This window comes from Stenotrophomonas sp. STEN020, from assembly GCF_056760195.1.
This window is the reverse complement of the sequence record NZ_JBRREI010000006.1, coordinates 1-115,343: the sequence shown is the minus strand read 5'-3', so window position 1 is coordinate 115,343 and position 115,343 is coordinate 1. Positions and strand designations below refer to the sequence as shown.

Sequence of the window (115,343 nt, the reverse complement as noted above, 5' to 3'; positions counted from 1 at the left end):
AGCTGGCATCAAGGTCGGCTACCTGGAGCAGGAACCGCGCCTGGACCCGGCCCAGACCGTGCGTCAAGCGGTCGAGGAAGGCGTGGGCGAAGTGCTGCAGGCCCAGGCTGCGCTGGACAAGATCTACGACGCCTATGCCGAGGAAGGCGCCGACTTCGATGCACTGGCAAAGGAACAGGAACGGCTGGAAGCCATCCTGGCCGCAGGCGATGCCCACACGCTGGAGAACCAGCTGGACGTGGCGGCCGACGCCCTGCGCCTGCCGCCGTGGGACGCGGTTATCGGCAACCTGTCCGGCGGTGAAAAGCGCCGCGTGGCACTGTGCCGCCTGCTGCTGCAGAAGCCGGACATGCTGCTGCTCGACGAACCGACCAACCACTTGGACGCGGAGTCGGTGGAATGGCTGGAGCAGTTCCTGGCGCGCTACACCGGCACCGTGGTGGCCGTCACCCATGATCGCTACTTCCTGGACAACGCCGCCGAGTGGATCCTGGAACTCGACCGCGGCCGCGGCATTCCGTGGAAGGGTAACTACACCCAGTGGTTGGAGCAGAAGGACGAGCGCCTGAAGCAGGAAGACAACCAGGAAAAGGCTCGCCAGAAGGCGATCCAGAAGGAACTGGAGTGGTCGCGCCAGAACGCCAAGGGTGGCCGCACCAAGGGCAAGGCCCGTCTGGCCCGCCTGGAAGAGCTGCAGAGCGTCGACTACCAGAAGCGCAACGAGACCAATGAAATCTTCATCCCGCCGGGCGAGCGCCTGGGCAACTCGGTGATGGAGTTCAAGAACGTCTCCAAGAAATTCGGCGAGCGCCTGCTGATCGACAACCTGTCGATGATCATCCCGCCGGGCGCCATCGTCGGCATCATCGGCCCGAACGGTGCCGGTAAGTCGACCCTGTTCAAGATGATCACCGGCCAGGAAAAGCCGGATTCGGGCGAGATCGTGGTCGGCCCGACCGTCAAGCTGTCCTACGTCGACCAGAGCCGCGACGCGCTGACCGGCAACCACAACGTGTTCCAGGAAATCGCTGGCGGCCTGGACATCCTCAACATCAACGGTGTCGAGATCCAGTCGCGTGCCTACATCGGCCGCTTCAACTTCAAGGGCCAGGACCAGCAGAAGATGGTCGGCTCGCTGTCCGGTGGTGAGCGTGGCCGCCTGCACATGGCCAAGACCCTGCTGCAGGGTGGCAACGTGCTGCTGCTCGACGAACCGTCCAACGACCTGGACATCGAAACCCTGCGTGCGCTGGAAGATGCGTTGCTGGAGTTCCCGGGCAACACCTTCGTCATCTCGCATGACCGCTGGTTCCTGGACCGTATCGCCACGCACATCATTGCCTTCGAAGGCGACTCGCACGTCGAGTTCTTCCAGGGCAACTACCGCGAGTACGAAGAGGACAAGAAGCGTCGCCTCGGCGACGATGCCGGTCCCAAGCGCCTGCGTTTCAAGGCACTGAAGTAATACCCGACAGACGGCCGCCCAGTGCGGCCGTCTGCTTTTGGCGGTGGCTGCAGATCGCGCGGCCGCCGCTTGAGCCCCTCTCCCGTTTACGGGAGAGGGGTTGGGGTGAGGGCAGGCCCTGCGCTGGAAACCGGCATCGCCTTGCCTCGATTAAAAAGTTGGAAGAGCTCAAGAGCGGGTGAAGCCCCCCTCATCCGCCCCTTCGGGGCACCTTCTCCCGCAAGCGGGAGAAGGGACGGCAAGCTTCACCGCATTCAAGCTGCGTCGGCAGCTCACGCGCCTGCAACTGCCCCCGGCCCCCTCTCCACCCAGCGAGAGGTAAAGCCTGCAATCCACGGAACTCCCCCATGTCCCTGCTAGACCGTATCTTCAAACTGCAACAGCACGGCACCAGCGTCCGCACTGAAGTGCTGGCCGGTATCACCACCTTCCTGACGATGTCCTACATCGTCTTCGTCAATCCGGAAATCCTCGGCACCACCGGCATGGACCCGGGCGCGGTATTCGTGGCTACCTGCCTTGCGGCTGCAATCGGCTCGGCAGTGATGGCGCTGGCCGCCAACTACCCGGTCGGCATGGCGCCGGGCATGGGCTTGAATGCGTTCTTCGCCTTCACCGTGGTTGGTGCTGCCGGACTGCCCTGGCAGCAGGCGCTGGCAGCGGTGTTCATTTCCGGCATCGTGTTCTGGGTGTTGTCACTGACCGGCATCCGCGCCTGGCTGGTGGCCGGCATTCCCGCCTCGCTGCGTTCGGCAATCGTGGCCGGCATCGGCCTGTTCCTGGCGATCATCGCGTTGCAGAAATCGAACGTGATCGTCGCCAATCAGGACACCATGCTGACCCTGGGGCCGCTCAATACCGCGCCGCCGCTGCTTGCGCTGGCCGGATTCCTGCTGATCGCGATCCTGGAAGCACGCAAGGTGCGCGGCGCGATCCTGATCGGCATCCTCGCCGTCACCGGCATTGGCTGGGCGATTGGCTCGGTGCAGTACCAAGGTATCGTCTCGTTGCCGCCGAGCCTGGCCCCGACCTTCCTGCAGCTGGATCTGCCCGGCCTGCTGCACCACGACGGCGGCGCGCCACTGGCGGTGTTGCTGCAGGTGGTGCTGGTGTTCGTGCTGGTGGAAGTATTCGATGCCACCGGCACCTTGTACGGCGTACTCGGCCGCGCTGGCCTGCTGAAGCTGGAAGACGGCAAGAAGCGCTTCAGCCGCGCCTTGCTGGCCGACAGCAGCGCGATTGTGGCCGGCTCGCTGCTGGGCACCAGTTCCACCACCGCCTTTGCCGAAAGCGCCTCCGGCGTGCAGGTCGGCGGCCGTACCGGCCTGACCGCGCTGGTGGTTGCCGCACTGTTCCTGGCCGCACTGCTGTTCTCGCCGCTGGCAGCGATGGTGCCGTCCTATGCCACCGCGCCGGCCCTGCTGTTCGTCGCCGGGCTGATGCTGCGCGAGCTGGTGGAAGTGAAGTGGGATGACCTGACCGAATCGGTGCCGGCCGCACTGTGTGCGCTGGCGATGCCGTTCACCTACTCCATCGCCAACGGCCTGGCCTTCGGCTTCATCGCCTATGCGGCGCTCAAGGCCGGCACCGGCCGTTGGCGCGAAGTGCATCCGGCAGTGTGGCTGGTGGCCAGTTTGTTTGTGCTGCGCTACGCGCTGGAGTGATCACAGGGCAAGCTCAACACAGGCATGCGCGGGTCATCCGACCCGCATCACCACCACGGTTGCAGCCAACACAACCAGTATGCTGATCACCGAGAACAATCCCAGCGCCAACGCGCTGCGCCACACGGTCGACCATACCGGCCGCTGGTGGAAGAATTGCACCAGCGAAACCACGCTGTAGCCCATGCCCAGCATGCCGGCCAGGAGCTGGCTGTAAGGTACCCATCGTTGCACCACCATCAGTACCGTCCAGATGACAAAGGTCTGCACGGTCAACAAGGTAGTGACCACCAGCCACTCGGGATAATTCAGTTTGCCGTAGCGGTTGAAGATCAGCCGGAAAGCCAAGGCTTCGATGGGCAACAACATCAGTGTGAACGCCGCGAAGTGGGACTCAACCCAGGCAGTGACTGCCCGGCTGGCCGTCATGAACTGCAGCATTTCGGCAGGCAATACCTTGCCCGCAAGCATCGCTTCCGATGCGCCACCATCGACGATGCTGGCACCGACAATCAGCCGATTCAACAGCAGCACCGCCGCCGACATCATCGTGATCAGCAGCAGCGGCTTGACCTGGTTGCCGCGCCGTCCTTCGATATAGTCGCGCAGCAGTCGGCCCGGCCGCAGCATCAGCTGCTTGAGCGAATACAGGATGCCCCGGTCCATGTGCAGCACGCTGTGCTCAAACTCATGGCCCAGGAAATGCCAATCGATGCGGTGCACCGGAGTCGGCTGCCCGCAATTTGGGCAGTACTTCTGCTCAGGACCGTCGGCTGCGCGATCACAATTGATACAGCTGGTGTCGACGTGCATCCCCATGCATCGCCCCCTTGATGGCAAGCCAGCATTCTAGAACGAGGCGGAGAATCTTCGCCATCGTCTGGCGCCTGGATCTCCGCCACCAAACGCGCAGGGCGATAGCCAGACGCCAATCCGTTGATGCCAGCCACGCCCACCTGCGCCAACAGGCATCAACGGCCCTCTGACCAGCCCCTCCCTAGTTGTACTGAATGGTGAAGGTGGCTTTGCCGTCTGCCCTGCCCGGCGTCACCCTACCGGCCCGGGTCTGAATGTAGCGCGCCCGCAACGGCAGGCTCATGGTGCTGGCACCAACCACGCTGCTGCCGAGGTCGATGTTCTCTGCAAACCTCACTGCTTTCTCGGCAGTACCATTGCGCTGTACCAGCTCGATACCGATGCGAGCAGCCACATCTGCGCCAGCAGCCAGTGGCAACACGCCCGGAAGATTGGAGCTGTCCTGGAGCGCATCCAGTCGAATCCCGATCCTGCTCTGGTACTGGGCAACATTGCTACCTTGGCAATCCAGACGGATATCGAAGTCGCGATTGAGCGCATGGCTACCGACGCCTGTGAAGGTGCTGGCGGGCACCGATCCAAAATCCACCACGATATTGCGACTACCCGCCTGCACCGAGCAGGTTGGGTTGACCACGGTTGTGCCGGTACCCCTGAAGGTTGAGACCAACACCGGCTTGATCGGGCCGTCCCCATCAAAGTAATAGGTGGTGAACCTGCCATTGGGGGCAATCAAGCCGGACCCGGTGATTGCCGCAGTCTTGACCAACTCCACCCGGAACCTGCCACCAATCAGACTGACCTCGCCGCTTGTATTCAGCGGCAGGGTATGTGGATAGAAGCTCTGAATGGATCCGGAGTCGCGATAGACACGAATGCCTATACCTGCAACATTGGTAGCGTAAACATTGCTGAAGCCTGCCACCCCTGTCTGCTGTGCGGCATTGATGTAACGCCCGTTGGCACTGCCTGCGCCTGTGCATTGGGCGACACGATCGCGTTGATCAATGTTGACTACCAGCTCCTTGATCACTGCACCCACCGGCACGCTTGGCAGAATCACCAACTGCCCCATGTCCATCTGCACATCCTGGGGAATGAAAACACCTGCATTCAACCTGCACACTGCCTGCGCGGCGGGCGCCAGCGCCACCAAAACCACACCCGACACTACTGCCCGCAACACGCCGATACGCGCATGAATAAAAGACATATTGCCTCCATCGTCATGAAAGCCGGCCGTACGAAAACCCGCTTGACCAGCGACTGATAAGCGATGCCGCAATGTCAACGGCGACACTCACCTGGCGCAACGCGCAGGCAAAAGTCGGCTGTTGTTTTTCGCACACACCTGCGTCGTGCCTGCTGTACATGCAGCGCGGCCGAACATGCTCAACAGGTCTTTCGTACGAGCGCAGGCTGCAGTTGACTGCAGTGCGATCCGACGCGTGGCGTCAGCTGTAGTTGAAGGTCAGGTTCAAATCACGGAAGCAAGCATAGTGGCAACGGGAGGAACGCAGTCCCGCAATGCCAAAACGCATGTCCACTTTCCCGCAGGGAAAGCCGGTGATTGAATTCAGACAGCCAGCACCTTGATCGGCATAGCCAAGCACATAGGCAAGCACCTCCGTTTGCTAGTTGGATCGAACGCAATCAGGCGTATCGATTACACCATTGATGTCGGAGTAAACGCGCGACATCACACCAATCACGGCCGGCCATACACATTGGCGCAATAGCCTCGACCGCCACAATCAAGAACAAAAAATACACATCAACACAATGCATGCACAACATTACGATACACGCGTCCATGGGCCGACTTGAGTAGTACCGAGCCCTGCCAGTAACGAGCACCGTCCACGCGCGCAACCATGTATGAAACGAAATGGCACAGTCGCCGCTGCATACTGATCCGCCACCCTGCGAACGACAGCCACGCTCCAGAATATCAGTTGTACTGGATGACAAACGTCGCCATTCCTCCTGCCTTACCCGGCCCTATTGGACCCGCCCTAGTCTGGATATAACGCGCACGCAAAGGCAAGACCAGCGTTCCGGTGTTCATGGCTCCCGTGGCAATAACGATGTTTTCACCGAAGCGCAGCAGCTTTTCACCTTGTGCTCCACGTTGAACCATTTCTATGGCGATGCCCGAGGCTGCGTCGGCCGACGCAGCCAGAGGCAATACTCCCGGTCGATTTGAAGCATCCTGCTGCGCATCGACACGGACACCAACCGTGGACCCGGCCACGTCCGAACTCTGGCAATCAAGCTCAATGGTGAAGTCACGGTTCGCCGCCACACTCCCCACCCCAGAGAAAGCGCTGGCGGAGACGGAACCAAAATTCACAGCAATATTCTGGCTGCCCGCACTGGGCTTGCAGGTCGGAGGCTTGATCGTCGCCCCGCCGCCGACAATGCTAAGGCCGACTATTGGCCTTTCAATGGAATACACCTGGTGCCCCGCAAACAGGCCATTGGGCGCGATAGGTCCACTACCAACATCGGCACTGGTCTTGATCAACTCCACAACCACGTTTGAACTTGGGATTCCGAATGATTGGAAAGGCCAGTAGCTGATATCAGCGGGATAGTACATCGTACTTTGTCCTCCCCCCCCAACAATGACAGTCTGTCGCACCCTCATTCCGACCCCGGGAATGGCGGTCTTGAATACTGACATCAAGCCGGGCAACATACTTGTGGGCCAAGATGCATAGAAAATCAACCGCGACGAGTACACCGTCGTTGAGTCACAAAGGAAGGTGTTCGAATTCTTCGCAGTGACTGGAAAGGAACGCGTAAGTATCACCCCGCCGACTGGCAGATTCGATGGAACACTGATCTCACCCATATTGATGTCAATGTTCTGCGGAACAAAGCTCACGCCAGGGTTCACCCGACAAGTCGCCAGCGCGCGCTGCGCACCTGACAGCGACAGTGCTGCAAGCATGGTGGCAGCGAGCATCCGCATCGATCGTTGGATCACAGGCATACAGTCTCCACCGAAGTTATTCCAGACGTCTGCTGACCCGGGTCAGCAGCTACGTGGTAATCAAACACGCACCTCTGCGATGCCTGCGTCCCCCATTCAACCCGGAGCCTGCCGCTATCGTGCTCACTACGCACGTAGAGGCGTCCACCTTGCCCGACCAGGCCTACCAGTTGTCCCTGCTCATCCTTGACCGACGCGCCCAGCGGTAGCGACTTTCCGGCAGCACCGCGCACGCTGATCAGCAGCGCCCTACCGCTACGCGTCTGGAAGCGCAGCAAACTGATCGCGCCAGCGTAAGGCGCAACCGATTGGCTGCTGGACTCAAGTTCAACATCACGCGACATCTCCGCCGGATCAAGGGTGACGGCATTGAGCCGGTATGGCGATACGTACGGCACCACGGCATAACCGCGACCATCCACCCGCAATCCCAGGGCATTGGTCAAGCGGGCGTCGGTAGCACCGGGAGCATGCACCAACACCATGGTGTCGCCACGATACGGAACAAACGTTACGCCACCGCCATGCACCACCGCGTTGCCACTGGCGCTGAGCGACAATTGACGGAAGTCATCGGAGTATCCGTAGGCCCCGTTAAGGGTTGCATAGCGGCCTCGATAGCCCGCCGAAGCCATCACACTGGTGCCGCCACCGCGGCTGTCGACCAGGGTCAGCCCATAGTCGATATTGTAGTCAGGCCCGGCGGATCCACTGATACCGATACGGCTGCTTTCATAGCCGCGACTGCGGTTTCCCGCACTGCCATCGCGCATGCCGATATCCGCATTGAACGCCACGGGCCGACTACGCCTGCCCAATGGCACGCTCATGCTGAGCAGGTATTGGGTATCGCGGACCGCAGGCAGGCCTGCTTCGGTACGAACCGCCGAGAAGCCAAAGTTCACCGCACGCCAGGCATTGCTGTAGCCCGCCTGGTACTGCACGCTGGTACCAGCAATATCGTAGAAATCTCGTACCGACCCAGTCACATACAGTGCCCCCCAACCTTCGGCCAGCGGCTGGTTCAAGGTCAACTGGAACTGACTACGCTGCCGTCCATAACGTTGCGCGTCGAACCCGCGCGAAATTGCATCGCGATGGTTCAACGCATCCTGCAGGCTGTAATAGCCGCGGGTTGAATACCGGTACGCAGCCAGCGTCACGTTGGTACCCAACGGACCAATCAGGTTGCTATAGCTCAGCCGCATGCTCGAGCCCAATGTATCCTGGCCGCCCTGAAAGCGCGAGCGCGCATGCGTCAGGTCAAACGACAACGCGCCTATCGGTGTTGCCAGACCGGCTCCGTACAACAGCGCTGCATAGTCCTGGCTCAACAGCCCACCGCCATACAACGTCAGGCGATTGCCGATGCCCCGCTGGTAGGTGCCTTGAGCCAACCAAGGCTCATCCAGCATGTTCTCATCGCGCACTTGGCCTACCGTGAGCGCGTAACGCGACATCCCAGGGCGCAGCATCTGCGCGACCGCACCAAACGGAACCTTGAAGGAGCGAGTGCGACCATCGGCCTCGACAACACTCACGTCCAGGTCACCGCCATAGCCGGTGGGGTACAGATCATCAATGACGAAATTACCTGGCGACACCGTACTGGAGTAGATCAGCTGCTGGTTCTGACGAATCTCCACACGTGCATTGGTTTCGGCGATACCTCGTATGACGGGGGCGTAACCACGCAGAGAATCAGGCAGCATGCGGTCGTCGGTGGCCAGGCTGATGCCGCGATAACCCACCGAATCAAACAACTCACCACTGGTATAGGCCTCACCAACGGTGAGCTCCCCACCCACCCCTGCGAATCCCCGCTGGGCATAGGTTGCAATGCGCTGCCAATGGCTGCCTGTACCCTCGCTCCAGGTCAGGTTGGAGTCCTGGCGAAGCTGCCATCCACCCAGGTTCAAACCCATGTTCAGACCAAGATAGGCGCTCCGATTGCGCTGACTCAGCACACCACGGGTCTGCCCATCAACCATGTTGAAACTGTAGCCGACAAAGCCCGCATTGATGCCGCGGTCCCATAGCGCCGGATTCACATATCCGCGCGCCTCGCGGCGCAGATTTACCTGCGGGATGCTCAGGTCGTAGCGCAGATTGCCACTGTCATAGATACCGAATGCATTGGGCATGCGCTCCTGCACCTGGTAGCAGGAATCTGCCGTGTTGGTGTTGGCGGCCTGCAGTTGTTCGGTGTCTACACCAAGCTCCTCAAGCAGCGCGATGTCCAGGCAGGCACCAACCTCGCCCTGTCCATTGGCGCGGAACGGCAGGTCGCGGCGTCCCTTCCAACTGCCATTTACATAGATATCCACCCGATAGTCGCCCGCCACCATCGGATTGCCATTGCTGAAGGCGGACAGATCGACCTTGGCACCAGAACCGGAAAGAAAGTTGGAGTCGAACTGTGCCACTTCGGGAGCAGCAGGTTTGGCCGGGCCACCACTTACCAACAACGCTTGCTCACCGAGATTGCCGTTGGGCTCAGGAGCCGGTACAGGCGCCGCCCAGACATGCAACGGCAGCACCGCGCCCGCGGCAAGCAGGAGTATCGGCAACAATCGGCCCTTGTCCACTGCTGCATCGACAATTGACCTCCGAATTGATAGTGACAACCTGCTCTCAATCACACCGGCTTCCTTCAAAACGATCGCAACCGCGAACACGCTCAATCCATCGAGCTGCTACTCAGGGACCGGCCACTACGCCGGCGCTGTTCTCCACCCTTCCGCCGTAGTCGTTGATGGTGATGAAACGCACCTTGTCGACGGGGCCATTGGCATCCAGCAGCAATTGCTGGTTGGGTCCGACCATCTTTCCTTTCTCTTCAATCAGTCTGTCTGCGCTGGCGCTGACTGCATGCACCTCCGCCAACGTCACGTGGTAGGGCGTTGGATTCTCTGCGCGCAGCTTTCCGTCCGACCAACTCCAGCGCAGCTTCGACGGCGCATCGTTGGCGATATCCGGCAACCCTTTGGGGCGATAGAACAGCTTGATCCGCGAGCGGAAAGCCACCTGCAGATAGTTCTGCTCTTCGCCGGATTCTTTCGGCGATGGAGCAACATCCAATACGTTCAACCAGAACAACGACTCGCGATCCTTCGGCAGATCGGCGCCGGTGAAGATCACCCGCAACGCCTGACTGCGCCCCGCCTCGACACGTGCGATAGGCGGCGTCAGCAAGAATGGAGCATCGCTGTCCTCTGCCGTCTGCTCGGGATTGCCGCTGTCGATCCAGCTTTGCACCAACGAAGGAGCCTCGCCGACATTATTTACCTGGACGGTGATTTCCCGCGCCTGCTCAAGGTAGATCACCCGGGTCCCGCTGATTACCACGCCCGCCAGGGCCAGCGGACAAAACGACACCATCAACACCGCGCCAAGCAGTGCTTTTGGGAAATGTGATTTCATCGCAGCCACTGCTTCTATACGCGGAATAGTTCCCTCGACCGACCGCATCGCCGGCCGAGGGTCCCGACAACTGCAATCAGTTGTAGATGATCGTGTACTTCACGCTGCTGGTGACTTCACCTGGGGTCGCCGCACCTTGCGCGTAGTACTCAACCGCGTAGTTCAGGTTTGCCGAACCGTCTGCAGCAACGGTGACCCACTGCGAATTGGTCTGCGGCTGGCCGGCACCTGCAGCCGTGATCGGCAGCGCAAGATTGTTGCTGCCCAGCAGCTGCAGCTGCACCTGGGTTGCTGCGTTGGCGGTAGCGGTGTTGTTCAAACGACCGCTGCTGGCATCGATGGTGGCACCCGGCTCGAAGTAGGTCGCCACATTGCCGGAATCGCATTGGGTCAGACTGATCGAGAACGGCGTGCGGCCGGCAACCTGCCCACTGGCAGCCAATGCGCTGGCACCAACGGTCGGCAGCGTTACAGTGAAGTCCTTGCCCTGCGGGGTAGAAACGGTGCAGGTCTTGTCGGTGATTTCGCCGTTGAAGGTGATGGTGCCGTCAGCGGCGTTGGCGGCGAGCGGAGCTGCTGCCAGGAGGAGTACTGCGATGATGTTGACGTTGCGCATTGCGATTACCTTGCTCTGATGGAATGGAAGTGGGTCCGGGGCAAGCAAGGAGTTCAACGGAGCAGCACTCAATCCTTGACTCGCTTCCCGATCAGAACTCGACACCTGCTGTTCGAGAACTGGACGAGAAGTTATCAGCATTAAATGTGACGCTCTCCACATAAATTGCCAATTAGCCATTCCAATCAAATCTGCAACAGCCCTTCGCATGACGCCTGCATGTGCAGCACATGCGCGAGCTCTCGTGTACCCGGATTACAGCAGGCACAGTCGATCGGCCAGGGTTTCATCTGCCGTGGACCAGGAGCGATTTGATCGTGATCACTCAACACGCGTGATGTCCGCGAGCAGAACGGCATGTTGCCTCTTCTGCTCCGCTTCTGGCAGGCGCCTACTGAAGTCCCCAAACGCGGAGTACGGCCATGATTCGTTCTCTTCTGCTAGGTGCGGCGTTGCTTTCCATCACTTCGGCAACCAACGCAAGTCAAGGCACCATTCGCTTCGTGGGACGCATAGTTGATTCGGGCTGCAACATCGGGCTGGTGCGCGATCAGCAACAACTGAATCTGGATACCTGTCCGATGTCTGCGCTAGGCGCGCAACTGCAGGTATCCACCCTGGCCACCGGCGATGTCATCACTTTGGCTGCGTACCACAAGCAGGTTGGCCTTGCGGCGCATGTAAACGAATCACAGCAGCGCTTTTTTTCCAAAAGCTATGCGCTGCAAGCTCGCCCCGATCAACTAGAAAAAACAGGCTATCTGGTAGTGGTCACCTACCCGTGACACCTCCCAAGGCGCCCGGCAGACCCGCAATGGCCTGCCGGGCTTCGTGCAGACTATGCTTGGCCATCCGATGATTGTGCAGCAAGCAGTGACATCGGCAACCAGAGCACATCCGTCGACGCACAGCTTGCGCACCAGATTGACCATCGTGACGGCCGCCAGCCATACATTGCTGAACCGCCCACGTGCTTGCTCCACCCATGCTCCACAACGGCGGCACGCTCTGGGATCATGTGTGGGTCTCTGTTTCCGGTGTCTGCGTACCCATGAACGCCGTCTCGCACAACCGCCGGCGCCTGTTGCAGGCGACTGCGCTGATCCCAGCCTTGGTGGCGCTGGCCGGGCTGCCTGGCTGCTCGCTACCAGAGCAAGTGGATGGCACCTTCCTGCAGCCTTGGCGCGACCACCAGAACTGGACCGCCGCGGACTGGCAACGCTCGATGGCATTGGCCCAGCGCGCTGGTTGCCGCCAACTGGTAGTGCAATGGAGTGGCATCCTCGGCGGCGCGGAAGGTGATTGGCATCTGTCCGATACCAGCTTTGCAATGCTGTTCAACGCCGCTGACCATGCCAACATCAACGTGCGCGTCGGCTTGCCGTTCGAGCAGCGCTGGTGGCAGGTAATCAGTGCCGATGAAACACAGCTGCGCGACTTCTTCGCCACCAGCCTGCAGCGCGCCCGCGCTTGGCTGGACCAGAGCAGCCTGAGCCGGCAGCAGCGCTTTGCAGGCTGGTATCTGCCCTATGAGCTGGAGCAGTACCACTGGGCCGAACCTGCACGTTTGCAGTTGCTGGTTGGCTGGCTGCACGATCTGCAGCAGGCGACGATCACGCGCGGTGGCGACTGCGCCATCTCCACTTACTTCAGCCGCCTGCAGACCGAGGGGACATTGGTTGGCCTATGGCAGCACGTGCTCGATGGCACCACCCTGCGCCCGATGGTGCAGGACGGCATTGGCGTAGCAGGCCAGGACAACCACCAAGCGTTGGCACCACTGCTGGCCTTGTTCAAGCAACGCGGCGTGGCCTTTGATGCCATCGTTGAACTGTTCCGCCAACTGCCGCCACCAGCAGCCGACGGGAGCCAGTTCCACGCTGAGAGCGCCGACTTCGCCCGCGTACAACAGCAACTGGAGTGGGCCCGCGCCAGCGGTGCTGGCAATGTGCTGGTATATGCACTGGAACCCTGGCTCTCACAGGACACGCCCCAGGCCAAAGCGCTGCGGCGGGCCTGGGGTTTATAGCGCTGCCAGAGCGCACAGCAAGAGCGGTCAGGCGGCCTCGATCAGTTCCAGCAGATGCCCGTTGCGCAGGAAAAGGAAAACGATGCGGCGGCCACCAAATGCAACCGCTGCGGCCGGCTCAGCGGTTCGGCGTGCGCCCGCATCTTCCAGTGCATCCAACGCCACATCGAAATCCTTCACCTCGAACGCCTGGTGATACATACGTGTGCGTCGGCTGAGCACACCCTGCACCGGCGAGTCGGCCGAGGTTGGCACCAGCAGCTCCAGGCGCGGCCCGGGCCCAACCAGAAAGCGCCCCTTCACCCGCTGTACCGAATCCTCGAATTCCTCACCTTCCTGATGGTAGCCAAGCTGCTCCCACACCATCTGCTCCAGTGCGAAATCCTTGCAGGCAACGCCAATGTGATGAAAGGTGCAGCCAAGTTTTTCCAGCATTGCGGGTCACCTGCGACAGAAGAGGGAAAACAACCGGACCGATTGCCGGATTCAGAACTGGAAGTAGAGGAAGCGAGCGGTCTTGTCCAGGTTCAACATTGCATAGGCGAGCACCAGCAGCGTCAGTACCAACCAAGCCAGGTTCGGCCGCCAACGCATCCATGCACGCGGCGCCGGCGACGACCCTTCCAGCGCGGGGGAATAGGCACCCATGATCTGGTTGGAGTTCGGCGCCAGCCAAACGATCGCCAACAGCGTCGCAATCATCAGGCCCGGGGCCCAGCGCTCGAACAGCATACGCAGCAGATCACCGCTGCTCCAGTCCGGATTGCCAGCAAATATCGCCTGCAGCGGGAACAGCACTGGCGTCACCGACTCCATGCCATGCAGGCCGGTCATGCCCGCCAGCATGCGGAACGCATCAGCGGTGCTGTTGGCCCGGAAGAACAACAGCGCCACCACGACACACAGGAAGGTGAGCAGTACATAGCCGACGCGATGCCAGCCGCGTGCAACCGTACCGAGCGGAACCGGACCGAACTGGCGCCAGGCGTGATTGATCGCCAGGTAGCTGCCATGCAGCAGGCCAAAAATCAGGAACTGCAACCCGGCACCATGCCAGACGCCGGCCAGCCCCATCGTCAGCACCGTCGGGAACACCACCATGCTGGAGAAACCACGCAGGGTTGCAGTGGCTTTGCGCCCCACTGGCAGGCCTTTCTGCGCCCGTGCGCGGGTGATGGCCAAGGCAACCGGGTTGTACAGGTATGCAGTGAGATAGCGCGTCAGCGTCATGTGGAAACGCGTCCAGAACTCGATGATGCCCGTCGATTTGTACGGCGAGTTGAAGTTCATCGGGAAGCGGATGCCAAACATCTTGGCCAGACCCATCGCCATGTCCGAATAACCGGAGAAATCGAAGTACAGCTGCAACGCATAGGCCAGCGCGGCAGTCCACGCCCCCAACAGCTGCAGTTCACCCGGCGCCGAAAAGCCCGTCTCGGCCCATGGCGCGATGTTGTCGGCCAGCAATACCTTCTTGGCCAGGCCAATTACGAACAGCGCGCCGCCCACGCTCAGGTTCTCCGCCTTGAAGCGATAGTTCGCACGGTCGGCGAACTGCGGCATCATTTCCTTGTGGTGCAGGATCGGCCCGGCGATCAGGTGCGGGAAGAAGGTCACGAACAGCACGTAGGATGAAAAACCACGCTCGCGCACCACGCCAGCGCGGCAGTCGAGCAGGAAGCCCATCTGGGTGAAAGTGAAGAACGAGATGCCCAGCGGCAGGATGATGTCGCTGGTGCTGTGCGCGACCAGCCCCCAACCATCCAGCACGCCCAGCAACGATGCAAAGTACTTGTAGTAGAACAGCACGGCCAGGTTGGCCGCGATGCCAAACCCCAGGACCCACAACTGCAGCTTCGGCCTGTCCTCGGTGGACAGGATCACCAGGCTGAGCAGGTAGTTGAATACGATCGACGCCATCAACAGCACGACGAAGGCAGGGTTCCACCAACCGTAGAACACCAGCGATGCAAGGCTCAGCCATATCGCTGCCAGGCTGGGACGAATGCCACCAAGAAGGTAGTAGCCGCCTAGGGCGATGGGAAGAAACAGCAGCAGGAACGGGAGTGAGTTGAACAGCATGGCTTCGCTTCGTTGAGGCCGGGCTTGTGGCCCGGCCGGGTTGGATCAACCGCCTTTCTGCTTCTGGATCAGCGCGATGAGCTCACCTATGTTGCGTAGCCCTTCTACTTCCGAAGCCTTGAAGCGCACACCGAAACGCATCTCGGTGGCGACCATGATGTTGACGTTGCTCAGCGAATCCCAGGCAGGAAAATCGGCCGCGCTGGATGCCTCGGTGATCACCACCGATTCATCGTCGAAAACATCACGCAGGGTTTCCTGGAGGATGGCGAGAATTTCTGCGTTGTTCATTGCTTGCTCCTGATCTGCATGGGGACATCCCCTGGTTTGAATTCTTCAAGCTCCAGCACCCAATCGCTGCCGGATTCATCCTGCGAGCGAAGTGAGAAGCCCAGCTTTTCGTAATGTGCGGCGACCATGCCGTTCTTGGCCGTCGCCCGGAACTGCCCCACCAGGCGCTTGGCGCCGGCCTCGCGGGCTTGTTCGACGAGCACCTGCAAGGCAGCCTGTTCGACCCCCCGGCCCAGCACCCGGCAACTCATCAGCCATGTATCGATGATCCACTCCGCGTCCGCCTCCCGGCTTGGCAGTGCGACGATGATCGAGATGATGCCGTTGTCGCCAAACGTATCGGACAGACGCAAGCTCAACAGCACCGCCCCTGGCGTCGCCATCAGCTGCTCGACCTCCGCATCGCCGTGGCGGCGGGTGGTGAGGTTGAACTGGTTGGTCTTGTTGATCAGCTGGACAATGCGGGCTTGATCGGTGGCATTGAAGGGCGCCCACTCCAGCACCATCGCCAGGCTGGCCAGGTAACCGGCCAGGTCACCCTGGCTGCCCCGCAGCAGCTCACGCTGCTGGTTGGCTTGGTACTGGCTGGCGCGCTCACGGTCTTCGGCGGTCAGCGCCAGCGATTCGAAGTAACCAGAACCAGCGACACATTCGACATACAGCGCAGGGTCCTCGGGCATTTCGGGGACGCGCACCATCGGCAGCTCGCGGCGGACCAGGTTGCGTTCGAACGGATTGTCGTCGGCGAACACCAATGCATCCACACCGATGTTCAACTGCTGCGCGATCGAACGCAGGTTGCTGGCCTTGTCGTCCCAGTTGGCGACAAAACAGGCGATGTCCTCGGTACGCAGCACCATCTCCGGGTGCGACTGGAAGGGCAAACGGGCGTTGCTGTCGTCATTCTTGGAACAGACCGCCAGGATGATGCCGCGTCGGGACAACTCAAGGGCATAGCGCTGGAATGCGATGAAAGCTTCGCCCTCCGCACTGCCCTGGCCGAGCACGATGCGCTCCAGCCCATCATCACCAATCACGCCCCCCCACAAGGTGTTATCCAGATCCAGCACCAGGCATTTGCCGGTGGCACCGCGCCGCGCCGCAACCAGGCGCGCGACCAGTTCGCCGAGCATCGGCGCTGCAGCCGGAGAGACGTACTGCTTGGCGCGCAGCCACAGACGAGCGTCATGCCACTCACCCAGGCCATCGCGCTGGCAGGCGTCATCCAATGCAAGGATGTCCACGCCCTCTTCGTCTGCAGCAATGCGCAGCGCTGCGTTGATCTGCCGCAGCATCGCGTTGCTGACGCCGCTGAAGCGGTGCTCGTTGTTGCCCATCAACGCCGGGAACACCGGCATCAGAGTGGGCTGGATGACCTGCGCGCCAAATGCCTCGCGCGCCAGCTTCCAGACGCCACGTAGCTGCGCGACCACCGTGGCGATCCGGTCATCGGCCTCCTGCTGGGTCAACAGCGCCACGCCCTGCCCGAGCAGGTGCCACGGGTCCATCGCACACACCACCACCTGCGGCGCGAACGAATGCAAGCCCGAGCCAGGAGTCAGCAACTCCTGGTAGTACTGGGCGTAATCCGGAAAGTAGATCTCGGCCTGCATTCCCCAGCGCATCGCTGCAATGCGCAACCCCGGTGCAAGGTGCTCCAGGGTGGACGCGCCGAGTATCGCCATGCGCACGCGGGCACTGTCCGCCACCTGCAGCTTTCCATCCTGCAACGCACTCACCAGGCGCTTGTCCAGCTTGGCTACCTGGAGAAAGTCCAGCGATTCGTTGGCCAGCCCAACCAGCTGGTCCCAGCGAACCTCGTCAGCACGCGTGGCCAGATCCAGGCGTTTTACCCAGTCGGTCGATTTCGGCAACCAGTTCATTGCAGGCATTTCAGTGTCCTTGTGAAGCGTTGGCGGCGCTTGGCATGCCAACCGTCTCGCGTTCCAGCGCTGACAGCGGCTGCAACAGCGACATTTCCGAGAGCTCCCACACCACCAGCTGCAGGCCTTCCGGCAAGGGAGTCTTCAGCACGTCCAGCACCGCGTCGGCGAACTTCCCGCCATCACGGCTCTGGTTGAGGATGGGCTCGTGCAGATGACGGCCGAGCTGCTCGGCGAAATTGCTGCGGCGGGAATTGGAACTGCCTGCCAACAGGACGCGTGCCGTCGGGCCGTCATCCAGCAGGCCACCGCTTGCGACCATTTCGATCGTTTGCGGCACCTCCTTGTCCAACGCCGGACGCCAACCGTCAGGCGCACGTTCCAAACCGGCCAGCACGATAAGATCGCCCATGCGTGACTGTTCGGTGGCGGCTTCGGAGATGGTGTACTCCTGCGTCCCCTCACCACCCAGCAGCGGCCTGGCCGTGTCAGCGACTGCGCGCGCGGCCCGCTCAGCGCCGGCCTGGTCCAAGTGCACGTCGGTGCGGTAATACGGCAGCGGCAAAGTCTCTTCGGCCAGCGCACGGCGCAGCTCGACATGCGCGACAGCGGCTTCATCGAGCGCCTGTACGAAGCCCTCCAGCTGCATCTGGCTGGGTACGGGACGGGACAGTCCACACAACTGCTGGGTGGCGATGCGTGACTTGTCCGGCACGGTCACCACCAGCAGTTGTACGCCGCGCTCGCGCAGCGCAGAGGCAATCTTTTGCATTACCTGTACGCGCACGGCCTGGGCCTGCGCCAGATCGGTGCCGGCCGGCGAACGCAGGCCGTCGGCGTAGAACAGCCAGCCCGGGCAACCCTGCAACACCTGCGGCCCCAGCTGCCCCAGCATGCGATAGCGCCAGGCGGCATCGGCGGTTTCCAATGGCTCCTTGAATGGCAGCTGCAGGCTTTCCTCGACGCCGCGCGCAGCCTTCCCTACCCATGCGCTGCTGGCGTTGAACGCTGGCACTGCGTCCGTTCCCTTCAGCTGCACGGCCGCGTATGCCATGCCCGCAGCCATCAATGCCAACCACACAGCAGCGACCCGGCGATGGGCCGGACGCTGCTGTGTGTCTGCTGCCTGTTCCTGCCCTGGCTGCCCGCTCATTTGGCCAACGCCGCCTGCACCCGGTTGCGCCATGCTGCCGGTGCAAGCAGCGCGGAGGCATCCCACTGCCCGGCCACATCCGGGCCGAACAGCAACTGCGACTCATTGAGCTGCCACACCACCACGTCCGGCTTGTGCTGTGCGAACGCATCGGACTCCAGATACTCCAGCAACACCGACCACGGCCCGAAGTTGCCGTACTTCCAGGTCAGGCCAACCGGTCGGTCCAGCTTGTTGGACAGCATCTGCGGGAAGCCCAGATAGGGCTGCACCGCACTGTTGCCAATGACCTGCACAACCGGCACGTCATCATCCAGCAGCCCGCCCTGGTCGGCCAGCTTGCGCACGGTGTAGATCTCCTGACCTACCGTTTTGCGCTGCGCGGCGGTCATCAGCTCGGTGAAGTCACTGAACCGCCGCTCCTTGATCCAATCCCCCAGCGCCTTGCCGCTACCGGCCTCGCCAGAGAGGGTCCAATGCTGTTGGATCACGCCTGCGGTGGCCTGCGCTGCAGCTTCCGCGCTCCAGGCCGTCCAGTGCGAATCCTTGCGAAAGAACGCGCCCTGCCCGCTCTGCTCGACGGCGGTCAATGCCGGCATCAGGTCGACACTGACGATGCCAGCGGCTTTCAGCTGCTCCTGCGCGGTGGCATAGCGCGGCTGTGCGGCTGCACTGATCGCGCTGCCATCAGGCAGGTTGCCCTGGCCGAAGCGTGCCTTCAGCGGCACCACAACCACCACCAGGCCAATCCCCTTGGCCTTGAGCAGATCATTGGCATCGCGCATCAGCGCGATGTTCTCGCGCATTGCCGCCGTACCGGCCTGGCTCATGTCATCACCGGCATAGAACAGCCAGTTGTCCTTGCCCACCAGCACCGCCTGCGCGGAGGCCGGAGCGGCCACGCTGGTCGCAAGCAGCGTCACCATCAGTGCGCTGGCCAGTCGTGGCAGGAATCGAATGGTGTTCGGCATTGAATCTTCTTCCTGTGAATTACGATCGTCTGCGTTGAGCAACATGCTCAACGTGCACGATAGGGTTCGGTGCGTGCAGCCTGCCCCTTGAGCACCGGCGCGTTGGCAGTACCGGTGACGAACAGGCTGTAACGGTCGCCGGCCTTCAGCGCCGGCAGCTGCAGCGGCGCGGAGGCACGCGCACCACATTTGGCGAGCAGGGTCGCCTGCACCGGATTGATCGCGCGCGTACCACGGCTTGCCTCGGCTACCGATGCCAACACCACGTCACCAGAGCTGAGTTCCAGCCGGGCATTGCAGCCGGGCACCAGGTTGTAGAGCGCAAGCTCCGCCTTCAAACCGGTATTGCCGGTCGCCTGCTGGTCCTGCACGACCCGCACACCTGGACCGGCGCCCACCAGCAAGGTCACAAAGCCACTGGCCGGTGCTGGCGTTGCCACCTGCAGTGGCTTGCCATTGACGCGCACGCGGAACGGCTGGCCACCAGGCTGGACGTAGTAATCGGTTGCAACCTTGCCACCGGCCGAAACCTGCTCGCCGCGCCCCTCACCCACCTGCACGCTCACTGGTGCGGCCTGGGCGTTGGCAACGCGTACATAGATGGAGCCCTCCGGTGGCAACGCGTACAGCCGCGCCACATCGCGCGCGGCAGAACCTGACGGTGACGCGGCGGCCTGCAGCGGCACAAGAACTATGGCCATCCAGATCGAGCAGCGGACGGCGTAATGGATCACGCCTTTGAAAACGGGCATGCGTTACTCCTGGATCAATAAGAGAAATAGAGACCGGCAAACATGCCCTTGGAACGGTCGTCCCCGGCCACGCGCAGGCGGTACTGCAAGTTCAGTTCGACAAAGGAGCGCTCGGCACGATGGCTGTCACCACGGAACCAGTAGCGCGCCAGCACGCCAGGCCCGATTCCCAACGTGGCTTCGCGCGCCAGCAGGTTGTCGTAGCCCCCGCTCACACCGGCGTAGGGCACAAGCACCAGCTGCGGGCTGGCCTGGTCCATGCGGAACGCGCGGCCGTAGCGCACATCCAGCGTACCCAGCGTCTGTGGGTGCTCGGTGAAGCGATCAGCTTCGGCATACACCTGCCAGTAGTTCCAGCTGCTGACGTCCTGCCGCAGACCACCGCCACGCCCTTCGGACCATGCCGCACGCAGCAGCCAATCATTGCGGCTGTTGTCACCGGCACGCAGGAAGCGCTCCACCGCGACGACGACATTCTGCGTGCGGAACGGTTTCCAACGCGCACCCAGCACCACCTGGTTGGTCGACATGCCGGTCGCGCCACCCGTGCCGTCGTACAGGGCCTGGCCCAACCGTGCATACAGCTCGACGCGGGCGCCGTTGCGATTGCCAATCACTGGCGGACGCCAGAACACCTCCTGGCTGGCCTGCAGGGTCTTGCGCGCCGAAAGTGAGGGTGCAAACGCAGGGTTCATCACTCCGACCGTGCCGTAGCCCAGTGCCGCGTTGAAACCCCATTGCCGCTCCAGGTCGGAGATCGCCTCGGTCAGGTTGCGGCGGACCTTTGGATCCTGGCTCAGCTGGCCCGCGTCGATAGCGTCCACGCCCTTGCTGAACCACGCTGCCGACCAGTCATTGCGATAGGCACGCTGCGCGGCATAACCGGCACCGAGCAGCTGGTCAGCAGGCAGCTGCTGTGTGCGCAGCGGCTGCAGTTGCGTGCGGGCTACTGCCTGTTGGCCACTCATCGCCAATGCATCGGCATGCAGCACACGGTAGGCGATGTTGTCCGGCTCCGCTTCCGAGGCGGTGCCCGCTGCAGCCGCAGCCTCACGATACCGGCCGGATGCATAGGCCTTGTAGGCTTGGTCAGCCGCTGTGTAAGCAGGGCTGCCCACCGCCCCGCCGCTGCCAAGGGCAACACTGCAGATCATCTGCTCACCCTCGCCAGTGCAGAAGACCCGCGGCGCCGGCACGCGGTCCGGCGCGCTGCGTATATCACCTGCCATGTGCTTGAGCGCGGCCATCTGTTCCTCAGGCAACCAATCCTGCGCCAACGCCAACTCCAGGTCGGCGTCAGCAGCGGCCTTGTCGCCGCCGCGCGCGGCGGCGTAGGCACGCATCGACAACGCCGGCACATCCAGCTCGTCCTGATCCAGCGCCGCAGACGCTGCCTGCCGCGCTTGGTCCAGCTTTGATAGTTCCAGCAACGAGGTGATCTGCAGATAGCGGTAGCCCGCCACATCAGGTGCGAGCTGGATGGCGCGTGCTGCAGCCTCAAGCGCTCCTGCATAGTCCTTGCGCTCGTATGCGCGCCAGGCATCACCCGCCGGCACGGTCGCCTGGCGACGTCGCAGCCGATCAACGCAGGGCCGACAAGGTCGTATCGTCCGGGAACGCGCTTACCGCTGCGGCTGCGGCATCCACGGCCGCATCCAACCTGTCCTGCTTCTCCAATGCGTACACCAGCAAAGTACGCAACGCGGCATTGTCAGCACCCAGCGTCATTGATTGCCGTGCAAGTGCGGCGGCCTGTTCGAACGCGCCGCTGTTATAGGCCTTGTACGCGGCGTCGCCGGCCTGCCAGGCTTGCTGCGCGCGATCGGCTTGCTTGTTGCGTGGTGCCGTATCACTCACCGCGGGTTTGGGTGCCTGCACGCGTGCCGGCGGCGCAGTCACGCCGCTGGCGGCGCGCTTGGCCTGCTCCGCAGTGCGCAGCAGGTCCTTGAGCGTGGCCAGGTCCGGCCGCAACCGCAGCGCTTCACGTGCCTGCCTGACGGCCTCGTCGTAGTCACCACGCGCATACGCTGCATAGGCCTGTTCGGCATTGCGATAGGCGGCGCCGGACAGCGGCAGTTCGTCGGCCATCGCCGGCGCGCAGGCACCGGCAAGCACGAGGACAACCAGGGGTTTCAACAGTTTCTTGCTCATGCCAGGAACACGTCCGGATGCAGACGTGCTTCGCGCGCACGTCGTTGTTGTTCTTCCACGGCGGTGGTGATGGCCTGCTCACTGGCCACGCCGCGGCGCACCAGGTAGTCACCAATACGGCCATCGCGGTGCGGCCGATACTCGTCCAGTGCGGCCTGGAAGTGTTCGCGCGTGATCAGCTTCATTTCCACCAGCAGATCACCGAGCAGCGGCACCGCGTCGATCCGGTAATCGGAACCACAGATCAGGCGCAGGCCAGCATTGATCTCGCTTTCGCGGGCGATGAACTGTTCAACACGCTCGACCTTTGCGGCTTTTGCCAATGCGTCCAGCACGTTGTCAGGCAGCGTGCTGGTCACGGCCAGGCGCAGGACCTCCGGTGTGACAACGGGCAGCGGCAATACACGCCATTGCACGCAGGCATCCACCGGCAGCAGGAAGTTCCCCTGCTGCAGATAGTCGACATCAATCGTGGCGCGCGGCAGGTCTTCCTGGAAGGAAATCGCCTCGGCCAGGGTTTCGTCATCCAGCCAGCCCTGCGCCACCAGGATGCGGCCCAGCGGTTGCTGGCGTCCCTCCTCCTGCTGGTCCAGCGCCTGCTGCAGCCGCTCCGGCTCCACCGCCTGCCAGACGCTTAGCAGTTCGCCCAAGCGCCGACGGATCTGCACCAGCTGGGTGTTGGTCGGGAAGTCATGCATTGTCTTGTCCCAGACCAGACGCTTGCCGAACAGCAGATAGCCGGCAAACAGGCGCCAGGCCCGGGCGGTGGCGGCGCAGTTGATGACATTGCCCACAATCATGCGCGGCACCGACATCACGGCGTGCTCCCAACCGTACAAGCGATTGACGAAGTACATCCGCTGCAGCACCCGCATCACCAATGCGCCGGTGGTGAACAAGGCAATGGCCATCGGCCAGGAGCCCGCCTGGAACACCGTGGGAAACTCCATCTGCCACACACCCGTCACCTTCAGCAGCCAGAACAGCATCAGCTGCGCAAACAGCAGATAGGCCAGGATGCTGACGAACGATGTGATGATGCCCTTGCGGTCACGCAGCAGCAGGTAGCGGTTGGCCAGGCTGCCGCCCCACCCCAGGGTCTCCCAGCTCTGCATGCCGATACCCAGCACCCAGCGCGCCTTCTGCCGATAGGCGGCGCGGAAGTTGTCGGGGAAGTATTCGCGTACGCACAAAGCCATGCTCAGCTTGCGCTCGCGCGCACCACCCCAGCCAAACCACGACGACGGGCGCCGCACCCGGAACTCCACCGGGAAGCGGGCAAAGATCGACTGCATGCCCATGCGCCCCAAGCGCGCGCCGATGTCGTAATCCTCGGTCAGGCTGTCGGTGTTGAACGGCTGGTTGTTGGTCTCGGCACTCAGGGCCAGCAGCGCCCTACGCGAAAAACAGGTGCCAACACCGGCCGAGGGCACGGTGCCTGACAGGCTTTCGCGCACCACCAGATCCTTGGCATGCCACTCGGCGAACTCATCCATGTAGGTGCCGGCCACAAGCTCATACCACTCGCGGTCCAGCGAGGTCACCGGCAGCTGGATCATGTCCTTGCGCGGCAGCAGGTAATTGTAGAAACGAAGCTCAAGCGGATGCAGCACATCCTCGCTGTCGTGCAGCACAACACCGGCAAACTCGATACCGTTGCGTTTTTCGTAATCGAAGATCGACAACACCAGCCAGTTCAGACAGTCGGCCTTGTTGGTCGGGCCGTCGTGCGGCACTTCCACCCGCTGCAGGCGACGGTAGCGCCGGCGCATGCGTTCGACTTCGGCAATGGTGTGGCTGTCATTGGGATAGGTACCGACAAATACGACGTACTCCTGGTAATCGAGTACGTCGATCATGTTCTCCACCATCTGCGCGATCACGTCGTACTCGGCCCAGGCCGGCACCATGATCGCAATCGGCTGCTGGTCGCGCGCGAGCAGATCCGTGGCCGACAGTGGGCGGTACGAGGATCGCTTGAGCACGGTCAACTTGCGCCACACGAGCCGCGTCCAGTACCACACGTCAATGAACAGATCGTCCAGGCTGGACAGCAGGATCAGCACGGCCAACACCAGCGCGGCTTTTTCAAGCCCCGCGTAGTAGTTGGCCAGCTGGATGTTCCAGTAGACGGAGTCCATGACCTATCAATGCACGTCGGTGAGCTTGCGACGGCTACGGATCTGCGCCACGCGTGCAGCCAGCAGCAGGAACACGATCACACCGATCAGCAGCAGCAACCACACCATGTGACGCTGCCAGGCAGGTTGCGGGTTGCCATCAACCGCCACGCGCACACCTTCCGGGTCGTCTCTGTCGAAATCCTGCACCAAGCCGCGGCCATCGAGCAGTGCCACCGAGCCGCGCATCAGCCGGAACGGCTCGGCGATGCTGGGAATGCGGTTACCCAGTTCACGGTAGATCACGCCCTGCTTGTCACTGTTGCCGGTCACCTCGACCAGGGCTGCGTTGTCCAGGCCAGCCAGGTCCAGCACGGTGTCGTCCTGCTTGCCGCTGATGCGCAGATGTCCACCGTCCACCACGGCAGCACTTTTGACGTCCTCGGGCTGCAGATTGAAGGCCAGGTAGGATTGGTCCTGCGACGGCAAGGACTTGCCTTTCACCACTTCCAGCGTGGCCCGCTCCACTGCTGCACCCACTGAATTACTGATACGGATCACGGTCTGCAGGGTGGTCGGTGCGTTCTGCAGCCACGCCTCCGGCACCAGCACCTTGTGTGCGCCGGACAGGTGCGCGGCAGCCCCCACGAAGTCCGCTGCGGTGCCGCGCTCGCCCATCACGATGTGGCTGCTGGGCAGCAACGACACCGGGTACGGCGTCGCCGGATCATGGCAGTGCGGCCGGGCCGGCTGGCGCAGGAACGACACCCGCACCTCGTTGCGTGCGGCAATCGCGTACAGCGGCACCTTGGCGGCAATGCGCTGCGGCTTGCCGTTGGTGTTGAGCACCGTTGCACCGAGCAGATAGTCGTTGAAGAAGATCGAGGCAACGGCACCTTGACCAGCGGCATTGGGGGCGCCGGAGACGTCGATGACCACCTGCAGCGGCAAGCGTCCCTCGCTGGAAAGCAGGCCCAGGTCGGCGTTGGCGGTGCGGTCGCTGCGGGCGATGATGTCCTGGGTGCCGGAGAAGGAGCCGAGACGATCCAGCAGCACCACACCCTTTTCGTTGACCAGCGGCTGCGCCTTGTTGACCTGCAGATTCTGGCCCAGTGCGTAGGCACGCCACTGCGCACCCAGCAGGCCAGCAACCTCGGCTGCGGCACCGGTACCCACCACCAGCACCGGCTGCCCAGCCACCACGCCGGCGCCGACATTGCGGCCTTCCACAGCGGTTTCCAGCGTGGACATGCTGCTCTTGCGCCAAGCGGCGAATGCCGCAGCGCCTTCGGCATCGGCACTGCCCACCTGCGTGGCCAGTGCATCCAGCGCGCGCTTGACCGCAGAGCGCAGTGCCGGGCTGGCGACGGCCACGTCCAGAGGTAAACCGCTGTTGCGGCCCAACGACAGCAGCGCGCCCACCTCGGCCTCGCTGCCGATCCGATGCTGCGCGTCACCTGCGGCCAGCGCTGCATAGGCCGGTACTGCCATCAAGCTGGCCGGCACCTGGGTACCACGCAGATCGATGCTGTCACCCACCTTGGGCAACGCCGTCACGGTCACCCGCTTGCCTGCTGACTCCAACACCGCGCCAACACGCCAGGCGGTGTCGTAGCTGGCAGCGTCCAACTGCCGCCCGTCCACCAGCAAGCGCACGCTGCGCGGCAGCGCGCTCCAGGCCTTGGCCACGGTATCGATGGCACGACCATCGAACTGATAACTGAAACGCGTATCCGGCCCGATCCGCAGGACGTTGGCCGGTGCGCTCTGGTCAGCACACTGGTAGTCCGACACGGTCGACCACCAACCCACACCGAAGCGCACAAAACCACTGGAACGCGGGAATCCATCAATGCCGATCAGCTGGCTCAGGTCGCCCTGCGGATCGGTGACGGTGCGCGCTGCCACCGCATCATCATCGATGCTCAACAGGTTGGAAGTGCGCCCCGGATGACCACGCAGGTAGCGTGCATCCAGCTGCAGCTGCGCGTTCTGGGTGGCGATGCCGGCCGGCACCGGCAGATAGATCTCACGCTGGTTGTCCTGGCCACGCAGACTGATGGGCTGGGTGAAGCCCAGGTCGCGCAAGGTCATGTTGCGCGATACAAGAGAACTGGCACTCCACTCCCGGAACTGGCCGCCTGCGGTATCGGCAGCAGACACCGGCAAAGCAATGCTCAATGCGAGCATAAGCAAAGGCAGAGTGACACCCTTGGTGCCAAGCTTACGTACGTAAAAGGTCATCAGGCACACTCGGTTTGGTTTGACGGGTTGCGCTTCTTGGATACTTCGGCAGATCCATCCGGGACGAACTCGCGATACGGCGCGTTGATCAACGCCGCAACGATGCGCTCGCTCGCCCCTCCATCGCCGTAGGGACTCAGATGGGGATCGAAACGAGCGACCCGCGCTGGCTGCGCCAAGGCCTGCCGGACCGCGCTGACGATGCGATCCGATGCGGTTCCCACCAAGGTAACCACCCCCATGGCGACAGCTTCGGGACGCTCGGTGACGTCGCGCATGACCAGCACCGGGCGGCCCAGTGCGGGCGCTTCTTCCTGCACGCCGCCCGAATCGGTGAGGATCACATCCGCACGCTGCATCAGTCGCACGAAGCTCAGGTAATCCTGCGGCGGCAGCAGATGGATGTTGTCCTTGCCTGCCAGATGGGCATGGACCGGCCCCTGCACGTTGGGATTCAAGTGAACCGGATAGACGATATCCAGATCGGGCTCAGCGGCGAGCGCGGACAAGGCGATGCAGATGTTGTTGAAGCCTTCACCGAAGCTCTCACGTCGATGACCGGTTACCAGAAGCACCCGGCGACCCGGCCGCAACGGCAGTCCCGCGTCGATCGAAGCCTGCAGTTCCAGATCGCCATCAAGTCGCTCAACGCTCAGCTTCAGCGCATCGATGACCGTATTTCCAGTAACGATGACCTGTCCGGCCGGGTTCTCCCTGACCAGATTCAGCCGCGAGCTCTCAGTCGGTGCAAACAGGTAGTCTGCGACCAGGTCAACGACACGACGATTCAATTCCTCTGGCCACGGCTTGTGCAGATCGCCAGTGCGTAGTCCGGCTTCGACATGGCCGATCCGGATACGCCGATGGAAAGCTGCCATCGCGGCGGTCATCGCCGTGGTTGTATCGCCATGGACCAGAACGAGATCAGGCTGAACCTTTGCGTACAGATCATCCAGTCGCTCGTACAAGCGAGCGCACAATCCGTTCAAGGTCTGATTGCCAGTCATCACATCCAGATCAACGTCCGGGACGATCTGGAAAAGCTCCAGAACCTGGTCCAGCATCGCTCGATGCTGTCCAGTGGTCGCAACGATTGATTCAACTCCCGGAGCGGCAGCTAGAGCTTGTACCAACGGCCCCATCTTGATCGCCTCAGGACGGGTACCAAACACCGACAAAATCCGCATTGCCCCCCCGGTCAAAACAACATCGTACCCACATGTACGTGGGCACAGATATTACACCGGTGTGCCGGGGATTTCCTTAAACTGAGACATTCATCACAAACGTAAGAGGAAACTATATGCGGCAGTAATTAATAATCACCTTGTGCACACCCTACGATAGGCATGCAACTCACTGATTTACCTGAAATACCTGACGCAGATAGGACAGATAGCCCGGATCATCACACATGCTCTTGCCAGGTGAGTCACTGAGCTTGGCCACGGGCTGGCCATTGCAGCGAACCATCTTGATGACGATGTTCAGCGGCGTCGGGCCCAGGTCATTGGTGAGATGGGTACCAACACCGAAGGCAACCTGGCAGCGGCCACGGAAGTGGTCATACAGCTGCATGACTTTCTCAATGTTCAAGCCATCGCTGAACACCAGCACTTTATTGATCGGGTCGACGCGATTGGCCTTGAAGTGGGCCAGCATGCGATCACCCCAGGTGAACGGGTCACCAGAGTCATGACGCACGCCATCAAACAGCTTGCAGAAATACATGTCGAAGTCGCGCAGGAATGCCTCCATTCCAACCACGTCGGACAGCGCAATGCCGAGGTCGCCGCGGTATTCGCGCGCCCACGACTCCAGCGCCGCCACCTGCGAGTCACGCAGGCGCGGCCCCAGCGCCTGGAAGGCCTGTAGATACTCATGCGCCATGGTGCCGTGCGGGGTCATGCCGTACATGCGCGCGAAGTACACGTTGCTGGTGCCGACAAACTGCGAGCCCAACGCATCACGCAGCATCGGCAGCATCCGCCCATGCCACTGCCGCGAGTAACGGCGGCGGCTGCCGTAATCGGCGATACGGCAATTCTCGAACCCGGCGCTATCGCGCAGCAGCGCGGTCTTTGCCTGCAGGCGGCGCTCGCCCTCGGCGAAATCAGCGGTGGTGGTATTGCGGAACCAGACTTCGTTGATGATTGCCAGCAACGGCACTTCAAACATGATGGTGTGCAGCCACGGGCCGGTGATGTCCAGCTCGATCTCGCCCGGCACCGCCTCCGATGCACGCAGGCTGATGTACTTGCGGTCCAGATGGAAAAGGCCCAGGAAGTCGGCGAAATCCGGCTTCACGAAGCGCAGCCCACGCATGTATTCCAACTCGTCGGCGGTGAAGCGCAGGCTGCACAGATGATCGATCTCGGTGTTGATCTCGTCCATGTACGCGGCCAGGTCAATCCCCGGCGTACGGCATTTGAACCGGTACTGGACGATGGCGCCCGGGTACTGGTGCAGCACCGCCTGCATCATCGTGAATTTGTAGAGGTCGGTGTCGAGCAGGGATTGGATGATCATGCGCTGCATTATGCGCTGGCTGCCGGCCCGGGTTCAGGCAGGCGCGGGAGCTTGTTCATGGTCTGTGGCAGGCGCAGGGGTTAGGGAAGGGATGGCGTTTGCTCGCAGACCAGAGCCCCCCTCCCCAACCCTCCCCTTGGCTACGCCAAAGGGAGGGAGCAATGCACGCTCCTACCCCTCCCTTGCGCACCGCGCAGGGGAGGGTTGGGGAGGGGTGCGCTTCAAGCCCACCAGCCCAGGGACAGAAGCTACTTCAGCAACAACCGAGGCACCTGCAACAACGCATGCGTCCAAATCGCGCACCACACCCCTGCCCTCACCGGCAGGCTGCGCTGGCTGGCTTCGAACTTGCGGAAGTAGCGCCACAGTCCTCGATGCTTGTGCCATTCAACAAAGAACGGCCGCGAGCGACTGGACACGCCACGTACATGCAGCACCTTCAGCTCATTGGCGATGGCCACCACCGCACCGGCCTGGCGCGCGCGTCGGCATAGATCCAGATCTTCGGCATGCAGCCGGTAGCCGTCATCCCAACCGTGCAGGCGATCGAACAAACCACGCGGCATCAGCAGCAAGGCACCCGACAAGGCCTGCACCTGCTGCAGCGGCGTGGAATGATCCGCCTCAACTGCCAAGCGCGAGCCCGCGCCCGGATTGCGCAGCATCGCGGCGAAGTCCGGGTCGCGCCGGCGCACGGCCGCATCGGCCACGCCGTTCTCGTCCACCTGTTCCACGCCAAGCAGACAATCGCCCAAGGGCTGGCCCAAGCGGCGCAGCTGCGACAAGGTCTGCGGCTCGACCATCAGATCCGGGTTGATGAAGGCCAGCCACGGCATATGACACTCACGCGCACCTTGGTTGCAGGCGCTGGCAAAACCGGGGTTGTCCGGATTGGCAATGAAACGCACCCGCGTGTCGGCCAGAGCGTGACGCTGTGCGATGGCCAGCGAGCCATCACGTGAAGCGTTGTCCACTACCCTGATCTCGGCCACATCCTCGGCCGCGCGCAGCCGCTGCAAGCATTCATCCAGCGTGCTCGCACTCTCGTAACTGACCACCACAACCGCAATCGAATCGCTCACACCGGCTCCGCGCCTGGAAGGGAACCACAGGCATCGAACAGGTCGGGCTGGGCTTGCGGCATTATCGCCTGCTCGCACAACTGCTGCAGTTGCTGGCGGTGCGCGTAAAGCGGGTCATTCATCAAGAATGCGGCCAGCCGCGCAGTCCATACCGGCCAGCGATTGGCCAGCACTTCCATGTCGCCATCGGCCGGCCGGCCTTCGCTCTGGCGCCCAACAAAGGCATTGTCACACAGCACATTGCGCCAACCCAGGCCGCTCATGCGCAGGCTCAGGTCTACCAGCGCGGCATACCACGAGCCGTAGCTGTGGATATCCAGACCGCCGGCACGGCGGCGCGCACTGCCGCGTATCAGCACCGCATGGGTGACAGCCGAGGGCAGCTCCGGCTGCAGCAGGGGCATTGCCGCCAAGGCCTGCAGCAACCGCGCGGGATCGGCAGGCATCGGATTGAGTTCACCGGCACGCGGCCACGATACGGCTTCACCGGCGTTGCTCCACGGCGTTGCGGTAGCGATGGAGGCATCACGCGCCAGACAGTCGCTGAGTTGCTGCAACCAACCCGCCGTCGGCAACGCATCGGGAGCCAGCACGGCCACGTCAGCATCGCCGCAGGCCTTCAGCATCTCGTCCAGATGCGCCGCCTCGCCGATCGGGCGCGGACGGCGCGTGTACTCGGCCTGCAGACGGGTGCTTGCAAGCCAATGTTCGATCACCACCTGCCCGCGCGGGCCACTCTGGCCATCATCGGCCAGCCACACCGGCGTACCTGCCGGTGTGTGCTTCTCCAATGCAGCCAGGCAGGCATCAAGCGCTGCATCATCCACGCCAACCGGTAACAGAATGACCGGCAGCGGCATGCTCAGCGCCCCTTGGGTGCGTTGATCGGATCCAGCGCACGGAACTTGCTGCCGTATTCGTCGGTGAGGTTACGCGCTTCCTGCGGGTTGCGAACGATGGTCGGGGTCAGCAACACGATTACTTCGCTGCGTCGACTGCTTTGGGTCTTGCGACCAAACAGGCCACCGATCACCGGCAGTCGGCTCAACCCGGGCAGACCGGATGAGCCCTTGGTGGCGCTGTCTTCGATCAGGCCGGCCAGCATCACCGTGTCACCGGCATTGACCGCCGCTTCGGTCTTCATGCGACGGGTGTTGATGCGCACGTTGCCGTTGTCATCAGGCTCTCCCTCAGGCGAACTGACTTCCTGCACGATGTCCAGGAACACCATGCCGTCACGGGTGACACGCGGACGCACCTTGAGGATGGTGCCGGTTTCAAGGTACTGCACCTGCGCGTACTGGTTGTCGCTGATGCCTGACACCGACACCGAATACACCGGGATCTTGCTGCCCACGTTCAAGGTAGCCACCGCGTTGTTGCGCACGAACAGCGACGGTGTCTGCAGCAGGCGGACATCGGTGACCTGGTCCAGCGCGGTGATCACCGCAGCAGCGTTCTTGCCGAGGAAGGTCCAGCTCAGACCACCACCACCCTTGCCGTCACCGGGAATCAGCGAGCCAGCGATATCACCCCAGATGCCGCGCCCGAGAGCTGACGGCAGGCCGGCGCCACCCTTGTCGACGGCGGCGTTGACTGCCTGCTCGAAGTACCAGTTGACGCCATAGCTCAGGTCGCCGCTCAAGGCGACCTCGGCAACCTGCGCCTCGATATGCACCTGCATCGGCATCACGTCGAGTTTTTCCACCACCTCGCGGATCGAACGCCATGCCTGCGGCGTGCTGCGCACCAACAAGGTATTGGTTTCCTCCACGGCGGAAACACCGACGCGGTCGCCTTCCACTTCCAGGGTCACGCTGCCATTGCCGGAACTGCGCTGCGGCAAGGCCATGCCCTCACCCATGCCGTTGTTGCTGCCGCTACCGCCGCCCACGCCATCGCTTTTGCCGAACGAACCGCCGCCATCGCCGAGGTTGTCGTCGGCGTTGGCCGAAGGATCGACGGTGCCCCCACCTTGCAGGTTGATCGCACTGGCGCCCGGGGCCAGCGAAGCCGCACCACCCTGCCCGCCGCGCGAACCGCTACCAGCGCCAAATACCTCGGCCAGCCGCTCTGCAAGGTCCTTGGCCTTGATGTACTTCAACTCATGCGAGAACAGACGGGCGCTGCCGCCGGCACTGTCAATTCGGTCCAGCCATTGCTGGATCTGGTCCAGATAACGCGCCTGCGGGGTGATCACCAGCACTGCGTTGGCGTTGTCCAGCGGCATGAAACGGAACATGCCGGCGCTGGGCGTCTTGCTGGCTTCGCCGAATACCTTCTCAAGATCATTGGCCACCTGCGAGGCACGCCCGGACTGGATCGGGAACACCCCCACCGACATGCCGGACAGCCAATCCACGTCGAAGATCTCGACCGTGCGCAGATAGTTTTCCAGCTCGCTGCGGGTGCCACCCAAGGTGATCACATTGCGCGAGCCGTCGACACCGACGATGGCATTGGGGCGCGCATAGGGCTCGAGCACCTTCTTCATCTCACTGGCCGAGATGTATTGCAACGGCACAACCCGTACTTCATAGCCGCGCGCGGCCGAGGCCGGTGCGGTACTCGGCGCGACCGTGCCTGCCAGCGACTGGTCGGCCGGCACCACGTTGTAGCGGCCACCGCTGTAGATCAGGCGGGCGTTGTTCCAGCCCAGCACCATCTCCAACAGGTTCAGCGCCTGCGCCGGTGACACCGGCTTGGGTGTGGCCAGGGTCACCGTGCCCTGCACCGTTGGGGCGATCACGTAGTTCTGGCCGAGCATGTCACCAAGGATGGCCTTGGTAACTGCCTGCACCGACTCGCCTTCAAAATTGAACACCGCCGTGCCGTTGCCAGCCGCGGTCAGGGCCGGCGCCGGTGCCGAGGCTGCCGCGCGATTGATCACCGTGCCATTGCCACGCCGGATCACCGCCCGGCCCTGATTGTCGTCGGGCTTGGGAGCCTCTTCGACGCTCAAGGGATTGGTACGAGCTGCCTCGCCGGGAGCCGGCATGCGTGTGTCCGGCGCAGCAGTGCGGCGGATGTCCGGCGCCGGCGTGGTGACGCAGCCACTCAAGGCACCGATCAGCAGGCTGGCTGCAACTATGCGTGATGTCATGCGTTCACTCTACGGGTTCTGGCGGCCGGAGCCGCCGTTCTGATTCTGTTGTGCCTGCCGACGGCGGGCCTGGATGCGATCACGGATCGCTTTGATCTGGTCTGCTGACGGTGCAACCGGTTGGGCTGCGGGCGGCGCTGTGGGTAGGCTGACCGGCGGAGGAATCGGCTGCGCATTGCCAGGCATGGGCGCTGCACCACCGTCTATTGACGGTTTGGGCCCGCCGCTGAACACCTGCAGTTCCAGGTTGAGCGTGCCCGCCGGCCCACTGACCACGGCGCTGCGCGGCTGCAGCGACAGCAGTTGCCAACCGTCCTGTACCTCGCCGCCCAGACGCAGGCGCAGCGACTTGCCCTGCTCGGTGGTCAGCGTGGCCATGTCCAGGCCCGGCGTCATCAATACCCCGGTCAAGCGCACACTGGCTGCTGCGGGTTCGCCGGCTTCGCCGATGAAAAACGGGTGCGGCCGCCGATCACTGGCAAACAGCGGGCGGCTCAACGCCTCGGAATTGTCGGCAACCGCAAGCGCCACGGGCTGCGGAACCGCTGGCAAGGCTGGCACGTCCAGTGCGGCAGTGCTGCTGCCGATCCTGCTGCCCAGGCCGAACAGGCACAACGCCCACACCAGCAGCGCCCAACCAGCGAATGCGCCCAGCAACCAGGTGCGTAGACCTGCTACATCATTGCGCATTGGCAACCTCCGTCGCCGGTGCGACCACGCCGGGGCGCAGGTAACCGCTGAGCTCGAAACTCACGTCCAGGCCACCACCACCTTCGCCCATGCCTGCGGACAGGATGTCGAGCCGGTCCACGCGCAATTGCGGCGTTCCGGTTTCCAATGTCTGCAACACGCTCATCCATTCGTTCAGGCCGCAACGCAGCCGCGCCTGCACCGCCACTCGCGGAAAGCGGCCAGTGCTGTCGGCCGGCAACGGCGAGCGGTCACTGATCGCACAACTGCGCTGATCCGGGCTGGCCAGGCGCGCAGCCTCCTCCAGCCGCTGTACCAGCTTGGAAGTTGCCAATTCCACCGAGTTTTCCGCCATGAAGCCGGGTTGATCGGCCAGCGCCTGCTGCGCCTGCTGCAGCCGCTGTGCGACCTGCGGTGCCTGCTGCAATTGCATGCCAATGCGCTGCTGGCGCTCCTGCAGACTGGCGATTTCAGCCTCCACTGCCTGCATCGGCCGGGTCCACAAGGGCTGTACCAGCAGCAGGTAGATCACGCCCAATATGGCCAGCAACAGTGCAAGAGCCAACCAGCGATCACGGCGCGCGGGGTGCGGTGCCATCGGCAGCCTCCTGGTTGGGCCCGCGCAGCTCGGCGGTCAAGGTAAAGCGTTCACGCCCTGCGCCTTGGCCGGCCTGCAGCACACCGGTCAGTGACGGCGTCTTCCACAGCTTGGAGCCCTCCAGCTTGGATACCAGCGAGGAGGCACTACTGCTCATGCCGATCAACTGCATGCGCCCGCCTTCAATGGAGAGTTTCTCCAGCGATGTGTCATCACCCAGCCGCTGACTGAGTTCGTTGATGATTTCGGTGGCAGAAGGCTGTTGGGCACGCTGTGCAGTGAAGAACTGCTGGCCATCGACCAGATCCTGCAACTGCTGCCGCTGTGTGGCCACCGCTCGTGCGCGCACTGCGGCGGCATCCACCTGCGTCGACAGTTGCGCGGCAGCAGCGCGGCGGTTGTCCAGCAACTGCCAGGCAGCCAGCACCATCATCACCAGGCCAGCGATCAACAACAGTCGGTTGAGCCGGCGCATGGGGTCATGCCGCTGCCGACGCATCGCCAGCGGCAACAGGTTCACACCCAAGGGCTGACCTTCAGCGTTGACCGCATCCACACCGTCAAGCTGCTGCTGCCATGCCTCGCCCGGGCTCAGCAAGGCGTCCACCAGAGGCCGCGGCGCGACCACCAGTTCGGTATCCAATTGGCCATCAGCGCGACGCTGCAACAGGCGCACGTCGTAGTAGACCTGCGTGGCACTGAAAGGCGTTTGCCGGTCGATCTCAAAGCCCAGCACTTCGCGCAGGCGCGCCTCGGCCGCGGCAGGCATGCGCAGCGGCTTGCGCAGTACTGCGCTGGCCGACAACAGCGCGAAGCGCGGCAGACCCGCAACGCGCGGCGGCAAGGCCGCGTCCACTGCATTGGGCGTCGAGCCGCCAGGCAGCGTCTGCAGCAACTGCCGCTGGCCGCTCTGCAACAGCGACACCGTCAGCTGCGCGTCGACAAGCTCCAACAGCAAGCGCGCATCGGAGACCCCAAGCAGCGCCCGCCAACGCGCAGGCAGCCACGACAGCAACGCCTGCGACCACCATGCCCAGAAGCCCCCGGCGCCCGGCACGATGCGTGCACTCACCTGCCCCAGTCGTTCACGCAACCCCGTCATCTAGACATCGCTCCCTGCTCCCACTGCAACACCGTATACGGCGCACCGGCCATAGCACCGGGATTAAGACGGACCACTGCTCGGGTGATCGCTTGCCGCTCGGCCACCAGCTGCACTTTGCTTTCGACACTATAAGTGCCGCTGTCGCCTCCCATCGGCGAAGTTTCGCCCATCCCGGTGCTGCCGTCTGCACGCTCACGCTGGGCCATGATCAGCGCAGCATCCATCCCCATCGCGGTCAGCACCGGCGCTGGTGCGAAACGTGGACTGGGCTGGCCGCTACCGTACACCGTCACCAGCGGCGCCAATTGTGCATAAAGCTCCGGTTCCATGCCCAGCACGCGCTGCAGCTCGCTGATACTGTCAAACGGCGCGTTCTTGGCCCCGTACGGCAGGCCAGCGGCCTGATAATCCGCGGTTTCCGCGCCGCCGGAGACCTGCAACAGCGAATCGATGTCACGCCAATCGACGATGCCGCCGGCCAACCGCGCGGCCTTGTCTGGCGCCACTCCGATGGCACGCAGCAGGCCTTGCAGCAGGTTCAGATCAGCCTTGTTCAGATCGACCTTGCCGGCCTCATCAACGATACGCAGCTCCACCGCATGGCCGTCAAACTGCCAGCGGTAAGGGCGCCCGTCAGCGTGCCAGCTGGGTTGGGTCGGCGTGGCGCGCATCCGCGACAGCGCGTAGTCGATACCGGCATGGGCGACCTGCTCGCCTCCGGCAAGGTCGCCGGTCACCCGGCCCTGCAGGTGTTCGACCCGCGCAGTCAGCGCGAACGCCGCAATGACCGTGGTCAACAGCGCCACCACCCACAGCACCAGCACCAGGGCCGCGCCACGCATCTTCATCGCCAGCTCCCGGCGACACCGTGCTGCGGCAATGCGACGACCAGTGGCGGCCACGCGGGGCCACCAGCGGGGGTGATGTCGATGGAGACCAAGGCCGGCATGCGCCCCGGCGAATCCCAGCTGTCCTGCCAGCGGCCCATTGCGCCGGTATTCGGATCGGTACCGCGATAGCGCAGCTTCACCTGTTTGAGGTCGGCGGCCAGCAGCTCGCTGCCACGTGGTGGATTCTCCTCAAGCAGTTCGCCGTTCTGCAGCAGGGTCAGGCCGATCCGCAACTCCTGTTTGTCACCGTTGCCGCTTACTTCAAGCGTGTGCAGATAGGGACCGCCGCGGCCCAGATAATTTGGCACATTGGCGACAAACTGCAGCTGCTGCGGGGTGCCGGTGAACACCTTGGCATTGCCGCTCAGCGCATCGCGCTGCAAGGGCAATGGCATCGCCGAGACCAGACGCCTGCGCAGGAAACCCTCGACTGCGCGCATGCGCTCATTGCCACTGGCAATCGCCTCGCCACGGCTGCTGATCGCTAGGGTCGAACGCACCGCGGCGAATGCCAGCGCCATGCCGGCAGCAAGCAGCACCGTAGCCAGCAGCACCTCGATCAAAGTGAAGCCGCGTGCGCGCACTGGACGCGACCGACGCAGTGAACGCTTCATGGCGGTGCCTCCAGCGGCGCGTTGCCACGCAGCCGCAGCGTGCGCCAACGCAGTTGTTCCTGCGCACTGTCGCCCCAGCGCACCTGCAGATCCAGCAACCATAGCCGCGCCTGTTGCTGGCGTGGCTCCACATAAGGCGAGACCTGCAGACTCCAGTGATAGCGGCCCTGCTCCCAATCGCCCTGCTGGCGGCCTGCGCTCAACGGCGCCTCGACGCCGGCCAGCGCAAGCAACGACTGCGCATGCAAGGCGGCACGGCCATAGCCATCGGCCATGCTGACCTGACGCGCCGCACCAGACAGACTGCCCAACAACAGCGTCATCGCCAAGGCCAACAAGGCGAAGGCGACGATCACTTCAATCAGCGAATAGCCACGTTGGCGCTTCATCCGGCGCCCTCGCGCAGCGGACCGGCCTTGACCTCGCCGGTGATCCAGGCGACATCAATGCGCCACACCGCATCGCCTGCACGCAGCTCAATGCGGCCACCGCTGGAGGCGCCATCCTCAAAGAAACGTATGACACCTTCATCCTTGCGCGTCTGCAATTGGCCGGCGCCGGTGAAGCTCACCGTCAGTGCCTGCGGCAGCTCGCCATGATGGCCATCCGCGCCCTGCCAGCGCCGGGTGCCCGGGTTGATCTGCAATTGCTGGACGACGCCGGTGCTGATCGCGCGGGTGCGGGTGTAACGCAGCTCCGCGGCCAAGGCCTTGCCCGCCGAGCGCAGACGCATGCCATCCATGCCGCCGCTCATCGCCATTGCCGCCATCAGGGCCAGTGCAGCCACCAGCGCCAGCACCAGCACCATCTCCAGCAACGACATGCCGCGCATTGCGCCGCGCCGCGCGGGTACGGCACGCGCGGCGGCAAACGAAAGCGGAAGACGCGGCGCGACCATCACGGCTTATTCGTAGCGGATATCGGCGTTATAGCTTTCGCCGCCGGGCTGACCGTCGGCGCCCAGGCTGATCAGATCAAACGGACGTCCCTCGCCCGGTACCCGGTACTGCACCGGATTGCCCCACGGGTCATTGAACTCGGCCGGTTTGGAATACGGGCCCAGCCAGCCAGCCACACCGGCAGGCTGGGTCGACAGATCCTCCAGCTTGCTCGGCAAACGGCCGGTGTCGAGTTTGTAGTTCTCCACCTTGCTCGCCAGGGTCTGGATCTGGGTCTTGCCGAGATTGGCCTTGCCGCGATCAGCGCCACCCAGCACGCGACTGCCGACCAAGGTCAGCACCGCACCAATCAGCACGATGACGATGATGATTTCCAACAGGCTCATGCCGGCCTGGCGTGCGCGTGACATCGGTTGCTTCAGGGTTCGCCTCATCTCTTCATCCTTTTGCGAAAACTATGGGTTAACCGATGGCATTGGTCAGGTCATACAGCGGCACCAGCACCGCGATGATGACCACACCTACCACCGACGCCAACAACAAGGTGATCACCGGCACCAGCGCCGCCAGCATGCGGTCGATGGCGCGGGCAGTCTCCTGCTCAAAAGTATCGGCAGTCTTGAGCAGCATGCTTTCCAGCGTGCCGGACTCTTCGCCAACCTGGATCATCTGCAGGGCCAAGCGCGGAAAGCGGCCATTGCGCCCCAGCGACGAAGCCAAGCCAGCACCGTTCTTCACTGCTTCTGCGGCCTCGCTCACATCCGCGACCAAAGCGCGGTTGCCAAGCACGTTGCGGGCAATGCCCAGCCCAGCCAGAAGCGGCACGCCATTGCGCAGCAAGGTGCCAAGCGTGCGCGCAAGCCGTGCACTCTCCAGCTTGGCAACCAGTCCGCCAATCATCTGCCGCTTCAACAACCAGGTATCAAAGCCCAGACGGAATACCGGGTCGCGCCGTTTGCGTTCAACCCACAGCAGCAACAACGCCGGCACCACGATGAACACCAACCAGCCCTTGCGTACCAGCAGGCCGACTTCCAGGACCACGCGGGTAAACCACGGCAGGGTCACGTCGAGACTTTGGTACATCAGCGAAAACTGCGGCACCACATAACCGAGCAGGAACAGCAGGGCCAGGCCAACCACCACCAGCAGGATGGCCGGGTAGATCAAGGCATTGATGACACGCCCCTTCAATTCCTGGCTGCGCTCCAGATAGTCGGCCAGGCGCTGCAGGGTTTCGTGCAGGCTGCCGCCGGCTTCGCCAGCACGCACCATGTTGACGTACAGTCGTGAGAACAGGCCGTGCTGCCGCTCCAGCGCTTGCGACAGTGGTGCGCCGCCGCGCACGCTGTCGCGGATGTCGGCAATCACCCGTTGCGAGCGCTGGTCTTCCGGCGTTTCCATCAGAATCGACAAGGCCCGGTCCAAGGGCTGCCCGGCGCTCAACAGGGTTGCCAGCTGCTGGGTGAACTGGACCAGGGTGGCGCCGGCAAACGGGCGTTGCCGCCATTGCTTCCACCCGCCGCCCTCGAATGCCGAGCCGGTCGCCGGCTTGGCTTCCATCGGCAGATGGCCCTGCTCCTGCAGGCGCGCAATCACCTCGCCTTCGCTGGCCGCATCCATCTGCCCTTCGAGCAGGTCGCCACGGGCATCCAGTGCCTTGTAACGGTAACGCGGCATCAGCAGCGCCGCTCCGGGTAAACGCCAGGGCTCATGCGTCCTCCGTCACCCGCAGTACTTCTTCCAGCGTGGTTTCGCCGCGCAGGGCCTTGCCGATGCCATCTTCGTACATGGTGCGCATGCCGGCCTTGCGCGCGAGTTGCTCGAGCTCGCCCATGCCGGCCTTGCGCATCACTGCGTTGCGCAGCGCATCGTCCATCACCAGGAACTCGACGATGGTGGTGCGGCCAAGATAACCAGTAGGTGCCTGTGCAGAAGGCTGTGCGCAGTACAGATGGATATCGCCCTGCGGCTGGAAGCGGCGCAGGCCGAAGCGCGCCACCTCTTCGTCCGATGCGCGGTAACGCTGCGCATGGGTCGGCTCCAACCTGCGCACCAAGCGCTGGGCGAGGATGCCATTGATGGTGGAAGTGAGCAGATAGTCTTCCACACCCATATCCAGCAGGCGGGTGATGCCGCCGGCGGCGTTGTTGGTGTGCAGGGTGGACAGCACCAGATGGCCGGTGAGCGCAGACTGGATGGCGATACGCGCGGTCTCCAGATCGCGCATTTCGCCGATCATGATGATGTCCGGGTCCTGCCGCACGATGCTGCGCAGGGCGTTGGCGAAATCCAGCCCGATCTGCGGCTTGGCCTGGATCTGGTTGATCCCTTCCAGCTGGTATTCCACCGGGTCTTCGACGGTGATGATCTTGACCTTGTCGGTATTGAGCTGGTTCAACGCGGTGTACAGCGTGGTGGTCTTGCCCGAGCCGGTGGGGCCGGTCACCAGCAGGATGCCGTGCGGCTGCTCCAACACCTTGCGGAACTGGGGGAGGAAATCCTCGCTGAAGCCCAGCCGCTGGAAATCAAACACCACCGCTTCGCGGTCGAGCAGACGCATCACCACGCTCTCGCCGTGCGCGGTTGGCATGGTGCTCACGCGCAGGTCCAGTTCCTTGCCCTGTACTCGCAGCATGATGCGACCATCTTGCGGCAGGCGGCGCTCGGCGATATTTAGCTTGGCCATGATCTTGATACGGCTGATCACTGCCGCGGTGAGATTGACTGGCGGGCTTTCGCCATCGACCAGCACACCATCAACCCGATAACGCACCTTCAAGCGGTTCTCGAACGGCTCGACGTGGATGTCTGATGCGCGTAGTTCCACCGCACGCTGGATCAACAGGTTGACCAGACGGATGACCGGCGCTTCGGAGGCCAGGTCGCGCAGATGTTCGATATCGTCCAACGGCGCGAGCTCGCCATCGGTGGTTTCCAGAATGGTGCCCATTGCGGTACGTCCCTGTCCGTACCAGCGCTCGATCAACTCATCCACTTCGCTACGCACGCCGACCACAGGGGCCACTTCGCAGCCGGTGGCCAGCCTGATCGCATCGATTGCGTAGCCGTCCTGGGGATCGGCCATCCACAACAGGATGCGGCCACGCTGCTCGCCCAGCGGCAATACCAGGAACTGCTTGAGGAAACGCAGCGGCACCGGTTCGGCACCTTCCACCAGTTCCGGTGGGTGTTCGGGCAGGTCGCGCGCGGGCAGCAGCCGCAGCCCCAGCACCTTGGCACAAGCCTCGGCATGGTCGCGCTCGGACACCAGCCCCAGCCGTGCCAGCAACACCAGCAGGTCACCACCGGACTCACGCTGCAACTGGCGTGCGCGCTGCAGGTCAGCCTCTTTCAACCGTCCCTGCGCCAGCAGTTCGGTGACGATGCGATCGGCAGGTGATGGCGCCAATTGTGCGTCGTGGGTTACCGCGTTCACGCAATCCTCCTGTGTTGGCCGAACTTTAGCAGTTCGCGCTCGCAGGTCGTGCACATGAATCCTTATTCCACGCAAAAAGAACCCCGGCAATGCCGGGGTTCCAAGCTCCAGCCGTAGTCAGAATTACTGACGGGCGACCAGACTCACGCCGCTATAGGAGCTCGCTCCCACCAGGGTGACGTAGTAGGTCCCGGCCTGCGGCGTGTTGAAGCGCACCGTTTCGCTGTTGCCGGCACGGGTGGACTTGGCGTCGAATGCAGTGCTGCTCGCCACCGCGTCGTAGCGGACATACACCGACACATCGCCGCTGCCACCGTAGGTCATGAAGGTCAGCACCTTGCCGGCCTCGGCCTGGAAGCTGTATACCGCCTCGCTGCCGCTGCTGCCGGCAATACCAGTCACGGCGACCTTGTTGACCAAAGGTGTCGCATCCGGACCACATTGCTCCACGTTGGGATCACATGGTGGCGTGGTCGCCTTTACCAGTGCGGCGTTGATGTTGAGGATGCCGGCGCCGATAGGGGTACTGGCCGGGATCGCCACCGGGAACGGCGTGGCGGTCTTCTTCAACAGGTCACGCATCTGGCTCAGGGTCAGTGGCGTATCGACCACGCTCTGCACCATGGCCACCGCAGCTGCCACATGCGGCGATGCCATCGAAGTGCCGCCCATGCCACCGAGGATCCAGTTGCTCGGTTCCGGTGCTTGCTTGCCACCGTTGATGACCTGCCAGATGTAACCGTTCGGGTTGCCGTCGCCTGCACCACCACCGCCCGGTGCCGACAGATCCACGCGCGGACCGTAATTGGAGTAATAGGCACGTCCGCCGGCAATACCGGTGGCACCGACGCTGATCACGTTGTTGCACGAAGACATTGTGTAGGTGGCGGCATTGGCGTTGTCGTTGCCCGCAGCCACCACCACGATGGCGCCCTTGCTGTTGGCCAGATCGATGGCGTCCTGGTACTCGGTCGGACAGGCCGAGGGAGAACCACTGCCCAGACTCATGTTGATCACTTCAGCAGGATTGGCGTTGAGTGGCAAACCAGGCACTTCACCACCTGCAGCCCAGATGATGCCGTCGGAAATATCGCTACCAAAACCACCACAAGAACCGAGCACACGGATCGGCACTACCTTGGCTTTGTAGGCAAGGCCAGCCAATCCCCTGCCATTATTGGTTTCCTGCGCGATCGTGCCGGACACATGACTGCCATGCCAGGAACTGACGTCGGCTGCGTGCGAACCGCCGGTCGCCCAGCCGGTGCAGTAATTGGCTTCGACCCAATCACCCATATCCCAGCCACCGGCCACGCGTGCATCAGTGTCGCGACGCGACACGCGCTTGTCGCTGATCATGTCGTAGCCGGGAATCACGTTGTTCTGCAGGTCCGGATTGCCCTGGACAATGCCGGTATCGATCACCGCCACCACCACACCCTCGCCCTGCGAGAGATCCCAGGCCTGCGGCGCACGTACGCCTGTGGTCGCATTGAAGAAATTCCACTGGTACTGCGCGTAATTGGGGTCGGTCGGGACCATCGACGGCGCAACGTCAGCCATGCGTTGATACATGCGGTCAATATCGGCCCGCTCCACTGCTGGATTGGCCTTGAGTTCGCGGACGAAGTTGGCCGCCTCCTGTGCATTGAGCGCGCGCGAGGTCTTGACCACGCTCCAGCCCGGCGCCCCCATGCGCCGCAGCAGCGTTGCCTGGACCGCAGGCTGGGCCGCAGCACGGGAGGTCTTTGCCACCGCCCGGTCCAGGCCGGCACGCGATGCCGCTGCGCCAAGACCACGGTTGAGCATGGCCGCATCACGCAGCTCGCTGGTGCCGGCCCGGTACTTCACCACGAACCGATAGCCACCGCTGCTGTCCACCGTGGACGAACTCAAGCCAATTACTTTCGCAGGTCCAATTTCTGCAGCAGATGCGGCTGGCACGCCGATCGAAGCCATCAGTACGGCACCGGCAATCGCCAAACCAAGCTGGGTCTTCTTCTTCATGTCGGATCTCTCGTCTTGATAGAACAGGGATGAAACCTCAACGCTGCATCGCTTTGCCGTCCTGGCTCGCAACAGTCGTACTGCGGGGGCAGCACGACTACTAGCGATGAACCCGGAAGCCCCCGCCGCAGCAGGCGGGGGCAAAACCAAACCGCTTACCAGCCGAAACCGGCGCCCACGCCCACCGAGCTGTCGTCACTGGTGAATGCACCACCAAAGGTGACGGTGGCGCGGTCACTGATGGCGCGCTGGTAGCCAACGGACAGCGCCGATTCGCCGCCCTGGTAGCCAACACCTACGCCGACCCGGTTCTGCGTGCGTACGCCGGCAGCACTGGTGGCCATGTTCAACATCGCCGCGCTCATCGCACCTTGACGATCGAGGCGGCGGTCGACATGACGCAGACGCTTGTCGATATCGCCCCGGAAGATGTCGAAGCTGTCAGCCATGCTGCTGAACTTGGTATCGGTGTAGGTGTTGGCGGCGGTGATGCCGCTATCCAACTGCGCCTTGTTGACCGCATCGGTGGCCTGCGTGCCAGCGGCAACGCTGGTGATCTGCCGCTCATGGCCGCTGCTGCCGACCGACACGCTGTTGGCGCGATCGGCAATCGACCCCTGCCCCAAGGCGACAGCACCGGTTGCGGTGACGCTGGAACCCTGACCAATCGCCGTACCGGAGGCAACGCTGACGGTCGCTCCTTCGCCCATCGCCACCGCATTGGTTGCCGCCGCCGCGATGCTGGTATTGGCGCCTACCGCGGTGCTGCCGTCGGCGTTGACGCGGGAGTTGCTGCCTATCGCGGTGTCGTTCGGGCCATGTGCATAGCTGTTGTTACCGATGGCACTACCTGCGACGTTGTTGGCCTTGGCCTGTTCGCCCAGCGCTACGCCACTGCTCGCAGCCGCTGTCTCGGCCGCTCCACGCGGCCCATTGCCATTGCCATTGCCATTGCCGTTGCCATTTCCATGGCCGTTGCCGTTGCCGTTGCCATGCCCATTCCCGTTTCCGTTTCCGTTCCCATTACTGGCGATACGGTTGTTTAGGGAAGTGACTTGGCCATCAAGCGCCGACAACGCTGCACCCACGTTGTTGTAGCTGGCCCCCTGGATGACATAGGTCGGGGCTACAAACATGCCCTGCATGCCAACGCCGGCACCGCCGCCAAGGAAGCTGGCCATATTGCCCAGCGACTGGAACAGCTGCCCGCCGTTGATGGCCTGCATGCTGCCAGCGCCGATGGCACCGGCTGCCACGTTGTCCAGCGTGGTTCCCTGCACTCCTGCGAGGGTCAGCTTGTCGCGGCTGGCATCGTCGTAGGTCACCGCATTGGCGGTTACGCCTTCGATGTTGCCGATGCGCCCATCAATGTCGGTAACGCGGGTTTCCACCGCACCGACACGTTGGTTGGTGACATGCAGCTGGCCGCCGGTCACCGCATCGCTGCTGCCTTCGGCGATACGCCCAGCACCGACATTGACGATGCGACGGGTTGCCGGTCCATTGGTCCCGTTGCCACCGCCCACCGACACCACATTGGCCTCCACCGCACGCGAACCCGAACCCAAGGCCACTGAATTGGCGCCGGAGACGCCAGCATTGGCACCGATTGCGACGCTGTTCGCGCCGTTGCTGGCGAACGCGCCGTAGCCGATGGCGACACCGTTGACCGCGGTGATCGAGGTCTGGCGGCCGAGTGCAGTGCTGTTGCTGGCCTTCGCGGCGGCATCCGCACCCACCGCAGTTGCCCCATTGGCACTGGCGGTGCTGGAAGCACCCAACGCGGTGCTGCGCTCGGCACTGGCAAGTGCCGCCGAGCCCGAAGCGACTGCATTGGTACCACTGGCAGTAGCCACGCCATCGCCGGTCGCCCGGAAGTACTTGTTGGTCTCCCCGGCAACGCCAGCCACGGCATCCAGCTGCGACTTGTTGACCGCATCGGTTGCTTCGGTACCGGCAGCGACGTTGGTGATCTGACGCTCCGCGCCTACATCGCCAACCGACACCGCGTTATCACGACTGGCCACCGAACCGGCACCCAAGGCCACCGCGTTCTCACCACTGGCCTCACTGCCCATGCCAATCGCGGTGGTGCGTTGGCCAACTGCCCAGGCATTGGCTCCGACTGCAGTTGCGTCATCGCCAAACGCCCAGCTGCCGCTGCCAATGGCTACCGCATTGGTCGCGCCAATGCCGAAGAAGCCAAAGCCGGTCTCGGCACCATCACCAATCGCCAGACTACCCTCGCCAAGAGCTGAGGCATTGCGGCCGACCGCAACGTTGCCATCTTCATAGGCGGCTGCGTTGTAGCCAACTGCCGTAGTGCCCGCACCTTCGGCATAGCTCTGCGAACCGGTCGCGGTGCTGTAGTTGCCAAGCGCATTGGCAACCGCACCGCTGGCGGTGGACTGGTCACCCTTTGCATAGGCACCGACACCGGTTGCGGTAGCAGCGAAGCCCTCGGCATTGGCACTGGCACCCAACGCAGTACCGCCGACCCCGGCACTGGTCGCACCGGTCTGCACCGGTGCACCACCCACATTGATCAGCGGATCACCGTTGGCATCCACCGCATTGCCACCGACAGCCACCGCACCCGGACCCATCGCCTGCGCGTTCTGGCCGAACGCGGCTGCGTTCTGGCCGCTGGCCAAGGCATTCATGCCGACTGCCGTTGCACCATCAGCCAGCGCATTGGCACCGCTGCCGAAGGCAGATGCACCATTGCCGATGGCATTGGTCGCCTCGCCCGAGGCCGTTGCGTTGTCACCTTCGGCATAGGCACCGGCATCACTGTCGGCACTGCCGGTGGCCTTGAAGTACTTGGCCGTGGTTTGCCCTTCCGCGGCTACCGCCGCCACTTCATCGAGCTGGTCCTTGTTGACGGCATCGGTGCCCTCGGTACCGGCCGCCACGTTGGTGATCTGCCGTTCGGCACCCACGTCACCTACCGACACCGTGTTGTCGCGCCCGGCAATCGAACCCGCACCCAGCGCCACCGAGTTGGTGGCACCGGCCTCCGCTCCCGTTCCAATCGCCGTGCTCTGCTGACCGAAGGCCCAGGCATTGGCGCCAACCGCGGTTGCATCGTCACCGAAGGCCCAGCTGCCGCTGCCAATGGCGACGGCATTGGTCGCGCCGATACCGAACAAACCAAAGCCGGTTTCGGCACCATCACCGATCGCCAGGCTGCCTTCACCCAATGCAGAAGCGTTGCGACCGACGGCAACATTGCCGTCCTCATAAGCAGCTGCGTTGTAGCCGACGGCGGTGGTTCCCGCACCTTCCGCATACGACTGCGAACCGCTGGCGGTACTGAAGTCGCCAACGGCATTGGCAACCGCACCACTGGCAGTGGACTGATCACCCTGCGCCCATGCACCGACACCGGTTGCAGTGGCGGCGAAGCCTGCTGCATTGGCACTGGCACCGAGCGCGGTGCCACCGACACCGGCACTGGTGGCACCGGTCTGCACCGGCTGGCCATTGGAGGTGATCAGCGGATCGCCATTTTCATCTACGGCATTACCGCCTACCGCCACCGCACCCGGGCCGGCGGCCTGTGCGTTCTGGCCGAAGGCCGCTGCGTTCTGGCCACTGGCCACTGCATTCATACCGATTGCTGCAGCACCGCTGGCCAAGGCACTGGCGCCGTTGCCGATTACGATGGCGCTTTCACCGCTGGCCACACTGTTGCTGCCCAAGGCAATCGCATTGTCGCCATCAACCAGATTGGCGAAGCCAAACGCGCTGCTGTTGGCACCGTCCACCTGGTTGAAGTTACCGAACGCCGAACTGTTGCTGCCGTTGGCAGTATTCACATAGCCGACGGCGCTGGAGTAATCACCGGCGGCAACGTTGTAGCTGCCCACTGCGGTGCTCTGTGCACCGGAGGCCTCCGAGCCAACACCGGCGGCGGTTGCGCCGTCACCGCTGGCGACCGCGTCGTCACTGCCGTCGGCCGCGCCGTTTGCCTTGAAGTAACGCCCGGCCAGCAGTGCTCCTTCGGCTGCGGTATTGAGCTGATCCAGATTGACCGCGTCAGTGCCTTCGGTACCGGCAGCCACATTGGTGATCTGCCGTTCGGCACCCACATCGCCCACCGACACCGTATTGTCGCGGCCAGCTATCGAGCCTGCGCCCAGTGCCACCGAGTTGGTGGAACCTGCTTCGGCGCCGGTGCCGATGGCGGTGCTCTGCTGACCGAAGGCCCAGGCGTTGGCGCCAACTGCGGTTGCATCGTCACCGAAGGCCCAGCTGCCGCTGCCGATCGCTACCGCATTGGTCGCGCCGATACCGAACAAACCAAAACCGGTTTCGGCACCATCACCGATCGCCAGACTGCCCGCGCCCAAGGCCGACGCATTGCGACCGACTGCAACGTTGCCATCTTCATAGGCTGCCGCGTTGTAGCCGACCGCGGTGGTACCTGCACCTTCGGCATAGCTCTGCGAGCCGGTCGCGGTGCTGTAATTGCCGAGCGCGTTGGCCACCGCACCGCTGGCGGTGGACTGATCACCCTTGGCATAAGCACCAACACCGGTTGCGGTGGCGGCAAAGCCCTCGGCATTGGCACTGGCACCCAGCGCGGTTCCGCCGACACCGGCACTGGTGGCACCGGTCTGCACCGGCGCACCGCCCACATTGATCAGCGGATCACCGTTCGCATCCACCGCGTTGCCACCCACGGCCACCGCACCAGGACCCATTGCCTGCGCGTTCTGGCCGAACGCGGCTGCGTTCTGGCCGCTGGCCAAGGCGTTCATGCCGACTGCGGTTGCACCATCAGCCACAGCATTGGCACCGCTGCCGAAGGCCGATGCGCCATTGCCAATCGCATTGGTGGCTTCACCGGCGGCAGTGGCGTTGTCACCCTCTGCATAGGCGCCGGCATCGCTGTCGGCGCTGCCGGTGGCGGTAAAGTACTTGCTGGTGTTGCCGGCCACGGCAGCCACTTCATCCAGCTGGTTCTTGTTGACCGCATCGGTGCCTTCCGTGCCCGCGGCGACATTGGTGATCTGGCGCTCGCTGCCTACATCACCCACCGACACACTATTCTCACGATCGGCCCAGGAGTTGGCACCGATGGCGACACTGTTGACCGCTTCAGCCACCGCGCTTTGGCCCAGTGCGGTGGAGTTGTCCGCATCGGCCCAACTGTTGAAACCAATCGCCGTTGCGTACTCGCCCAAGGCCCAGGCGCCATTGCCGAATGCCGCAGCGCCGGTACCCGAGGCCTCGGTACTGATCAAGCCGCCGTAGGTGGTACCGCCAACGGCGGTCGACTCCTCACCCGATGCAATCGCCGATTCACCCACTGCGGTGGTACTGGCGCCGGATGCCTCTGCAGCCAGACCCATCGCAACGCCGTAATCACCACTGGCCTGTGCGCCATACCCCACCGCCGAGGCGAGGTCGCCGGAGGCAACGGCATAGCTGCCTACCGCCGTGGTGCCGCGACCACTGGCCTCGGCACGGAAGCCGCTGGCCAATGCCTGCTGACCGGATGCGACCGACTGCGCACCCTGCGCTGTAGCGAATGCGCCCGAGGCCTCTGCACCCGCACCCACGGCGCTGCTGCTGTCGCCACTGGCGACGCTTCCGGAGCCAATCGCAACTGCATCGTCTGCATCAGCCAAGGCGCCATCGCCGATCACCACGCTGCCGTCACCGCTGGCGACACTATTGCTGCCCAAGGCGATTGCATTGGCACCATCGACCAGATTGGCCATGCCGAACGCACTGCTGTTCTCGCCATCCACCTGGTTGAAGTTGCCTACCGCCGAGCTGTTCGTGCCATTGGCGGTGTTCACGTAACCGACCGCGCTGGAGTAATCACCGGCGGCGACGTTGTAGCTACCCACCGCTGTGCTCTGCGCACCGCTGGCCAGCGATCCCACACCGGCAGCGGTTGCACCATCGCCGCTGGCGACCGCGTCGTCGCTGCCATCGGCTGCGCCGTTGGCCTTGAAGTAACGCGCGGTCAACTCCGCGCCATCAGCGACGGCAGTGAGCTGGTCCACATTCACCGCATCGGTACCTTCGGTACCCGCGGCGACATTGGTGATCTGGCGCTCGGCGCCTTCGGCCCCAACCGACACGCTGTTGGCACGGTCCGCCAGCGAGTTCGCGCCCAAGGCAACACTGTTGGTGGCGTTGGCGGTGGCGGTGGCGTTTGCGCCCAGCGCGGTGCTGTCTGCGCCAAGGCTGGTGCTGTAGAAGCCTACCGCCGTGCTGTTGGCGCCGCTGGCCCAACTCTCCGCACCCAGCGCACTGGCGTTGTCGCCGGCCGCATAGGCGAAGTAGCCGACAGCGGTGCTTTCTGCCCCTGCGGCTTCGCTCAATGCGCCTGATGCCAGCGCGTAATCCCCGGAGGCAATTGCGCCAGCACCCAGCGCCGTGGACGCTTCGCCACTGGCCTGTGTATCAACGAAGAAGCCCAGCCCCGGAATGAGATCGATCGGACCACCGACCGCGACGCTGCTGGTGCCCGATGCCGCACTCTGGCTACCTACCGACGTGCTGTAGTCGCCGGTTGCATTGGCTACCGCACCAAATGCGGAGGACTGCGCGCCCTGCGCGAAGGCGCCGAGACCGGCGGCGGTGGCGGCGAAGCCTTCCGCGCTGGCGCTGGCACCAAGGGCGGTACCGCCGAGACCGGCGCTGGTCGCACCTGTCGTTACCGGCTGTCCGCCAAAGGTGATCAAGGGATTGCCATCGGCATCCACTGCATTGCCGCCGACGGCTACCGCTGCCGGGCCGGTGGCTTCGGCGTTCTGGCCGAAGGCAGCGCTGTTCTGGCCCGTGGCCAGGGCGTTCATGCCGACTGCGGTTGCACCGTTGGCGACAGCATTGGCACCGTTGCCATAGGCCGACGCGCCATTGCCGATCGCATTGCTGGCTTCACCCGCCGCCGTCGCCGCATCACCTTCCGCATACGCACCGGCATCACTGTCGACGCTACCCGTTGCGGTGAAGTATTTGCTGGTGTTTTCAGCGACCGCTGCGACCTCGTCCAGCTGCGATTTATTCACCGCGTCGGTGTCTTCGGTACCGGCAGCGACATTGGTGATCTGCCGTTCGCTGCCTACATCCCCCACCGACACGCTGTTCTCGCGATCGGCCCAGGAATTTGCACCGATGGCGACGCTGTTGACCGCTGCCGCGGTGGCGCTCTGGCCAAGCGCGGTGGAGTTGTCAGCATCGGCCCAGCTGTTGAAGCCAATCGCGGTGGCGTACTCACCTATCGCCCACGCGCCATTGCCGAATGCCGACGCGCCGGTGCCCGACGCCTCGGTGCTGATGAAGCCACCGAAAGTGGTGCCGCCAACCGCGGTGGATTCTTCGCCTGAAGCGATCGCCGATTCGCCTACCGCGGTGGTGCTGGTCGCCGATGCGGAAGCGCCCAGGCCCATCGCAACGCCATAGTCGCCGCTGGCATCTGCGCCATAACCCACGGCCGAAGCGAGGTCACCGGAGGCTGAGCTATAGGCGCCAAGCGCGGTGGTGCCGCGACCGCTGGCATCGGCACGGAAACCGTTGGCCGTTGCCTGCTGCCCGGAGGCGAGCGCTTGGCTACCCTGCGCAGTTGCAAAGGCACCCGAGGCTTCAGCATCACTGCCAACGGCCGTGCTGCCCTGCTCGCTGGCCACACTGCGTGAACCCACGGCGGTGGCGTCATCGGCTGCCGCATAGGCGCCATCACCAATCACCACACTGCCTTCGCCACTGGCGATGCTGTTGCTACCCAGCGCAATCGCATTGGCACCATCCACCAGATTGCCGGAGCCGAAGGCACTGCTGTTGGCGCCATCAACCTGGTTGAAATTGCCGACTGCCGAACTGTTCTCGCCGTTGGCGGTGTTTACGTAACCAACCGCGCTGGAGTAGTCGCCAGCGGCCACGTTGTAGCTGCCCACCGCGGTGCTTTCCGCGCCGCTTGCCAGTGAGCCAACACCTGCAGCCATCGCACCTTGGCCACTGGCCACTGCATCATCACTGCCATCGGCAGCGCCGTTGGCCTTGAAGTAGCGGCCGGCCAGCAACGCACCGTCTGCAGCTGCATTGAGTTGATCGAGGTTCACCGCATCGGTACCGGCGGTACCAGCGGCGACATTGCTGATTTGCCGCTCGTTTCCGGCCGAACCTACCGATACTGTGTTGGCGCGATCGGCGATGGAGCCGGCGCCCAACGCCACACTGCCTGCGGCCGAAGCCACCGTGCCCGCACCAATGGCAACCGCGTTGGCGCCCGAGGCATCTGCACTATTGGCGATGGCGCAATCCACCAAGGTGGCACTGCCCACTACCAGACATTGCGCGTTACCACCCACTTCCACCGACTGTGCCTGTGCGGGCGTTACCCAGGCACCTGCTCCTAAACCCAACGCAACGGCAACCGACAAGGCTTGCAGGCGCAACCCGGCGCTATGCCGCTCATCCATGACCACACCGGCCGAGCTGGACGATGCCAACTCCGACGCCACCACCAACTGCCCCAATGCCTTGTTCCATACCTTGCGGTAGATCCGGTTCATCGCTGCTGCTCCTCAAGTGGACGGGTTTTTTCGCTTGCAGAAAACCCCATCGCTGGACTGGTGTGCCCAACGATCCCCCTGTGGTGTTGTGGTCCCGGTCCCGATACAGCTGGGCACGTGAGGCTCACGCCTGTCGCGGTCTACCCCCCTTGTTCCATACCTGTCGGGTGACTACGGGATGGATGGAGTCTTAATCGACGATTCATGATTCGTCAAATCTTTGGCTAAAGAACCAATTTTGTGAGGAATAACTCAAATCTCTCATCTTGGTGAGATCTTTGGAAAAATTTCTTCTGAAACAGTTGCCTAGTCCCGACCACGCTTGCGGGGCAACAATTTCGCCCCCCAGAAAATGAAGGCGTTAAGTTTCCTGCAGGCCTTGGGCTATGGGCGTTTGACTGATTTCGCCTCATCCATCTAGCAAACGAGTTCATCTTCCTTAAAGCCAGGGAAAAGTTGCATTGCAACAAAGCCAATTGCGCCAGCAGGAGAGCAAACGCATCTCGCGGAAGCGTCGGTTTGCTGACGGACTTTGCTGACAGAGACTCGAGGTATTCCGCGCAGACTCAACGAATTGGAGCCTCACAGTCACGTACGCGATGGATCCAACCAAGCGCGGAATGCCAATGCCTGGGGACATCAAATGCATCCGCCGCCGAAGCGCTCCGCACTCCTGCGTTCGTACACAGCCGGGCAGCCGGACACGAATCGAAGCTCCACAACGCAGAAGCCCGCAGGCGTTCGCCTGGGGGCTTCTTCAAACTTCAATGTACGGCAGCGGCTTCGCCTGTTCAGCCGCACCACACCCGTGCGTTGCGGAACATCCGCAGCCACGGCGAATCTTCGCCCCAATTGCTTGGTGCCCAGCTCAGGTTGACCGTACGCGGGGTGCGTTCAGGGTGCGGCATCAGGATGGTGACGCGGCCATCGATCGTGGTCAGGCCGGTGATGCCGTCCGGCGAACCGTTCGGGTTGAGCGGGTACTGGGTAGCCACGCGGCCGTCACCATCAACGTAGCGTAGCGCGATGCTGGCGGCTGCCTGATCCACCGCGCTGTCGAACTCGGCACGGCCTTCGCCGTGTGCCACGGCCACCGGCAGGCGCGAGCCGGCCATGCCACGCAGCATGATCGACGGCGACTCCACAATCTCCAGCAATGCGGTACGTGCTTCGAACTGTTCGCCGGCATTGCGCAGGAACTTCGGCCAGTGTTCGGCACCGGGGATGATGTCCTTGAGCTGGCTCATCATCTGGCAACCATTGCACACGCCAAGCGCGAAGGTATCCGGGCGGGCGAAGAAGGCCGCGAAGGCCTCACGCAGTGCCGGACGCTCGAGGATGGAGGTTGCCCAACCACGGCCCGCACCCAGCACGTCGCCATAGCTGAAACCGCCGCAGGCAGCGATGCCGCGGAAGTCGCTCAGCTGCACACGGCCTTCGATCAGGTCGCTCATGTGCACGTCGTAGGCGTCGAAGCCAACGCGCTCGAAGATGTTGGCCATTTCGATCTGGCCATTGACGCCCTGCTCGCGCAGGATCGCCACCTTCGGCCGTGCGCCGCTGGCGATGAACGGTGCAGCGACGTCGTCGGCCGGATCAAATGCCAGCTTCGGCTTCAAGCCCGGCGCGTTGAAGTTGCGTGCAATCGCGCGCTCCTGATCGGCCGCATCCGGGTTGTCACGCAACTTCTGCATGGCGTGGGTGACCGACCACCAGGCATCGAACAATTCTTCCCAGCGCCATTCCACCACGCTATCGCCGGCCAGCTGCACGCGCACCACCGGTGCGGTGGTCGGGCGGGCGATGCGCTGCGCGCATTCGGTCAGCGCATGACGCTCGACCAGATCGGCGAACGCGGCGCGGTCTTCCTTGGCGATCTGCACCACGGCGCCCAGTTCTTCGTTGAACAGGCTGCGGAACGGATCGTCGCCCCAGGCATCAAGCACGATGTCCAGGCCCATGCGCGAGGCGAATGCCATTTCGCACAGTGCGGCGAACGCGCCGCCGTCGCTGCGGTCGTGGTAGGCCAGCAACAGGCCCGACTCACGTGCATCGCAGATCAGTTCAAAGAACGCACGCAGGCGCTGCGGGTCATCCAGATCCGGTACCTCGCCGGCGAACGCCGGCAACGCGCTGTGATCGGCCTGGGTCTGCGCCAGGATCGAACCGCCCAGACGCTGCTTGCCAGCGCCCAAGCCAATCAACCACAGCTCGCTTTCGGTCTCGCGGTCGAGCAGCGGGGTCAGCTGCTGACGGGCATCGCTGACCGGCGCGAACGCGGTGATCACCAGCGATACCGGCGACACCGACTTCTCGGCCTGGCCATCGGCCTGCCACTGCGCCTGCATCGACAGCGAGTCCTTGCCCACCGGGATGCTGATATCCAGCTGCGGGCACAGCTCCATGCCGACGGCCTTTACTGCGTCATACAGCAGCGCGTCTTCGCCGTTGTGGCCGCAGGCGGCCATCCAGTTGGCGGAGAGCTTGACCGTATCCAGCGCGGTTACCGGTGCAGCGCACAGGTTGGTGATGGCTTCGCCCACCGCCATGCGCGCCGATGCAGCGGCGTTCAACAGTGCCAGCGGGGTACGCTCGCCCAGCGACATTGCTTCACCGGCATAGGTATCAAACCCAGCCAGAGTGATCGCAACGTCTGCCATCGGCAGCTGCCACGGCCCGATCATCTGCTCGCGCGCGGTCAGACCACCCACGCTGCGGTCACCGATGGTGACCAGGAAGCTCTTCGATGCGACGGTCGGGTGTGCAAGTACACGCAGACCGGCGTCATGCAGATCGATACCAGCGGTCTTCAGCGACGGCCAGCGCGGTGCCGGCGGATGCACGGCATCGCGGTGCATCTTCGGCGCCTTGCCGAACAGCACGTCCATCGGCAGGTCGATCGGTGCATCGGCCGGGGTGTTGCCCGGGGTCGCGCCGTAGGCAACGACCAGGTGTTCTTCGCTGGTGGCGACGCCAACAGCGGCAAACGGGCAGCGTTCGCGCGCACAGATAGCGGCGAACTCGGCCAGGCGCTCCTGCGCCACGCCGAGCACATAACGTTCCTGCGACTCGTTGCACCACAGTTCCAGCGGCGACAGCGAGGGATCGTCTGTGGGCACCTTGCCCAGGTCGATCACGCCGCCGACATTGGAGTCGTGCAGCAGCTCGGGGATGGCGTTGGACAGGCCACCGGCGCCGACGTCGTGGAAGAACTTGATCGGGTTGTTGCTGCCCATGGCCACGCAACGGTCGATCACTTCCTGGCAGCGGCGTTCCATTTCCGGGTTGTCGCGCTGCACGCTGGCGAAGTCGAGGTCTTCGGCGCTCTCGCCCGAGGCCACCGACGAAGCCGCACCACCGCCCAGGCCGATCAACATGGCCGGGCCACCGAGCACGATCACCGCGTCGCCAGCCTGCAGCTGCAGCTTGTCGACCTGCACGCGATCAATCGCGCCCAGGCCACCAGCCAACATGATCGGCTTGTCGTAGGCGCGGGTGATGCCGTCTTCCGGCAGTTCGAAGCTGCGGAAGTAACCGAGCAGGTTCGGACGACCGAACTCGTTGTTGAACGCAGCGCCGCCGAGCGGGCCATCGAGCATGATGTCCAGGGCCGGTGCCATGCGCGGGTTCAGCGCGCGCGGCGCCTCCCACGGCTGCGGCAGGGTCGGGATACGCAGATGCGAGACCGAGAAGCCGGTCAGGCCAGCCTTGGGCTTGCCGCCACGGCCAGTGGCACCTTCGTCGCGGATTTCACCGCCGGCACCGGTCGCGGCACCCGGGAACGGCGCGATCGCGGTCGGGTGGTTATGCGTTTCCACCTTGATCTGGAAGGCGCTGGGCACCACCGCTTCGCTGCGGTATTTGCCGGTGGCCGGGTCTGGGCGATAACGCGCGGCCGGTTCGCCTTCGATCACCGCGGCATTGTCGCTGTACGCGCTGAGCGTGTGCTGCGGGGTCTGCTGGTGGGTGTTCTTGATCATCTTGAACAGCGAGCGCTCCTGCTCGTTGCCATCGATGGTCCAGCTGGCATTGAAGATCTTGTGTCGGCAATGCTCGGAATTGGCCTGCGCGAACATCATCAATTCGACGTCGGACGGATCACGGCCGAGTTCGCTGTAACGCTGACGCAGGTAATCGATCTCGTCATCGGCCAGGGCCAGACCGAGGCGCTTGTTGGCACCTTCCAGGTCGTCCAGGGCGATGCGCTCCAGGCTGCCGCGGCCGACGTTGTTGAACAGCGCCTGCGCCTGGCCGATGTCTTCCAGAAGCGACTGGGTCATCGGGTCGTGCAGCAGCTTGGCCAGTGCGGCCTGCTGCACCGGATCAGTCGGCCAGCCGCTCAGGTCGATGCGGGTACCGCGTTCGACGCGCTGGATCGGCAGACCAGCACCGCGTACCAGCTCGGTGGCCTTGCTCGACCACGGCGACAGCGTGCCCAGGCGCGGCACCACGAAGCGTGAGATTGCCCCATCAGCGCGTTCGGCAGCTTGTGGCTGGCCCTGCAGGATGCGGCCCAGCGTGGTCTGGTCGACCGCGCCGGCATCGGCAGCCTGGGTGAAATAGACGTGCCAGGCACCGGTGATGCGCAGATCGGCGGCAATGGACTGCAGGCGGGATTCAAGACGTTCGCGGCGGAACGGCGAAAGGGCAGCTGCGCCCTCGAGGACGATCATGTCCGGGAGACCATGGTGGGAATCGGCCCGCGATTGTACCGGACTCGGCCGCCCCAAGCCTCAGCACCCGGGCTACTGGAAGTCCTCAGGCTTGACGCGGTTCACACCGACAGCCTGCCGCGCGGGGCAAACCGCGCCACTTATTTTGACAACGTTATCCTCAATCGGTCGGCACCAGCGTGCCGGTTCAGCGGCCCAGATCCGGGCCCAGCAAGCATTCCCGCCGTCCCAAGGCCGGGCGCAAGCGCGCCCGCCTTGCCGGAGGCGTGCCCCGAAAACACCGCACAAGCACCGCCCAACCGCAGAGGAGACCCGCCATGACGGACCATCCCACAGGCCCTGTAAGGCCCCGACACACCCGCCAGCACCGCCGCAGCGCGCAACTGGGCGGCACACTAGCCCTGGCATTCGCGTCAGCCAGCGTCCTACCCGCTGCCCAGGCGGCCAACTGCGCAGGGATAAAGCCCTGGCTGGGAACCACCATCTACCAGCCCGGCGACCCTCTGCAAAAGGACGGCATGCTGTACCAGGCACGCCAGACCATCTGGAACGCACCACCGGACCATCCCGCTGGCCGCCGCTACTACGACAACCTGGGCCGCTGCGATGACGGCGCACCGACCGCCAACCAGCCGCCGCAGGTCCGCCTGACCTCACCCAGCGCGGGCAGCACGTTCAGCGCCGGCAGCACCATCACCTTCAATGCTGCTGCGACCGACAGCGACGGCAGCATCCGCAAGGTCGAGTTCTTCCGCAACGGCCACTCCGTGGGCAGCGTCAGCAGCCCCCCTTACAGCCTCGCCTGGCATAACGCCGCCGCCGGCAACCATCTGCTCAGCGCGATCGCCACCGATGGCCGCAATGCCAGCACCACCTCGGCCACGGTCAGCGTGACTGTCATCGCGCCGGACAAGGACAGCAGCGCACCCTCGATCCCGGACGGGCTCAGCGTGCAGGCGCGCACTCCCACCAGCATTGCGTTGCGCTGGAACGCCGCCAGCGACAATCCCGGCGGCAGCGGCATCGCCGCCCATGACCTGTACCGCGACGGCATGCAGATCGCCTCGATTGCGAGCACCCCGCATACCGACACCGCGCTGACCCCAGCTACCAGCTATCGCTATGCCGTACGCTCCCGCGACAAGGCAGGCAACGCCTCGGCACTCAGCCCAATCCTCAGCGCCAGCACCCTCGCCGAGGACAGCGGCGGCGACCCTGAAGAACCGGGCACTCCGAGCAACGGCAGCAAGCGGGTGATCGGCTACTTCACCCAATGGGGCATTTATGACCGCAATTACCGGGTCAAGAACATCGACAGCAGCGGTTCGGCGGCGCGCCTGACCCATATCAACTACGCCTTCGGCAACGTCCGCAACAACCGCTGCGAGGTCGGCATCACCCAGGCCGCCGATCCGGCCAGCGGCGCTGGCGGCGATGCCTATGCCGATTACACCCGCAGCTTTGGCGCCAGCGAAAGCGTCAGCGGTGTCGCCGACCAGTGGAACCAGCCGCTGCGCGGCAACTGGAACCAGCTCAAGCAGCTCAAGGCCAAGCACCCACAGCTCAAGACGCTGATCTCGCTCGGTGGTTGGACTTGGTCACGCGGTTTCTCCAGTGCCGCACGCCCGGAGAACCGCCAGGCCTTTGTCGCCTCCTGCATTGATGCCTACATCAAGGGCAATCTGCCGTTTACCGATCATGCCGGCGGCAAAGGTGTAGCTGCAGGCGTGTTCGATGGCGTCGACATCGATTGGGAGTACCCGGCCGCCTGTGGCCTGGACTGCGGCACACCGGCGGATCGCGACAACTTCACCGCCTTGCTGGCCGAGTTCCGCCGCCAGCTGGATGCGATGCGCCCTGGGCTGCTGCTGACCGTGGCGGTGGGAGCCGGCATCGACAAGATCCGTCCAACCGATCCTGCCGCCTATCACCGCCATCTGGATTTCATCAATGTGATGACTTACGACTTCCATGGCGCCTGGGCCGGCACCACCAACCACCACACCGCCCTGTTCCACTCCCCGGCAGATCCTTCAACCGGTGACGCCGCGCTGTACAACAGCAACGATGCCATCGAGGCCTATCTGCAACGCGGCGTACCTGCCGCCAAGTTGAACCTGGGCGTCGGCTTCTATGGGCGTGGCTGGACCAAGGTGGCGCGTACCAACAATGGTCTGTACCAGAACGGGCGACCAGCACCTGGCAAATACGAGGCCGGCATCGAGGATTGGAAGATGCTCAAGAACCTCGGCTGGCCGGTGTACACCGACCCCCTCGCGCAGGCCACCTGGCTGTATGACGGCAACACCTTCTGGAGCGTGGACACACCGGAGATGCTTGGCCGCAAAATGGCCTACGTCAAAGCCCAGGGGTTGGGCGGTGCGTTCTTCTGGGAATTCAGCGGTGACGATGCTCAGGGCACGCTGGTCAACAGCGTCAGCAACGGGCTGAAGTGAGTAACTAACCGCCAAAACGACAACGCCCCTCGCGTCACCGGGAGGGGCGTTGTCTGTTCAAGCCTTGCCGCGTATCGCTATCAGCGACCGCCGCCTTCCATGCGATCCAGCGTGGCCTTCAGCTGTGCCGGCGGCAGGTAGCCACCAAGCTGAGTGCCGTCAGCGGCAAAAATCGCCGGGGTACCGTTGATGCCCAGCTGCTGGCCCAGGTTGTACTGCATGGCCACCGGGTTGGTGCAGTTCCTGGACGGCACCGGCTGGCCGGACTTGGCAGCGGTCAGCGCGGCCTTGCGGTCACTGGCACACCAGACCGAGATCATGTCGGTGGCGTCCTTGCTGGCCAGGCCCATGCGCGGGAACGCCAGGTACTCGACGGCGATGCCGTTGCGATTCAGCTCGGCGATGTCCTGGTGCAGCTTGCGGCAGTAGCCGCACTCGATATCCGTGAACACGCTGATCGTGTGCTTTGCATTCGGCGGGGCAAACACAATGCGGTCGGCATGCGGCAGCGATGACAGCAGGTTGCGGCGGTAAGTCAGCAGGCCGGTGCTCGTGGCCTGGGCCTTTTTCTCGATGTCGTACGGCGTGCCCTGCAGCAGATAGCGACCGTCATCGGTCACGTACAGCACCTGCCCGGACACCAGCACCTCACGGAAACCTGCAAACGGTGCCGCGCCGATATATTCCGGTTTGAGGTTGGGATCAAGCTGCTTGAGGGCATCGCGCACCTGCTTCTCGACTGCGGCATCGGCCGGCGAGGCAACGGCACTGGCAGCTGCTTTGGGTGCTGCGGGCTGTTGTGCGCAGGCGGTAAGGCTGAGCGCGCCAAACAGCGCGGCAATGGCAAATCGGAACATGGCGACCCATCGATAGAGAACAGCGGGATTCTCGCACACCCGCCGTGCAGGGGCGGCGCTGGCTTGTAGGAGCGGCGGCGGCCGCGAAGCCAGGAATGCCTGAACGCAGATACCAACTGCAATCTCATGGCCCACCTGCTTCGCGGCTGATGCCACTCCCGCAGGCTTTTGGCGGCGCATGTCAGCTCTCTATCTGACAATCCAGCGGCTTCGCGGCTTACGCCGCTCCTACAAAGCTGGGCGCATCACCCGCGCGGATGGTGCTTACGGTGCAATTTCTGCAGGTGTTCACGGGCTACCAGGGTGTAGATCTGGGTGGTGGACAACGAGCTGTGACCAAGCAGCATCTGCAGCGCGCGCAGGTCGGCGCCGTGGTTGAGCAGATGGGTGGCAAAGCTGTGCCGCAAGCCGTGCGGACTGATCTTGCCCGGGTCGATACCGGCCATCGCCGCGCTGGCTTTTACCAGTGCCCAGAATTGCTGCCGGCTCAACGGGGTACGGTCGATGTCGACAAACAATGGCACCTGCCCCGCCAACGTAGCCGCAACCGGCTTGCCTCCCGTGAGCTGTGGCCTTGCCGTGGCCAGATAGCGCTCCAGCCAGTACTGCGATTCCTCGCCCAACGGCACCAGCCGCTCCTTGCTGCCCTTGCCGGTCACCCGCAGCACACCCTGGCGCAGGTTGACCGCATTGGCCGGCAGGTTGACCAGCTCACTGACGCGCAGGCCAGCGGCGTACATCAGCTCCAGCATCGCACGGTCGCGCAGGCCGACCGGGCTTTCAGTGTCTGGCGCTGCCAACAGCGCCTCGATCTGGCTTTCGGCCAAAGCCTTGGGCAGCGAACGCGGCAGCTTGGGCGACTCCAGCAGCGCGGCAGGATCCTCACTCCGTTCGCCACGCTTGAGTGCCTGCGCGAAGAAAGCGCGCAACACCGACAGCAGACGCGCATTGCTGCGCGCGGTCCAGCCGTGGCGGGTGCGCCAGGCCAAGTAATCAAACAGGCCCGCTCGATCAATCCCAGCCAGGCCGTCGTTGGCGCCATCGCGCCAGCGCGACAAGCCTTCCAGATCGCGCCGATAACTCTCCAGCGAAGCCCGGGCCAAGCCGTTCTCAGCCCAGATCGCATCCAGAAAACGCTGAATCAAACGGTCATCAGCATCGCGCAACGGCGGCAATTGCTGCACCAGTTGGCGGCGTTCGGCGGGGGTCAGGGACGCGGACATTGGCGCAAGGATAAGCCCTGCATCCAACACTGCCCATGCACGCGCGCCAGCACAGACCGTATGCTCAGCCCATGAGCACACCCGCCCTTGCCGAATCGCCCCGCCCCTCCGCGTTGCTGCTGCGCCGCCTGGCCGCGCTGTTCTACGACCTGTGGCCGGTGTTGGCGCTGTGGATGCTGGTCTCGACGCTGTTCACCGTCGGCTACGCGCTGGCCGGGCATGCCAGCCGCGACAACATCCACCCGTTCAGTGCCCTGCAATGGCTGTTATGGCTGAGCTGCTGGCTGATTGCCGGGCTCTACGCCACCGAGAGCTGGAAGCGCGGCGGGCAGACCCTGGGCATGCGCCCGTGGCGGCTACGCTTGCAGACTACTGACGGGCAAGCCCCCAGCCGGGCCCTGCTGTGGAAGCGCTATGCGTTGGCGACGCTATCGCTGCTGCTGGGCGGATTTGGCTTCATATGGGCGCTGTTCGACCGCGAGCGCCTGACCCTGCACGACCGCCTGAGCGGCACAAGGCTGACGAAACTGTAGTGCCGAGCCATGCTCGGCAAGACGCGTTACCGGGAAAGCCTCAGCCGAGCATGGCTCGGCTCTACCCTGCACTACCCTACCCGTCGTCGTGACAACCAGCCGGAAATGGCCAGCATCAACAGCGGCGGCAAGGCATAGGCGATGCGGTAATCAAACTTCAGCGCGCCAGCCATGCGCCCGAAGAACATCTGCAGCAGCAGGAAGCCCAACGCGAACAGCATGCCCAGGAACAAGCGCTTGCCCATGCCACCGCTGCGCAGCGAACCAAACGCAAACGGCACCGCGGCCAGGCACAGCGCCAACACATTCAAGGGGTAGAACCAGCGGCCCCAGTAGGTGTCTTCGTACTCCCGCGCGTCCAGGCCATTGCGCTTGCGGTAATCGATGCTGGTCTTGAGTTCGCCAACGCCGAGGTTGCGCGGCTTGGCCAGGCCGGAAGCCAGCGCTGAGGCATCCAACTGCGAGGCCCACTTTTCGCTGGACAGCTCCTGACGGGTGACCGAACGCTCGCCGAAGGTGTCGCGGCGCACGCTTTCCAACACCCAGCCCTGGCTGTCGTGACGTGCGGTTTTGGCATAGGTCAGGCTCAGCAAGCGCCCGTCTTCGTTCAGCTGATACAGGCGCACGTCATGCAGCAGCAAGGTCGACTGACCGTCGGCGCTGAGCTGCTCTTCGCCGGTCAACGCGTTGAGGAAGGTATCGCCTTCACGCGCCCACAGGCCCGAATAGCGGGCCGTGGCCATATCGGTATTGAAGCGGGCACTGGCCTTCAAGGCATCGGCGCGGCCCTGCGCCCAGGGCGAGAGGGTTTCGCCATTGACCACCATCAACGCGGTCAGCAGTGACAGCGCAATCGCCACCGACACCGCAATCCGCCGCCGCGACAGGCCGATCGCGCGCAGCGCGGTCAGCTCGGAAGTTGCTGCCAGCTGGCCCAGACCCATCAGCGCGCCAATCACCGCAGCCATCGGAAAGATGGTGTAGGCGCGGCGCGGCAAGGTGTATGCCACCCATGCCAAGGCATGACCGAAGCTGTAGTGGCCCTGGCCGATTTTCCCGGCCTCGCCGGACAAGGCCATGATCGCGTCCAGACCGAGTAGCACCATCCACACCACCAGCACCGTGAGCAACACGGTGCGGCCTACGTAAACGTCATGAATCCGCGGCAGCAACCTCATGCCTTTGCCCCCACACGGCGACGACTCAAGTGCCCATCACGGAAGTACAACCACAGCGCCAGCAGCAGCAACGGCAGGGTCAACCACCACATACCGGCGTCCACCGGCAGCTTGCCCGCAGCCAGCCACTGGCGGCCGAGAATGCTCAGGCACACGCCTACGGTATAGGCAAGGAACGCGACCATGATGCGGCCGTAACGCTGCTGGCGCGGCGCACTGCGGGCCAGCGGCAAGGTCAGCAGGGCGAATGCCAGGGCAAGCAAGGGCGGGGTGATGCGCCAATGCAGCTGGGCCTTGGCCTCGGGCCGGTCATCGCCGAGCAACTTGCTGGTGGTCAGCATCTCCGGATCATTCTCGTCGCGCACTTCCTCGCGGTCCGGCAAGGCCACTTCGTTGCGCGCATAGCGCATCAGCCGGTAATCCAGGGTTCCGCTCTCCGGGCCTTCGATCCGATAACCGTCCTCCAGGCGCAGGTAGCGCTGACGCTCGCCTTCAAAGAACATCGCGCCGCTGTTTGCCGATACCACGTCGATACGCCCATCCTTCTGACGCTGCATGAATACCTTGCCCATCTTGGTGCCGTCGCCCGTCAATGAAGACAGGTAGACAATGCCGCCACCGGCCAGCGGGGTGAACTGGCCCGGTTCCAGTCCGGCCACGACCATGCTGCGACTGGCTTCCTGCAACATCCGCTCGGCGTTGCGGTCGGCCCAGGGGCCAAGCCACAGCGAGCAGGCCGCGACCAGCGCCACCACCGGCACCGTCAGCAACAGGATCGGCTTGAGCAGGCGCTTGGGACCAACACCAACACCGGTCAGCACCGCCATTTCTGAATCCCGGTACAGCCGCGCGATCGACAGGGCCAGCCCCAGCATCAGCGCCAGGGGCAGGATGATAGGCAGGTAGACGATGAACTGCAGGCCCAGCTGGGACAGCATCAGGCCGGCCGGGATGCGGCCATCGGCAATGCGGCCGAGGATGTCGACCAGCACACCACCCATGCTGACTACCAGAAGTACGGTCAAAGTCGCCAGAAAGCTCTGGAGGAAGTCACTCAGAAGGTAGCGGTCAAGCTTCGCCATAGGGTCGGTGGTTTAAACTCTCGGTTTAGTCCGCAGAACGCACGGCCTCCATGGCCTTGCGTATACAGCCTGCGATTGTACGGATTTGGCAACGGAATCTGATCAATGTCTCTGGAATTCACCCTGAACCACGCCGCCCCGGTCTCCGCCGAGGTGGATTGCGTCATTGTTGGCGCCTTCTCTGACAAGTCGCTGAGCCCGGCCGCACAGGCCCTGGACGCGGCTTCCGGTGGCCGTCTGGCTGCCCTGATCGAGCGCGGCGATGTTGGCGGCAAGACCGGCAACACCACCCTGCTGCACGATCTGGCCGGCGTCAGCGCCGCCCGCGTGCTGGTGGTTGGCCTCGGCGACCCTGCCAAGTTCGGCGTGGTGCAGTACCTGAAGGCCGCCGGCGACGCCGCCCGCGCCCTGAAGGCCGGCAACACCCGCAGCGCGCTGTTCACCCTGAACGAACTGGAAGTCGGCGGCCGCGATGCTGCCTGGAACGTCCGTCAGGCAGTGATCACCGCCAACCATGCCAGCTACCGCTACACCGCCACCCTGGGCAAGAAGAAGCCGGAAGCACCGGGCCTGGAGTCGCTGGCCATCGCCAGCAACGACGAAGCCGCGCTGCTGCAGGGCCAGGCCATTGCCGCCGGTGTGGAATACGCCCGCGAGCTGGGCAACCTGCCGCCGAACTACTGCACCCCGGCCTACCTGGCCGAATCCTCGGTCAAGTTCGCTGCCGAGCACGACGGTGCCGAAGCCGAGATCCTGGACGAAGCACAGATGGAAGCGCTGGGCATGGGCTCGCTGCTGGCCGTGGCCCGTGGCTCGGCCAACCGGCCCAAGCTGGTGGTGCTGAAGTGGAGCAATGGCGGTGACGCCAAGCCCTACGTACTGGTCGGCAAGGGCATCACCTTCGACACCGGCGGCGTCAACCTGAAGACCCAGGGTGGCATCGAGGAAATGAAGTACGACATGTGCGGTGGCGCCAACGTCATCGGCACCTTCGTCGCCACGGTCAAGGCCAAGCTGCCGTTGAACCTGGTGGTGGTCGTCCCGGCGGTGGAAAACGCCATCGACGGCAACGCCTACCGTCCGTCCGACGTGATCACCTCGATGTCGGGCAAGACCATCGAAGTGGGCAACACTGACGCCGAAGGCCGCCTGATCCTGTGCGATGCACTGACCTATGCGCAGCGCTTCGAGCCGGCCGCGCTGATCGACGTTGCGACGCTGACCGGCGCCTGCATGGTGGCCCTGGGCCACCAGACCGCCGGCCTGATGAGCAAGCATGACGATCTGGCCAACGAACTGACCGCCGCTGGCGAGAACGTGTTCGACCGGGCCTGGCGCCTGCCGTTGTGGGACGAGTACCAGGGCATGCTGGATTCCAGCTTCGCCGACGTCTACAACATCGGCGGCCGCTGGGCCGGCGCCATCACCGCTGGCTGCTTCCTGTCACGCTTCACCGAAGGCCAGCGCTGGGCGCACCTCGACATCGCCGGCGTGGCCAGCGATGAAGGCAAGCGCGGCATGGCCACCGGTCGCCCGGTCGGCCTGCTGACCCAGTGGCTGCTGGATCGCGTTGCCGGCACCGCCGGGAATTGAGAAAAGGGAATCGGGAGTGGGCAGAAGCCAAGCTCCTGATACCTTGCCGGCGCGCAGACATGTGGTCGCGCGCCGCTGTTCCCTTTCCCCGTTCCCCACTCCCGATTCCCAAAGACTATGCGTGCCGACTTCTACCTGATTGCCAAGCCGCGCTTTCTCACCGAGCCACTGAAGCTGGTGTGCGAACTCGCGCGCAAGGCCAACGATGGCGGCCTGTACACGCTGGTACTGGCCCGTGACCAGGCCCAGGCCGAGGAGTTGGACGAGTTGCTGTGGTCGTTCGACCCGGACGCCTACATCCCGCACCAGATCATCGGTGAGGACGTGGACGAGGAAGAGGCCATCGTGCTGATCGCCACGCCGGGCGCCGAAGCACCCGAGCGCCCGCTGGTGATCAACCTGCGCGACGAGCCCTACCTCGGTGCGTGCGATCGCGTGCTGGAAGTGGTGCCGGCCGACCCAGCCGCACGTGAACCGCTGCGTGAGCGCTGGCGCCAGTACAAGGCCGCTAACTACACGCTCAACAAATACGACATGTGAGTGAAGCCGGGAATAGGGAGTGGAGAATCGAGAATGGAAAACCGCCTCCCTCCGATCTTTCCCAGAGTCCGTTCAACAGGTTCAACATGCTGCACCATGAAGTGCGACATGCTGCACCTACCGGGAACATGGAGCCGGGAATGGGGAAACGACTCCCCACGCTGCCGTCCCTGACCCATTCCCTATTCCCCAGTCTCTATTCGCCATCTTATGAATCAACTCGCCTCCAGCTACGACCCGAAAACCTTTGAAACCGCGCTCTATGAGTCGTGGGAGAAAGCCGGCCTGTTCAAGCCGTCCGGCAAGGGCGAGCCCTACACCATCCTGCTGCCGCCGCCGAACGTCACCGGCACCCTGCACATGGGCCACGCCTTCCAGCAGACGCTGATGGATGCGCTGATCCGTTACCACCGCATGCGTGGCTACGACACGCTGTGGCAGGTGGGTACCGACCACGCCGGCATCGCCACCGAAATGGTGGTCAGCCGCAACCTGGCGCTGGAAGGCAAGGGCGAAACCCGCGACTCGCTGGGCCGCGATGGCTTCATCGACAAGGTGTGGGAGTGGAAGGCACATTCGGGCAACGTGATCGAAGGTCAGATGCGCCGCCTCGGCACCTCGGCTGACTGGTCGCGCAGCACCTTCACCATGGACGCTGGCCCGAGCGAGGCGGTGATCGAGTCCTTCCTCCGTTGGCACGAGCAGGGCCTGATCTACCGTGGCCAGCGCCTGGTCAACTGGGACCCGGTGCTGAAGACCGCCATTTCCGATCTGGAAGTGGAGAGCGTGGAAGAAGACGGCTTCATGTGGTCGATCGCCTATGCGCTCAACGACGGTGCCAGCTATGAGCACGTCGAAGTGGACGCCGACGGCGTCGAAACCCTGCGCGAGACCCGCAATTATCTGGTCGTCGCCACTACCCGTCCGGAAACCCTGCTGGGCGATACCGCGGTGATGGTGCATCCGGAAGACAGCCGTTACGCGCACCTGATCGGCAAGAGCGTGACCCTGCCGCTGACCGGCCGCAGCGTGCCGGTGATCGGCGACGATTACGTCGACAAGGCGTTCGGCACTGGCGTGGTCAAGGTGACCCCGGCGCACGACTTCAACGATTACCAGGTCGGCGTGCGTCACAGCCTACCGATGATCAACCTGTTCACCACCACAGCCACGCTCAACGAAAACGCCCCGGTGCAATACCGCGGGCTGGACCGTTACGCGGCACGCAAGGTGATCCTGGCCGAACTGGAAGACCTCGGCATTCTGGTCGAAACCAAGGCGCACAAGCTGCAGGTGCCGCGCGGCGACCGTACTGGCCAGGTGATCGAGCCCTATCTGACCGACCAGTGGTTCGTGAAGATGGACGGGCTGGCCAAGCGCGGCCTGGAACTGGTCGAGAACGGCAGCATCAAGTTCGTGCCGGGCAACTGGATCAACACCTATCGCCATTGGATGGAGAACATCCAGGATTGGTGCATCAGCCGCCAGCTGTGGTGGGGCCACCGCATTCCGGCGTGGTTCGACGAGGCAGGCAACTGCTACGTCGGCCGCAACGAAGCCGAAGCCCGCGCCAAGGCCAGACTGGCTGACGACGTGCTGCTGACCCAGGACAGCGACGTGCTGGAGACCTGGTTCTCCTCGCAGCTGTGGCCGTTCTCCACCCTGGGCTGGCCGAATGAAGCGGCGATGGCCGAGCGCGGCTTCGACCGCTACCTGCCGTCGAACGTGCTGATCACCGGCTTCGACATCATTTTCTTCTGGGTTGCCCGCATGATCATGGCCACTGACAGCTTCACCGGCCAGATCCCGTTCAAGGACGTCTACATCACCGGCCTGATCCGCGATGGTCAGGGCCAGAAGATGTCCAAGTCCAAGGGCAATGTGCTGGATCCGCTGGACATCATCGACGGCATCAGCATCGACGACCTGGTTGCCAAGCGCACCCATGGCTTGATGCAGCCGAAGATGGCCGAGAAGATCGAGAAGGCCACGCGCAAGGAATTCCCGGACGGCATCATCGCCCACGGTGCCGATGCGCTGCGCTTCACCATCGCCGCGCTGGCCACCCACGGCCGCGACATCAAGTTCGACATGAGCCGCGCCGAGGGCTACAAGAACTTCTGCAACAAGTTGTGGAACGCCAGCCGCTTCACCCTGATGAACACCGAGGGTGCGAGCTTCACCGGCGTACCGCAGCCGCGCACCGATGCCGAGCGCTGGATTCTGGCGCGCTTGGCCAAGGTCTCGGCCGAAGCACAGCAGCATTACGCCGACTACCGCTTCGACCTGTTGTCGCAGGCGCTGTACGAGTTCGTCTGGAACGAGTTCTGCGATTGGTTCCTGGAACTGACCAAGCCTGCACTCAACGGCGACAACGCCGAGGATGCGGCCAGCACCCGTCATACCCTGCTGTACGTGCTGGAAGCGGTGCTGCGCCTGCTGCACCCGCTGATCCCGTTCGTCACCGAGCAGCTATGGCAGCAGGTGGCGCCGCGTCTTGGCATCAACGCCGAGTCGCTGTCGCTGCGTACCTACCCGACCGCGGAAGAGTTTGCCGGCGATTACGCGCAGGCCGAAGTCGACGTGGAATGGTTCAAGACCATGGTCAGCGCCCTGCGCCGCGTGCGCAGCGAATTGAACGTGCCGCCGTCCAAACAGGTGCGTCTGCTGCTGCAGGGCGGGCAGGCTGCCGACCGCAGCCGCCTCGACCGTTTCGCCTCGCAGCTGCGCTTCCTGCTCAAGCTGGAGAGCATTGATTGGTTGGCCGCTGATGCGGTGACGCCGCCGGCTGCGGCCGCCATCGTTGGCGAACTGAAGCTGCTGGTGCCGCTGGAAGGCCTGGTTGATCTGGATGCCGAGCGTGCGCGTCTGGACAAGGAAATCGCCCGCGTTTCTTCGGAGAAGGACAAGAGCGAGGTCAAGCTGTCCAAGTTCACCGACAAGGTACCGGCAGCGGTGGTCGAGCAGGAGCGTGTGCGTCTGCTTGACTGGAACAGCCAGCTGGCCGGCCTGCAGGAACAGCGCGCGAAGCTGTAAGGCTTGCTGGTTGCTGTTGTGGAAAACGCCGCCTTTGGGCGGCGTTTTCTTTTGTGCGTTGACCATCGAAGGGCAAGGAGCGAAGAGCCCCCTCATCCGCCCTACCGGGCACCTTCTCCCGCACGCGGGAGAAGAGAGTGCAATGCGCCATGCACGTCTACGGGTTGACTGAGTTGCTCGGGCTCAAGCGCGCAGTGCCGATCGCTCAGGGAGCCTGCGGGCCGAACAAATCTGTGCAATCCAATCCCTTCTCCCGCCTGCGGGAGAAGGTGCCCAGAGGGCGGATGAGGGGGCTTTTTGGCTTCTTGCTTTTGAGTTTTGACTTTGCCTCCCCGCAGCCCCCCCCAATCCCAGCTACCCTCCCCAAGCACCCCAACGACAGAACCCAATGTCCCTCGGCATCTTCTGCGCCGTCCTGTTCGCCGCCCTGCTCCACGCCAGCTGGAATGCCATCGTCAAACTCGGCGGCGACAAGCTGCTGACCACGATCCTGGTCACCGGCTGGGCGGCGATCCTGTCCGCCATCGCCCTGCCCTGGCTGCCAGCCCCTGCCGCAGCCAGCCTGCCCTGGCTCGCAGCATCAGCCATCCTGCAAACCGGTTACTACGTATTGGTCGCACGCGCCTATCACAGCGCCGACATGAGCCTGTCCTACCCGTTGATGCGTGGTTGCGCGCCCTTGCTGGTTGCCATCGCCGGCACCTGGCTGTTCAACGAGCACCTGTCTGCCAGCGCCTGGAGCGGTATCGCGCTGATCAGCACCGGCATCCTGTGCATGGCCGGCAGCAGCACCGTCCGCAACATCCGCCTGCCGCTAGGCATCGCCATGGTCATCGCCACTTACACCTTGGTCGACGCACAGGGCGCGCGCCTGTCCGGCAATGCATTGAGCTACACGCTGTGGCTGTTCCTGCTGTCTGGCTTGCCGTTGCCAATCTGGGCGTTGTTCGCCCGCCGCCAGCAGCTGGGCAGTTATCTGCGTGGCAACTGGCAGCGCGGACTGGTCGGCGGTATCGGCACCACGGCGTCCTATGCAATCGCACTGTGGGCGATGACCATTGCGCCCGTCGCGGTGATCGCCGCGCTGCGCGAGACCTCGATCCTGTTCGCGCTGCTGATTTCAGCGCTGCTATTGAAAGAGCACATCAGCCGCAAGCGTCTGCTCGCGGCGGTGCTGATCATCGCCGGTGTAGTGCTGTTGCGACTGACGTAGCCTGAGCAAAGCTCAGAGCGGCGGCATCACGCTGATGTCGTCGTCCACCAGTTCCATCGCCATCACCAGCGCATCTTCGCGTCCGTTTGGCGTCGGGTAATAGCGCGGGCGGCGGCCAATCTCGTTGAAGCCTTCGCTGTGGTACAGCGCGATGGCCGAGGTATTGGACGGCCGTACTTCCAGGAATACCCGCAACGCGCCACGCTGCCGTGCAACCCGCACCAACTCGCGCAGCAAACGCCGGCCGTGACCACGCGACTGACACAGCGGGTCAACACAGACATTGAGTACGTGCGCTTCATCAACGGCGATGCTGAGCACGGCGTAGCCGACAATACCGTCATCCTGCACCAGCACCCGGCAGGGATAGTCAGCACGCAGGCAATCCTGGAAGATGCCGCGCGTCCACGGGAACGGATAGGCGCGCAGCTCCACTTCCATCACCGCATCCAGGTCCCCCTCGTGCATGGGACGCAGGACCGACCCCAGCGCGGTCATTGCCGTGCTTTCCGCCGCAAGCTGCGCAGCTGTGGCCACAGGGCACGCTTGGCGGCCGGATCGGCACGCAGCTGGGCCAAGGGCCAGCTGTCCATCAGCGCCCGCGTTTCCGGCTCATTGGGATTGCAGCCAGAAGCACGCAACAAGGCGATCTGCAGGCGGTCGGGCATCCCCAAGCCGCCGCTGCGACGAACACCACCCGGTGTAGCTGCAGCAAATACCGGCGCAGGTGCGGTGCTCGGTGCCTGCGGTGCCTTTGCGGCCATTTCACGCGGCGGGGCAACAGCAACCGACTTGGTCACCGCAGGTTGCGGCTGCGCTGCCAACTCCACCGCTACCGTAGCGGTGTCAAAGGCTGGCGCAGCCACGGCAGGCGGCGCATCCAGCGCGCCGCCTTCAAGATAAACGGTGTAGCCCATCGCCTGCAGCCATGCCTGCTGCTCAGCGGTCCACACCGGTTCGGGCGAGAAGCCGATCACTGCACCTTGCCGGCCGGCTGCCGCCAGCGTTGCAGCGCCCACATCACCGGGCCGGACAGCGCATAGATCACGCCAACCGCCAACAAGGTGCGCGCTGGGTCCAGCACCACGATCGAGATGATGATCGGCACCAGCGCCAGCACCACGAACGGCACGCGCTCAGAACGCGGGCCCTTCTCGCTGCCACCCTTGAAGCTCCAGAAACGGACCCGGCTGACCATCAGCAGACCAGACACGATGGTGACACCCAAGGCCACATAGCGCAGCTCCTCGCCACTCCAGGCCGAGTCGCCATCGGCGAAGGCCCAGACGAAGGACATCATCAAACCGGCCGCAGCCGGACTGGCCAGGCCTACAAACCAGCGCTTGTCGACCGTGCCCACCTGGGTATTGAAGCGGGCCAGACGCAGCGCTGCGCAGGCCGCATACAGGAAGGCCGCCGACCAGCCGACCCGGCCCAGCACGTCGCCGTCAAACTTCAGTGAGGACAGCGCCCAGTGGTACATCACCAGCGCCGGCGCCATGCCGAAGCTGACCAGATCGGCCAGGGAGTCGTATTGCACGCCGAATTCGCTGGTAGTGCCGGTCAAACGCGCAACCCGGCCGTCCAGCCCGTCCATCACCGCCGCAACGAATACGGCGACGCTGGCGTGGACGAACTGCCCGTTGGAGGCGGCAATGATCGCGTAGAACCCGGCAAACAGGCCGGCGGTGGTAAACAGGTTCGGGAGCAGGTAGATGCTGCGCGAACGCGGTGGTGGTCTCAGTTCGTCCATACCGACCAGTTTAATCGACTTGCCAGCCACGTCACCGGGTGCTGCAATCGCTTCCTGCCCTGTTCCGGTGCCTGGAGTTGTCATGTTCACCCTGCCACGCCTCTGCTGCCTGCTCCTGCTCAGCACCGCTGCCACCGCCAGCGCCGCCAATCTGTACAAGTGGAAGGACGCCAATGGCGTCACCCAGTACTCCGAGCGGCCGCCGGCCGGCAAGCAGTACGAGACCCGCCGCATCACCGCCAGCGGCGCATCTGTCGCCGAGCCAGTGGCTGCGGCCGAAGCCGGCGAATCCGAACAGTGCCTGGGGGCGCGCAAAAATCTGGATTTACTGAACGGCAGTGGCCCGGTCACTCATGGCGTTGGTGCCGATGGCAAGCCAGGCGCTCCGCTGGATGACGCCCAGCGCGCGGCGCAGAAGCAGCTGGCCGAGGCGGTAGCTGCGGTCTATTGCAAGTCTGCCCCCAACAAATAAGCCTTCAGAGCTGCTGGGTTGTGCGGTTGTGGGAGCGGCGTAAGCCGCGAAGCTCATGGCCCCGCGATTGCCAGCGTTGTCCAGCAACCAGAGTTTCCCGGTTTCCAAGGCGTTGGCCGGGCGCTGGGAAGGCCCCTGCCGAGCATGGCCGGGAACTACAGCTGGCGCACGCAGATCGCCCTAGCTCGATTGCGCCGGTGCGAGTGGGCTGCAAGGCTGGCAAAATAGGGGATCGTCCGTTTTGCGAAGCCCCCTGCCATGCGTCTTTCCCGCTTCCACCTGCATACCACCAAGGAAACCCCTGCCGACGCCGAGCTGGTCAGCCACCGGCTGATGCTGCGCGCGGGCATGATCCGCAAGCTGGCATCGGGCCTGTACACCTGGTCGCCGCTGGGCCTGCGGGTGCTGCGCAAGGTGGAAACCATCGTCCGCGAGGAAATGAACCGCGCCGGTGCGGTGGAACTGCAGCTGCCGACCATCCAGCCCAAGGAACTGTGGGAAGAAACCGGTCGCTGGCAGAAATTCGGCGGCCAGCTGCTGAAAATCAAGGACCGCAAGGAGCAGGAATACTGCTACAGCCCCACCGCCGAGGAAGCCATTACCGACTTCGCGCGCCAGGAGCTGTCCAGCTACAAGCAGCTGCCGGTCAACTTCTACCAGGTGCAGACCAAGTTCCGTGACGAAATCCGTCCGCGCTTCGGGGTGATGCGCGCGCGCGAGTTTCTGATGAAGGATGCGTATTCCTTCCATCTGGACGACGCCAGCCTGGTCGCCGAATACGAGAACATGAAGGCCGCCTACACCCGCATCTTCACCCGTCTGGGGCTGGAGTTCCGCGCAGTGCAGGCCGATTCCGGCGCGATCGGCGGTGACGCTTCGCAGGAATTCCACGTGATCGCCGATTCCGGCGAAGATGCCCTGGTGTTCTCCACCGGCTCGGACTACGCCGCCAATGTGGAAGCGGCGATTGCCGCTGATCCGGCAGCGCGCGCCGCCGCCAGCGAAGAACTGCGCAAGATCGACACTCCTACCCAGAAGACCTGCGAAGAAGTGGCCGCGCTGATGGGTATCGCCCTGCTGCGCACGGTCAAATCGATCGCGGTTATGACCACCGAAAATGAATTCGTGCTGGCCCTGGTTCGTGGCGACCACGAAGTCAACGAGATCAAACTGGCCAAGGTGGCTGGCCTCAATGATTACCGTATGGCCAGCGAAGCCGAGATTGCCGATTATCTGGGCAGCGAGCCGGGTTTCCTCGGCCCCTTGAACCCGCGCAAAGCGATCCGCGTGGTCGCTGACCGCGAAGTGGCGGCAATGGCTGACTTTGTGGTCGGTGCCAATGAGAAAGGTCTGCATATTGCCGGCGTCAACTGGGGCCGCGACCTGGCCGAGCCGGAAGTCGCAGATATTCGCAACGTCGTCGCCGGTGACCGTGCGCAGGACGGCGGCGAACTGAAGATTACCCGTGGTATTGAAGTCGGCCACGTATTCCAGCTGGGCCGCCAATATGCGCAGGCGCTGAAAGCCACCGTGCTGGATCAGAACGGCAAGGCCGCGGTGATGGCGATGGGCTGCTACGGCATTGGCGTGTCGCGCATCGTCGCCGCTGCCATCGAACAGAACCACGACGACGCCGGCATTATCTGGCCGGTCAGCATGGCACCGTGGCAAGCCGTGGTATGCATGATCAACCCGAAGCAGGACCCGACGGTGACCGCAGCCGCCGAAGCGCTGCTGGCCGAACTGCAGGCCGCCGGCGTTGATGCCGCGCTGGATGACCGCGGCCTACGCCCGGGCCAGATGTTTGCCGACATGGAACTGATCGGCATTCCGCACCGCATCGTGGTATCCGAGCGTGGCCTGGCTGCGGGCACCGTTGAATACCGCGCACGCAGCGCCAGCGAAGCGGAGAATCTGGACCAGGCCACGGTGATCAGCAAGATCATCGGTTGACGTTGATTGCTTATAACGCCGGGACATCGTCCCGGCGTTTTCATTTGCAGATAACATCGAAAACGCTATTAATCTGTCATTACCGCGACCAGCCCGGTATGCTTTGCTGCGCTGCCACGGAATGGCATACACCCCCAACCCATTATCCGGAGTAGTTACTCGATGAGTATTGATCTGTCCCAGCTGTCGGCCAAAGAACTGGCCGTTCTGATCCGCGATGCACAGAAGCGCAAGACCGTTGTCGCCAAGCGCCAGCCCATCGCCAAGGCCCGCGCCCTGGTTGCCGCCGCGGCCAAGAAAGCTGGCTATACCGTCGAAGAGTTGTTCGGCACCGGCGCTGCGGTTGCAGTGAAAGCCCCGCGTGGCGCCAAGGCCAGCAAGGGCGCTGCCAAGACCGGCCGCAAGCTGCCGAAGGTTGAGCCGAAGTACCGCAACCCGGCCAATGCAGCTGAAACCTGGACCGGCCGTGGCAAGCAGCCGCGCTGGCTGGCCGAATACACCAAGGCCGGCCGCAAGGTTGAAGATTTCCTGATCCAGAAGTAATTAATCTGGAATATGGATTACAAAACGCCGGCAATTTGCCGGCGTTTTCTTACTGTATTTTTGGCAACCACAGCAGTTACAGATTCTTGCGCGCCGGCACCAGCAGATTGCCGAACAAAAGACCTGCCACCAGCGCCATCACCACATTGACCACGGTCAGCAGCGCCGATTCGCCAGCGCTGACATTCTGCTGCTGGATCAGGCTCAATACCCCGCGCAGGCTGGTGCTGCCGGGCACCAGCATAATGATGCCGGGCAAGCGGATGATCGCGCCTGGGCGCTGCACGATGCGTCCAAACAGATTGCCCGCGGCAGTCACCGCCATCGCAGCGAGAAAGATGCCGGCCGGTGCGCCCCACAGCTGGCCGCCATAGCGGGAAATCGCGTAACCTGCCACCGAGGCGGCCATTACCCAGAGGTAATCGCGCCTGCTGGCCCGAAACAGCATGGCAAAGGCGAATGAGGCGACCAACACCGAGCCCCACTCCACCCAGTTGGACTGCGGCCGCGAGGCACGGATGATCGGTTCCAGGCCGATCGAATTGGCGATGGTCACCGCGATCATCGCGCCCACCGTGAGTTTCATGATGGTGGTCAGCGCGCCGGCGAAACGCGCCGTGCCCGATACCCAATGCCCGCTGGCCAGTTCATTGACCGAGTTGGTCAGCGCCATGCCGGGCAACAGCACCACCAGCGAGGCAATGATGGTGGAATTCATGTTCAGCGGCCCAATGAAACTGGCCACCAACACCGCCACAAAACCTGCCAGCAACGCCGCCAGCGCTTCGCCGGCTTCGCGGGTGGCGACGCGGCGGTCGGTATAGAACAGCATCAGACCGATCAGCAGACCGGTAATGCCGGCGGTGGCAATATCCAGCCACGGCAGCCGCCACAGACCGGCCACGCCGGCCGAGCCCAGGGTGAACGAGGCCAGCAACTGGATCTTGCTGCGCAGGCCGCCGTCCTTGTCGAGCTGGCGCAGCGCGGTATGCCCCTGCGCGATCGACATCTGCCCGGCAGACACGGCATCGGCGATCTGATCGGCCATGGCCAATTTGTGCAGATTGGTATCGCCTGGCCCCAAGCGGATCACCCGGGTGATGTCGCTGGAACCGATGGCGCGGGTCGGGTCGCTGAAACTCAGGATCAAACCGGTCGGGTTCGACCACGGCTCGCAATCCAGATCGAGCTGCTGCGCCAAGGCCACCACCGCCGCCTCCAATCGCTGGGCGGTTGTGCCATAACTGTGCAGACGCCCAGCCATCTCCGAAACGAAGGCCACACGTTGCGCGTAGGTAGCGCGATTGGAAGCAGTGGCCGGGGCGGCGGCAATGGTTTCGGCAGACATGGCCGCTAGTATCACCTGAAGCGGAGGAAATACTCATCCGGCTTGAAGGGCTGGCGGGTTATTCTCCGTAGCCAATGGTCACCATGAAAGACATTCCCCCACCCCACTGCGTACTTCCCCCCGATGCGGATGGCCTGCTCAGGCTTTCCGGCAACTGGACATTGGCCACCGCGCTGCACTCGAGCGAGGTACTGCATGCCCAGACCGGAGCGGTAACCGGCATCGATGCGCGCAATATCGACCGGCTGGATTCGGCCGGGGTACTGCTGTTGCTGCGCTACGCACACAAGTTGGGGCTGCCGGATGATGCGCTGCAGTTCCGTACCGACCATCAGGCACTGGTCTGCACCATCGAGGAAGTCGCCGATGAACGGCCCAAGCCGCAACGCGATTTCGGCGTGGCAGCGGCCCTGGATCGACTGGGTCGCTCGGTACATGCGATTGCCGACAACGTGGTGGTGCTGGTCAACTTCCTCGGCGAGAACCTGGCCAAGATGGCGCGGCTGCTACGCCAACCACGGCGCTTCCGGCTCACTGCTGCGGTCAACCAGATGGAAGAAGTCGGCCTGAACGCGGTGCCGCTGGTGGCCTTACTGTCCTACCTGGTGGGCGCGGTGATCGCCTTCCTCGGCTCCACCATCCTGCGCGACTTCGGCGCCGAGATTTACGTGGTGGAGTTGGTCTCGATTGCGTTCCTGCGCGAGTTCGCCGTGCTGCTTACCGCCATCGTGCTGGCCGGCCGTACCGCCAGCGCGTTTACCGCGCAGATCGGCGCGATGAAGGCACGCGAGGAGATCGACGCCATCCAGACCCTGGGCTTGGATCCGATCGATCTGCTGGTACTGCCCCGGGTGGTGGCGCTGCTGATCATGTTGCCGCTGCTGACCTTCGTGGCGATGATCGCCGGCTTGGCTGGCGGCGTTACCGTGGGCGCCTTCGATCTGGGCATCCCGCCACAGATGTATCTGGCGCGCATGCACGACACCATCGAGGTGCGGCACATGCTGGTTGGGCTGTCCAAGGCACCGGTGTTCGCACTGATCATCGCCCTGATCGGCTGCCTGGAAGGCTTGAAGGTGGAAGGCACGGCACAGTCGGTTGGCGAACGCACAACATCCAGCGTGGTGCAGACGATTTCGCTGGTCATCATCCTCGACGCGCTGGCCGCGTTGTGGTTCATGCACATGGGCTGGTGAGGCGATGCGCACGATGGAAGACGCCAACACCGACGACACCAACCTGGCCATCCGCGTACGCGGCTTGGTCAATCGCTTTGGCAGCCAGACCGTGCACGACGGCCTGGATCTGGACGTGCGGCGGGGCGAGATCCTCGGCGTGGTCGGCGGCTCGGGCACCGGCAAATCGGTGTTGATGCGCTCCATCCTGGGCCTGCGCACGCCCGATGCCGGGCAGATTGAAGTGCTGGGCGTGGATGCGCGCTCGAACAACCCTGCCGACCGCCTGCGCATCGAGCGCAATACCGGCGTGCTGTTCCAGGACGGCGCGCTGTTCTCCTCGCTGACGGTTGGCGAGAACGTGCAGGTGCCATTGAAGGAACATCACCCCGAGCTCAGCGAGCGCTGGCACTACGAGCTGGCCTTGTTGAAAGTGAAGCTGGCCGGGCTGCCCGCCGACGCCATCAACAAACTGCCCTCGCAGCTCTCCGGCGGCATGCGTAAACGTGCCGGGCTGGCCCGTGCGCTGGCCTTGGACCCGCCCTTGCTGTTCCTGGACGAACCCACCGCCGGCCTCGACCCGATTGGTGCGGCCGCGTTCGACCGCCTGATCAAAACCCTGCAGGAAGCCCTGGGCCTGACCGTCTTCTTGATCACCCACGATCTGGACACGCTCTACGCCATCTGTGACCGCGTCGCGGTGCTGGCTGACAACAAGGTCATCGCCAACGCACCCTTGCCTGACATCGAACAACTCGACCATCCGTGGATACGCGAGTACTTCCACGGCCCCCGCGCCCGCGCCGCGCGCGGCCTCCAGCACGAGCCCGCCTGATATGGAAACCAAAGCCAACTACGTCCTGATTGGTGCCTTCACCCTGCTTATCGGCGTTGCCCTGCTCGCCTTCGGGCTATGGGCGGCCAAATACTCCTCCGACCGCACCTGGCAGGAATACCAGGTGGTGTTCACCGAAGCGGTGACCGGCTTGTCGGTCGGCAGCCCGGTGCAATACAACGGCATCGCGGTGGGCTCGATCACCCAGCTGACCCTGGCCCCGGACGACCCGCGCAAAGTGGTAGCCAAGTTGCGGCTCAACTCCACCACCCCGGTCAAGACCGATACCCGCGCCAAGCTGGCCATCACCAGCCTGACCGGGCCGTCGATCATCCAGCTCAGTGGCGGCACCCCGCAGGCCGCCGCCCTCACTGCAGTGAGCAAGGAGCCGGTACCGACCATCGCGACCATGCCGTCGGCCTTGCAGAACATCACCGACGTGGCCAACCGCGTGGTCGAGCGCATGGACGAACTGCTCAGCGACGACAACGTCAGCAAGATCACCGCCACTCTGGCCCATCTGGAAACCATCAGCGGCGGCTTGGCCGACCGTGACCAAGGCACCCAGGCCTTGCTGGTGGAAGCCCGCGATGCGGCACGCAACCTCAACGTCACCTTGGGTTCGGCCAACGGCGCCATCAAGAATCTGGACGAAAACGTGCTGCGGGAACTGCCGGCGACGATGGACAAGCTCGATACCAGCCTGGCCAAGCTCGACTCGGCCGCCGGCAATGCCGACGCCATCCTTGGCGAGAACCGTGCAGCCATCAACAGCTTCGCCAACGACGGGCTGGCTCAGCTCGGCCCGACCCTGACCGAACTGCGTGGCCTGATCCGCGACCTGCGCCGGGTCAGCGATCGGCTGGAGAACAACCCGGCGCGCTACCTGCTTGGTCGCGACGCCCCGAAGGAGTTCGAACCCAAATGAAGCGCTTCCCCCTGATCAAGCTGTTCGCCCCGGCCTGCCTGCTGGCCTTGGCCGGCTGTTCTGCACTGGCTGGCGGCGATCGCCAATCCACCACCATCTATGCGCCGCAGGTGCGGGTTCAGGCCGATCCGGCATGGCCACAGGTCAGCTGGCAACTGGCCATCGCCAAACCCAGCGCCGCGCGCATGGTCGACAGCCCGCGCATCAGCGTGCGGCCGACGCCTGGCGAGCTGGAGGTCTACCGTGGCGCTACCTGGGCGCAACCGGCCACCGACATCCTGGAAGACACTTTGCTGCGTGGTTTCGAGGATTCGGGAAAGATCGATGCGGTTGCGCGCATCGCCACCGGCATCCGCTCGGACTACAAGCTGACTACCGACCTGCGCCGCTTCGAATCGGACTACCGTGGCGGTGAACTGCCTGCGGCCACCATCGAACTCAACGCCAAGCTGATCCACAGCCTGGATCAACGCGTGGTTGCCGCGCGCACCTTCATCGTCGCCGAACCGGCCGCCAGCGCCGAGATCAGCAGCGTCGCCGCCGCCTTCGAAACCGCGCTGAACAAGACCACCACCGATCTGATCGGCTGGACCCTGCTCAGCGGCCAACGCGACGCGGCACAGCTGCGATCTGGCGGAAAGTAAGATTGATGCGCTCGCCCGACACCCGCGCGGTCTTGGGCAGCGCATGCTGATAGTCGCGCTGGCAATGCCCGCGCATCAGCAGCAGGTCGCCGTGACCGAGCAGGAACTCGAACTTCTGCGCAGGATCATCGCGACGCCGCAGTAGAAAGCGCCGCGGTGCCCCAAGACTCAGCGAGGCGATCAACGGCGTCGGCCCCAATTCAGGCTCGTCATCGCTATGCCAACCCATGCTGTCGCGGCCATCGCGGTAACGGTTGAGCAGCACGCTGTTGAAGCTGCCAGCACAGGCCTGCTGCAGTTGTTCGCGCAATTCCAGCAGTGCCGGCGCCCACGGGTGCGGAAGGAAATCCGCGCCCGAATAGCGGTAATGCGCATCGGCATCGCCCATCCAGCAACTCAGCCGTGGGGAGTCCAGCCAGCGCCCGAACATGCGGATACGGTGCACCTGCCACGACGCATCACCGATCAGCGCCTGCAACAAGCGATCCGCATCAGCAGCAACCAGCCAGCCGGGGTGAAAGCGGACAACCACGTCGGGCAGGTCTCGTGGGCAGGCCATCAAAGCACACTATCATGGTGGCGCCGCGCCGATGCCCCGGCGCGGCCCGAATCCCGAAAATACATATTCGCCATACCTGCTAGATGGACGCTCAATGCCCACAAGGCTACCCGCTTACCCCCCGTCAACCTGCTTCTGTGTTACCGCATCAGGGCGACCGCAGGGATGAAGCACTATCTACAAGCCGCACGCCACTCCATTCTCCTGCACGGCGGCGGCATCCGCGGTCTTTGGGCAATCCTGCGTAGAGCACAAAAGATCATCGCAGCAATGGGACTCGGTGGTCTGCTCAATCGCCTGCACTCAGCCAGCACGACCCGCCCGGCTGTCGCGGATGCGGCTGACCAGTTCCTGCTTCCCGAGCCCGTGCCTTTGACGGACTTGGACTTGCGTGTCGGGGTCATGGCACATGTGTTCTATCCGGACCTGATAGACGAGTTCAGCGCGACGTTACAGCACATGCCAGTACCGTTCACGCTACTGGTGTCGGTCATGGACCAAGCCGCCGCTGATCAAGTCAACGACCGGTTGGGCGCGCTGCCCAATGTACGAACGCTGATGGTGAAAATCGTCGAGAACCAAGGGCGCGACATTGCCCCGTTCCTGATCAACTTCCATGAGCAGATACTGGGTCTGGACGTGGTAGCCCATATCCACACAAAAAAATCGTTGTACACCGGGCACGAACAACAGGACTGGCGCCAATACCTGTTTAGGAGGCTGTTCGGCTCGCGCGAGCGAACCGGGTGGATCCTGGGCATGTTCCAGGCAATGCCTTCACTTGGCCTGGTCTATCCGGAAAGCTACCGCAGCGTTCCGCTATGGGCACATACGTGGCTGAGCAACAAGACAGTCTGTGACGATCTGGCTGCTCGCTTGGGCTTTTCGCTGGAGCCGAATCGCTACATAGATTTTCCTGCCGGCTCCATGTTCTGGGCACGAGTAGCTGCCTTGCGGCCACTCTTCGACCTGCAACTGAAACTGCAGGATTTCCCCATCGAGCAGGGGCAAGTGGATGGCACCCTGCAACACGCGGTCGAACGACTATTCGGGCAGGTTTGCCGTCACCAAGGATTCTCCCTCGGAATTCTTCCGGCTGACGGTGCACTGGCGCTTGCCGCCGAGGGACAGCGCAATGTTGCTGCTGCACTCGAACTGCCCATAGCACAGCGCCTACAGTTGGCGGCATTGGATGCGACCACTCTCAGTGTTGATGTGTTCGATACGCTTGTTGTTCGCCCCTTTCTGACGCCGACTGCGTCCCGTGCACACCTGTCTTGGCGCATTGAACGGAAATTTGGCGTCAAGGACTTCGCCTACCACCGCGAAGCAGCAGAGAGCCGCCTGCGCACTACCTTGCGACGCGACCCGACACTGCATGAGATCCACCAGCAACTGTTGGACCATCTGGATCTGGCGCACCTGCAACCAGGCACGCTGATGCAAGCTGAATTGGATCACGAGCGGCAGCAGCTGCGTCCACGATCAGGGGTACTCGATGCGCTGAAGAGTGCGTGCCAAGCACAGCAGATCGCCCTGTCGGATATGTACCTGACCCACGCCGATATGCAACAGGCACTGCCTGCAGAAGTGACCACCGCGCTTACACAGTGGTTTATTTCGTGCGAAACCAACCTGCGCAAGGACGACCTGCAAAGCTGGCCGCAACTGGCGGAAAAACGCGGCATCGACATTTCTCGTTGGCTGCATGTTGGCGACAACGAGCACGCTGACGTGCAGTTGCCACAGCTGGCTCAGCTTTTGACACCGGTGCATGTGTTGCGGCCGGCAGCCTTATTGGATGCCATCCCTGCGCTGCGACCACTTCGCCATCCTGACGGGGCCAGCGCCGCTTGGCCGGAGCAGTTCTGGCGGGGACTGCTGGCCAATCGTTTTGCGACAATCCTTGATGCTGCACCAGAACGCCTTCGTGGGCGTCCACAACTGAATGCCGAAGATCTGGGCTACGTTGTGCTTGGGCCGCTGCTGTTGGATTTTCTGCTGGCGATGTTGCGGGCGGCTGCACGTCATCAGGCCGCCAGCCTGCTGTTCCTGAGTCGAGAGGGTTATCTGCTCGAGCAAGCATTTGCGCGTCTCCGTCCGTTTCACGCACAGGCGAAACAGCTACATGCAACCTACTTTCTCGCCTCGCGCCGGGCAACATCCCTGCTCCCAATCCACCAAGCTGCAGACCTTGGCTTTTTGTTGGAGGGTGCATTCAACGGCACCCTCGAGGAACTGCTGCGGGCGCGTGTCGGCCAAGACGCGATCGCCGCCGTGGCCGCGGTGGATACCAGTCTGTTGGGTCGAAATATTTTCCTGCCAGAAATGGCGGACACCGTTGCTGGTTGGTTGCAACCTGCCGCGTCCGCGCTACTGGAGTTGGCAGCAGAAGCGCGCGATAGATACCACGCCTATTGGGCCGCACCAGACAAGGGCGGCACCGCCATGGTCGTGGATATCGGCTACGCAGGTACCATTCAACGCAACCTTGCGCACATTCATCAATGCTCCTTGGGCGGGTATTACTTCGCGCTGCGTAACCGCGCCCACCAATTGGAGCAGAGCGGCTGGGCCGAGGCGCGCTATTTCGATGGTCGGCAAGGCGCAGAAGACTGCGACTCACCCATCCTCGTCAACGATCTACTGCTTGAAGCCCTGCTCGCCGCGCCCAACGGACAGTTCAATGGCTTTGAGCGTATAGACGATGTCACGTTGAGGCCTTGCTTCGGTCCCATCGAGCTCACGGACAACGGTCTACAGGAGCTTTCGCAAACGCATCAGGGCGCGTTGCAGTTCATCGACGATGCCTGTGCGATGTTGGGCACGGATATCGCCGAGCTGGCACTCGACCCAGCGGGCGTACAACGCCCACTGCAATGCTTGGCCAGCGGACGCTGGGACGCAGATGCCACATTGCAGCACTTGGCGACCGATGACAGTTTTACCGGCCGCGGCAAAGTCGCGGCCGGTATCGCCAGACATTAGTTCCGGAACGGCACGCCGGTTTTTTCTATCAGCTCGTCATTGCTGACACCCGGCGCGACCTCCACCAATACCAAGCCATCAGCGGTCACATCGAAGATCGCCAGATCGGTGATGATGCGGTCAACCACGGCCACACCGGTAAGCGGCAGGGTGCAGTCGGACAGGATCTTGTGCTCGCCATTCTTGGCGGTGTGCTCCATCAGCACCACCACTCGCTGTACGCCGGCGACCAGGTCCATCGCGCCGCCCATGCCCTTGACCATCTTGCCCGGCACCATCCAGTTGGCCAGATCACCTTTGTCGGTGACCTGCATCGCACCAAGGATGGCCAGGTTGATGTGACCGCCGCGGATCATCGCGAACGAATCATGGCTGCCGAAGTAGCTGGCACCAGCGCGTGCGGTGACGGTCTGCTTGCCGGCATTGATCAGGTCGGCATCCACTTCGGCCTCGGTAGGGAACGGGCCGATGCCGAGCAAGCCGTTTTCGGACTGCAGCCAAACATCCATGCCCTCGGGAATGTGATTGGCCACCAGGGTCGGCAAGCCGATACCCAGATTCACGTAGGCACCATCGGTCAGCTCACGCGCGGCGCGCTGCGCCATTTCGTCACGGGTCCAGGCCATCTCAGTTCCCCTCCTGACGCACGGTGCGCTGTTCGATGCGCTTCTCCGGCGTTGCGTTCAATACGATGCGATCGACATAGATACCCGGCAGGTGCACCTGGTCCGGATCGATGGCGCCCACTGCCACGATCTCCTCCACTTCGACCACGCAGACCTTGCCAGCCATTGCACAGGCCGGATTGAAGTTGCGTGCGGTCTTGCGGAACAGCAGGTTGCCGGCTGCATCGGCCTTCCACGCCTTGACCAGTGCTACGTCGGCCTTGAGCGCGGTTTCCAGCACATAGTGCTTGCCGTCGATCTCACGGGTTTCCTTGCCTTCTGCAACGATGGTGCCGTAGCCGGTAGCGGTGAAGAACGCCGGGATGCCGGCACCGCCAGCGCGCAGGCGCTCGGCCAAGGTGCCTTGGGGGTTGAACTCCAGTTCCAGCTCGCCGGCCAGGTACTGGCGCTCGAACTCCTTGTTCTCGCCCACGTAGGACGAAATCATCTTCTTGATCTGGCGGGTTTCCAACAACTGGCCGAGGCCAAAACCGTCGACGCCTGCATTATTGGAGATCGCGGTCAGGCCCTTGACCCCGCTGTCGCGCAGCGCGGCAATCAATGCCTCAGGGATACCACACAGGCCAAAACCACCTACGGCAAGGGTTTGCCCGTCGGCCACGATGCCGGCAAGGGCCTCTGCGGCGCTGGCAAAAACCTTGCCACGCTGCCGGGTCGGGGGGAGATCGCTCATCGCATCACACTCACAGTGCTGAAGATGCCCCTATTCTAGCCATACCGTAAGGGCAACCCACTTGGACCTTCGGCCAGCGCTTTTTTCCCAATTCTGAATTTCCGTCGAGCGCACAGACCGCCAAAAAGCGCGTAGCCGACTAAACTAGGTGATCTTTCACCCAGCAGGATGCATACATGCCCCTTCCCGCGTTCAAGGCCTACGACATCCGCGGCCGCGTGCCTGAAGAGCTCAATGAAGACATGGCCCGCAAGATCGGCAAGGCTCTGGCCGCCGAACTCGACGCTGGCCCCGTAGTGTTGGGCCACGACGTGCGCCTGACCAGTCCTGCACTACAGGACGCACTGGCAGCAGGCTTGCGCGGGGAAGGCCGTGAGGTCATCGATATCGGTCTGTGCGGTACCGAAGAGGTCTATTTCCAGACCGGTCATCTGCAGGCGGCTGGTGGCGTGATGGTCACCGCCAGCCACAATCCGATGGACTACAACGGCATGAAGCTGGTGCGCGAACAAGCGCGCCCGATCAGCTCGGATACCGGCCTGTTCACCATCTCCGATACGGTGGCCGCCGATGCGTCACAGCCGCAGCCTGCACGTGCAGGCCAGACCGCCCAGCATGACAAGACGGCTTACATCCAGCACCTGCTCAGCTACATCGATGCCAGCCAACTCAAACCCCTGAAGCTGGTGGTCAACGCCGGCAACGGCGGCGCCGGCGCCATCGTAGACCTGCTGGCACCGCATCTGCCGCTGGAGTTTGTGCGTATCTGCCACGAACCCGATGGCAGCTTCCCCAATGGCATCCCCAACCCGCTGTTGCCGGAGAACCGCGACATCACAGCCAACGCAGTGCGCGAACACGGTGCCGACTTCGGCATTGCCTGGGATGGCGACTTCGATCGCTGCTTCTTCTTCGACCACAACGGCCGCTTCATCGAGGGCTATTACCTGGTAGGCCTGTTGGCCCAGGCAATTCTCGCCCGCAATCCGGGCGGCAAGATCATTCACGATCCGCGCCTGACCTGGAATACTGTCGAAATGGTGGAAGCTGCTGGCGGCGTGCCAGTGCTGTGCAAGAGCGGCCATGCCTTCATCAAGGAAAAGATGCGCGCTGAAAACGCCGTCTACGGCGGCGAGATGAGTGCGCACCATTATTTCCGCGAATTCGCCTATGCCGACTCGGGAATGATCCCGTGGCTGTTGATTGCCGCACAGGTGTCCAGCAGCGGCTTGTCGCTTGCAGAGCTGGTGGAAGATCGCATGGCGCGCTTCCCATGCAGCGGCGAAATCAACTTCAAAGTTGCCGACGCCAAAGCTGCCGTCGCCCGGGTAATGGCACACTTCGCCTCACAATCGCCCATATTGGATCACACGGATGGCATCAGTGCCGATTTTGGCAACTGGCGCCTCAATCTGCGCAGTTCTAACACCGAGCCATTGCTGCGATTGAATGTTGAGACCAGGGGCGACGCAACTTTGTTGGCTGAGCGCACCACCGAAATCTCCGACCTACTCACTGCCTGAGAAACCACATGACTCATATTCTCCCCGTCATCCTTTCCGGCGGCTCCGGCACCCGTCTGTGGCCCTTGTCGCGCGAGGCATACCCCAAGCAATTTCTGCAACTCGCAGACGCAAACAGCATGCTGCAATCCACATGGTTGCGCGTAGCCGATGTAGCTACACAGGCACCAATCGTTGTGGCCAACGAAGCACATCGTTTTATCGCCGCTGAGCAACTGCAGCAAGCCGGAACCACACCATCGGCCATCCTGCTGGAGCCGGTTGGCCGCAACACTGCACCAGCGATCGCTGCAGCTGCATTGGAGGCTTGCCGGGACGGCACCGACCCGTTGCTGTTGGTCCTGCCTTCTGACCATTTGATCCGAGAAATAACACATTTCCATCGCGCGATCATGGATGCCGCCAGTGTCGCTGAGCAGGGCAAACTGGTTACTTTCGGCATCCAGCCAACCGCACCGGAAACCGGCTACGGCTATATCAAAGCCGTCGCTGGTCAAGGCACGCGGGCAATCGAACGCTTCGTCGAAAAGCCCGACCTGGCAACAGCTCAGGACTATGTCGCCTCCGGCGAGTACTACTGGAACAGCGGCATGTTCATGTTTCGCGCCTCGCGCTACCTGCAGGAGCTGGAGCGCCTGCAGCCACAGATTCTCGCTGCCTGCCGCACGTCGTGGGAAAAAGCGCGCCGCGACAGCGACTTCATTCGCTTGGATTCGGAAGCTTTCAAGACCAGCCCATCGGATTCCATCGACTATGCAGTGATGGAGAAGACAGCAGATGCGGCCGTGGTGCCACTGGACGCTGGCTGGAGTGATGTCGGCTCCTGGACGGCACTGCGCGATGTCTCCAAGCAGGATGCAAACGGAAACGCGCATCGCGGTGATGTCATTGCCATCGATTGCCATGACACGTTCGCTTACGGTGAGCGCCTGATCGCGATGGTTGGGCTTGACGATGTGATCGTTGTCGAGACCGACGACGCGTTGCTGGTCGGCAAATCTGATCGCATGCAAGAAGTGAAGGACGTCGTCGCACGCCTGAAGGCCGATGGTCGCAGCGAGGCCACTTGGCACCGCAAGGTCTATCGCCCGTGGGGCGCCTATGACTCCATAGACAACGGCGCGCGCTTCCAGGTCAAGCGCATCACCGTCAAACCCGGCGGCACCTTGAGCCTGCAGATGCACCATCACCGCGCCGAACATTGGATCGTGGTCAGTGGTACTGCAGAAGTAACCCGGGGCGATGAAGTGTTGCTGCTGACTGAGAATCAGAGCACCTATATCCCGCTGGGCGTCACCCACCGCCTGCGCAACCCCGGCAAGCTGCCGCTGGAGTTGATCGAGGTGCAGTCAGGAAGCTATCTGGGTGAGGACGATATCGTGCGCTTTGAAGACACCTACGGGCGCACCTGAGGCCGTCAACTAACTGAAAACAAAAACCCCGGGGAAACCCGGGGTTCTCTTTTATCGGCCCTGATCCGGCGATGCTTCACCACGCATGAAACCGCGCATTAAGTTTTCGCGATCTCACCCATCACATGCCGCAAACCTTCCTGCCAAGCTGGCAGCGTAATACCAAGATCCTGCTGCAGCTTGCGATTATCCAGTACCGACCAAGCCGGACGCGCCGCAGGTGTTGGATACTCTGCACTGGATATCGCCTGCACATCCGGCACCTTGGCCAGCACCCCCATAGCCAGCGCCTCAGCGAAGATCGCTTCGGCGAAGCCATGCCAACTGGTCCGCCCAGATGCCGTCAGATGCCAAGTCCCCGACAACTGCCCAGAATGTTGTAGGGCTTGTGCGGTGACATCAGCGATCAAGGCTGCCGAGGTTGGAGTACCAATCTGATCTGCCACTACCCGCAGTTCGTCACGGCCGGCGCCAACGCGCAGCATCGTGCGCAGGAAATTACCGCCGTGCGACGCATACACCCACGCGGTGCGGAAAATCAGATGACGACCACCGGCCGCACGCACGGCAACTTCGCCATCGCGCTTGCTTGTGCCATAGACACCCAGCGGCTCAGTCGCCTCGTCTTCAACATAAGGCGCCACGCCCTGACCATTGAACACGTAGTCGGTGGAGTAATGCACCAGCGGCACGCCATTCGCCGCACACCACTGAGCGATCACTCCTGGCGCCTGCGCGTTGGCCCGGAACGCAGCCTCCAGCTCCAGCTCGGCCTTGTCCACTGCAGTGTAGGCAGCGGCATTGATCACCACCGAGGGCTGCAACCGGTCCAACAGAACAGGCAGGCTATCAGGTGCATCGAAATCCGCGACCTCGCAGGCACTACCATCTGCTAGTTTGCCGGTGCGCGTAGTGGCCACAATCGGACCGAGTGGAGCCAATGCGCGCAACAACTCCTGACCCACCTGCCCGTTTCCGCCAAAAACCAGCATGGTCATGGCGCGTAAACCGGCAGGCGGTCTGCGGCGATGTCTTTCAGGAACGGCGCGCTCTCATCCTTGGCAGACAAGTTCGGAGCCCTGATAGGCCAATCCACGCCGATTTCAGCATCGTTCCAACGAACCCCGGCATCGAACTCTTTCAGATAGACCTCTGTGCACAAATAGCTGAACACCGCGCGCTCGGAAAGCACCGCGAAGCCGTGTGCGAAGCCCTCTGGAATCCAAAACTGGCGCTTGTTTTCCGCGCTCAGAACAACAGCCTCCCACTTGCCGAAGGTCGGTGAGCCACGGCGGATATCCACCGCCACGTCATACACCTCTCCTTCAAGCACACTGACCAGCTTGCCCTGCGGCCGCGGCCACTGGTAGTGGAGACCCCGCAGCACTCCCTTGCTGGAAGCTGACACATTGCTCTGCACGAACTTATCGGGCAGACCCAATGCTTTGAAACGCTCGGAATTCCAGGTTTCGAAGAAGAAACCACGCTCATCACCAAACACAGCCGGCTCAATGACTACGCAACCAGGCATAGTAGTTTCAATAACTTTCACGGAACAATTCCTCGCTGAACAAGCTTCTGCAAATATAGTCCATAGCCATTCTTGGACAGCGGCGCGGCCAATGCCTCCAACTGCTCAGCCGTGATCCAACCAAGGGCGTAAGCAATTTCTTCGGGGCAGCAGACCTGCAAGCCCTGACGGGTCTGGATGGTTTCGATGAAATTGGAAGCCTCCAGCAATGACTGATGCGTGCCGGTATCCAGCCATGCATAGCCACGACCAAGGGCTTCCAACTGCAGCGTACCCTCGTCCAGGTACACCTGATTGAGATCAGTGATCTCCAACTCACCACGCGGTGAGGGCTTCAACGCCGCGGCATAGTCGCTGGCATTTCCATCATAGAAATACAGGCCGGTAACCGCATAGTTGGAGCGTGGATCTTGGGGCTTTTCAACCAGACCGACAACCTTGCCATTTTCGTCAAACTCGGCAACACCATAGCGCTCCGGGTCGTTGACCCAGTAACCAAAAACCGTAGCTCCGCTGGTCTGTGCGTCGGCTCGCTTCAGTACATCGCGCAACCCATGTCCATGGAATATGTTGTCACCGAGCACCAGACAGCTGGGCTTACCGCCGACAAAATCACGGCCGATCAGGTAAGCCTGCGCCAAACCGTCCGGGCTCGGCTGCACCGCATACTGGATGTTCATTCCCCACTGCGACCCATCGCCCAGCAACTGCTGGAACAAAGCCTGCTCATGCGGTGTATTGATGATCAGCACCTCACGGATGCCAGCCAGCATCAGTACGCTGAGCGGGTAATAGATCATCGGCTTGTCATAGACCGGCAGTAATTGCTTGCTGACGCCCTTGGTAATCGGATATAGGCGCGTACCAGAGCCGCCGGCTAGAATAATGCCTTTACGTTGCGTCATAGTTGCTTCCTTGTAAGCCCGCACATCCGCGCGAGCACTGGATAATCGATATCAGGCATCGGTGCCAATGCGCTGCAGGCGATAGCTGCCGTCCAGCACACCATTCACCCACTCCTGGTTATCCAGGTACCAATCCACGGTGAAGCCGATACCCTGCTCGAAGGTGTGCTTCGGTTCCCAACCCAGTTCGTCCTTGAGCTTGGACGCATCGATTGCGTAACGGCGATCATGGCCGGGGCGATCGGTGACATAGGTGATCTGTTCGGTGCGCGGCTTGCCATCCGCGCGCGGGCGGCGTGCATCCAGCAGCGCACAGATCGCCTGTACCACTTCGATGTTCTGCTTCTCGGAGTTGCCGCCAACGTTATAGGTTTCGCCTACCCGGCCCTTGGCCAACACGGTACGGATTGCCTCGCAATGATCGGCAACAAACAGCCAATCTCGCACCTGCTTGCCGTCGCCATAGACCGGCAGCGCCTCACCGGCCAACGCCTTGGCGATCACCAGCGGAATGAGCTTCTCCGGGAAATGGTACGGACCGTAGTTGTTCGAGCAGTTGGTGGTCAGCACCGGCAGGCCATACGTGTGATGGAAGGCACGAACCAGATGGTCGGACGCCGCCTTGGAGGCCGAGTACGGTGAGTTCGGGGCATAGGGCGTGGTCTCGATGAACTTACCGGTCTCGCCGAGCGTGCCGTAGACCTCATCGGTGGACACATGCAGAAAGCGGAATGCACCGGCTTCGTCAACCGGCAACGCTTTCCAATAGTCACGCACCGCCTCCAGCAGACCGAGGGTTCCGACCACATTGGTCTGGATGAAGGCGCCCGGGCCGTCGATCGAACGGTCAACATGACTTTCGGCAGCAAAGTTCAGAACCGCATCGGGGCGGTGCTCGGCCAACAGGCTTGCCACCAGCTCGCGGTCACCGATATCGCCGTGTACGAACAGGTGGTTGGCATCGCCCTCCAAGCTGCCCAGCGTTTTCAGGTTGCCTGCATAGGTCAACGCATCCAGATTGATGATGCGGATGCCCTTTGCTACAGCTTCCAATACAAAATTGCCGCCGATAAAGCCGGCGCCGCCGGTCACAAACCATGTGGTCACGCGTTGTTTCTCCTGATTTACAGCCGCAAAAGCAGCGAACAATTCCTACAAGGATATAACGCCAGAGCCTGTTGAGTTGCACCATTGACAACGAAATCAAGCTTGGCACAATTTGTCCGGACATTTAAATCAAAACAAAGGCCGCCATACGCGTTCGCACGGACCTACCAACCCGGCTAGAATCGAGAAAAATTGCCCCCGGCCCACGCCGGCCCCCATCAGCAACCGAAGGACCCCGCAGCACATGAAAATCCTCGTCGCGTACAAGCGCGTGGTGGACTACAACGTCCGCATTCAAGTCAAGCCGGATGGTTCCGGCGTGGTCACCGATGGCGTCAAGCTCTCGCCCAACCCGTTCGATGAGATCGCTCTGGAAGAAGCCCTGCGTCTGCGCGACAAGGGCATCGCCTCGGAAGTGATCGTGGCCACCATCGCCCCGGCCGACGCCCAGGCGCATCTGCGCAATGGCTTGGCCATGGGTGCCAACCGTGCCATCCACGTGGTCACCGACCAGGCCATCCAGCCGCTGACCGCAGCCCGCACGCTGCTCAAGCTGGTTGAGAAGGAACAGCCGGACCTGGTCATCCTCGGCAAGCAGGCCATTGACGACGATGCCAACCAGACCGGTCAGATGCTGGCCACGCTGTGGGCACGCCCGCAGGCTACCTTCGCCTCCAAGGTCGAGATCGCTGATGGCAAGGCCACGGTCACCCGTGAAGTCGACGCCGGCCTCGAGACGCTGGAAGTCGACCTGCCGGCGGTGATCACCACCGATCTGCGCCTGAACGAGCCGCGCTTCATCAAGCTGCCGGACATCATGAAAGCCAAGGCCAAGCCGCTGGAAACCCTGCAATTGGCAGACCTCGGCGTTGAAGCCGCTGACACGTTCAAGACCACCCAGTACGCCGCGCCGTCCAAGCGCAGCAAGGGCGTGATGGTGAAGGATGCTGCCGAACTGGTAGCCGCACTCAAGCAGAAGGGGCTCTTGTAATCATCCCTGATCAAGAGCCCGGCCATCCCTGGCCGGACTTTCCAATGCCGAAGCCTTGCGCCCCATTTGAAGGAAGTTCCGATGTCTAAAATTCTTGTTATCGCCGAACACCTGGACGGCAAGCTCAACAGCGCCGTCGCCAAGACCGTTTCGGCAGCAGCCGCAGTGGGCGGCGACATCCACGTGCTGGTGCTCGCCGCCGACCCGGCCGCCATCGCTGCCGAAGCGGCACAGATCGCCGGCGTCAGCAAGGTGCTGACCATCGCCAACCCGGCCAATGAGCACGCGCTGGCGCAGGTACAGGCGCCACAGATCGCCAAGGCCGCTGCCGGTTACAGCCATGTGTTTGGCCCGTCCACCACGACTGGCAAGGATCTGATGCCGGCCGTGGCCGCCCTGCTCGGCGTCAACCAGGTCTCGGACCTGATGTCGGTCGAAGGCACCCATACCTTCAAGCGTCCGATCTACGCCGGCAACGCCATCATCACCGTCGAAGCCCCGGCTGACCAGGTGGTCGTGGCTACCGTGCGCGTCGCCTCCTGGCAGGAGGCTGCCAAGGGCAACAGCGCCGCGGTCGAAGCGATCAATGTTGATGCCGCCCTGCCGAGCCACACCCGTTTCATCGCCCTAGCTGCCGGCAAGAGCGACCGTCCGGACCTGCAGAGCGCCAAACGCGTTGTCTCCGGTGGCCGCGGCGTCGGCTCGGAAGAGAACTTCAAGGTGATCTACCAACTGGCAGACAAGCTCGGTGCCGGCGTAGGCGCCTCCCGCGCCGCAGTGGACGCAGGCTACGTGCCCAGCGACATGCAGGTTGGTCAGACCGGCAAGATCATCGCCCCGGAGCTGTACATCGCCGTGGGCATCTCGGGCGCCATCCAGCACCTGACCGGCATCAAGGACGCAGGCACCATCGTCGCGATCAACAAGGACGGCGATGCGCCGATCTTTGAAATCGCCGATATCGGACTGGTGGGAGATCTGTTTACGATTCTGCCTGAACTGGAAGCCACACTCTAAGCAGCGGCCAACAGACTAAGCCATGCTTACGTGGGATGCAGTGTCGAATTCCCGCAATTCAATACCACGCTGATTAGCGGGTTCGGGTTCGTGGTATTGGCAGAACTCGGCGGGCGTAAGCCCGCCAAGGCTGTCGTGAGGCATTCCGGTGTTGTAGTCGGTCAACCACTGCTCCGCCTGTTCGTACACTTCTCCGAGATTGCGGAAAACGTGCATATCCAGCACGCCACGTCGGAAGCTGCCATTGAAGCGTTCGATGAAGCCCTTCTGCATAGGCCGTCCTGGCTTGATGAAATCCAGCTCGATGTTCGTGCGCTCGGCCCATTCCGCCAACGCCAGGACGATGAACCCGGGGCAGTTGTCCAGGCGACGCTTTGCGGAATAGCCGCGCCACGCCGCAATTCGCACCAAGGCGCGGATGACCCGCGTAGCCGGTAACTTCGATGGCCAAAGCCTTGCGGCTGAAATCGTCGACTACGTTGAATGTCCGGAATCGCCGCCCATCCGAAAGTGCGTCGAACATGAAGTCGATCGACCAGCTACCGTTGATCTGCTCGCCAGCAACCAACGGCATCGTGTGTCGGTTTGGAATACGCTTCTTTCCTTGCCGACACAGATCGAGCTTCATCAGGAAATACACACGCCAGACGCGCTTGTGATTCCAGACCAAGCCACGACGGTGAATCAGTTGAAATAGCTTGCCAAATCCGCGCTCTGGAAAACGCTCAGAGAGCTCGGCCAATAGCTTGATCACCCCTTCGTCCCGATCCGGTCGATGGCGGTAGCGTGCTGTTGACCGAGGCATTCCAATCGCCGCACAGGCCCAGCGTTCGCTCCAGCCATGGCGGTCCTGAAGCCAAGCCAAGAGCCGGCGCTTATGCGCCGGGTCTAAAGCTTTTTTGCAATCAGATCCTTCAATGCAAGATTCTCCATCGCCAGTTCGGCATACATTCGCTTGAGCTTTACGCGCTCGGCTTCAACGTCGCGCAACCGCTGCACGTCCGAAGCTTCCATGCCGCCGTACCTGGACTTCGTTACGTAGTAAGTCACATCGGAAATGCCCGGCTCATGGCAAACATCCTTGACCTGCTTTCCAGCCTCTACCTGCTTCAACACCGTAACGAAATGCCGCGCCAGCGCAGACCGTAAGGCGGCTCTAGATTCAGAAGGCCGTCAAACAGGATCAAAGTACGGCGCTGCAGGACGAAAAATCGGGTCCTACAGCGCAGAGATCGACCTGAAAGTTATCGTGTTTACGGCCCGAGGCATCAATTCAAATGCTGGGATCTGCACTCCTGAGCTGGTTGTTCAGCCTTCCTTGATAACAATAGCCCGCGCCGTCTACGCGGCCTCTTCTTTGACAGCCTTTCGTGATTGCGATGCACGACTGGACCAGAGCATCGATGGACGCTCAATAGCGAAGAACAGACCGAGCGAGCAAGCAAAGATTACACCACCACCACCTATCAAAAGCTTCCAGAAGCGTGTCATAGCACTCAGATCATCCGCAATCCAAGCATGGTCTTTTAACGTGTAAAGCAAAGGCATGTGAATGAGATAAATCGAATAACCAAGTACGCCAGCGATGCAGAGCAAAGGCACACGGGAGACCGATGACTTGACTCTGACTGAAGAAAGGCCAACACCAAGAAGGATCATTCCATATCCGACGGCGAAAGGAATAGATTCAAAATAATAGTAAATAAGCGCAGCATCACTGGACTGCGCCATGTAGCGACGCGGATCCGCGTACCCGTGTTCGAGGGATATGCTGCCGAGGATGTACATCGCAATAGCGACAACCGCCATTCCCATCATCAACAAAGCTAGGCCAAAATGAGTCCCCATGAGCCGCTCCTTGTAATGGCGTAAAATCACGCTTACAGAGCAGCCAATTGCAAAATGCGGTAAGTAACCAAAAATCTGGTGACTAAGATTGAACCTGATCACAGTGTCATCGAATGGCAAGCCGAACTGATGCCCCTTGATGAAGTCAATCAGTGAGGGCATCCCGTTTCGTGCCAAGTACAGCCAAATAGCCGTCATGGCGAAACTAATAACCACACCCTGCCACCACCGCTTGTTGTAGAACAACCTTATGACGAACGGCAGGAGCAGGTAGAACAGCATTTCAATCGTCAGGGTCCAAAACGGCGAGGCGACGGAATAGGTCCCAAATGACCATATGAACACCGTTTGCAGAAAGGCAACGTGAGCTACGAAGGTCGCAGCCCCCCACTCACTCCATACCCTCGAGTTCTCAATATAGTGCGGCGTGTACAGTAGCACCACTAGGAACAGCACCAGCCAATACGGCGGTCCTATACGAAGGACTCGAGCCGTCATGTACTCGAAAGTTCTGGGTGGCGGCAACTGCTGGGCATCATTTCGTAAAAAATGGGCGGATAGGAGCATTCCGCTTAGCACGAAAAACAGATCGACACCGGAAGACATCATCACAACGAACGGAGAGAGGTCGATGCTTCCAAGCTCAATACCAGGGGACCCCGCCAACCCCCAAGAGTGCCTAATTAGAATAAAAAGCACCGCAACGCCTCGAATCGCATCGAGATACGGCACATTCTTGTCTGGGAACGGCAGAAGCCGTTGAGCGATTGTCATCTTTGCCATTGCCTATCCAGAAAATAATGCCCACATGAAAGGTCTGATATCAAAGCACTAGCGGATCCGGAAGACCGAAAGGCGCGAACTAGTGACCTACAATAACAGCCAGTGCAGCGATAACACGCAAGAAGTCGAAATAACCAGATCCAGCCACTCGCCCCCTTGGAAACTTAAAGTCCGAAATAAGACGACGCCCCTCCCTTTCCGAAATAGACAGAAAGAGAGGAGCGCAGCAGAAAAAATCACTCCCGGCGAAGGTCGTTTACACCATCAGTGGAGTACTCAACACCCGCTCCATCCAGTGGACCCAGAACAGACGAGCCTTTCACTTTGAACACGCGATCAGCCCAATCCTGAGCAGTGGGATTTAGAGTCAGGAGATTAGCTGCGGAATCAAGCGTCCAAGTACCATCGCTATCGAGCACATTATTGTCAACGCGGCCATCAAAAACTTCGTTCACTTTATACTTGCCATCTGCGAGAAGCTCCAGGCGAGTATTAACTGCCTTGCAATCTCCACATGGCAACGCCCCACCATAGATACCAATCAGAGCCTCGGACGTAACAGCTGGCTGCGACGGCGCAGACGCGACACCCTGAGCAGGGGCGGACGCAGGAACGGAACCTGACTCAACTTCTGACTGCTTGCAGGCGGTCAGGGCCAACAAAAACATCGCACCAACAAAAATATTCTTCACTATATATCCTTCGTAGCTGAAATTCGGAAATATCAAACCCGGCTTGGGTAACGGTACGGAACAACTTGCGAACACGACTCGGCGAATGAATTTTCCAAGTCTTTTGAAACAACCTGCCGATCACTGACACGAAGAGAAGCAGGCTTACCCCCAAGCTTAGCTTCAAGCCCCGCCATAGGAGCGCCAGGATCCAATTCAAGCTTGATCTTGAAGCCGGAAGCAGCCAGTGAGGCAAAAACCCCTGCCGAGTCCGAACGAATGTTTACAGAAACCTTCTTCGGATCGAAAGATTGATCAAGCCAGCCGACGTTGACATCATAGCCATACTTTTTTGCTGCATCGAATACTATCGCGTTGGTAACCCTTGCGAAATGACGCTCCAGTATGCCAGAACGCATGAAGCACTCAACCTGCATCCGAAATTCTGGATATCGCATGTCGATGATTGCTTCATTCGCGGGTACAGTCGTTGCGCCTGCTGATACCAAGCCAGCCGCCTGATTCGACCCCCGCCCTTGATGATAGACGAACACACCCGGCGCCATACAAAGGCGATAACCAGCCGCCAAACTCCGCAGACTCCAGTCCGTCTCTTCGCAGTAACCGCGACCAAAGCACGGATCCATGATGCCAACTTGGCGAATCACCTCCGTCGGCATCATGATACAGAAAGAGATGCCGGCTGGAATATCAACCGCGTCGCTGTCGAAAGTGCGCGTACAGACATCACTCACATAATCAACAACTTCCTGTGACGCAAGATAGCGATCAGGATCCTCGTTTGGAATCGAATAAATTGAAACATTATTAGACGAGGCGGTTACCGAGCCCATGTTTGGCTGCGATGCAACCCGCAACAACCCATCGATCAAATTCAGGGGGAATATGACATCGGAGTTATTGATTGTGACATAGTCATATCCTCCCTTCAGGGCAGATAGCAACCCAATATTTACATTTCGAGGAATACCGAGATTCCGAGGAGTACAATAATACATCACCCCGACCTGCTTGCAGAAAGCCTCCAGCTCTTTGCTCCAACCGGGTTCGGGACTGGCATCATCAAGAATCAGAACATCCACTTGCGCACTGCTAGCCTCCGCCATCCGCTTCGCACTTTCAATTGCGCGCGGCACGAATGCTCTGCCGTTGTAAACTGTTATGCAATGCAAGACACGGACAGTCATTACAGAACCTTCCTCAGGCGGGGACTGAAAGCGCGAACCAGCTGATAAAGTCGCGAAGCAGATATCTGCCTCAGCTTCTCATCTGCACCGGATCTTCCGTAATCAATCTCAGCCCCACGCCCTGAACCACCGTGAAGCTGGGATCGCGTTTCCATGAGCTCCCGACTAATCGCGGTCAGACGTGCGGTTAAATCAATCACGCGGCGATTGGCGATCTCTACGTCAATAAGCGCCTGCTCCAAAGAAACCTGGTCAAAATCTTTTTTATTCATCGTCATTAGCGTGGAACCTTCGAAAGAGTTGAACGGTAAAACTCAACAAGCGTCGCAGCCGTCTCATCCCAGGTGAGGCTTTTTGCGTTCCGCAGGATCGTACTTACCACTTTTGATGCCTTGTCTGGATCGGTAAGAATGGAATGTGCATAGTCACCGAGCGCGTCGACAGACCAGTCCTTGGGAATCGAATCATCATCGATCAACTCCTTCAACGGTCCGAACGAAACATGAACTGTAGGAACTCCCATACTGGCAGCTTCAAACGGCACCAGGCCAAAACCTTCCGATGATGTCGGGTAAAGCACCAGTGCGGCATGCCGCATAAGCCAGTTCCGCTCATGGCTTGACACATCCGGCATACTCACAAGATCACCGCCGCCCTGCAAACGAAGGGCAGCCTCTTCCAATCTCGATGAGCCCATAGGAACCTGAGCTCCCGCGAGAATCAATGCGAGATCGTGACCTTTATCGAGCAATTGCTGCCAAACCCTGATCGCAAGATCACGGTTTTTGTGCGTGTAATTTGCGCCCAACACGAGCAGATAGCGGCGTGAAGTAATTCCCGCCTCGAGAACTGCTGCCGGAATAGACTCCGCCTCGTTCAAATCGAGGTGATCGCTGCCATTCTTGGCAACGCACGCACGGTCATCACCAAGGCTAAGCCGCTCAGATTTTATCACGGACAATGTATCGTCTGAGATGGCAACAACTCCGTCTGCGTTTGCTGCTGCGACCGCCATGCTATCTCTATACCGCAACCAACTATCACCGTCCCGGTGATAGCTTCCAATCTTGTATGCGATAAGATCTTGAATGGTAATAACCACGCGTTTTCCAAGTTGCCGCCAACGTTCCCATGGAATCGGGGCATCGGGCTGGAACGGCCTATGGACGATATCAACATTGTCAGCACCCTCAAAATGCAGGCCACTGGCGTCGCAGAACTTAATTTTGCCATTCCTCAATAGCTTCGCCGCATAGCCGGGAACGACTCCATTGGGGACACCGACAATCACATTGGCAACATCCTCTCGTCGAGCAAGGGAATCCACCAAGCTAACTGTTTGAACCTGGGTACCCATTTCCATTGCGCCGAGGCATGAGCCGTCTATTAAAAGACGCAAACCCTGCACCTTTGCACGGGCCACATCCAAGGCAATTGCCAACGGCGATGCAATTGAGTCGCGCTCGCGATCGTAAAGCGCAGAGAACTCCCGAAACGCAGAATACAAGCGATGTCGAGCAGAATGGTCGTCTACCGCTTCGTAAGGAGGCTCACCATCGACCCAAGGAACCATTACGTACGTGGAAGCCTCGAGAGCATGCGAGAAACCTCGCCGCGAAGCCTTCAATGCGAACTGGGCAAGGCTGAGCTTTGCAGAGGAGTCCCAACCATGATCAATCCCACCACACAGCCGATAAGGAGAAAGATTAACCAGGACACAGCTACCACTTGGCATTGAGATCGGCACCAAACCGGCGACTGGTTCGACAGCCCTCAAACGGGCAGTCACCCCAGTCTCGTCCAATCCGGAAATCCCGTATGGAACCGACGTGTTGCGGAAAGGGAAACTCAGATACCCTGCTGAATTGGAAAGAAACGAAACCGTCGCAATCCGGCTATCCTGCTCCATATAATCCATGGCGCGAAGCAAAAAACTTGGCGCTACAGAAACAGGCTGGGTAATTACGGCAAGAACATCTACCTCTGGGCTTACCGCCTCCGCCTTCTCAATTGCATCGCCGAGCGTCCAGGATTCATAAACATGCACGTGCTGCAAATCAGCATAAAGCCTCCGACAGGAAGTTGGATCGCTACCAGCAATAAATACCGTGCACAGCCCTTCAGCAGCGAGAATACTTCTCACACAATCCAGCCATTGTGCGGGATCACCCTGCATGAACAACAGCGCACCCGCAGCAATCTTGGAACCATGAACGTGCGCGGTCATGCGTAGCCCTTCTCGACCAACCATTCACCAACCAACGCGGCTCCGACTTCAAACGGAATCAACGAGCCTACATCGACGAAGCACGCCAACTCTTCAGTATTTGCAACAGCGCTACGCACATCGCCGTCCCTGAACTGCCCGGTCAAATAAGGCTCTGGTGCACCGTGAAGCGACGCAATTGCTCGGGCGGCATCTAGAATAGTGACGGGCCGCCCAGTACCAACGTCGACTATCGCACCAAATGCTTCGCTGCCAGCAACCTCGACAAGCGCTTTCGCTACATCGTCAATGTAGATGAAATCGCGAACGATATTGCCATCCTCATAAACAGGAATCGCCTTTCCGCTTCTAGCCAAACGATGGAAGAGCGTTATTATTCCGGTGTATGGGTTGATTGGCGACTGACCTGCACCATATACATTCTGCAAGCGAAGGGTCTTGAGTGCCACACCCATCGCGGAACACCAAGCTTCAAGCACATGCTCCTGTGCGAGCTTGGTAGCGCCATAGACACTAGTTGGCCGCGGGAAAACGGTTTCCGCGTGATGCGGCAGCGGCTCGGCGCCAGCACCGTCTTTGCCCGAGGGTTGCCAGATCGAATTAGCGAGCATTTGGTGAGTACGAATACCCGGATAGAATACCGAATCGGTCGAATCCTTCCACGCACCCTCGCCATAAACGGCTCGGCTGGAGGTCAGCACAATCACGCTGGGAACCACGCTATGCCGCGCCAATGCATCGGTCATCTGAGTGGTACCAACGACATTTACATTACCGTGCCGCGTGGCTTCAAGCAAAGACTGTCCGGTGCCGGTTTCAGCTGCAAGATGAAAGATCTGAGTGGGCTTGAAATCTACCAAAAGCCGATCCCACGCCAACGGATCAGTTACATCACCGACGACGAGGTCAACCTCTTGATGCAAACCAACCGGTCGCTGTCCGCTCTCGTGTATCTGCGGATGCATGTTATCAAACGCGACAACCCGGCAGCCTTTCCCTGCAAGCAATTGCGAAATAGCGCACCCGATAAAGCCCGCCCCGCCCGTCACCAGTATCCGCTCACCCATTTCCACTTGACAATCTCCTTGATAACTTTTGATAAATAACCGCGCAATGACTCAACTCCACAGGCGCCCCCAAAGTCCCTTTCGCACCCAAGCAACTAATTCAGAGACACCTTTCGAAACACCTTCACTTCGTTCGGCGGAGGCTACTGTAAGACTACTGACGTCTCGCCTCAACTCACCGAGCTCAAGCTGAGCATCGGAAATACGTTTGATCAAAGCTTGAACTCCACTTTGCTCAAGCTCTGCCGCCTTCGCATGAAGCGAATCCACCAACCCGGTAATGCCGGACAACTGTCTTTCCTGCTTACCCCAATACCCCGCCACGTTGTGCTGTAGCACTTCAATGGTGGAACCCAATCGTTCGATTTCATTGGAAATTGTAGTCAGTCGCTGCTCCAGATGAGCGACACCGCTTCCGACAACCGCCAACGATGTTTCGTGAGCTTCAACACTGCTGGCCAATCGATCATGCTCATGAGATAAGCCCACCAGATCATGATGAACGTTAGAAATTCTAGAGGCCTCAAGGCTCAAACGAGCGCGCAGCTCATTGCCGTCTTCAAACAACCTTGTATCGAGCTCACCGTACTGTCGCGCCAGCACGGCAATGGCTTCCTCTATCATTTTGATCAGTGCGTCATGGGCCGACTCCGGGTGCACCGAGGCGATAGCGGCCGCAGGATCGAGAAATGAAGCGCTAAGCTCATCCCGTAGCACGGCAAACGACCAATCTCCCAACGGAATCGCGGAAAGCCGGCCAACCCAGTGCGAGAGGTGGCCTGGAAATCCAAATGGACTCACACCCAGCACTCGGAGAGGGCCGGTGAGAATATCTGGAGCACCAACCAGCTCGCGCACGAATATTAAAAAAGATATATAAATATCTTGAGGCCAGAAGCAATCAGACTTTTCTTTTGAAATTGCACCGTAATCAATTAGCACAAACCGCCCATCATCCCTGCGCAGAACGTTCCATGGGCGAACATCTCGATGGTAGAGCCCTCTTTGTTCCAAAGAGATACATTGATCGAGAACGTCTCGAATTACCAAGTAGTAATCCACCTCCTCGCCCGCATCCAGCAGATCAGTCACAAGCTGACCCTCAATCTTCTCGCGGAGGAGATAGGCGAATTCATCACCATCCCTATCCATCGCGATCAGCCTGGGAAAATCGGCGCTCCCACCAAATTCCCGCAAAAAATCTCGTTCACGGAACAGCTCGTCCCGATTGACGGAAGCGTCTGTCCCGCTCAACGCCAATCTTTTCAAGAGGACATCCTTCGAGAGGAAATATGCTCGACTCGATTTGAATGAGGAGCGAGCGAAGCGGTGCCCCCCAAATCGCACTGACTCAATAGAGCCGACGCGCCCAGCCGCGTACCAAAGATTCTGACTCGCAAAATAAAGGGGCCGTTTCACCGAAGAAAGGTGCGTCCCAGTCTCCCGAAGTTTGCGGACAAACTTCGCTCCGCCGAATATATTCTCGGGGTGTTCAGGAAGCGATTCAGCCCAATACAGCGGCTCCTCCCTAACTGCCAACTCCGCCAGCAGTACGGGGGACTTAATCATTATTCCTGCAACGGATTTTTCTGCAACTTCGGGAGAATCATGGAAAAACACGTGGTGGATAACGCTCAGCAGCAAGACTAAGTCGTAATGCCCCTTCTCAAGAGACCCTACGAACTCCTGGACGCTAGAAAGAGTGAAATCCACGCTCAACTCAGGATTGAGTGAGCTCAGCTTTTTGCAAAGCTCGATGTTCTCCGGCAAGAAATCGACACCGAGCACCTGTGCTCCACGTGCCGCCAGCGTGAAACTGATATAACCCTGTGCGCAGCCTAGGTCGAGAACCCGCAACGGACGACCAAGTTTTTCTGCCAACGCATCGTAGGCGGAAACGATATCTTCCAATCGGTCATTGGTCTCTCTAGAAGCCTCACCGGAGTACTCCGGATATCCAAATATTGGCTGATAAACTTCCGGGAGCGCATCAACCAGCATCTTCAGCTCAGTCAGGGCATTAGTCATCAGAACACCACCAATTCAGCACTTAAGTCCACCAACCCAGTAAACGGAACTAATCTTGAGCTCGTCACAATTATGGAATCATATCTACGATCTAAGGGCTCCAGACTTTCCGTCATCTCACCGGCAGCAACCCCCAGCGAAACAAGGTAATCTCCGGAGTTCAAACTAAAGGGCAACGAAAATTCAAAAACCATCTCCGAACCTGCTTCCACCTCGATATGGCGCCGCCCATCATTTAGAAGCAACGAATTCGTTCCATAGATGAAAACACCATCCAAAGTCCGCACCATCACACCCGGCACGACATTTCCAAAAGACTCCTTAAACAAGCACTTGAAGGCGACTCTCAGTCGCTGCCCGCACTCGACTATGGACGGGTATTGCTCCTCGCCGTTAGCGACAAGGTAATCAATAATTTCGGCTGATCGATTTCCCCAGCGGTGTTCCTGCGCTCGGTACCCAGGCCTATCCTCATATCGCCCACTCAACATCTCAAACAACGGAGCAGAGCTACTTATGCCTATATCCCCTTCAGCAACGTCACCAGCCGATCCAGCGGCCACATTGGCACTCGAATCGAGTTCGCGCGCGGTCTTCCCAAACATTTCATCTAGGTAGGCATTGGTAACGTCTCGCGGATGGCCATCCAGCTTTACACGCCCTTCGCTCAACAATACTGCACGATCACAGTTTCGAACGATATCAGATACAGAATGACTAACCAGAAGCACGGACATCCCCTCCTTCTGATATCCCTTGATTCGTTCGTAGCATTTGGCCTGGAACAATGCGTCACCGACCGCCAGCGCCTCATCGACAATAAGCAGGTCTGGCCGAAACGCGGTTGCAATGGCGAAAGCGACACGAGCCTGCATACCACTGGAGTACGTTCTCACCGGATGATCAAAAGCATCGCCGATATCCGAAAACTGCCTGACCTCCTCGATGACATCATCAACATCTTGCCGGTCACGACCCATCAAACCCGATATCTGATAGGCGTTCTCCCGTCCGGTCAACTCAGGCTGGAACCCCATACCAAGTTCGAGTATTGCCGCAACACTGCCAGATTTCCGCACCACGCCCGTAGTTGGCGCCAAAGTGCCGGTGATCATCTTCAGCAAGGTACTTTTCCCGGCGCCATTCTTTCCGACGATACCGATCGACTCCCCCTTTCCGACTGTGAAGGAGATGTCGTGAATTACAACCTTGATCGACTTTGGCGCCAACGAGACACCAAACCAACGAGCAAAGCGTCTCCACTCACTACCCCACTCAGCATAGGCCTTACTCAACGCTGAAACTTCGAGAACGTTCGAATTCATAGCGCATCCGCCATATCAGAAGCAGCTCGCCGATAGACGAAAATCGCAAGAAAGGCGAGAAATACAGCCAGACCAGCAAGCGCTGCCATCAGCTGAAGGGAAGGAGCTTTGCCGTAAACGAGGATCCCGTGATACATCTCAACCAACTGATAAACAGGACTCCACTTGAGAAAACCCTTGATCGCGGGAGGAAGAATATCTGACGTATATACAATCGGGGTCAACCAGAAAAGGGCCTGAAACACGATAAGTACAACCTGAGAAACATCGCGAATCAAAACGTTAATGATGCCAAGAATAGTGCCGAGCGACATTGCAAGAAGAAAATTGATCGCCACAACCAGCGGAAAGCTGATCATCGCCCAATCAAAACCATGACCTAACACAATGAATACCAACACAATCGCGGAAAACAGAAGCGCATTGTTAATGAGCGCCACCCCACTAGATATCATTGGCAAACAGGCCCTCGGAAACGCAACCTTCTTCATAAGATCGGCTTTATCAACAAAAACATTGACACAACCCATCGTTACCTCTTGGAACAAAGCCCAAGCCAGCATCCCGGACAGCAAATACAAAGCGTAACCATATTTACTCTGAACTTCAGGGAGCCGCGCCGATATTATCGAAGACAACACAGTTGCATAAACAACCGACTGTACAAGCGGGTTAATTATTAACCACAAAGCACCCAACTTACTTCTGGAAAACTTGGACTTGAATTCATTGCGAATAGAGGAAGCAATGAAGAATCTGTAGCCATAAATACCATGGAGCTTACTGATCACGAAACAAACTCCCGGGGAGAGGCGGCATCAAGCGCAACCTTCAAATCCCCGCGCAGATCTCCCACATCCTCAACCCCCACACTCAAGCGCACCAGCGCATCACTGATGCCCAGCTGTTCGCGGCGTACCACAGGAATCGAGGCATGCGTCATCACGGCCGGATGGTTGACCAGGCTTTCCACGCCGCCGAGGGATTCGGCCAGGGTGAACAGCTCGGTCTTCTCGCAGAAACGCTTGGCCGCTTCGAAGCCGCCCTTGAGCACGATCGAGACGATGCCGCCGTAACCAGCCATCTGCTTGCCCGCCAGTTCATGCTGCGGGTGCGAGGCCAGGCCCGGGTAGATCACCTTTTCTACCGCCGGATGGGTTTGCAGCCACTTGGCCAACTCCATCGCATTGGCGCAATGCGCCTTCATGCGCAGCGGCAGGGTCTTCAGGCCACGCAGGGCCAGGAAACTGTCGAACGGGCCCTGCACGCCACCGATGGAGTTCTGCAGGAAGGCCATCTGCTCGGCGAGCTCGGCATTGTCACCAACCACCACCATGCCGCCGACCATGTCGGAGTGGCCATTGAGGTACTTGGTGGCCGAATGCAGCACCAGGTCCGCACCCAGCTCCAGCGGGCGCTGCAGCATCGGCGAGGCGAAGGTGTTGTCCACCACCACGATCAGGCCATGACGCTTGGCGATGGCGGCTACCGCGGCGATGTCGACGATCTTCAACATCGGGTTGGTCGGCGTTTCGATCCAAAGCATCTTGGTCTTTGGCGTGATCGCTGCTTCCAACGCTGCCAGATCAGTCAGATCAACGAAGCTGAAGTCCAGTGCAGCGGTGCGCCGACGCACACGCTCAAACAGCCGGAAGCTGCCGCCGTAGATGTCGTCCATCGCCACTACGTGGCTGCCGGCATCCAACAGTTCGATCACGGTGGAGCTGGCCGCCATGCCCGAGGCGAAGGCGAAACCACGCGTGCCGCCTTCCAGCGACGCCACGCAGCGCTCGTAAGCGAATCGGGTCGGGTTGTGCGTGCGCGAGTACTCAAAACCCTGATGCTCGCCCGGGCTGGACTGGGCATAGGTCGAGGTAGCATAGATCGGCGGCATGACTGCGCCGGTGCTGGGGTCAGGCGACTGCCCGCCATGGATAGCCAAGGTGGCAAGCGACAAAGCGCGCTCGCCGTCCTGGCTGCGTGAATGCTGATCCGTCATGAGGGCTTCCAGCTAAAGGGGCGAAATTCTATCAGTGGTGCCTGAATCTACTGTAGCCCCCATTGTGAGGGGCCATGCCGGGAATTACTGAACCCGGCGACGCAGGTAGTTCAACAGGTCGATACGGGTGATCAAACCCAGGAATGCGTCACCATCGGTGATGATCGCCACCTGGCCGCGGTCAAACACCGGCAGCAGGGCCTCGATCGGCGATTTGACGTCCAGACGGTCGAGCTTGCTGACCATTGCCACCGAGACCGGGTCACGGAAACGGGCTTCGTCGCCATAAACGTGCAGCAACACGTCGCTTTCGTCGATGATGCCGACCAACTGACTGCCATCCATCACCGGCAGCTGCGACACGTCGTACAGCTTCATGCGCTGGTAGGCGGTGGTCAGCAAGTCCTTCGGGCCAACCACCACGGTGTCGCGCTGGCTGTACGGGCGCAGGATCAGGTCGCGCAGGTCGCCGAACTGCGGGCGCTCCAGGAAACCGTTGTCCAGCATCCAATAGTCGTTGTACATCTTGGACAGGTACTTGTTGCCGGTATCCGGCACCAGCACCAGCACCTTCTTCGGCGTGGTCTGCTCGTGGCAGTACTTCAGTGCGGCGGCGAGCAGGGTCCCGGTGGACGAGCCACCAAGGATGCCCTCCTTGCCCAGCAGCTCACGCGCGGTGTGGAAGCTCTCGGCGTCGCTGATGGCATAAGCCTTCTTGACCCGGCTGAAATCGGCGATATCCGGCAGGAAGTCCTCACCGATGCCTTCCACCAGCCAGCTGCCGGACTTTTCGTTCAGCGTGCCATCGTTGATGTATTCGGCCAGGATCGAACCGACCGGATCGGCCAGCACCAGCTCGGTCTTCGGCGAAAGCTTGGCGAAGGCGCGCGACAAGCCGGTCATGGTGCCGGAGCTGCCGCAGCCGAACACGATGGCGTCCAGGTCGCCGCCCATCTGCTCGATGATCTCCGGGCCGGTGCCGAACTCATGCGCGGCCGGGTTGTCCGGGTTGCCGAACTGGTTGATGAAGTAGGCGCCCGGGGTACGGCCGGCGACGGTCTTGGCCAGGTCCTGGTAGTACTCCGGGTGGCCCTTGGCCACATCCGAACGGGTCAGCACCACTTCGGCGCCCATGGCCTTGAGGTTGAAGATCTTTTCGCGGCTCATCTTGTCCGGCACAACCAGAATGAGCTTGTAGCCCTTCTGCTGCGCCACCAGCGCCAGACCCAGGCCGGTGTTACCGGCCGTGCCTTCCACTAACGTCGCGCCCGGCTTGAGATCACCACGCTTCTCGGCCGCCTCGATCATCGACAGGCCGATACGGTCCTTGATCGACCCACCTGGGTTGGCGCTCTCCATCTTGAGGTACAGCTCGCACACGCCTGCATCCAGACGCTGGGCCTTGATGATGGGCGTATTGCCAATGAGTTCGAGAATGGAGGAATGGATAGGCATCGGTTTGGTTCAGATCGCGCCGCACAGCGGCCGGACCGATGATTATCCGATGGTTGTGTAAGAAAGTCAGGCAATCGGGCTTTTAATCACAATTTCAGGCGCAACAACCACACTGCCAAGTGACGCGGACAATGGCGGCCGACGAGGAGGCCGCCACCGTCCGCGACATAAACGGTCTAGCGTGGGGAAGGTTCAGTTGATGCTGTTTTCGTAAATCCGCAGGAGCTTCTGCTTGGCCAGCAGTTTTTCCCGTTTCATCTGTCCCAAGGTGACCCCGTCGATCGGGAGTACACCCAGCTCCGCGTCCATGCATTTCTTGTTCAGCTTCTTATGCTGTTGGTAGAGCTGCTTGAACTCCGGGTTGGCCTTGGCCAATGCGTCGATTTCACTCTGCGGCTGCCCTTCGAACATGACTACCTCCTTCATGCAGAAACAAGAACGCCCCGGCCTGACGGCACGGGGCGTTGCTGGATTGGAAAGCCGGGCCCGCCCACCGCGGCACCACCAACCATCCTCCGGCCAACCTGCCAGGAGCTTTCGGTTACTGGTTCGCGCCACGCTTGCACCGGCTCGGCCCTCCGTTGTCCGGACGACGAAAGTGCCGCCCGGACAATTGACCCTACGCCTGCAAAAAGGTTCCGGCAAGGGCTATACGGAAACGTTTACTGAATATTCAAACCACGCCGCATTCAGCCCCGCAGGAATGACAAAAACCTAACAACTTCAGCCATTTAAGTTTGTCACGGCGCGATAATGACTTCGGCTGAACGGGCCCGAGTGGAGGCCGCTTTCTTGCCCGTCACCTGGATCCGGCTGGCCGCAACGCCACCGGCTACCAGCGCGTCCTTGAGCGCCTGCGCACGCCGCTGACCAACGCCGTTGGCGCTGTCATAGGCCTCGATCACCACCCGCCCCTTCTTGCCGATGTTCAGGTACTCGGCCAACGCCTTGGCCTGATTGCGGGCACCGCCGGACAGCGCCGCCTGACCTGCCGCGAACGCATCGCCGCTGAAGGTATAAACCTCACCGCGACCGTCGAACTTGGACGCCGGCAACTTCTGCCCGGAGACCAGTTCGGCCTCTTCGCGGGCCAGCTTGGCCGCGTTCTGCTGGGCCGCGCTCAAGCGCTGCTGCTGACGGCCGGCAACGCTGGTCAGCGCGGTTTCCGCATCCTGACGGGCCAGCGTCTCGGCTTCGGCGGCAAGGCGCAGACGCTCGGCCTCTTCGGCCTGGATCTGGGTCTGTACCCGCAACTGCTCCGCTTCCTGGCGGGCACGGGCTGCATCACGGCGACTGGCCTCGATCAGCAATTCACTGCGGGTGCGCTCCAACTCACCCACCTCACGTCGCGCCAGCGCCGCACGGCTGGCCGCCTCGGCAATCGCGACGCGCCGCTCGGCCAGATAACGGGCATCGTCCAGTTCCTTGCGCTTGGCCTTGGCCAGCGCTGCGATGGCTTGCTGCGCCTGCAGCTTCTCGAACGAAGCTACATCGGCCGTAGCCATATCGGCCTGCAGCACCATCAGTCGGTGACTCAGGGCGCCAACCGCCGGGTCTTCCGCCGCTTGCGCCAGCAAGGGCACGGCCAACAGGCCGACAACCACCAGATTCCTGATCCGCATCAACGTCCCTCCCCTGTCGCCAACTGGCGTTGCAGCTGTGCAACCTCGGCCTTGCGCTGGGCCAGCTGGGCCTGTGCGACCGCCTCCTCACTCTGCGCACGCGCCAGATCGGCATCGGCGGCAGCGCGCAGCGCCAGGATTGGCGCCTGCTTGCGCAGCCGGCGGTCACTCGCAGCCTGTTGGGCCTGGCCCAGCTGCTGGCGGGCCATCGCCATGGTGTCCGGCGCGTACTGATCGGCGTCGGCGCGGTCGGCTTTCTCGACGGCCTGTTGTGCGGCAAGCAATTCCATTGCGCCCGGATCCTGCGCCAACGCGCTGCCGCATAGCACGAATGTGCAGGCGGTAGCACACAGGAATCGTCTTAATTGTGCGAAGCTAGATTTCATTGGGGAGCCGTGGCTTGGGTGACTGAGCGCGGCCATTGTGGTCAAGCCAGAGGCGTGCTTGCAACGGCACGCCGCCGTTTGTTGGGGAAAATTTCGCATGGATATCGGCTATTTCTTGAAGCTGATGACCGAAAAAAACGCTTCGGACATGTTTTTGACGACCGGAGCGCCGGTTTACATCAAGATTGAAGGCAAGCTGTACCCGCTGGGCAATACCGGCCTGCCCCCCGGCATGGTCAAGAAAATCGCCTACTCGCTGATGGACGAAGGCCAGGTGCCGCAGTTCGAGCGCGACCTGGAACTGAACATGGCCATCGCTTTGGCTGATGCCGGACGTTTCCGCGTCAACGTATTCAAGCAGCGCGGCGAAGTTGGCATGGTCATCCGTGCGATCAAGAGCCGCATCCCCAGCATCGAGGAGCTCAACCTCCCGCAGGTGCTGAAGGACGTGATCATGACCCCGCGTGGGCTGGTACTGGTGGTCGGTTCGACCGGCTCGGGCAAGTCGACGTCGCTGGCGTCGATGATCGACCACCGCAACAGCACCTCGACCGGGCACATCCTCACCATCGAGGACCCGATCGAGTTCCTGCACAAACACAAGCAGTCCATCGTCAACCAGCGCGAAGTCGGCCTGGATACCCACGCCTTCCACAACGCGCTGAAGAACGCGATGCGTGAAGCACCGGACGTGATCCTGATCGGCGAAATCCTGGACGCCGAGACCATGGAAGCAGCCATCGCTTTCGCCGAAACCGGGCACCTGTGCCTGGCCACGCTGCACTCCAACAACGCCGACCAGACCATCGAACGCATCCTCAACTTCTTCCCGGAAAGTGCGCACAAGAACGTCTTGATGAACTTGTCGCTGAACCTGCGCGCGGTTGTTTCGCAGCGTCTGGTCAAGGGCAAGGACGGCCGTCGCCGCCCGGCCACGGAAGTACTGCTCAACACGCCAATGATCCGTGACCTGCTGCGCCGTGGCGAAGTCCATACCATCAAGCAGGCAATGGAAGAGTCACTGGAAGAAGGCATGCAGAGCTTCGACCAGTGCCTGTTCCGGATGGTGAAGGACGGCATCATCGAGCAGGAGGAAGCGCTGCGCGCCGCAGACTCGCGCGATGGTCTTGCCCTGAAGTTCCGCCTCTCCGAAGGTGGCAGCGGCGAGCATGATCCGTATGCGGATTTTGCGGTGTCGGCACCTGCGGCGATCACGCACGGGTTCTGAGCTGGTGGTTCGTGCAAAAAGAGCCCCGCATTGCGGGGCTTTTTTTTGAACCAAGCTTTTGTAGGAGCGGCGTAAGCCGCGAAACCACTGATGGACCCGGGCTGCAGCTTCGCCGCGCATTGGGTGATCTGCTGCTTCGGATGCAATGCCGGCTTCGCGGCTTACGCCGCTCCTACATCGCATGTCAGCTTCGCGGCTGACGCCGCTCCCACAACCATCCAAGCCGGGCTAAACCGCGTCGATCTGGTTTTCCGGTCGGGCCGCATCAAATGCTGGTAGCGCCAGGCAGGCTTCTTCAATCCGCTGCAGGGTCGGGTACGGCGCCAGGTCCAGATGGAAGCGACGGGCGTTGTACAACTGCGGTACCAGGCAGCAATCGGCCAGGCCAGGTTCGGCGCCGTGGCAATAGCGGCCGGTGTCGAACGAGCTCGCCAACATGATTTCCAGTGCGGTCAAACCAGTACGCATCCAATGCAACGTCCAGTCGTCGCGCTCGGACTGCGGCACATTCCATTCGCGGTCAAAGAACTGCATCACCCGCAGATTGTTCAAGGGGTGGATGTCGCAGGCCACCTGCTGCGCCAATGCACGCACGCGCGCACGGCCGCCCGCATCTGCCGGCAACAGGGCTGGCTCGGGGAAAACCTCGTCCAGGTACTCAAGAATGGCCAGCGACTGGGTCAGTACACGCTCGCCATGACGCAGCGTGGGCACCAGCTCCTGCGGGTTCAATGCGGCGTAATCCGGCGCATGCTGCTGACCACCGTCGCGCACCAGATGCACCGGGGTGAGCGCGTACTCCAGACCCTTCAGGTTCAAGCCGATGCGCACGCGATACGCGGCACTTGAGCGCCAATAGCTATAGAGCGACAGCCCTGCTTCCATGTCAGATTCCCCCATCACCTGCCACCACAATAGCGGCTGGCGGTGAGGATTCCTTCACCACCAGCACAGTCAACACGCGAACTGTTTTATCAGGGACGCGAAGCCTGCTCGATGCGCTGTTCAATCGCGCCAAAAATGCTGACGCCGTCACGGTCCAGCATCTCAATGTGCACTACGTCACCAAAACTCATGAACGGCGTCGACGGCTTGCCGTCACGTAGGGTTTCGACGGTGCGCTGTTCGGCGAAGCAGGATGCGCCAAGTGCGGTGTCTTCATTGGCGATGGTGCCCGAGCCGACAATCGCGCCGGCCGACAGCGGACGGGTCTTGGCCGCGTGCGCCACCAGCTGGGCGAAGTTGAACTGCATGTCGACGCCGGCTTCCGGCGCGCCGAACCACTTGCCGTTGATGTGGGTCACCAACGGCAGGTGCAGCTTGCTGTCCTGCCAGGCGGCACCCAGCTCGTCCGGGGTCACGAACACCGGGCTCAGGGCCGAGCGCGGCTTGGACTGCAGGAAGCCAAAGCCCTTGGCCAGTTCGCCCGGAATCAGGTTGCGCAGGCTGACGTCGTTGACCAGGCCGACCAGCTGGATGTGGCCAGCAGCCTGTTCCGGCGTCACCGCCATCGGCACGTCATCGGTGATGACCACGATTTCGGCTTCCAGATCGATGCCGTAGTCCTCGCTGATCACCTTTACCGCATCGCGCGGGCCATAGAAGCCGGCGCTGGTGGCCTGGTACATCAGCGGATCGGTGTAGAAGCTTTCCGGCACTTCGGCGCCGCGTGCCTTGCGCACCCGCGCCACGTGCGGCAGGTAGGCACTGCCATCGACAAACTCGTAGGCCCGCGGCAGCGGCGCGGCCAGCGCCTGCATGTCCACGGCGAACTCGCCTTCCACGGTGCCGGCATTGAGCTGCTCGGACAGCGCGTTCAGGCGCGGCGCCAGATTCGACCAGTCTTCCAGCGCCTGCTGCAGGGTGGTGGCTATGCCAGCGGCCCGTACCGCACGGGTCAGGTCACGCGAAACCACGATCAGAGTGCCGTCGCGGCCGCCATCCTTCAGGGAACCAAGCTTCATGGGAGTGTCCAGTCTGCGGAGAAATAAGTTTCAATTGTAATGAATAAGCCAGCTACCACCAGCCTCACCAGCCGAATGCTGAACGGGCGTTTTTGTGCCGGCCGAAACAATCCCTTAGACTAGCGCGGTCTGCCAGCGGCCGTCCGTTTCCCTCAGGGATCGCCGGCGGTGCAGGATCAGCGGCCATCTGGCCCATCCGCCCGCCCGCCCCCACTCCGACGCCTATCGTCACGCATTCCAGCCAGCGCACCGCGTTGGTTGCATCCAGATCTTGCAGCGCGGTTTACGGGAACGCTCCGAGATCAGCTGGTCTTCAATGATCAGCAACGCAAGCCCATTCGGGCGCGCGTTCTTCATGTTTCGGAGTACTCCATGTCGTTTGAAAACCTGGGCCTTGCGCCCTTCCTGCTGCGCGCGCTCGCCGAGCAGGGCTACGAAAACCCGACCCCGATCCAGCAGCAGGCCATTCCGCTTGCGCTGGACGGTCGCGACCTGCTGGCCGGCGCCCAGACCGGTACCGGCAAGACCGCCGCCTTCGGCCTGCCGCTGCTGCAGCACCTGGCTACCTCGCCGCAGAGCGTGGGCAATGGCCCGCGTCGCCCGCGCGCCCTGGTGCTGGCACCGACCCGCGAACTCGCCACCCAGGTGCATGACAGCCTGCGTGGCTACAGCAAGTACCTGCGTATCCCCAGCGCCTGCATCTACGGTGGCGTGGGCATGGGCAACCAGTTGGACATGCTGCGCCGTGGCGTAGACCTGCTGGTCGCCTGCCCGGGCCGTCTGATTGATCACCTGGAGCGTCGCAGCGTCGACCTGTCCGGCGTCGAGATCCTGGTGCTGGACGAAGCCGACCGCATGCTCGACATGGGCTTCCTGCCCTCGATCAAGCGCATCCTGGCCAAGCTGCCGCGCCAGAACCGTCAGACCCTGCTGTTCTCGGCCACGTTCGAAGACAGCATCAAGCAGCTGGCACTTGAGTTCATGCATAACCCGGAGCAGATCCAGGTCACGCCGAAGAACACCGTTGCCGAGACCATCACCCACCGCGTGCACCCGGTGGACGGCGCGCGCAAGCGTGAGCTGCTGTTGCACCTGCTGGCCAAGGACTCCCGCGTGCAGACGTTGGTGTTCGGCCGCACCAAGCATGGCTGCGACAAGCTGGCCGACTTCCTGGAGAAGTCCGGCATCAAGACCGCCGCGATCCACGGCAACAAGAGCCAGGGCCAGCGCCTGCGCGCACTGGCTGACTTCAAGGCCGGCCGCGTGACCGTGCTGGTGGCCACCGATATTGCTGCCCGCGGCATCGACATCAATGAGCTGCCGAAGGTCATCAACTACGACCTACCGATGGTGCCGGAAGATTACGTGCATCGTATCGGCCGTACCGGCCGTAACGGTTCGACCGGTGAGGCTGTCTCACTGGTTGCCCAGGACGAAGCCAAGCTGCTGCGCCAGATCGTGCGTCTGCTCGACCGCGACATGGACATCCGTGACGTGCCGGGCTTTGAGCCGCACACCCCGATTCGTTGGGGCAACAGCGCACCGGGCAAGGCTGAGCATCCGGGTGGCCACAAGGCACCGCGTCGTGGCAACGGCAGCCATGCCGCACGTCGTCCGACCGGCGATGCTCCGCGCGGCGGCCGTGGCGGCCAGCCGCAGAAGCCGGGCGGCCAGCGTACTGCCGGCAATGGCCAGCAGCGTCGTGATGCGCACCCGGGTGGTGGTCAGCGTCGTGGCGGTGGTGGCGGCCGTGGTCAGAGCCGTACCAGCGCCTGATTCCAGCTATTTGCTGGGATGAGATGAGTTGAAAAGAAAGGCCGACGCATTGCGTCGGCCTTTCTGGTTTCTGTGGAGCTGTGCTTTGAGCTTTGAGCTTTGGGCTTTGGGCTTTGCGCTTTGGGCTTTGGGCTTTGGGCTTTGGGGTTTGGGCTTTTGGCTTGGGCGGTGGGGCTTG

90 protein-coding genes and 2 pseudogenes (1 of these 92 running past the window's edge) are annotated in these 115,343 nt (G+C 62.0%); 24 read left to right on the top strand and 68 right to left on the bottom strand.

The annotated features are described in order from the left end of the window. Together ettA and ACVOLZ_RS04480 are read left to right on the top strand one after the other, a co-directional pair. Positions 1–1,465 carry the 3' portion of an energy-dependent translational throttle protein EttA gene (gene ettA / locus ACVOLZ_RS04485; protein WP_303748868.1) on the top strand. Its footprint begins 200 nt before the window's first position, so the window shows 1,465 of its 1,665 coding nt (coding positions 201–1,665); the start codon falls outside the window, past its left edge; its stop codon occupies positions 1,463–1,465. Positions 1,466–1,812: 347 nt separating this feature from the next. After that, complete coding sequence (locus ACVOLZ_RS04480) at positions 1,813–3,129, top strand: NCS2 family permease (protein ID WP_481515225.1); 1,317 nt, start codon at positions 1,813–1,815, stop codon at positions 3,127–3,129. A gap of 33 nt (positions 3,130–3,162) precedes the next feature. Here ACVOLZ_RS04480 and ACVOLZ_RS04475 read toward each other — a convergent pair whose 3' ends face one another. From ACVOLZ_RS04475 to ACVOLZ_RS04450, 6 genes are all read right to left on the bottom strand, one after another. Next, the gene (locus ACVOLZ_RS04475) at positions 3,163–3,948 is read right to left on the bottom strand and encodes a DUF3667 domain-containing protein (protein ID WP_481515224.1); all 786 of its coding nucleotides are present in this window, start codon (positions 3,946–3,948) and stop codon (positions 3,163–3,165) included. Positions 3,949–4,126: 178 nt separating this feature from the next. Continuing rightward, positions 4,127–5,158, bottom strand: a complete 1,032-nt coding sequence (locus tag ACVOLZ_RS04470) for a fimbrial protein (protein ID WP_481515223.1) — start codon at positions 5,156–5,158, stop codon at positions 4,127–4,129. A gap of 738 nt (positions 5,159–5,896) precedes the next feature. Beyond that, the gene (locus tag ACVOLZ_RS04465; protein WP_481515222.1) at positions 5,897–6,943 is read right to left on the bottom strand and encodes a fimbrial protein; all 1,047 of its coding nucleotides are present in this window, start codon (positions 6,941–6,943) and stop codon (positions 5,897–5,899) included. Then, positions 6,934–9,516 carry a fimbria/pilus outer membrane usher protein gene (locus ACVOLZ_RS04460; RefSeq protein ID WP_481515221.1) on the bottom strand — a complete coding sequence of 861 codons (2,583 nt, stop codon included), beginning with the start codon at positions 9,514–9,516 and terminating at the stop codon, positions 6,934–6,936. Before ACVOLZ_RS04460 ends, ACVOLZ_RS04465 begins: the two co-directional genes overlap by 10 nt. A gap of 127 nt (positions 9,517–9,643) precedes the next feature. Then, on the bottom strand, positions 9,644–10,366 hold the full coding sequence (locus tag ACVOLZ_RS04455; RefSeq protein WP_481515220.1) for a fimbrial biogenesis chaperone: 723 nt from the start codon (positions 10,364–10,366) through the stop codon (positions 9,644–9,646). A 76-nt stretch (positions 10,367–10,442) separates the two neighbouring features. Further along, a complete protein-coding gene (locus ACVOLZ_RS04450) occupies positions 10,443–10,982 on the bottom strand; it encodes a fimbrial protein (protein ID WP_481515219.1) in 540 nt (179 codons plus the stop codon). A gap of 422 nt (positions 10,983–11,404) precedes the next feature. Here ACVOLZ_RS04450 and ACVOLZ_RS04445 point away from each other — a divergent pair, with 422 nt between their 5' ends. Then, positions 11,405–11,767, top strand: a complete 363-nt coding sequence (locus tag ACVOLZ_RS04445) for a hypothetical protein (protein ID WP_481515218.1) — start codon at positions 11,405–11,407, stop codon at positions 11,765–11,767. A 266-nt stretch (positions 11,768–12,033) separates the two neighbouring features. Continuing rightward, entirely contained in the window at positions 12,034–13,011 is a 978-nt protein-coding gene (locus tag ACVOLZ_RS04440) for a DUF4434 domain-containing protein (protein ID WP_481515217.1), read from the top strand. A 27-nt stretch (positions 13,012–13,038) separates the two neighbouring features. On the opposite strand, the gene ACVOLZ_RS04435 is transcribed toward ACVOLZ_RS04440, so the two are convergent. The 29 genes from ACVOLZ_RS04435 to purL all read right to left on the bottom strand — a co-directional run bounded on the left by ACVOLZ_RS04435 (position 13,039) and on the right by purL (position 56,824). Next, positions 13,039–13,446 (bottom strand): VOC family protein, encoded by a 408-nt coding sequence (locus ACVOLZ_RS04435; protein WP_481515216.1) that lies wholly within the window; start codon positions 13,444–13,446, stop codon positions 13,039–13,041. 51 nt (positions 13,447–13,497) lie between these two features. Next, positions 13,498–15,093, bottom strand: a complete 1,596-nt coding sequence (locus ACVOLZ_RS04430) for an MBOAT family O-acyltransferase (RefSeq protein WP_481515215.1) — start codon at positions 15,091–15,093, stop codon at positions 13,498–13,500. A 45-nt stretch (positions 15,094–15,138) separates the two neighbouring features. Then, entirely contained in the window at positions 15,139–15,384 is a 246-nt protein-coding gene (locus ACVOLZ_RS04425) for an acyl carrier protein (protein ID WP_481512217.1), read from the bottom strand. Beyond that, positions 15,381–17,267 carry an HAD-IIIC family phosphatase gene (locus ACVOLZ_RS04420; protein WP_481515214.1) on the bottom strand — a complete coding sequence of 629 codons (1,887 nt, stop codon included), beginning with the start codon at positions 17,265–17,267 and terminating at the stop codon, positions 15,381–15,383. The genes ACVOLZ_RS04425 and ACVOLZ_RS04420 overlap by 4 nt, the downstream gene beginning before the upstream one ends. A 10-nt stretch (positions 17,268–17,277) precedes the next feature. Then, positions 17,278–18,420: an alginate O-acetyltransferase AlgX-related protein gene (locus ACVOLZ_RS04415; RefSeq protein WP_481515213.1), complete on the bottom strand. Its 1,143-nt coding sequence runs from the start codon at positions 18,418–18,420 to the stop codon at positions 17,278–17,280. Then, the gene (locus ACVOLZ_RS04410) at positions 18,417–19,391 is read right to left on the bottom strand and encodes an alginate O-acetyltransferase AlgX-related protein (RefSeq protein WP_481515212.1); all 975 of its coding nucleotides are present in this window, start codon (positions 19,389–19,391) and stop codon (positions 18,417–18,419) included. Before ACVOLZ_RS04410 ends, ACVOLZ_RS04415 begins: the two co-directional genes overlap by 4 nt. Positions 19,392–19,438: 47 nt before the next feature. Beyond that, positions 19,439–20,143: an alginate O-acetyltransferase AlgF gene (locus tag ACVOLZ_RS04405; protein WP_481515211.1), complete on the bottom strand. Its 705-nt coding sequence runs from the start codon at positions 20,141–20,143 to the stop codon at positions 19,439–19,441. Positions 20,144–20,157: 14 nt separating this feature from the next. Beyond that, positions 20,158–21,699, bottom strand: coding sequence for an NfrA family protein (locus tag ACVOLZ_RS04400; RefSeq protein WP_481515210.1), 1,542 nt, complete (start codon positions 21,697–21,699; stop codon positions 20,158–20,160). A gap of 25 nt (positions 21,700–21,724) precedes the next feature. Then, positions 21,725–22,294: a hypothetical protein gene (locus ACVOLZ_RS04395; protein WP_481515209.1), complete on the bottom strand. Its 570-nt coding sequence runs from the start codon at positions 22,292–22,294 to the stop codon at positions 21,725–21,727. Beyond that, positions 22,291–24,435 (bottom strand): glycosyl transferase family protein, encoded by a 2,145-nt coding sequence (locus ACVOLZ_RS04390; protein WP_481515208.1) that lies wholly within the window; start codon positions 24,433–24,435, stop codon positions 22,291–22,293. Before ACVOLZ_RS04390 ends, ACVOLZ_RS04395 begins: the two co-directional genes overlap by 4 nt. A gap of 6 nt (positions 24,436–24,441) precedes the next feature. Continuing rightward, on the bottom strand, positions 24,442–26,658 hold the full coding sequence (locus ACVOLZ_RS04385) for a cellulose biosynthesis cyclic di-GMP-binding regulatory protein BcsB (RefSeq protein ID WP_481515207.1): 2,217 nt from the start codon (positions 26,656–26,658) through the stop codon (positions 24,442–24,444). Continuing rightward, positions 26,658–27,845 carry a non-hydrolyzing UDP-N-acetylglucosamine 2-epimerase gene (gene wecB / locus ACVOLZ_RS04380; RefSeq protein WP_481515206.1) on the bottom strand — a complete coding sequence of 396 codons (1,188 nt, stop codon included), beginning with the start codon at positions 27,843–27,845 and terminating at the stop codon, positions 26,658–26,660. The genes ACVOLZ_RS04385 and wecB overlap by 1 nt, the downstream gene beginning before the upstream one ends. A 169-nt stretch (positions 27,846–28,014) precedes the next feature. Continuing rightward, a complete protein-coding gene (gene pncB, locus ACVOLZ_RS04375; protein ID WP_481515205.1) occupies positions 28,015–29,187 on the bottom strand; it encodes a nicotinate phosphoribosyltransferase in 1,173 nt (390 codons plus the stop codon). Positions 29,188–29,435: 248 nt separating this feature from the next. Then, positions 29,436–30,269 carry a glycosyltransferase family 2 protein gene (locus ACVOLZ_RS04370; protein WP_481515204.1) on the bottom strand — a complete coding sequence of 278 codons (834 nt, stop codon included), beginning with the start codon at positions 30,267–30,269 and terminating at the stop codon, positions 29,436–29,438. Further along, complete coding sequence (locus ACVOLZ_RS04365) at positions 30,266–31,135, bottom strand: glycosyltransferase family 2 protein (protein WP_481515235.1); 870 nt, start codon at positions 31,133–31,135, stop codon at positions 30,266–30,268. The genes ACVOLZ_RS04370 and ACVOLZ_RS04365 overlap by 4 nt, the downstream gene beginning before the upstream one ends. After that, positions 31,132–33,372 carry a type II secretion system secretin GspD gene (gene gspD / locus ACVOLZ_RS04360; RefSeq protein WP_481515203.1) on the bottom strand — a complete coding sequence of 747 codons (2,241 nt, stop codon included), beginning with the start codon at positions 33,370–33,372 and terminating at the stop codon, positions 31,132–31,134. The genes ACVOLZ_RS04365 and gspD overlap by 4 nt, the downstream gene beginning before the upstream one ends. A 9-nt stretch (positions 33,373–33,381) precedes the next feature. Then, positions 33,382–34,062, bottom strand: a complete 681-nt coding sequence (locus ACVOLZ_RS04355; RefSeq protein WP_481515202.1) for a type II secretion system protein XpsN — start codon at positions 34,060–34,062, stop codon at positions 33,382–33,384. Beyond that, on the bottom strand, positions 34,052–34,660 hold the full coding sequence (gspM, locus tag ACVOLZ_RS04350) for a type II secretion system protein GspM (RefSeq protein WP_481515201.1): 609 nt from the start codon (positions 34,658–34,660) through the stop codon (positions 34,052–34,054). The genes ACVOLZ_RS04355 and gspM overlap by 11 nt, the downstream gene beginning before the upstream one ends. Beyond that, complete coding sequence (locus ACVOLZ_RS04345; protein WP_481515200.1) at positions 34,635–35,762, bottom strand: PilN domain-containing protein; 1,128 nt, start codon at positions 35,760–35,762, stop codon at positions 34,635–34,637. The genes gspM and ACVOLZ_RS04345 overlap by 26 nt, the downstream gene beginning before the upstream one ends. Next, a complete protein-coding gene (locus tag ACVOLZ_RS04340; protein WP_481515199.1) occupies positions 35,759–36,613 on the bottom strand; it encodes a type II secretion system minor pseudopilin in 855 nt (284 codons plus the stop codon). The genes ACVOLZ_RS04345 and ACVOLZ_RS04340 overlap by 4 nt, the downstream gene beginning before the upstream one ends. Beyond that, on the bottom strand, positions 36,610–37,269 hold the full coding sequence (locus ACVOLZ_RS04335) for a prepilin-type N-terminal cleavage/methylation domain-containing protein (RefSeq protein ID WP_481515198.1): 660 nt from the start codon (positions 37,267–37,269) through the stop codon (positions 36,610–36,612). The genes ACVOLZ_RS04340 and ACVOLZ_RS04335 overlap by 4 nt, the downstream gene beginning before the upstream one ends. Then, entirely contained in the window at positions 37,266–37,658 is a 393-nt protein-coding gene (gene xpsI, locus ACVOLZ_RS04330) for a type II secretion system protein XpsI (RefSeq protein WP_481515197.1), read from the bottom strand. The genes ACVOLZ_RS04335 and xpsI overlap by 4 nt, the downstream gene beginning before the upstream one ends. Further along, positions 37,655–38,167 carry a type II secretion system protein XpsH gene (gene xpsH / locus ACVOLZ_RS04325; RefSeq protein ID WP_481515196.1) on the bottom strand — a complete coding sequence of 171 codons (513 nt, stop codon included), beginning with the start codon at positions 38,165–38,167 and terminating at the stop codon, positions 37,655–37,657. Before xpsH ends, xpsI begins: the two co-directional genes overlap by 4 nt. Before the next feature lie 6 nt (positions 38,168–38,173). Then, on the bottom strand, positions 38,174–38,602 hold the full coding sequence (gene gspG / locus ACVOLZ_RS04320) for a type II secretion system major pseudopilin GspG (RefSeq protein WP_282268242.1): 429 nt from the start codon (positions 38,600–38,602) through the stop codon (positions 38,174–38,176). A 28-nt stretch (positions 38,603–38,630) separates the two neighbouring features. Continuing rightward, complete coding sequence (gene xpsF / locus ACVOLZ_RS04315) at positions 38,631–39,848, bottom strand: type II secretion system protein XpsF (RefSeq protein ID WP_481515195.1); 1,218 nt, start codon at positions 39,846–39,848, stop codon at positions 38,631–38,633. 31 nt (positions 39,849–39,879) lie between these two features. Beyond that, the gene (gene gspE, locus ACVOLZ_RS04310) at positions 39,880–41,607 is read right to left on the bottom strand and encodes a type II secretion system ATPase GspE (protein ID WP_481515194.1); all 1,728 of its coding nucleotides are present in this window, start codon (positions 41,605–41,607) and stop codon (positions 39,880–39,882) included. Positions 41,608–41,730: 123 nt separating this feature from the next. Further along, positions 41,731–43,614: a S8 family serine peptidase gene (locus tag ACVOLZ_RS04305; protein WP_481515193.1), complete on the bottom strand. Its 1,884-nt coding sequence runs from the start codon at positions 43,612–43,614 to the stop codon at positions 41,731–41,733. A gap of 155 nt (positions 43,615–43,769) precedes the next feature. After that, complete coding sequence (locus tag ACVOLZ_RS04300) at positions 43,770–52,151, bottom strand: ESPR-type extended signal peptide-containing protein (protein WP_481515192.1); 8,382 nt, start codon at positions 52,149–52,151, stop codon at positions 43,770–43,772. A 791-nt stretch (positions 52,152–52,942) separates the two neighbouring features. Continuing rightward, complete coding sequence (gene purL / locus ACVOLZ_RS04295; RefSeq protein WP_481515191.1) at positions 52,943–56,824, bottom strand: phosphoribosylformylglycinamidine synthase; 3,882 nt, start codon at positions 56,822–56,824, stop codon at positions 52,943–52,945. A gap of 317 nt (positions 56,825–57,141) precedes the next feature. Between purL and ACVOLZ_RS04290 the strand changes: the two genes are divergently transcribed. After that, on the top strand, positions 57,142–59,280 hold the full coding sequence (locus ACVOLZ_RS04290; RefSeq protein WP_481515190.1) for a glycosyl hydrolase family 18 protein: 2,139 nt from the start codon (positions 57,142–57,144) through the stop codon (positions 59,278–59,280). An 80-nt stretch (positions 59,281–59,360) separates the two neighbouring features. On the opposite strand, the gene ACVOLZ_RS04285 is transcribed toward ACVOLZ_RS04290, so the two are convergent. After that, positions 59,361–60,137 carry a DsbC family protein gene (locus ACVOLZ_RS04285; protein WP_481515189.1) on the bottom strand — a complete coding sequence of 259 codons (777 nt, stop codon included), beginning with the start codon at positions 60,135–60,137 and terminating at the stop codon, positions 59,361–59,363. Between the two features lie 245 nt (positions 60,138–60,382). Further along, positions 60,383–61,360 (bottom strand): site-specific tyrosine recombinase XerD, encoded by a 978-nt coding sequence (xerD, locus tag ACVOLZ_RS04280; protein ID WP_481515188.1) that lies wholly within the window; start codon positions 61,358–61,360, stop codon positions 60,383–60,385. Between the two features lie 71 nt (positions 61,361–61,431). Between xerD and ACVOLZ_RS04275 the strand changes: the two genes are divergently transcribed. Next, entirely contained in the window at positions 61,432–61,893 is a 462-nt protein-coding gene (locus ACVOLZ_RS04275; RefSeq protein ID WP_481515187.1) for an RDD family protein, read from the top strand. Between the two features lie 71 nt (positions 61,894–61,964). On the opposite strand, the gene lptG is transcribed toward ACVOLZ_RS04275, so the two are convergent. Continuing rightward, positions 61,965–63,071: an LPS export ABC transporter permease LptG gene (gene lptG, locus ACVOLZ_RS04270; protein ID WP_481515186.1), complete on the bottom strand. Its 1,107-nt coding sequence runs from the start codon at positions 63,069–63,071 to the stop codon at positions 61,965–61,967. Continuing rightward, positions 63,068–64,153 (bottom strand): LPS export ABC transporter permease LptF, encoded by a 1,086-nt coding sequence (gene lptF, locus ACVOLZ_RS04265; protein WP_481515185.1) that lies wholly within the window; start codon positions 64,151–64,153, stop codon positions 63,068–63,070. The genes lptG and lptF overlap by 4 nt, the downstream gene beginning before the upstream one ends. Positions 64,154–64,258: 105 nt before the next feature. Between lptF and ACVOLZ_RS04260 the strand changes: the two genes are divergently transcribed. The 4 genes from ACVOLZ_RS04260 to ACVOLZ_RS04245 all read left to right on the top strand — a co-directional run bounded on the left by ACVOLZ_RS04260 (position 64,259) and on the right by ACVOLZ_RS04245 (position 70,535). Beyond that, positions 64,259–65,746, top strand: a complete 1,488-nt coding sequence (locus tag ACVOLZ_RS04260) for a leucyl aminopeptidase (RefSeq protein WP_481515184.1) — start codon at positions 64,259–64,261, stop codon at positions 65,744–65,746. Positions 65,747–65,863: 117 nt separating this feature from the next. Continuing rightward, complete coding sequence (locus ACVOLZ_RS04255; RefSeq protein WP_293706579.1) at positions 65,864–66,286, top strand: DNA polymerase III subunit chi; 423 nt, start codon at positions 65,864–65,866, stop codon at positions 66,284–66,286. A gap of 210 nt (positions 66,287–66,496) precedes the next feature. After that, positions 66,497–69,322 carry a valine--tRNA ligase gene (locus ACVOLZ_RS04250; protein ID WP_481515183.1) on the top strand — a complete coding sequence of 942 codons (2,826 nt, stop codon included), beginning with the start codon at positions 66,497–66,499 and terminating at the stop codon, positions 69,320–69,322. 388 nt (positions 69,323–69,710) lie between these two features. Beyond that, entirely contained in the window at positions 69,711–70,535 is an 825-nt protein-coding gene (locus tag ACVOLZ_RS04245) for an EamA family transporter (RefSeq protein WP_481515182.1), read from the top strand. Between the two features lie 12 nt (positions 70,536–70,547). Here the strand turns inward: ACVOLZ_RS04245 and rimI are convergent, their stop codons facing one another. The 3 genes from rimI to pssA are packed head-to-tail and all read right to left on the bottom strand — an operon-like array spanning position 70,548 to position 72,288. Beyond that, positions 70,548–71,033, bottom strand: a complete 486-nt coding sequence (gene rimI, locus ACVOLZ_RS04240) for a ribosomal protein S18-alanine N-acetyltransferase (protein WP_481515181.1) — start codon at positions 71,031–71,033, stop codon at positions 70,548–70,550. After that, on the bottom strand, positions 71,030–71,452 hold the full coding sequence (locus ACVOLZ_RS04235) for an alanine acetyltransferase (protein ID WP_481515234.1): 423 nt from the start codon (positions 71,450–71,452) through the stop codon (positions 71,030–71,032). Before ACVOLZ_RS04235 ends, rimI begins: the two co-directional genes overlap by 4 nt. A 56-nt stretch (positions 71,453–71,508) precedes the next feature. Then, complete coding sequence (gene pssA, locus ACVOLZ_RS04230; RefSeq protein ID WP_481515233.1) at positions 71,509–72,288, bottom strand: CDP-diacylglycerol--serine O-phosphatidyltransferase; 780 nt, start codon at positions 72,286–72,288, stop codon at positions 71,509–71,511. A gap of 82 nt (positions 72,289–72,370) precedes the next feature. Between pssA and ACVOLZ_RS04225 the strand changes: the two genes are divergently transcribed. From ACVOLZ_RS04225 to ACVOLZ_RS04215, 3 genes and pseudogenes are all read left to right on the top strand, one after another. Continuing rightward, entirely contained in the window at positions 72,371–72,760 is a 390-nt protein-coding gene (locus ACVOLZ_RS04225) for a DUF4124 domain-containing protein (RefSeq protein ID WP_481515180.1), read from the top strand. Between the two features lie 258 nt (positions 72,761–73,018). After that, the gene (locus ACVOLZ_RS04220; protein WP_481507991.1) at positions 73,019–74,713 is read left to right on the top strand and encodes a proline--tRNA ligase; all 1,695 of its coding nucleotides are present in this window, start codon (positions 73,019–73,021) and stop codon (positions 74,711–74,713) included. A 162-nt stretch (positions 74,714–74,875) separates the two neighbouring features. Continuing rightward, a pseudogene (locus tag ACVOLZ_RS04215) lies at positions 74,876–75,253 on the top strand (H-NS histone family protein); the annotation flags it as partial. A 79-nt stretch (positions 75,254–75,332) separates the two neighbouring features. Here the strand turns inward: ACVOLZ_RS04215 and ACVOLZ_RS04210 are convergent. Further along, a complete protein-coding gene (locus ACVOLZ_RS04210; protein ID WP_481515179.1) occupies positions 75,333–76,604 on the bottom strand; it encodes a threonine/serine exporter family protein in 1,272 nt (423 codons plus the stop codon). A gap of 83 nt (positions 76,605–76,687) precedes the next feature. On the opposite strand from ACVOLZ_RS04210, the gene ACVOLZ_RS04205 reads away from it, so the two are divergent. The 4 genes from ACVOLZ_RS04205 to ACVOLZ_RS04190 are packed head-to-tail and all read left to right on the top strand — an operon-like array spanning position 76,688 to position 80,186. Then, on the top strand, positions 76,688–77,800 hold the full coding sequence (locus tag ACVOLZ_RS04205) for an ABC transporter permease (protein WP_481515178.1): 1,113 nt from the start codon (positions 76,688–76,690) through the stop codon (positions 77,798–77,800). 4 nt (positions 77,801–77,804) lie between these two features. Beyond that, a complete protein-coding gene (locus tag ACVOLZ_RS04200; protein WP_481515177.1) occupies positions 77,805–78,614 on the top strand; it encodes an ABC transporter ATP-binding protein in 810 nt (269 codons plus the stop codon). 1 nt (position 78,615) lies between these two features. Further along, on the top strand, positions 78,616–79,542 hold the full coding sequence (locus ACVOLZ_RS04195) for an MlaD family protein (RefSeq protein ID WP_481507995.1): 927 nt from the start codon (positions 78,616–78,618) through the stop codon (positions 79,540–79,542). Continuing rightward, the gene (locus tag ACVOLZ_RS04190) at positions 79,539–80,186 is read left to right on the top strand and encodes an ABC-type transport auxiliary lipoprotein family protein (RefSeq protein WP_481515176.1); all 648 of its coding nucleotides are present in this window, start codon (positions 79,539–79,541) and stop codon (positions 80,184–80,186) included. The genes ACVOLZ_RS04195 and ACVOLZ_RS04190 overlap by 4 nt, the downstream gene beginning before the upstream one ends. Here the strand turns inward: ACVOLZ_RS04190 and ACVOLZ_RS04185 are convergent. Further along, entirely contained in the window at positions 80,140–80,745 is a 606-nt protein-coding gene (locus tag ACVOLZ_RS04185) for an alpha-ketoglutarate-dependent dioxygenase AlkB family protein (protein WP_481515175.1), read from the bottom strand. The genes ACVOLZ_RS04190 and ACVOLZ_RS04185 overlap by 47 nt on opposite strands. A 165-nt stretch (positions 80,746–80,910) precedes the next feature. Here ACVOLZ_RS04185 and ACVOLZ_RS04180 point away from each other — a divergent pair, with 165 nt between their 5' ends. Further along, the gene (locus ACVOLZ_RS04180; RefSeq protein ID WP_481515174.1) at positions 80,911–83,733 is read left to right on the top strand and encodes a rhamnan synthesis F family protein; all 2,823 of its coding nucleotides are present in this window, start codon (positions 80,911–80,913) and stop codon (positions 83,731–83,733) included. On the opposite strand, the gene ACVOLZ_RS04175 is transcribed toward ACVOLZ_RS04180, so the two are convergent. Then, the gene (locus ACVOLZ_RS04175; RefSeq protein ID WP_481515173.1) at positions 83,730–84,359 is read right to left on the bottom strand and encodes a CoA transferase subunit B; all 630 of its coding nucleotides are present in this window, start codon (positions 84,357–84,359) and stop codon (positions 83,730–83,732) included. The genes ACVOLZ_RS04180 and ACVOLZ_RS04175 overlap by 4 nt on opposite strands. 1 nt (position 84,360) lies before the next feature. Beyond that, positions 84,361–85,092, bottom strand: a complete 732-nt coding sequence (locus tag ACVOLZ_RS04170; RefSeq protein ID WP_481515172.1) for a CoA transferase subunit A — start codon at positions 85,090–85,092, stop codon at positions 84,361–84,363. Positions 85,093–85,268: 176 nt separating this feature from the next. Between ACVOLZ_RS04170 and ACVOLZ_RS04165 the strand changes: the two genes are divergently transcribed. Both ACVOLZ_RS04165 and ACVOLZ_RS04160 read left to right on the top strand, forming a co-directional pair. Then, the gene (locus tag ACVOLZ_RS04165) at positions 85,269–86,615 is read left to right on the top strand and encodes a phosphohexomutase domain-containing protein (protein WP_481515171.1); all 1,347 of its coding nucleotides are present in this window, start codon (positions 85,269–85,271) and stop codon (positions 86,613–86,615) included. 8 nt (positions 86,616–86,623) lie between these two features. Beyond that, positions 86,624–88,027: a mannose-1-phosphate guanylyltransferase/mannose-6-phosphate isomerase gene (locus tag ACVOLZ_RS04160; RefSeq protein WP_481515170.1), complete on the top strand. Its 1,404-nt coding sequence runs from the start codon at positions 86,624–86,626 to the stop codon at positions 88,025–88,027. A 98-nt stretch (positions 88,028–88,125) separates the two neighbouring features. Here the strand turns inward: ACVOLZ_RS04160 and rfbD are convergent, their stop codons facing one another. The 4 genes from rfbD to rfbB are packed head-to-tail and all read right to left on the bottom strand — an operon-like array spanning position 88,126 to position 91,570. Continuing rightward, the gene (gene rfbD / locus ACVOLZ_RS04155; RefSeq protein WP_481515169.1) at positions 88,126–89,025 is read right to left on the bottom strand and encodes a dTDP-4-dehydrorhamnose reductase; all 900 of its coding nucleotides are present in this window, start codon (positions 89,023–89,025) and stop codon (positions 88,126–88,128) included. Then, complete coding sequence (gene rfbC, locus ACVOLZ_RS04150; RefSeq protein ID WP_481515168.1) at positions 89,022–89,579, bottom strand: dTDP-4-dehydrorhamnose 3,5-epimerase; 558 nt, start codon at positions 89,577–89,579, stop codon at positions 89,022–89,024. The genes rfbD and rfbC overlap by 4 nt, the downstream gene beginning before the upstream one ends. Beyond that, positions 89,576–90,463, bottom strand: a complete 888-nt coding sequence (gene rfbA, locus ACVOLZ_RS04145; protein ID WP_481515167.1) for a glucose-1-phosphate thymidylyltransferase RfbA — start codon at positions 90,461–90,463, stop codon at positions 89,576–89,578. Before rfbA ends, rfbC begins: the two co-directional genes overlap by 4 nt. A gap of 51 nt (positions 90,464–90,514) precedes the next feature. Further along, the gene (gene rfbB / locus ACVOLZ_RS04140; RefSeq protein WP_481515166.1) at positions 90,515–91,570 is read right to left on the bottom strand and encodes a dTDP-glucose 4,6-dehydratase; all 1,056 of its coding nucleotides are present in this window, start codon (positions 91,568–91,570) and stop codon (positions 90,515–90,517) included. Between the two features lie 244 nt (positions 91,571–91,814). Here rfbB and ACVOLZ_RS04135 point away from each other — a divergent pair, with 244 nt between their 5' ends. Both ACVOLZ_RS04135 and ACVOLZ_RS04130 read left to right on the top strand, forming a co-directional pair. Then, the gene (locus ACVOLZ_RS04135; protein WP_481515165.1) at positions 91,815–92,561 is read left to right on the top strand and encodes an electron transfer flavoprotein subunit beta/FixA family protein; all 747 of its coding nucleotides are present in this window, start codon (positions 91,815–91,817) and stop codon (positions 92,559–92,561) included. A gap of 81 nt (positions 92,562–92,642) precedes the next feature. After that, the gene (locus ACVOLZ_RS04130; RefSeq protein WP_481515164.1) at positions 92,643–93,578 is read left to right on the top strand and encodes an electron transfer flavoprotein subunit alpha/FixB family protein; all 936 of its coding nucleotides are present in this window, start codon (positions 92,643–92,645) and stop codon (positions 93,576–93,578) included. 15 nt (positions 93,579–93,593) lie between these two features. On the opposite strand, the pseudogene ACVOLZ_RS04125 reads toward ACVOLZ_RS04130, so the two are convergent. The 15 genes and pseudogenes from ACVOLZ_RS04125 to ACVOLZ_RS04055 all read right to left on the bottom strand — a co-directional run bounded on the left by ACVOLZ_RS04125 (position 93,594) and on the right by ACVOLZ_RS04055 (position 110,197). Continuing rightward, a pseudogene (locus tag ACVOLZ_RS04125) lies at positions 93,594–94,715 on the bottom strand (IS3 family transposase). A gap of 204 nt (positions 94,716–94,919) precedes the next feature. Further along, complete coding sequence (locus ACVOLZ_RS04120) at positions 94,920–96,209, bottom strand: acyltransferase family protein (protein WP_481515163.1); 1,290 nt, start codon at positions 96,207–96,209, stop codon at positions 94,920–94,922. Between the two features lie 236 nt (positions 96,210–96,445). Next, complete coding sequence (locus ACVOLZ_RS04115) at positions 96,446–96,901, bottom strand: copper resistance protein NlpE N-terminal domain-containing protein (protein WP_481515162.1); 456 nt, start codon at positions 96,899–96,901, stop codon at positions 96,446–96,448. Positions 96,902–96,933: 32 nt separating this feature from the next. After that, the gene (locus ACVOLZ_RS04110) at positions 96,934–98,088 is read right to left on the bottom strand and encodes a glycosyltransferase family 2 protein (protein ID WP_481515161.1); all 1,155 of its coding nucleotides are present in this window, start codon (positions 98,086–98,088) and stop codon (positions 96,934–96,936) included. Continuing rightward, on the bottom strand, positions 98,088–98,360 hold the full coding sequence (locus tag ACVOLZ_RS04105) for a hypothetical protein (RefSeq protein WP_481515160.1): 273 nt from the start codon (positions 98,358–98,360) through the stop codon (positions 98,088–98,090). Before ACVOLZ_RS04105 ends, ACVOLZ_RS04110 begins: the two co-directional genes overlap by 1 nt. Before the next feature lie 5 nt (positions 98,361–98,365). After that, positions 98,366–100,315 carry a glycosyltransferase gene (locus tag ACVOLZ_RS04100; protein ID WP_481515159.1) on the bottom strand — a complete coding sequence of 650 codons (1,950 nt, stop codon included), beginning with the start codon at positions 100,313–100,315 and terminating at the stop codon, positions 98,366–98,368. After that, a complete protein-coding gene (locus ACVOLZ_RS04095; RefSeq protein ID WP_481515232.1) occupies positions 100,312–101,382 on the bottom strand; it encodes an NAD-dependent epimerase/dehydratase family protein in 1,071 nt (356 codons plus the stop codon). The genes ACVOLZ_RS04100 and ACVOLZ_RS04095 overlap by 4 nt, the downstream gene beginning before the upstream one ends. A gap of 51 nt (positions 101,383–101,433) precedes the next feature. Next, entirely contained in the window at positions 101,434–103,410 is a 1,977-nt protein-coding gene (locus ACVOLZ_RS04090) for a methyltransferase domain-containing protein (protein ID WP_481515158.1), read from the bottom strand. Next, on the bottom strand, positions 103,410–104,735 hold the full coding sequence (locus tag ACVOLZ_RS04085; protein WP_481515157.1) for an ABC transporter ATP-binding protein: 1,326 nt from the start codon (positions 104,733–104,735) through the stop codon (positions 103,410–103,412). The genes ACVOLZ_RS04090 and ACVOLZ_RS04085 overlap by 1 nt, the downstream gene beginning before the upstream one ends. Continuing rightward, on the bottom strand, positions 104,732–105,526 hold the full coding sequence (locus ACVOLZ_RS04080; RefSeq protein ID WP_481515156.1) for an ABC transporter permease: 795 nt from the start codon (positions 105,524–105,526) through the stop codon (positions 104,732–104,734). The genes ACVOLZ_RS04085 and ACVOLZ_RS04080 overlap by 4 nt, the downstream gene beginning before the upstream one ends. After that, entirely contained in the window at positions 105,523–106,734 is a 1,212-nt protein-coding gene (locus ACVOLZ_RS04075; protein WP_481515155.1) for a cystathionine gamma-synthase, read from the bottom strand. Before ACVOLZ_RS04075 ends, ACVOLZ_RS04080 begins: the two co-directional genes overlap by 4 nt. Before the next feature lie 84 nt (positions 106,735–106,818). Continuing rightward, positions 106,819–108,189 (bottom strand): pyridoxal-phosphate dependent enzyme, encoded by a 1,371-nt coding sequence (locus ACVOLZ_RS04070; protein ID WP_481515154.1) that lies wholly within the window; start codon positions 108,187–108,189, stop codon positions 106,819–106,821. A 192-nt stretch (positions 108,190–108,381) separates the two neighbouring features. Further along, positions 108,382–108,600, bottom strand: coding sequence for an HP1242/YdcH family protein (locus ACVOLZ_RS04065; protein WP_481508019.1), 219 nt, complete (start codon positions 108,598–108,600; stop codon positions 108,382–108,384). 329 nt (positions 108,601–108,929) lie between these two features. Beyond that, positions 108,930–109,811: an OmpA family protein gene (locus tag ACVOLZ_RS04060; protein WP_481515153.1), complete on the bottom strand. Its 882-nt coding sequence runs from the start codon at positions 109,809–109,811 to the stop codon at positions 108,930–108,932. Then, positions 109,811–110,197 carry a DUF4398 domain-containing protein gene (locus ACVOLZ_RS04055; RefSeq protein ID WP_481508021.1) on the bottom strand — a complete coding sequence of 129 codons (387 nt, stop codon included), beginning with the start codon at positions 110,195–110,197 and terminating at the stop codon, positions 109,811–109,813. Before ACVOLZ_RS04055 ends, ACVOLZ_RS04060 begins: the two co-directional genes overlap by 1 nt. Before the next feature lie 97 nt (positions 110,198–110,294). Here ACVOLZ_RS04055 and ACVOLZ_RS04050 point away from each other — a divergent pair, with 97 nt between their 5' ends. Then, entirely contained in the window at positions 110,295–111,425 is a 1,131-nt protein-coding gene (locus ACVOLZ_RS04050) for a PilT/PilU family type 4a pilus ATPase (RefSeq protein WP_481515152.1), read from the top strand. Between the two features lie 228 nt (positions 111,426–111,653). Here ACVOLZ_RS04050 and maiA read toward each other — a convergent pair whose 3' ends face one another. From maiA to ACVOLZ_RS04035, 3 genes are all read right to left on the bottom strand, one after another. Further along, a complete protein-coding gene (gene maiA, locus ACVOLZ_RS04045) occupies positions 111,654–112,310 on the bottom strand; it encodes a maleylacetoacetate isomerase (RefSeq protein WP_481515151.1) in 657 nt (218 codons plus the stop codon). A gap of 89 nt (positions 112,311–112,399) precedes the next feature. Further along, positions 112,400–113,389: a fumarylacetoacetate hydrolase family protein gene (locus ACVOLZ_RS04040; RefSeq protein WP_481515150.1), complete on the bottom strand. Its 990-nt coding sequence runs from the start codon at positions 113,387–113,389 to the stop codon at positions 112,400–112,402. A 228-nt stretch (positions 113,390–113,617) separates the two neighbouring features. Next, positions 113,618–113,746, bottom strand: coding sequence for a hypothetical protein (locus tag ACVOLZ_RS04035; protein ID WP_481515149.1), 129 nt, complete (start codon positions 113,744–113,746; stop codon positions 113,618–113,620). A 15-nt stretch (positions 113,747–113,761) separates the two neighbouring features. Here ACVOLZ_RS04035 and ACVOLZ_RS04030 point away from each other — a divergent pair, with 15 nt between their 5' ends. Next, positions 113,762–115,165: a DEAD/DEAH box helicase gene (locus ACVOLZ_RS04030; RefSeq protein ID WP_481515148.1), complete on the top strand. Its 1,404-nt coding sequence runs from the start codon at positions 113,762–113,764 to the stop codon at positions 115,163–115,165. Positions 115,166–115,343: the final 178 nt, after the last annotated feature.

Bases quoted from the DNA above. Each gene is read 5' to 3' on its own strand.
- ACVOLZ_RS04060 (WP_481515153.1), bottom strand. From the start codon at position 109,811: ATGCGGATCAGGAATCTGGTGGTTGTCGGCCTGTTGGCCGTGCCCTTG.
- ACVOLZ_RS04165 (WP_481515171.1), top strand. From the start codon at position 85,269: ATGCCCCTTCCCGCGTTCAAGGCCTACGACATCCGCGGCCGCGTGCCT.
- ACVOLZ_RS04160 (WP_481515170.1), top strand. From the start codon at position 86,624: ATGACTCATATTCTCCCCGTCATCCTTTCCGGCGGCTCCGGCACCCGT.
- ACVOLZ_RS04130 (WP_481515164.1), top strand. From the start codon at position 92,643: ATGTCTAAAATTCTTGTTATCGCCGAACACCTGGACGGCAAGCTCAAC.
- ACVOLZ_RS04345 (WP_481515200.1), bottom strand. From the start codon at position 35,762: ATGACGGGGTTGCGTGAACGACTGGGGCAGGTGAGTGCACGCATCGTG.
- rimI (WP_481515181.1), bottom strand. From the start codon at position 71,033: ATGACCGCGCTGGGGTCGGTCCTGCGTCCCATGCACGAGGGGGACCTG.
- ACVOLZ_RS04075 (WP_481515155.1), bottom strand. From the start codon at position 106,734: ATGACGGATCAGCATTCACGCAGCCAGGACGGCGAGCGCGCTTTGTCG.
- pssA (WP_481515233.1), bottom strand. From the start codon at position 72,288: ATGGACGAACTGAGACCACCACCGCGTTCGCGCAGCATCTACCTGCTC.
- ACVOLZ_RS04070 (WP_481515154.1), bottom strand. From the start codon at position 108,189: ATGCCTATCCATTCCTCCATTCTCGAACTCATTGGCAATACGCCCATC.
- ACVOLZ_RS04260 (WP_481515184.1), top strand. From the start codon at position 64,259: ATGTCTCTGGAATTCACCCTGAACCACGCCGCCCCGGTCTCCGCCGAG.
- wecB (WP_481515206.1), bottom strand. From the start codon at position 27,845: ATGCGGATTTTGTCGGTGTTTGGTACCCGTCCTGAGGCGATCAAGATG.
- ACVOLZ_RS04050 (WP_481515152.1), top strand. From the start codon at position 110,295: ATGGATATCGGCTATTTCTTGAAGCTGATGACCGAAAAAAACGCTTCG.
- ACVOLZ_RS04055 (WP_481508021.1), bottom strand. From the start codon at position 110,197: ATGAAATCTAGCTTCGCACAATTAAGACGATTCCTGTGTGCTACCGCC.
- ACVOLZ_RS04420 (WP_481515214.1), bottom strand. From the start codon at position 17,267: ATGAACTGGTTGCCGAAATCGACCGACTGGGTAAAACGCCTGGATCTG.
- ACVOLZ_RS04255 (WP_293706579.1), top strand. From the start codon at position 65,864: ATGCGTGCCGACTTCTACCTGATTGCCAAGCCGCGCTTTCTCACCGAG.
- ACVOLZ_RS04095 (WP_481515232.1), bottom strand. From the start codon at position 101,382: ATGGGTGAGCGGATACTGGTGACGGGCGGGGCGGGCTTTATCGGGTGC.
- ACVOLZ_RS04200 (WP_481515177.1), top strand. From the start codon at position 77,805: ATGCGCACGATGGAAGACGCCAACACCGACGACACCAACCTGGCCATC.
- ACVOLZ_RS04175 (WP_481515173.1), bottom strand. From the start codon at position 84,359: ATGGCCTGGACCCGTGACGAAATGGCGCAGCGCGCCGCGCGTGAGCTG.
- purL (WP_481515191.1), bottom strand. From the start codon at position 56,824: ATGATCGTCCTCGAGGGCGCAGCTGCCCTTTCGCCGTTCCGCCGCGAA.
- ACVOLZ_RS04135 (WP_481515165.1), top strand. From the start codon at position 91,815: ATGAAAATCCTCGTCGCGTACAAGCGCGTGGTGGACTACAACGTCCGC.
- ACVOLZ_RS04305 (WP_481515193.1), bottom strand. From the start codon at position 43,614: ATGAAGAAGAAGACCCAGCTTGGTTTGGCGATTGCCGGTGCCGTACTG.
- ACVOLZ_RS04405 (WP_481515211.1), bottom strand. From the start codon at position 20,143: ATGCCCGTTTTCAAAGGCGTGATCCATTACGCCGTCCGCTGCTCGATC.
- ACVOLZ_RS04465 (WP_481515222.1), bottom strand. From the start codon at position 6,943: ATGCCTGTGATCCAACGATCGATGCGGATGCTCGCTGCCACCATGCTT.
- ACVOLZ_RS04205 (WP_481515178.1), top strand. From the start codon at position 76,688: ATGAAAGACATTCCCCCACCCCACTGCGTACTTCCCCCCGATGCGGAT.
- ACVOLZ_RS04430 (WP_481515215.1), bottom strand. From the start codon at position 15,093: ATGCTGTTCAACTCACTCCCGTTCCTGCTGCTGTTTCTTCCCATCGCC.
- rfbA (WP_481515167.1), bottom strand. From the start codon at position 90,463: ATGACGCAACGTAAAGGCATTATTCTAGCCGGCGGCTCTGGTACGCGC.
- ACVOLZ_RS04220 (WP_481507991.1), top strand. From the start codon at position 73,019: ATGCGTCTTTCCCGCTTCCACCTGCATACCACCAAGGAAACCCCTGCC.
- ACVOLZ_RS04275 (WP_481515187.1), top strand. From the start codon at position 61,432: ATGAGCACACCCGCCCTTGCCGAATCGCCCCGCCCCTCCGCGTTGCTG.
- ACVOLZ_RS04450 (WP_481515219.1), bottom strand. From the start codon at position 10,982: ATGCGCAACGTCAACATCATCGCAGTACTCCTCCTGGCAGCAGCTCCG.
- ACVOLZ_RS04355 (WP_481515202.1), bottom strand. From the start codon at position 34,062: ATGCGCAATGATGTAGCAGGTCTACGCACCTGGTTGCTGGGCGCATTC.
- lptF (WP_481515185.1), bottom strand. From the start codon at position 64,153: ATGGCGAAGCTTGACCGCTACCTTCTGAGTGACTTCCTCCAGAGCTTT.
- ACVOLZ_RS04185 (WP_481515175.1), bottom strand. From the start codon at position 80,745: ATGGCCTGCCCACGAGACCTGCCCGACGTGGTTGTCCGCTTTCACCCC.
- ACVOLZ_RS04390 (WP_481515208.1), bottom strand. From the start codon at position 24,435: ATGGACTCCGTCTACTGGAACATCCAGCTGGCCAACTACTACGCGGGG.
- pncB (WP_481515205.1), bottom strand. From the start codon at position 29,187: ATGATCATCCAATCCCTGCTCGACACCGACCTCTACAAATTCACGATG.
- ACVOLZ_RS04225 (WP_481515180.1), top strand. From the start codon at position 72,371: ATGTTCACCCTGCCACGCCTCTGCTGCCTGCTCCTGCTCAGCACCGCT.
- ACVOLZ_RS04410 (WP_481515212.1), bottom strand. From the start codon at position 19,391: ATGCCGAACACCATTCGATTCCTGCCACGACTGGCCAGCGCACTGATG.
- lptG (WP_481515186.1), bottom strand. From the start codon at position 63,071: ATGAGGTTGCTGCCGCGGATTCATGACGTTTACGTAGGCCGCACCGTG.
- ACVOLZ_RS04035 (WP_481515149.1), bottom strand. From the start codon at position 113,746: ATGAAGAACGCGCGCCCGAATGGGCTTGCGTTGCTGATCATTGAAGAC.
- ACVOLZ_RS04170 (WP_481515172.1), bottom strand. From the start codon at position 85,092: ATGAGCGATCTCCCCCCGACCCGGCAGCGTGGCAAGGTTTTTGCCAGC.
- gspM (WP_481515201.1), bottom strand. From the start codon at position 34,660: ATGGCACCGCACCCCGCGCGCCGTGATCGCTGGTTGGCTCTTGCACTG.
- ACVOLZ_RS04195 (WP_481507995.1), top strand. From the start codon at position 78,616: ATGGAAACCAAAGCCAACTACGTCCTGATTGGTGCCTTCACCCTGCTT.
- gspD (WP_481515203.1), bottom strand. From the start codon at position 33,372: ATGACATCACGCATAGTTGCAGCCAGCCTGCTGATCGGTGCCTTGAGT.
- ACVOLZ_RS04245 (WP_481515182.1), top strand. From the start codon at position 69,711: ATGTCCCTCGGCATCTTCTGCGCCGTCCTGTTCGCCGCCCTGCTCCAC.
- ACVOLZ_RS04395 (WP_481515209.1), bottom strand. From the start codon at position 22,294: ATGAGCAAGAAACTGTTGAAACCCCTGGTTGTCCTCGTGCTTGCCGGT.
- ACVOLZ_RS04480 (WP_481515225.1), top strand. From the start codon at position 1,813: ATGTCCCTGCTAGACCGTATCTTCAAACTGCAACAGCACGGCACCAGC.
- ACVOLZ_RS04100 (WP_481515159.1), bottom strand. From the start codon at position 100,315: ATGACCGCGCACGTTCATGGTTCCAAGATTGCTGCGGGTGCGCTGTTG.
- xpsI (WP_481515197.1), bottom strand. From the start codon at position 37,658: ATGAAGCGCCAACGTGGCTATTCGCTGATTGAAGTGATCGTCGCCTTC.
- ACVOLZ_RS04040 (WP_481515150.1), bottom strand. From the start codon at position 113,389: ATGAAGCTTGGTTCCCTGAAGGATGGCGGCCGCGACGGCACTCTGATC.
- xpsF (WP_481515195.1), bottom strand. From the start codon at position 39,848: ATGCCGCGTTACCGTTACAAGGCACTGGATGCCCGTGGCGACCTGCTC.
- ACVOLZ_RS04415 (WP_481515213.1), bottom strand. From the start codon at position 18,420: ATGAGCGGGCAGCCAGGGCAGGAACAGGCAGCAGACACACAGCAGCGT.
- ACVOLZ_RS04445 (WP_481515218.1), top strand. From the start codon at position 11,405: ATGATTCGTTCTCTTCTGCTAGGTGCGGCGTTGCTTTCCATCACTTCG.
- xerD (WP_481515188.1), bottom strand. From the start codon at position 61,360: ATGTCCGCGTCCCTGACCCCCGCCGAACGCCGCCAACTGGTGCAGCAA.
- ACVOLZ_RS04475 (WP_481515224.1), bottom strand. From the start codon at position 3,948: ATGGGGATGCACGTCGACACCAGCTGTATCAATTGTGATCGCGCAGCC.
- xpsH (WP_481515196.1), bottom strand. From the start codon at position 38,167: ATGGTCGCGCCGCGTCTTCCGCTTTCGTTTGCCGCCGCGCGTGCCGTA.
- ACVOLZ_RS04110 (WP_481515161.1), bottom strand. From the start codon at position 98,088: ATGACTGTCCGTGTCTTGCATTGCATAACAGTTTACAACGGCAGAGCA.
- ACVOLZ_RS04085 (WP_481515157.1), bottom strand. From the start codon at position 104,735: ATGAATTCGAACGTTCTCGAAGTTTCAGCGTTGAGTAAGGCCTATGCT.
- ACVOLZ_RS04435 (WP_481515216.1), bottom strand. From the start codon at position 13,446: ATGCTGGAAAAACTTGGCTGCACCTTTCATCACATTGGCGTTGCCTGC.
- ACVOLZ_RS04335 (WP_481515198.1), bottom strand. From the start codon at position 37,269: ATGAAGCGTTCACTGCGTCGGTCGCGTCCAGTGCGCGCACGCGGCTTC.
- ACVOLZ_RS04180 (WP_481515174.1), top strand. From the start codon at position 80,911: ATGAAGCACTATCTACAAGCCGCACGCCACTCCATTCTCCTGCACGGC.
- rfbD (WP_481515169.1), bottom strand. From the start codon at position 89,025: ATGACCATGCTGGTTTTTGGCGGAAACGGGCAGGTGGGTCAGGAGTTG.
- ACVOLZ_RS04425 (WP_481512217.1), bottom strand. From the start codon at position 15,384: ATGAACAACGCAGAAATTCTCGCCATCCTCCAGGAAACCCTGCGTGAT.
- ACVOLZ_RS04120 (WP_481515163.1), bottom strand. From the start codon at position 96,209: ATGGCAAAGATGACAATCGCTCAACGGCTTCTGCCGTTCCCAGACAAG.
- ACVOLZ_RS04105 (WP_481515160.1), bottom strand. From the start codon at position 98,360: ATGAATAAAAAAGATTTTGACCAGGTTTCTTTGGAGCAGGCGCTTATT.
- ACVOLZ_RS04340 (WP_481515199.1), bottom strand. From the start codon at position 36,613: ATGAAGATGCGTGGCGCGGCCCTGGTGCTGGTGCTGTGGGTGGTGGCG.
- ACVOLZ_RS04250 (WP_481515183.1), top strand. From the start codon at position 66,497: ATGAATCAACTCGCCTCCAGCTACGACCCGAAAACCTTTGAAACCGCG.
- ACVOLZ_RS04290 (WP_481515190.1), top strand. From the start codon at position 57,142: ATGACGGACCATCCCACAGGCCCTGTAAGGCCCCGACACACCCGCCAG.
- ACVOLZ_RS04065 (WP_481508019.1), bottom strand. From the start codon at position 108,600: ATGTTCGAAGGGCAGCCGCAGAGTGAAATCGACGCATTGGCCAAGGCC.
- gspG (WP_282268242.1), bottom strand. From the start codon at position 38,602: ATGAGGCGAACCCTGAAGCAACCGATGTCACGCGCACGCCAGGCCGGC.
- ACVOLZ_RS04235 (WP_481515234.1), bottom strand. From the start codon at position 71,452: ATGGGCTACACCGTTTATCTTGAAGGCGGCGCGCTGGATGCGCCGCCT.
- ACVOLZ_RS04090 (WP_481515158.1), bottom strand. From the start codon at position 103,410: ATGACTAATGCCCTGACTGAGCTGAAGATGCTGGTTGATGCGCTCCCG.
- ACVOLZ_RS04030 (WP_481515148.1), top strand. From the start codon at position 113,762: ATGTCGTTTGAAAACCTGGGCCTTGCGCCCTTCCTGCTGCGCGCGCTC.
- ACVOLZ_RS04300 (WP_481515192.1), bottom strand. From the start codon at position 52,151: ATGAACCGGATCTACCGCAAGGTATGGAACAAGGCATTGGGGCAGTTG.
- maiA (WP_481515151.1), bottom strand. From the start codon at position 112,310: ATGGAAGCAGGGCTGTCGCTCTATAGCTATTGGCGCTCAAGTGCCGCG.
- ACVOLZ_RS04470 (WP_481515223.1), bottom strand. From the start codon at position 5,158: ATGTCTTTTATTCATGCGCGTATCGGCGTGTTGCGGGCAGTAGTGTCG.
- ACVOLZ_RS04455 (WP_481515220.1), bottom strand. From the start codon at position 10,366: ATGAAATCACATTTCCCAAAAGCACTGCTTGGCGCGGTGTTGATGGTG.
- ACVOLZ_RS04440 (WP_481515217.1), top strand. From the start codon at position 12,034: ATGAACGCCGTCTCGCACAACCGCCGGCGCCTGTTGCAGGCGACTGCG.
- ACVOLZ_RS04190 (WP_481515176.1), top strand. From the start codon at position 79,539: ATGAAGCGCTTCCCCCTGATCAAGCTGTTCGCCCCGGCCTGCCTGCTG.
- ACVOLZ_RS04210 (WP_481515179.1), bottom strand. From the start codon at position 76,604: ATGTCTGCCGAAACCATTGCCGCCGCCCCGGCCACTGCTTCCAATCGC.
- ACVOLZ_RS04385 (WP_481515207.1), bottom strand. From the start codon at position 26,658: ATGACCTTTTACGTACGTAAGCTTGGCACCAAGGGTGTCACTCTGCCT.
- ACVOLZ_RS04285 (WP_481515189.1), bottom strand. From the start codon at position 60,137: ATGTTCCGATTTGCCATTGCCGCGCTGTTTGGCGCGCTCAGCCTTACC.